The sequence below is a fragment of the Patulibacter ginsengiterrae genome (genome assembly GCF_056269115.1).
Genome location: NZ_JBWDOG010000007.1, coordinates 1 through 111,373, shown reverse-complemented (window position 1 = coordinate 111,373; position 111,373 = coordinate 1). Strand labels below are relative to the sequence as shown.

Annotated in this window: 107 protein-coding genes (1 of these 107 cut by a window edge); 47 read left to right on the top strand and 60 right to left on the bottom strand. The window is 73.1% G+C overall.

Annotation, left to right across the window (positions count from 1 at the left end; all coding sequences use genetic code 11):
- Both ACVUH9_RS11985 and ACVUH9_RS11980 read left to right on the top strand, forming a co-directional pair.
- Positions 1-881: the 3' portion of an FAD-binding oxidoreductase gene (locus ACVUH9_RS11985; protein ID WP_475757166.1), read on the top strand. Its footprint begins 556 nt before the window's first position; only the last 881 of its 1,437 coding nucleotides appear in the window; its start codon lies beyond the left edge, outside the window; the stop codon is at positions 879-881.
- Positions 882-1,119: 238 nt separating this feature from the next.
- Positions 1,120-1,551 carry a cupin domain-containing protein gene (locus ACVUH9_RS11980; protein WP_475757164.1) on the top strand — a complete coding sequence of 144 codons (432 nt, stop codon included), beginning with the start codon at positions 1,120-1,122 and terminating at the stop codon, positions 1,549-1,551.
- Positions 1,552-1,674: 123 nt separating this feature from the next.
- Here ACVUH9_RS11980 and ACVUH9_RS11975 read toward each other — a convergent pair whose 3' ends face one another.
- From ACVUH9_RS11975 to ACVUH9_RS11965, 3 genes are all read right to left on the bottom strand, one after another.
- The gene (locus ACVUH9_RS11975; RefSeq protein WP_475757162.1) at positions 1,675-2,271 is read right to left on the bottom strand and encodes a hypothetical protein; all 597 of its coding nucleotides are present in this window, start codon (positions 2,269-2,271) and stop codon (positions 1,675-1,677) included.
- 135 nt (positions 2,272-2,406) lie between these two features.
- Positions 2,407-3,516: a PQQ-dependent sugar dehydrogenase gene (locus tag ACVUH9_RS11970; protein WP_475757334.1), complete on the bottom strand. Its 1,110-nt coding sequence runs from the start codon at positions 3,514-3,516 to the stop codon at positions 2,407-2,409.
- A 27-nt stretch (positions 3,517-3,543) separates the two neighbouring features.
- A complete protein-coding gene (locus ACVUH9_RS11965; protein WP_475757160.1) occupies positions 3,544-4,488 on the bottom strand; it encodes a hypothetical protein in 945 nt (314 codons plus the stop codon).
- 267 nt (positions 4,489-4,755) lie between these two features.
- On the opposite strand from ACVUH9_RS11965, the gene ACVUH9_RS11960 reads away from it, so the two are divergent.
- On the top strand, positions 4,756-5,022 hold the full coding sequence (locus ACVUH9_RS11960; protein ID WP_475757158.1) for a hypothetical protein: 267 nt from the start codon (positions 4,756-4,758) through the stop codon (positions 5,020-5,022).
- 216 nt (positions 5,023-5,238) lie between these two features.
- Here ACVUH9_RS11960 and ACVUH9_RS11955 read toward each other — a convergent pair whose 3' ends face one another.
- The gene (locus tag ACVUH9_RS11955; protein ID WP_475757156.1) at positions 5,239-6,240 is read right to left on the bottom strand and encodes a lysylphosphatidylglycerol synthase transmembrane domain-containing protein; all 1,002 of its coding nucleotides are present in this window, start codon (positions 6,238-6,240) and stop codon (positions 5,239-5,241) included.
- Between the two features lie 206 nt (positions 6,241-6,446).
- On the opposite strand from ACVUH9_RS11955, the gene ACVUH9_RS11950 reads away from it, so the two are divergent.
- Positions 6,447-7,109 (top strand): Bax inhibitor-1 family protein, encoded by a 663-nt coding sequence (locus ACVUH9_RS11950; protein WP_475757154.1) that lies wholly within the window; start codon positions 6,447-6,449, stop codon positions 7,107-7,109.
- A 138-nt stretch (positions 7,110-7,247) separates the two neighbouring features.
- On the opposite strand, the gene ACVUH9_RS11945 is transcribed toward ACVUH9_RS11950, so the two are convergent.
- The 5 genes from ACVUH9_RS11945 to ACVUH9_RS11925 form a co-directional block, all read right to left on the bottom strand.
- Entirely contained in the window at positions 7,248-7,910 is a 663-nt protein-coding gene (locus ACVUH9_RS11945) for an HAD family hydrolase (RefSeq protein WP_475757152.1), read from the bottom strand.
- Between the two features lie 2 nt (positions 7,911-7,912).
- Complete coding sequence (locus ACVUH9_RS11940; protein WP_475757150.1) at positions 7,913-8,581, bottom strand: HAD family hydrolase; 669 nt, start codon at positions 8,579-8,581, stop codon at positions 7,913-7,915.
- A 23-nt stretch (positions 8,582-8,604) separates the two neighbouring features.
- A complete protein-coding gene (locus ACVUH9_RS11935) occupies positions 8,605-9,081 on the bottom strand; it encodes a hypothetical protein (RefSeq protein ID WP_475757148.1) in 477 nt (158 codons plus the stop codon).
- 236 nt (positions 9,082-9,317) lie between these two features.
- Entirely contained in the window at positions 9,318-9,461 is a 144-nt protein-coding gene (locus tag ACVUH9_RS11930; protein ID WP_475757146.1) for a hypothetical protein, read from the bottom strand.
- The gene (locus ACVUH9_RS11925) at positions 9,458-9,754 is read right to left on the bottom strand and encodes an SLC13 family permease (RefSeq protein WP_475757144.1); all 297 of its coding nucleotides are present in this window, start codon (positions 9,752-9,754) and stop codon (positions 9,458-9,460) included. Before ACVUH9_RS11925 ends, ACVUH9_RS11930 begins: the two co-directional genes overlap by 4 nt.
- A 26-nt stretch (positions 9,755-9,780) precedes the next feature.
- Between ACVUH9_RS11925 and ACVUH9_RS11920 the strand changes: the two genes are divergently transcribed.
- The 6 genes from ACVUH9_RS11920 to ddaH all read left to right on the top strand — a co-directional run bounded on the left by ACVUH9_RS11920 (position 9,781) and on the right by ddaH (position 15,269).
- Positions 9,781-10,461 (top strand): pentapeptide repeat-containing protein, encoded by a 681-nt coding sequence (locus ACVUH9_RS11920; protein ID WP_475757142.1) that lies wholly within the window; start codon positions 9,781-9,783, stop codon positions 10,459-10,461.
- Positions 10,462-10,565: 104 nt separating this feature from the next.
- Positions 10,566-11,996 (top strand): MDR family MFS transporter, encoded by a 1,431-nt coding sequence (locus ACVUH9_RS11915; RefSeq protein WP_475757140.1) that lies wholly within the window; start codon positions 10,566-10,568, stop codon positions 11,994-11,996.
- Positions 11,997-12,003: 7 nt separating this feature from the next.
- The gene (locus ACVUH9_RS11910; protein WP_475757139.1) at positions 12,004-12,600 is read left to right on the top strand and encodes a flavin reductase family protein; all 597 of its coding nucleotides are present in this window, start codon (positions 12,004-12,006) and stop codon (positions 12,598-12,600) included.
- 53 nt (positions 12,601-12,653) lie between these two features.
- Positions 12,654-13,394 carry a type I methionyl aminopeptidase gene (map, locus tag ACVUH9_RS11905; RefSeq protein ID WP_475757137.1) on the top strand — a complete coding sequence of 247 codons (741 nt, stop codon included), beginning with the start codon at positions 12,654-12,656 and terminating at the stop codon, positions 13,392-13,394.
- A 157-nt stretch (positions 13,395-13,551) separates the two neighbouring features.
- A complete protein-coding gene (locus ACVUH9_RS11900) occupies positions 13,552-14,433 on the top strand; it encodes a S49 family peptidase (protein WP_475757135.1) in 882 nt (293 codons plus the stop codon).
- A 53-nt stretch (positions 14,434-14,486) separates the two neighbouring features.
- Positions 14,487-15,269 carry a dimethylargininase gene (gene ddaH, locus ACVUH9_RS11895; RefSeq protein WP_475757133.1) on the top strand — a complete coding sequence of 261 codons (783 nt, stop codon included), beginning with the start codon at positions 14,487-14,489 and terminating at the stop codon, positions 15,267-15,269.
- Positions 15,270-15,423: 154 nt separating this feature from the next.
- On the opposite strand, the gene bcp is transcribed toward ddaH, so the two are convergent.
- Positions 15,424-15,900 carry a thioredoxin-dependent thiol peroxidase gene (gene bcp / locus ACVUH9_RS11890; RefSeq protein WP_475757131.1) on the bottom strand — a complete coding sequence of 159 codons (477 nt, stop codon included), beginning with the start codon at positions 15,898-15,900 and terminating at the stop codon, positions 15,424-15,426.
- Between the two features lie 282 nt (positions 15,901-16,182).
- Between bcp and ACVUH9_RS11885 the strand changes: the two genes are divergently transcribed.
- Together ACVUH9_RS11885 and ACVUH9_RS11880 are read left to right on the top strand one after the other, a co-directional pair.
- Positions 16,183-17,196, top strand: coding sequence for an NADP-dependent oxidoreductase (locus ACVUH9_RS11885; protein ID WP_475757129.1), 1,014 nt, complete (start codon positions 16,183-16,185; stop codon positions 17,194-17,196).
- Positions 17,197-17,354: 158 nt separating this feature from the next.
- The gene (locus ACVUH9_RS11880; protein WP_475757127.1) at positions 17,355-18,110 is read left to right on the top strand and encodes a sulfite exporter TauE/SafE family protein; all 756 of its coding nucleotides are present in this window, start codon (positions 17,355-17,357) and stop codon (positions 18,108-18,110) included.
- Positions 18,111-18,208: 98 nt separating this feature from the next.
- Here ACVUH9_RS11880 and ACVUH9_RS11875 read toward each other — a convergent pair whose 3' ends face one another.
- From ACVUH9_RS11875 to ACVUH9_RS11860, 4 genes are all read right to left on the bottom strand, one after another.
- Complete coding sequence (locus tag ACVUH9_RS11875; RefSeq protein WP_475757125.1) at positions 18,209-19,972, bottom strand: GMC oxidoreductase; 1,764 nt, start codon at positions 19,970-19,972, stop codon at positions 18,209-18,211.
- A 66-nt stretch (positions 19,973-20,038) separates the two neighbouring features.
- Positions 20,039-20,974: a DNA-formamidopyrimidine glycosylase family protein gene (locus tag ACVUH9_RS11870; protein WP_475757124.1), complete on the bottom strand. Its 936-nt coding sequence runs from the start codon at positions 20,972-20,974 to the stop codon at positions 20,039-20,041.
- 45 nt (positions 20,975-21,019) lie between these two features.
- Positions 21,020-21,478, bottom strand: a complete 459-nt coding sequence (locus ACVUH9_RS11865; protein ID WP_475757122.1) for a SixA phosphatase family protein — start codon at positions 21,476-21,478, stop codon at positions 21,020-21,022.
- Complete coding sequence (locus ACVUH9_RS11860; protein ID WP_475757120.1) at positions 21,475-21,660, bottom strand: hypothetical protein; 186 nt, start codon at positions 21,658-21,660, stop codon at positions 21,475-21,477. Before ACVUH9_RS11860 ends, ACVUH9_RS11865 begins: the two co-directional genes overlap by 4 nt.
- Positions 21,661-21,740: 80 nt before the next feature.
- Here ACVUH9_RS11860 and ACVUH9_RS11855 point away from each other — a divergent pair, with 80 nt between their 5' ends.
- Both ACVUH9_RS11855 and ACVUH9_RS11850 read left to right on the top strand, forming a co-directional pair.
- Entirely contained in the window at positions 21,741-22,829 is a 1,089-nt protein-coding gene (locus tag ACVUH9_RS11855; RefSeq protein WP_475757118.1) for a phosphotransferase family protein, read from the top strand.
- A complete protein-coding gene (locus ACVUH9_RS11850; RefSeq protein ID WP_475757116.1) occupies positions 22,826-23,455 on the top strand; it encodes an HAD-IA family hydrolase in 630 nt (209 codons plus the stop codon). The genes ACVUH9_RS11855 and ACVUH9_RS11850 overlap by 4 nt, the downstream gene beginning before the upstream one ends.
- A gap of 116 nt (positions 23,456-23,571) precedes the next feature.
- Here the strand turns inward: ACVUH9_RS11850 and ACVUH9_RS11845 are convergent, their stop codons facing one another.
- Genes ACVUH9_RS11845 through ACVUH9_RS11830 form a run of 4 tightly spaced genes read right to left on the bottom strand, consistent with a single transcriptional unit; the run spans position 23,572 to position 27,566 of the window.
- On the bottom strand, positions 23,572-24,354 hold the full coding sequence (locus tag ACVUH9_RS11845; RefSeq protein ID WP_475757114.1) for an SDR family NAD(P)-dependent oxidoreductase: 783 nt from the start codon (positions 24,352-24,354) through the stop codon (positions 23,572-23,574).
- A 32-nt stretch (positions 24,355-24,386) separates the two neighbouring features.
- On the bottom strand, positions 24,387-25,715 hold the full coding sequence (locus tag ACVUH9_RS11840; protein WP_475757112.1) for an ArgE/DapE family deacylase: 1,329 nt from the start codon (positions 25,713-25,715) through the stop codon (positions 24,387-24,389).
- A gap of 37 nt (positions 25,716-25,752) precedes the next feature.
- Positions 25,753-27,288, bottom strand: a complete 1,536-nt coding sequence (locus ACVUH9_RS11835) for a sodium:solute symporter family protein (protein ID WP_475757111.1) — start codon at positions 27,286-27,288, stop codon at positions 25,753-25,755.
- Positions 27,288-27,566: a hypothetical protein gene (locus ACVUH9_RS11830; RefSeq protein ID WP_475757109.1), complete on the bottom strand. Its 279-nt coding sequence runs from the start codon at positions 27,564-27,566 to the stop codon at positions 27,288-27,290. Before ACVUH9_RS11830 ends, ACVUH9_RS11835 begins: the two co-directional genes overlap by 1 nt.
- A gap of 161 nt (positions 27,567-27,727) precedes the next feature.
- Here ACVUH9_RS11830 and ACVUH9_RS11825 point away from each other — a divergent pair, with 161 nt between their 5' ends.
- Positions 27,728-28,762, top strand: coding sequence for a helix-turn-helix transcriptional regulator (locus ACVUH9_RS11825; RefSeq protein WP_475757107.1), 1,035 nt, complete (start codon positions 27,728-27,730; stop codon positions 28,760-28,762).
- A 6-nt stretch (positions 28,763-28,768) separates the two neighbouring features.
- Here ACVUH9_RS11825 and ACVUH9_RS11820 read toward each other — a convergent pair whose 3' ends face one another.
- The 5 genes from ACVUH9_RS11820 to ACVUH9_RS11800 form a co-directional block, all read right to left on the bottom strand.
- Positions 28,769-30,352 carry an aldehyde dehydrogenase family protein gene (locus ACVUH9_RS11820; protein ID WP_475757105.1) on the bottom strand — a complete coding sequence of 528 codons (1,584 nt, stop codon included), beginning with the start codon at positions 30,350-30,352 and terminating at the stop codon, positions 28,769-28,771.
- A 182-nt stretch (positions 30,353-30,534) separates the two neighbouring features.
- Complete coding sequence (locus tag ACVUH9_RS11815; RefSeq protein WP_475757103.1) at positions 30,535-30,993, bottom strand: peptidylprolyl isomerase; 459 nt, start codon at positions 30,991-30,993, stop codon at positions 30,535-30,537.
- A gap of 135 nt (positions 30,994-31,128) precedes the next feature.
- Entirely contained in the window at positions 31,129-32,199 is a 1,071-nt protein-coding gene (locus tag ACVUH9_RS11810) for a hypothetical protein (protein WP_475757102.1), read from the bottom strand.
- A 119-nt stretch (positions 32,200-32,318) separates the two neighbouring features.
- Positions 32,319-33,875: a DEAD/DEAH box helicase gene (locus ACVUH9_RS11805; protein WP_475757100.1), complete on the bottom strand. Its 1,557-nt coding sequence runs from the start codon at positions 33,873-33,875 to the stop codon at positions 32,319-32,321.
- 226 nt (positions 33,876-34,101) lie between these two features.
- Positions 34,102-35,067, bottom strand: coding sequence for a quinone oxidoreductase family protein (locus tag ACVUH9_RS11800; protein WP_475757098.1), 966 nt, complete (start codon positions 35,065-35,067; stop codon positions 34,102-34,104).
- Positions 35,068-35,137: 70 nt separating this feature from the next.
- Here ACVUH9_RS11800 and ACVUH9_RS11795 point away from each other — a divergent pair, with 70 nt between their 5' ends.
- The 6 genes from ACVUH9_RS11795 (at position 35,138) to ACVUH9_RS11770 (ending at position 43,255) form a co-directional block, all read left to right on the top strand.
- Positions 35,138-36,025, top strand: coding sequence for a LysR family transcriptional regulator (locus ACVUH9_RS11795; protein ID WP_475757096.1), 888 nt, complete (start codon positions 35,138-35,140; stop codon positions 36,023-36,025).
- A 234-nt stretch (positions 36,026-36,259) separates the two neighbouring features.
- Positions 36,260-37,708, top strand: a complete 1,449-nt coding sequence (locus ACVUH9_RS11790) for a cytochrome ubiquinol oxidase subunit I (RefSeq protein ID WP_475757094.1) — start codon at positions 36,260-36,262, stop codon at positions 37,706-37,708.
- Between the two features lie 15 nt (positions 37,709-37,723).
- Complete coding sequence (gene cydB, locus ACVUH9_RS11785; protein WP_475757092.1) at positions 37,724-38,782, top strand: cytochrome d ubiquinol oxidase subunit II; 1,059 nt, start codon at positions 37,724-37,726, stop codon at positions 38,780-38,782.
- Positions 38,783-38,789: 7 nt separating this feature from the next.
- Positions 38,790-40,517 (top strand): thiol reductant ABC exporter subunit CydD, encoded by a 1,728-nt coding sequence (cydD, locus tag ACVUH9_RS11780; RefSeq protein ID WP_475757090.1) that lies wholly within the window; start codon positions 38,790-38,792, stop codon positions 40,515-40,517.
- Entirely contained in the window at positions 40,514-42,214 is a 1,701-nt protein-coding gene (cydC, locus tag ACVUH9_RS11775; RefSeq protein ID WP_475757088.1) for a thiol reductant ABC exporter subunit CydC, read from the top strand. The genes cydD and cydC overlap by 4 nt, the downstream gene beginning before the upstream one ends.
- A 72-nt stretch (positions 42,215-42,286) precedes the next feature.
- Positions 42,287-43,255: a PfkB family carbohydrate kinase gene (locus ACVUH9_RS11770; protein ID WP_475757086.1), complete on the top strand. Its 969-nt coding sequence runs from the start codon at positions 42,287-42,289 to the stop codon at positions 43,253-43,255.
- A gap of 100 nt (positions 43,256-43,355) precedes the next feature.
- On the opposite strand, the gene ACVUH9_RS11765 is transcribed toward ACVUH9_RS11770, so the two are convergent.
- Positions 43,356-44,240 carry a L,D-transpeptidase gene (locus ACVUH9_RS11765; RefSeq protein ID WP_475757084.1) on the bottom strand — a complete coding sequence of 295 codons (885 nt, stop codon included), beginning with the start codon at positions 44,238-44,240 and terminating at the stop codon, positions 43,356-43,358.
- Positions 44,241-44,381: 141 nt separating this feature from the next.
- Here ACVUH9_RS11765 and dcd point away from each other — a divergent pair, with 141 nt between their 5' ends.
- Positions 44,382-44,963: a dCTP deaminase gene (gene dcd / locus ACVUH9_RS11760; RefSeq protein ID WP_475757082.1), complete on the top strand. Its 582-nt coding sequence runs from the start codon at positions 44,382-44,384 to the stop codon at positions 44,961-44,963.
- A gap of 86 nt (positions 44,964-45,049) precedes the next feature.
- Here the strand turns inward: dcd and ACVUH9_RS11755 are convergent, their stop codons facing one another.
- The 5 genes from ACVUH9_RS11755 to ACVUH9_RS11735 all read right to left on the bottom strand — a co-directional run bounded on the left by ACVUH9_RS11755 (position 45,050) and on the right by ACVUH9_RS11735 (position 49,830).
- Positions 45,050-45,940, bottom strand: coding sequence for an SDR family oxidoreductase (locus tag ACVUH9_RS11755; RefSeq protein ID WP_475757080.1), 891 nt, complete (start codon positions 45,938-45,940; stop codon positions 45,050-45,052).
- A 134-nt stretch (positions 45,941-46,074) separates the two neighbouring features.
- Positions 46,075-46,938: a MaoC/PaaZ C-terminal domain-containing protein gene (locus tag ACVUH9_RS11750; RefSeq protein ID WP_475757078.1), complete on the bottom strand. Its 864-nt coding sequence runs from the start codon at positions 46,936-46,938 to the stop codon at positions 46,075-46,077.
- A 29-nt stretch (positions 46,939-46,967) separates the two neighbouring features.
- Positions 46,968-47,402 carry a type II toxin-antitoxin system Rv0910 family toxin gene (locus tag ACVUH9_RS11745; RefSeq protein ID WP_475757076.1) on the bottom strand — a complete coding sequence of 145 codons (435 nt, stop codon included), beginning with the start codon at positions 47,400-47,402 and terminating at the stop codon, positions 46,968-46,970.
- 109 nt (positions 47,403-47,511) lie between these two features.
- Positions 47,512-48,705, bottom strand: a complete 1,194-nt coding sequence (locus tag ACVUH9_RS11740) for a lipid-transfer protein (protein ID WP_475757074.1) — start codon at positions 48,703-48,705, stop codon at positions 47,512-47,514.
- A 426-nt stretch (positions 48,706-49,131) separates the two neighbouring features.
- Complete coding sequence (locus tag ACVUH9_RS11735) at positions 49,132-49,830, bottom strand: TetR/AcrR family transcriptional regulator (RefSeq protein ID WP_475757072.1); 699 nt, start codon at positions 49,828-49,830, stop codon at positions 49,132-49,134.
- A gap of 234 nt (positions 49,831-50,064) precedes the next feature.
- On the opposite strand from ACVUH9_RS11735, the gene ACVUH9_RS11730 reads away from it, so the two are divergent.
- The gene (locus tag ACVUH9_RS11730; RefSeq protein WP_475757332.1) at positions 50,065-51,216 is read left to right on the top strand and encodes an acyl-CoA dehydrogenase family protein; all 1,152 of its coding nucleotides are present in this window, start codon (positions 50,065-50,067) and stop codon (positions 51,214-51,216) included.
- A gap of 101 nt (positions 51,217-51,317) precedes the next feature.
- A complete protein-coding gene (locus ACVUH9_RS11725) occupies positions 51,318-51,962 on the top strand; it encodes a TetR/AcrR family transcriptional regulator (protein WP_475757070.1) in 645 nt (214 codons plus the stop codon).
- Here the strand turns inward: ACVUH9_RS11725 and ACVUH9_RS11720 are convergent.
- A complete protein-coding gene (locus tag ACVUH9_RS11720; RefSeq protein ID WP_475757068.1) occupies positions 51,959-53,617 on the bottom strand; it encodes an acyl-CoA synthetase in 1,659 nt (552 codons plus the stop codon). The two genes, ACVUH9_RS11725 and ACVUH9_RS11720, sit on opposite strands and share 4 nt — an antisense overlap.
- Positions 53,618-53,923: 306 nt before the next feature.
- On the opposite strand from ACVUH9_RS11720, the gene ACVUH9_RS11715 reads away from it, so the two are divergent.
- The 5 genes from ACVUH9_RS11715 (at position 53,924) to ACVUH9_RS11695 (ending at position 58,470) form a co-directional block, all read left to right on the top strand.
- A complete protein-coding gene (locus ACVUH9_RS11715) occupies positions 53,924-55,255 on the top strand; it encodes a citrate synthase (protein ID WP_475757066.1) in 1,332 nt (443 codons plus the stop codon).
- 286 nt (positions 55,256-55,541) lie between these two features.
- Positions 55,542-56,150: an N-acetyltransferase family protein gene (locus ACVUH9_RS11710; protein ID WP_475757064.1), complete on the top strand. Its 609-nt coding sequence runs from the start codon at positions 55,542-55,544 to the stop codon at positions 56,148-56,150.
- Positions 56,151-56,357: 207 nt separating this feature from the next.
- Complete coding sequence (locus ACVUH9_RS11705) at positions 56,358-56,810, top strand: GreA/GreB family elongation factor (RefSeq protein ID WP_475757062.1); 453 nt, start codon at positions 56,358-56,360, stop codon at positions 56,808-56,810.
- Positions 56,811-56,842: 32 nt separating this feature from the next.
- Positions 56,843-57,814, top strand: a complete 972-nt coding sequence (locus tag ACVUH9_RS11700; RefSeq protein WP_475757060.1) for a sensor histidine kinase — start codon at positions 56,843-56,845, stop codon at positions 57,812-57,814.
- Entirely contained in the window at positions 57,811-58,470 is a 660-nt protein-coding gene (locus ACVUH9_RS11695) for a response regulator (RefSeq protein WP_475757058.1), read from the top strand. The genes ACVUH9_RS11700 and ACVUH9_RS11695 overlap by 4 nt, the downstream gene beginning before the upstream one ends.
- A 72-nt stretch (positions 58,471-58,542) precedes the next feature.
- Here ACVUH9_RS11695 and ACVUH9_RS11690 read toward each other — a convergent pair whose 3' ends face one another.
- From ACVUH9_RS11690 to ACVUH9_RS11675, 4 genes are all read right to left on the bottom strand, one after another.
- Positions 58,543-59,256 (bottom strand): M48 family metallopeptidase, encoded by a 714-nt coding sequence (locus tag ACVUH9_RS11690; protein WP_475757055.1) that lies wholly within the window; start codon positions 59,254-59,256, stop codon positions 58,543-58,545.
- An 8-nt stretch (positions 59,257-59,264) separates the two neighbouring features.
- Positions 59,265-59,558 carry an antitoxin gene (locus ACVUH9_RS11685; protein WP_475757053.1) on the bottom strand — a complete coding sequence of 98 codons (294 nt, stop codon included), beginning with the start codon at positions 59,556-59,558 and terminating at the stop codon, positions 59,265-59,267.
- Positions 59,559-59,631: 73 nt separating this feature from the next.
- On the bottom strand, positions 59,632-60,552 hold the full coding sequence (metF, locus tag ACVUH9_RS11680) for a methylenetetrahydrofolate reductase [NAD(P)H] (RefSeq protein ID WP_475757051.1): 921 nt from the start codon (positions 60,550-60,552) through the stop codon (positions 59,632-59,634).
- A 105-nt stretch (positions 60,553-60,657) separates the two neighbouring features.
- The gene (locus ACVUH9_RS11675) at positions 60,658-61,656 is read right to left on the bottom strand and encodes an MBL fold metallo-hydrolase (RefSeq protein WP_475757049.1); all 999 of its coding nucleotides are present in this window, start codon (positions 61,654-61,656) and stop codon (positions 60,658-60,660) included.
- Between the two features lie 104 nt (positions 61,657-61,760).
- On the opposite strand from ACVUH9_RS11675, the gene ACVUH9_RS11670 reads away from it, so the two are divergent.
- Together ACVUH9_RS11670 and ACVUH9_RS11665 are read left to right on the top strand one after the other, a co-directional pair.
- Complete coding sequence (locus tag ACVUH9_RS11670) at positions 61,761-62,135, top strand: hypothetical protein (RefSeq protein WP_475757048.1); 375 nt, start codon at positions 61,761-61,763, stop codon at positions 62,133-62,135.
- A gap of 51 nt (positions 62,136-62,186) precedes the next feature.
- The gene (locus ACVUH9_RS11665; protein ID WP_475757047.1) at positions 62,187-63,308 is read left to right on the top strand and encodes an aminopeptidase; all 1,122 of its coding nucleotides are present in this window, start codon (positions 62,187-62,189) and stop codon (positions 63,306-63,308) included.
- A gap of 56 nt (positions 63,309-63,364) precedes the next feature.
- Here ACVUH9_RS11665 and ACVUH9_RS11660 read toward each other — a convergent pair whose 3' ends face one another.
- The gene (locus ACVUH9_RS11660) at positions 63,365-63,742 is read right to left on the bottom strand and encodes a cupin domain-containing protein (protein WP_475757045.1); all 378 of its coding nucleotides are present in this window, start codon (positions 63,740-63,742) and stop codon (positions 63,365-63,367) included.
- The gene (locus tag ACVUH9_RS11655; protein ID WP_475757043.1) at positions 63,739-64,428 is read right to left on the bottom strand and encodes a LuxR C-terminal-related transcriptional regulator; all 690 of its coding nucleotides are present in this window, start codon (positions 64,426-64,428) and stop codon (positions 63,739-63,741) included. The genes ACVUH9_RS11660 and ACVUH9_RS11655 overlap by 4 nt, the downstream gene beginning before the upstream one ends.
- 214 nt (positions 64,429-64,642) lie before the next feature.
- Between ACVUH9_RS11655 and ACVUH9_RS11650 the strand changes: the two genes are divergently transcribed.
- The gene (locus ACVUH9_RS11650; protein WP_475757041.1) at positions 64,643-65,299 is read left to right on the top strand and encodes a helix-turn-helix domain-containing protein; all 657 of its coding nucleotides are present in this window, start codon (positions 64,643-64,645) and stop codon (positions 65,297-65,299) included.
- A 180-nt stretch (positions 65,300-65,479) separates the two neighbouring features.
- Positions 65,480-66,277: an SDR family NAD(P)-dependent oxidoreductase gene (locus tag ACVUH9_RS11645; protein ID WP_475757039.1), complete on the top strand. Its 798-nt coding sequence runs from the start codon at positions 65,480-65,482 to the stop codon at positions 66,275-66,277.
- 639 nt (positions 66,278-66,916) lie between these two features.
- Here the strand turns inward: ACVUH9_RS11645 and ACVUH9_RS11640 are convergent.
- The 10 genes from ACVUH9_RS11640 to ACVUH9_RS11595 form a co-directional block, all read right to left on the bottom strand.
- Positions 66,917-67,702 carry a glucose 1-dehydrogenase gene (locus ACVUH9_RS11640; RefSeq protein ID WP_475757330.1) on the bottom strand — a complete coding sequence of 262 codons (786 nt, stop codon included), beginning with the start codon at positions 67,700-67,702 and terminating at the stop codon, positions 66,917-66,919.
- A 90-nt stretch (positions 67,703-67,792) separates the two neighbouring features.
- A complete protein-coding gene (locus ACVUH9_RS11635; protein ID WP_475757037.1) occupies positions 67,793-68,857 on the bottom strand; it encodes a 2,3-butanediol dehydrogenase in 1,065 nt (354 codons plus the stop codon).
- 208 nt (positions 68,858-69,065) lie between these two features.
- Positions 69,066-71,609: an ATP-binding cassette domain-containing protein gene (locus ACVUH9_RS11630; RefSeq protein ID WP_475757035.1), complete on the bottom strand. Its 2,544-nt coding sequence runs from the start codon at positions 71,607-71,609 to the stop codon at positions 69,066-69,068.
- Positions 71,610-71,667: 58 nt separating this feature from the next.
- On the bottom strand, positions 71,668-72,798 hold the full coding sequence (locus ACVUH9_RS11625) for a substrate-binding domain-containing protein (RefSeq protein ID WP_475757033.1): 1,131 nt from the start codon (positions 72,796-72,798) through the stop codon (positions 71,668-71,670).
- A 159-nt stretch (positions 72,799-72,957) separates the two neighbouring features.
- Positions 72,958-74,019, bottom strand: coding sequence for an ABC transporter permease (locus ACVUH9_RS11620; protein ID WP_475757031.1), 1,062 nt, complete (start codon positions 74,017-74,019; stop codon positions 72,958-72,960).
- A gap of 177 nt (positions 74,020-74,196) precedes the next feature.
- Positions 74,197-74,970: an SDR family NAD(P)-dependent oxidoreductase gene (locus tag ACVUH9_RS11615; RefSeq protein ID WP_475757030.1), complete on the bottom strand. Its 774-nt coding sequence runs from the start codon at positions 74,968-74,970 to the stop codon at positions 74,197-74,199.
- Between the two features lie 130 nt (positions 74,971-75,100).
- Positions 75,101-76,111: an alpha-ketoacid dehydrogenase subunit beta gene (locus tag ACVUH9_RS11610; protein ID WP_475757028.1), complete on the bottom strand. Its 1,011-nt coding sequence runs from the start codon at positions 76,109-76,111 to the stop codon at positions 75,101-75,103.
- Positions 76,104-77,075, bottom strand: a complete 972-nt coding sequence (locus ACVUH9_RS11605) for a thiamine pyrophosphate-dependent dehydrogenase E1 component subunit alpha (protein WP_475757026.1) — start codon at positions 77,073-77,075, stop codon at positions 76,104-76,106. The genes ACVUH9_RS11610 and ACVUH9_RS11605 overlap by 8 nt, the downstream gene beginning before the upstream one ends.
- The gene (locus ACVUH9_RS11600; protein WP_475757024.1) at positions 77,072-78,742 is read right to left on the bottom strand and encodes an AMP-binding protein; all 1,671 of its coding nucleotides are present in this window, start codon (positions 78,740-78,742) and stop codon (positions 77,072-77,074) included. Before ACVUH9_RS11600 ends, ACVUH9_RS11605 begins: the two co-directional genes overlap by 4 nt.
- Positions 78,743-78,750: 8 nt before the next feature.
- Entirely contained in the window at positions 78,751-79,683 is a 933-nt protein-coding gene (locus tag ACVUH9_RS11595) for an alpha/beta hydrolase (RefSeq protein WP_475757023.1), read from the bottom strand.
- Between the two features lie 237 nt (positions 79,684-79,920).
- Here ACVUH9_RS11595 and ACVUH9_RS11590 point away from each other — a divergent pair, with 237 nt between their 5' ends.
- Positions 79,921-81,168 carry a dihydrolipoamide acetyltransferase family protein gene (locus tag ACVUH9_RS11590; protein ID WP_475757021.1) on the top strand — a complete coding sequence of 416 codons (1,248 nt, stop codon included), beginning with the start codon at positions 79,921-79,923 and terminating at the stop codon, positions 81,166-81,168.
- Here ACVUH9_RS11590 and mnhG read toward each other — a convergent pair.
- The 6 genes from mnhG to ACVUH9_RS11560 are packed head-to-tail and all read right to left on the bottom strand — an operon-like array spanning position 81,151 to position 87,671.
- A complete protein-coding gene (gene mnhG, locus ACVUH9_RS11585) occupies positions 81,151-81,576 on the bottom strand; it encodes a monovalent cation/H(+) antiporter subunit G (RefSeq protein ID WP_475757020.1) in 426 nt (141 codons plus the stop codon). The two genes, ACVUH9_RS11590 and mnhG, sit on opposite strands and share 18 nt — an antisense overlap.
- Positions 81,573-81,980 (bottom strand): MrpF/PhaF family protein, encoded by a 408-nt coding sequence (locus ACVUH9_RS11580; protein ID WP_475757018.1) that lies wholly within the window; start codon positions 81,978-81,980, stop codon positions 81,573-81,575. The genes mnhG and ACVUH9_RS11580 overlap by 4 nt, the downstream gene beginning before the upstream one ends.
- Complete coding sequence (locus ACVUH9_RS11575) at positions 81,977-82,552, bottom strand: Na+/H+ antiporter subunit E (protein WP_475757016.1); 576 nt, start codon at positions 82,550-82,552, stop codon at positions 81,977-81,979. Before ACVUH9_RS11575 ends, ACVUH9_RS11580 begins: the two co-directional genes overlap by 4 nt.
- Complete coding sequence (locus ACVUH9_RS11570; RefSeq protein ID WP_475757014.1) at positions 82,553-84,181, bottom strand: Na+/H+ antiporter subunit D; 1,629 nt, start codon at positions 84,179-84,181, stop codon at positions 82,553-82,555.
- Complete coding sequence (locus ACVUH9_RS11565; protein ID WP_475757012.1) at positions 84,181-84,675, bottom strand: Na(+)/H(+) antiporter subunit C; 495 nt, start codon at positions 84,673-84,675, stop codon at positions 84,181-84,183. The genes ACVUH9_RS11570 and ACVUH9_RS11565 overlap by 1 nt, the downstream gene beginning before the upstream one ends.
- On the bottom strand, positions 84,672-87,671 hold the full coding sequence (locus ACVUH9_RS11560) for a Na+/H+ antiporter subunit A (RefSeq protein WP_475757011.1): 3,000 nt from the start codon (positions 87,669-87,671) through the stop codon (positions 84,672-84,674). Before ACVUH9_RS11560 ends, ACVUH9_RS11565 begins: the two co-directional genes overlap by 4 nt.
- A gap of 152 nt (positions 87,672-87,823) precedes the next feature.
- Here ACVUH9_RS11560 and ACVUH9_RS11555 point away from each other — a divergent pair, with 152 nt between their 5' ends.
- The 3 genes from ACVUH9_RS11555 to ACVUH9_RS11545 all read left to right on the top strand — a co-directional run bounded on the left by ACVUH9_RS11555 (position 87,824) and on the right by ACVUH9_RS11545 (position 90,713).
- Positions 87,824-88,639: an MOSC domain-containing protein gene (locus ACVUH9_RS11555; protein ID WP_475757009.1), complete on the top strand. Its 816-nt coding sequence runs from the start codon at positions 87,824-87,826 to the stop codon at positions 88,637-88,639.
- Positions 88,640-88,786: 147 nt separating this feature from the next.
- Entirely contained in the window at positions 88,787-89,452 is a 666-nt protein-coding gene (locus ACVUH9_RS11550) for a TetR/AcrR family transcriptional regulator (RefSeq protein ID WP_475757007.1), read from the top strand.
- 61 nt (positions 89,453-89,513) lie between these two features.
- Positions 89,514-90,713: an MFS transporter gene (locus ACVUH9_RS11545; protein WP_475757005.1), complete on the top strand. Its 1,200-nt coding sequence runs from the start codon at positions 89,514-89,516 to the stop codon at positions 90,711-90,713.
- 46 nt (positions 90,714-90,759) lie between these two features.
- On the opposite strand, the gene ACVUH9_RS11540 is transcribed toward ACVUH9_RS11545, so the two are convergent.
- From ACVUH9_RS11540 to ACVUH9_RS11530, 3 genes are all read right to left on the bottom strand, one after another.
- Positions 90,760-92,205 carry an ABC1 kinase family protein gene (locus ACVUH9_RS11540; protein WP_475757003.1) on the bottom strand — a complete coding sequence of 482 codons (1,446 nt, stop codon included), beginning with the start codon at positions 92,203-92,205 and terminating at the stop codon, positions 90,760-90,762.
- Between the two features lie 68 nt (positions 92,206-92,273).
- Positions 92,274-93,062, bottom strand: a complete 789-nt coding sequence (locus tag ACVUH9_RS11535; RefSeq protein ID WP_475757001.1) for an MBL fold metallo-hydrolase — start codon at positions 93,060-93,062, stop codon at positions 92,274-92,276.
- A 153-nt stretch (positions 93,063-93,215) separates the two neighbouring features.
- Positions 93,216-95,468 (bottom strand): M1 family metallopeptidase, encoded by a 2,253-nt coding sequence (locus ACVUH9_RS11530; RefSeq protein ID WP_475756999.1) that lies wholly within the window; start codon positions 95,466-95,468, stop codon positions 93,216-93,218.
- A 436-nt stretch (positions 95,469-95,904) separates the two neighbouring features.
- Here ACVUH9_RS11530 and ACVUH9_RS11525 point away from each other — a divergent pair, with 436 nt between their 5' ends.
- The 6 genes from ACVUH9_RS11525 (at position 95,905) to ACVUH9_RS11500 (ending at position 104,281) form a co-directional block, all read left to right on the top strand.
- Positions 95,905-96,489 carry a TetR/AcrR family transcriptional regulator gene (locus ACVUH9_RS11525; RefSeq protein WP_475756997.1) on the top strand — a complete coding sequence of 195 codons (585 nt, stop codon included), beginning with the start codon at positions 95,905-95,907 and terminating at the stop codon, positions 96,487-96,489.
- A 10-nt stretch (positions 96,490-96,499) separates the two neighbouring features.
- Positions 96,500-96,880 carry a VOC family protein gene (locus ACVUH9_RS11520; protein WP_475756995.1) on the top strand — a complete coding sequence of 127 codons (381 nt, stop codon included), beginning with the start codon at positions 96,500-96,502 and terminating at the stop codon, positions 96,878-96,880.
- A gap of 5 nt (positions 96,881-96,885) precedes the next feature.
- Entirely contained in the window at positions 96,886-98,472 is a 1,587-nt protein-coding gene (locus tag ACVUH9_RS11515; protein WP_475756993.1) for a Ppx/GppA phosphatase family protein, read from the top strand.
- 118 nt (positions 98,473-98,590) lie between these two features.
- Entirely contained in the window at positions 98,591-99,250 is a 660-nt protein-coding gene (locus ACVUH9_RS11510; protein ID WP_475756991.1) for an NUDIX hydrolase, read from the top strand.
- Complete coding sequence (locus tag ACVUH9_RS11505; protein WP_475756989.1) at positions 99,247-99,600, top strand: hypothetical protein; 354 nt, start codon at positions 99,247-99,249, stop codon at positions 99,598-99,600. The genes ACVUH9_RS11510 and ACVUH9_RS11505 overlap by 4 nt, the downstream gene beginning before the upstream one ends.
- A 328-nt stretch (positions 99,601-99,928) precedes the next feature.
- On the top strand, positions 99,929-104,281 hold the full coding sequence (locus ACVUH9_RS11500; protein ID WP_475756987.1) for a multifunctional oxoglutarate decarboxylase/oxoglutarate dehydrogenase thiamine pyrophosphate-binding subunit/dihydrolipoyllysine-residue succinyltransferase subunit: 4,353 nt from the start codon (positions 99,929-99,931) through the stop codon (positions 104,279-104,281).
- A gap of 70 nt (positions 104,282-104,351) precedes the next feature.
- Here the strand turns inward: ACVUH9_RS11500 and ACVUH9_RS11495 are convergent, their stop codons facing one another.
- Positions 104,352-105,251 carry a c-type cytochrome gene (locus ACVUH9_RS11495; RefSeq protein ID WP_475756984.1) on the bottom strand — a complete coding sequence of 300 codons (900 nt, stop codon included), beginning with the start codon at positions 105,249-105,251 and terminating at the stop codon, positions 104,352-104,354.
- Positions 105,252-105,312: 61 nt separating this feature from the next.
- On the opposite strand from ACVUH9_RS11495, the gene ACVUH9_RS11490 reads away from it, so the two are divergent.
- A complete protein-coding gene (locus tag ACVUH9_RS11490; RefSeq protein WP_475756982.1) occupies positions 105,313-105,738 on the top strand; it encodes a secondary thiamine-phosphate synthase enzyme YjbQ in 426 nt (141 codons plus the stop codon).
- A 60-nt stretch (positions 105,739-105,798) separates the two neighbouring features.
- Positions 105,799-106,803 carry a hypothetical protein gene (locus ACVUH9_RS11485; RefSeq protein WP_475756980.1) on the top strand — a complete coding sequence of 335 codons (1,005 nt, stop codon included), beginning with the start codon at positions 105,799-105,801 and terminating at the stop codon, positions 106,801-106,803.
- Positions 106,804-106,810: 7 nt separating this feature from the next.
- Here the strand turns inward: ACVUH9_RS11485 and ACVUH9_RS11480 are convergent, their stop codons facing one another.
- The 3 genes from ACVUH9_RS11480 to ACVUH9_RS11470 form a co-directional block, all read right to left on the bottom strand.
- A complete protein-coding gene (locus tag ACVUH9_RS11480) occupies positions 106,811-107,665 on the bottom strand; it encodes a Type 1 glutamine amidotransferase-like domain-containing protein (protein WP_475756978.1) in 855 nt (284 codons plus the stop codon).
- Positions 107,662-108,528, bottom strand: coding sequence for a Type 1 glutamine amidotransferase-like domain-containing protein (locus ACVUH9_RS11475; RefSeq protein ID WP_475756976.1), 867 nt, complete (start codon positions 108,526-108,528; stop codon positions 107,662-107,664). Before ACVUH9_RS11475 ends, ACVUH9_RS11480 begins: the two co-directional genes overlap by 4 nt.
- Before the next feature lie 206 nt (positions 108,529-108,734).
- Positions 108,735-109,505, bottom strand: coding sequence for a crotonase/enoyl-CoA hydratase family protein (locus ACVUH9_RS11470; protein ID WP_475756974.1), 771 nt, complete (start codon positions 109,503-109,505; stop codon positions 108,735-108,737).
- 88 nt (positions 109,506-109,593) lie between these two features.
- On the opposite strand from ACVUH9_RS11470, the gene ACVUH9_RS11465 reads away from it, so the two are divergent.
- A complete protein-coding gene (locus tag ACVUH9_RS11465; RefSeq protein WP_475756972.1) occupies positions 109,594-110,262 on the top strand; it encodes an MBL fold metallo-hydrolase in 669 nt (222 codons plus the stop codon).
- Between the two features lie 4 nt (positions 110,263-110,266).
- Here the strand turns inward: ACVUH9_RS11465 and soxR are convergent, their stop codons facing one another.
- Positions 110,267-110,713 carry a redox-sensitive transcriptional activator SoxR gene (soxR, locus tag ACVUH9_RS11460; RefSeq protein ID WP_475756970.1) on the bottom strand — a complete coding sequence of 149 codons (447 nt, stop codon included), beginning with the start codon at positions 110,711-110,713 and terminating at the stop codon, positions 110,267-110,269.
- Positions 110,714-110,999: 286 nt separating this feature from the next.
- Here soxR and ACVUH9_RS11455 point away from each other — a divergent pair.
- Positions 111,000-111,373: hypothetical protein (locus ACVUH9_RS11455; RefSeq protein ID WP_475756968.1), on the top strand; the 374-nt coding region annotated here is incomplete at its 3' end.

Sequence of the window (111,373 nt, the reverse complement as noted above, 5' to 3'; positions counted from 1 at the left end):
AGGCGGTGCTGCCCGACGGCCAGCTGGTGCGGCTCGGCGGTGCCGCCCGCAAGAGCGTCGAGACCCTCGATCTGCTCGGTCTGCTGTGCGGGTCGGAGGGCACGCTCGGCGTGGTCACCGAGGTCAGCCTGCGCCTGCAGCCGGCGCCGGAGCTGGCGCTGCCGGTGCTGGCCGTCTACGCCGACCGGGCCGCCGGGCTCGAGGCGCTCGAGTCCGTGATGGCCTGCGGCGTCGTCCCGGCGGCGGTCGAGTTCCTCGACGGCGGTGCGCTGCGGGCTGCGTCGGCCGCGTTCCCGGGTGGCCTGCCCGACGGTGCCGACTTCGCCGTCCTGGTCGAGGCGCTCGGCGAGCAGCGGATCGCCCGGATCGAGGCCGAGGTCCTGGCGGAGGCGCTGGCTCCCGATGCGCTGGTCGTCCGGTCCCCGCAGTCGCGGGCCGACGTCGAGGGTCTCTGGCGTTGGCGCGACGGCGTCTCGCTGGCGGTCGTCGCCGCCCGGGGCGGCAAGCTCTCCGAGGACGTCGTCGTGCCCGCGGACCGCCTCGGCGAGGCGCTCGACGCGGTCGACCGAGTCGGCAGCGAGCTCGGGGTCGAGGTCACCTCGTGGGGCCATGCCGGCGACGGGATCCTGCACGCGACCGTGATGGTCGACCGCGAGGACGCCGCCGCGCTCGCCCGGGCCAACGACGCGGCCCACCGGATGCTCGACATCGCCCAGGCACTCGGCGGCGCGCTGAGCGGCGAGCACGGGATCGGCCTGGTCAAACGCGAGGCGACGAACCGGCTCGACCCGGCGGTGCTCTCCGCCCAACGCGCCGTCAAGGACGCGCTCGACCCCCAGGGGATCATGAACCCCGGACGCAAGCTGCCGCCGCGGGTCTGAGGGCGGTCGGCGGTCGGGACGGCCCCGCGGTCGAGACCGCGCGGCGGTCGGGACGGCCCCGCGATCGGGACGGCCCCGCCGCGGTCGGGACGGCCCCGCGGTCGGAACGACGCGGCGGGGCGCCCCCGGGACTGATGCGGGTCTCCGTTCCCCGGGAACGGCAATCCGCATCAGTCCGCCTGCCGCCGACCCGTCCAAGACCACCGATCCGCCCACGCGCTCCGGCTATCGTCGGTCGATGACCGCCACCCCGCGCGAGGTCTGGATGCCCGGTGGCATCCGCATCGAGATCCAACTCAGCGGCGAAGACACGAGCGGCGCCTTCTGCCTGCTCGTCGACGAGCCGCCCACCGGCTGGTCGATCCCGGCGCACCGCCACCGCCACGAGGCGGAGACGATCCACGTCGTCACCGGCACGTTCGACGTCGAGGTCGACGGCGTTCGATCGCGGCTCGGCCCCGGGCAGACCGTCCACGTCCCCCGCGGCGCGGTCCATTCGAGCGCCAACGTCGGCCCCGGTTCCGGCCGCCGGGTGGTCCTCTTCAGTCCGGCCGGGATCGAGCGGTTCTTCCTCGACGCCGGCGCCGATTCGCCGGACGCGACGATCGACCCGCGGGCGGGGCTCGCCTCCGCCGTCCAGCACGGCTGGGAGTTCGTCGACGGGAGCTGACGCCCCGCCGTCGCCCCGAGCTGATGCGGCTTTGGGGCCTATACGACAGTAAATCCGCATCAGTCCCCCCTCACCGAGGTCGCCGCCGCGCGCAGCCCGCGCGCCGCGGTCGGGCCGTACCGCTCAGCCCTTGCGCAGCATCCGGGGCAGCGTCACGAGCGCGTGCGGGATGTCGCTGCCGGAGCGGTCGAGCGCCCCGCGGAGCTCGGCGGTGACGTCCCGGTGCAGGGGCGGGCCGTGACCGACGAGCAGGTGCTCCGGAGCGCACCCGCGGAGGCGGTTCGGCGGGGTCAGGCGCAGCATCGGGTGGACGCCGACCGCGCCCCGGCCGACGGTGAAGTACGCCCCGGTACCGACCGCCTCCGGCACGATCAGCGTCCGTCGGGCCGGCCACCACAGCGCCAGCTCGTGCCACCAGCGGCGGTCGAGCAGCGGCACCAGCTCGAACGGGCTCCCCGCCAGCGAGCCGGGCAGCGGCAGCAACGGAACACCGAGTCGTTGCGCGATCGCGGCACCGTCCCGCCCGTGGCGGTCGAGCAGCTGCACGACGCCCGCAGGCTCGCCGAGCGCTGTCGCCCGCTCCAGCGCCTGCTCGTCGTCGACCGGATCGATCAGCCAGACCCGTCCGTCGTCGACCACCGCGTGCGACGCCCGCTCCATCGTCTCGTCGACGACCCACGACAGCGCGAAGTCGACCTCGGCGTAGATCCGTACGGTCATGCCCGAAGGCTACGCCCGCAGGAGGCGGGCTCCCCGGACGACCGAGCGCCCGCCGCGCCCGCCACCCCCGCCGCGCCACCGACCCGCGGCGCGCTCGTCGAGCCGGCGCTCAGCGCGCGGCCGCCCGCCGTCGGCTCACCGACGCACGGGCACCCGCAGGATCCGGTCGTCGCCGGACCGGATCTCCCCACGGCCATCGCGGTTCGACGTCGAGACCCAGAGCGCTCCGTCGGGCGCGACCGTCACCGCCCGCAGACGGCCGAAGCGGCCGCTCAGCAACGCCCGCGGCCGGCCCGTCCGCGCGCCGTTCAGCGGCACCTCCCAGAGCCGCTCGCCGCGCAGCCCCGCCACGTACAGGCGCCCACCGGCGATCGCCGCGCCGCTCGGCGACGCCTCCGAGGTCGACCAGGTCACCAGTGGGTTGACGAACCGCCCGCCCTCGGTCGAGCCCTTCCCCTCCACGATCGGCCAACCGTAGTTGCCGCCCTTGCGGATCAGGTTGATCTCGTCCCGCTCGTTCTGCCCGAACTCGGTCGCCCACAGCCGACCGGCCCGGTCCCAGGCCAGCCCCTGGACGTTGCGGTGCCCCAGCGACCAGACCCGCGAGCCGGCGAACGGGTTGTCCTGCGGGACGCCACCGTCGGGCTCCATCCGCAGGATCTTGCCGTTCTGCGACGCGCGGTCCTGGGCCAGCTCGGTCTCTCCGACCTCGCCGACCCCGGCGTAGAGCTTGCCGTCCGGTCCGAACGCGATCCGCCCGCCGTTGTGGATCGCCCCCCGGTCGAGTCCGCTGAGGACCGTCGTCGGGCGCCCGCCCAGCCGGAAGCGCACGATCCGGTTGTCGGTCGCCGTCGTCAGGTACGCGTAGACCAACTGGTCGCGGGCGTAGTCGGGGGAGACCGCGAGCCCGAGCAGTCCGCCCTCCCCCTCCGCGACCACCCCGGGAACCCGCATCACGGCCCGAACGCGGTGACTCCCGCGGGTGATCCGCACGATCCGGCCGCTGCGCTCGGAGACCAAGGCATCGCCCGAGGGCAGGAAGACGATCGACCACGGCACGTCGAGGCCGCGGGCGATCGTCCGGACCGCCGACGACCTGCCGGCGCGGGGGGTCGCCGCGCCGGGCGCTGCCGACGGGGTCGATCCGGTGGTCGTGGTGGTGCCGCCGCCGTTGGCCGATCCGCAGGCGGACAGGGCTGCCACGCAGGTGGCGAGGGCGATGGCTCGAAAGCGCATGCCCCCCAGCGTGCCGCAACGGCACGCCGGGCGCCACTACTTGCGGCGCTTGCGCCCGCCGTTGCTCGCCTTCGGCTTCGGGGCCGGACGCTCGTCGGCGGCCGCCTTCTGGGCGCGAGCGCGCTCGGCGGCCTCCATCTGCATCGCTCGCGTCGGCCACGGCTGCGGGACCCCGGAGGCCCACGACGGCGGGCGGCCACCGGGCCAACGGCCGAGCAGCGTGAAGCCGAGCGCGATCAGCCAGAAGGCCCGCAGGAAGCTCGGATCGACGACCGGCAGCACCACCAGCAGCGCCAGCAGCATCCCGATCACGCCCATCACGCGGGTCAGGAGACCGACGTTCATCGCGCTCAGGGCGGCAGCACCGATCCCGACGGCGATGAACATCTGCCCAAGCACGGTGATGATCGTGAGCGCGGTGAGGTCGCTCCCCGCGACCAGCGCGTCGGCTGCCGTGCTGTTGGTCTGGAGCACCGGGTCGAGCGCGTTGAAGTCGGAGAACTTCGAGACCGCGTAGATCTTCGCGATGGTCGTCCCGAGACCGAAGGCGAAGCCGCCGACGATCGGAAGCCACATGAACCAGCGCGGGAACGACGGGCGGCGGCGGTACGCGGACCACAGCAGCCCGGAGAGGACGGTCCCGGCGGCGATGAAGCCGAGGCCGATCAGGACCACCGCGAGCACCACCTGGAACGCCTGGTCCCCGAGGTACGACGCGACCTCCGCCTGGTGTCCGCGGATCCCCTGCCCCTGCTGGTCCGACGCGTAGGTGACGAGCGACTGGGCGATCGTCTTGACCTGCCCGACGTCGTCCGGACCGCCGTTGTCGATCGCCTGCTGGAGGAAGTACCCGACCAGCGACAGGACGCCGGCCACGATCGCCAGGAGGCCCATCCACGGCAGCCACCGCTTCTCGGTCGCGAGGGTCACCTCGGGATCGAGCGCGTCGGGGATCGGGCGGACCTTGCGCTGGGTGCTCATGCGGGCTTCCGGTTGGGGTGGCGGGTCGCCGGGGTGGACGTCGGTCGGCGGCGGGCGACGGCCCGCTCGAGGCGCGTTCCGGCGCGGCTGATCCGTTCGGCGCTCGCGACGACCAGATCGAGCGCGGGCGACGCGATGCGCAGCCCGGCCTCCAACCGGCCGCGCCAGGCGCGCTGACGAGGACTGAGTCGAGCCACGGACGCGCATTCTACGGACCGCGGGTGCGGTTGGGTCCTGCACGCGACGGCCGAGCGCTACGATCGACTGATGGAAGGCTTTGGCGATCTCTTTGGTGATCCGGATGATCTGCAGCGCAAGATGATGGAGTTCGCGGAGCAGATGCAGGGCCAGCAGAAGCTGGCCTGGGCCGACAACGCGATCGGGCTCGCGGTCCAGATGACCGTCGCCGCGATCGGTCGCGTCAACCTGCAGGGCGACGCCGAGGCGCAGGCGAACCAGATCCGTCAGGTGATGGCGGTCGTCTTCCCCGAGGCCGTCACGCTCGTCCGCGAAGCCCGCCAGGGGCTCGGCTAGCCCGACTCCGTTCCCGGCCCCGGCCGGGAAGCGGCAACCCCCGCGCGGCCTGGAATCTCCCGGCAAGGCCGCGCGGAGCAGTGCCGGACCACGTGCCGGACCACGAAGCCGCGCAGATACGTGCGAGGGCCGCGTAGGCCAAGCAGGTCGGTGCGCGGGGGATGAGAGCTGGGCGCCAGCCCTGCCGAGTCTCGTGCGTGCCGAGATGCGAAGCGCCTACGTGTTCGTCGCACCACCCGCCGCACTGTCTGCCTTGCCGGCGGCGATGACCTCCTTGAAGGACCGGAAGCCGAAGATCTTGACGACGGCGATGAAGCCGACCGCCAGGCAGACGACGGCGATCGCGATCTGCTGGCCGACCGAGTAGGCGGCCACGGTCGCCCCGGCCGCGCTCCCGGCGAAGACCTTGACCATGAACGCCTGCTGGACCCCGGCCCCGCCCGGGGTGAACGGCATCAGCGCCGCGATCGCGTTGATCCCGTGCACCAGCAGCACGTTGCGGACCGAGCCGCCGACGTGGAACGCGTCCAGCAGCATCCAGAACGCCGCCAGCCGGAAGAGGTAGCCGGCGAACAGGACCAGCCAGACCTCGCGGAAGAACCGCCGACGGTCGCTCAGGATCGTCAGACCCTGACGGACCCGGGCCCAGAACCGGCGGGCGCGCTCCGAGAGCAGCGCGAAGGCGAGCAGCCCGAGCAGCGCCAGCACCGTCAGCAGGAAGAACGTCAGCTTCGGATTGCCGAAGATGAACGACAGGTCGAACGCCCCCAGGCTCGCGAAGTCCGGCGGCTTCGGGAAGACCCCCTGCGTGAAGGCGAAGAGCAGGACCGGGATCGCGATCGAGAGGTCGAAGACCGCCTCGACCATCATCGACGCGGTCACCGCCGGGTAGGTCGAGCGGGGGATCGAGGTCTTGACCAGGAAGACCTTCATCACGTCCCCGCCGCGGGCCGGGATCACGTTGTTGAAGCCGTAGGCGGCGATGTAGGCGCCCCAGATCCTGCGCCAGCGGATCGTCTCCGTCGGGTAGGCCGCGCGCAGGACGTTGAAGTAGGCGCGGGACCGGATCGTGAGGTAGGTGAGGAAGCAGAGCAGCCCGATCACGAGCGGCAGCAGGTTGACGCTGGCGATGCTCGAGAAGAAGCTGCCGATCGCGTCGAAGACCTCGGCGATCCCCGCGACGGGCACCGTGGCTCCGCTGGGGAGGCTCGCTGGCACCGGGCAAGCCTACGCGGCCCCGGATTCGGCCACGGCCCCGACTGCCGTCCGGGTCGCCCCGGCCCCGCCGATCTGGCGCCTCGCCACTCGTGTGGCGCGATCGGCCACAACCGCTCGCGGGTGCTCTACGCTCCGGGAGCGGGCGCGCAACCGGCGTTGGTGCCCCGCTCCCACCGACACCGAACCCGAGCGAGACAACGAGAACCATGCCGGAGACGAGTTACTCCCTCCCCTACGGCCAGACGCAACGCGCGTCGTACGGCGCCGTCCTCAGCCAGACGATGTTCCTCGTCGCGATAGCGATCGGGTTCCTGATCGCCGGGTCGGCCGTCGGCCGTGACCTGACGCAGGGCACCGCGATGGGCTGCACGATCGGCGCGTTCGTGCTGCTGCTCGCCCAGAACTTCGTTCCCGCGCTCCGTCATGGGCCGGTCGCGATGGGCGTGCTGTTCGTGATCGCGCTGCTGATCGGTCTCGGGCTCGGCCCGGTCCTCTCCTACTACGTGTCGACCCAGCCCGACGTCGTCACCAAGGCGGCCGCCACGACCGCGCTGGTCGTCGTCGCCGCCGGCACCGGTGGTTCGCTGGTCGCCAAGGACCTCTCCTCGTGGATGAAGCCGGTCTCGATCGCGCTGCTGATCGCGGTCGCGGTCAGCTGGATCATGTTCGTCGCCGGTGGTAGCGGCGGGATCGCGGGCGACCTGGTCAGCCTCGCGATCGGTGCCGTCTCGGCCGTCGCGATCGTCATCTACTTCAACGTCCTCCGCCACCAGGCGAACGAGGACGACGTCGTCTGGCTCGCGACCGGGATCTTCGTCGGCATCGTCAACATCTTCATCACGATGCTGAACCTGTTCGGGAGCCGCTGACCAGCGGATCTCGCCGGAGCGGCCCGCTGACGGGCCGCTCCTCCCGGGTCCCCGGACCCCGCCGGTCACGGCCGCCCAGCGCGGCCTGGCCGACCAGCCCCGGTCGATAGACGGCTCCGCCGGTGCCCCCGCGGGGGCCTACGCCGCCGCGAGCCCGAGCAGGGCCGGCAGCGCCGCCATCGCGGCGAACGGCTCGCCGCCGACCCTCCGCAGCGCCTCCGGATCGCCGTCCGCGGCGTAGCCCAGCACCCGCATCCCGGCCACGTGCGCGGCCGTCACCCCGGGCACGCCGTCCTCGACGACGACGCAGCGGCCCGGACGGTGCCCGAGCGTGCGAGCCGCGTGGAGGAACAGGTCCGGTGCCGGCTTCGGCCGCGGCACCTGGTCGGCGGAGAAGCGGAGCGCGTCGGGGAACAGGTCCTCGAGCCCGCTGAGCGCGAGCGTCAGCCGGGTCTTGTCGAGCCGGCCCTGGGAGGCGACGCAGTAGTCGACCCCGGCCCGACGGACCGCTTCGACGGCCTCGCGAGCGCCAGCGACGGCGGGGATCCCGTCCCGCGCGAAGACCTGCGCCCGCCGCTCGCGGAACCGTTCGGTCCAGCCCGTCGGCAGCGGCGCGCCCCGTCGCTGCTCGAGGTCGAGCTCGACGACCTCCAGCGCGAGCGCCCGGTAGCGCCAGGCGACCTCGTCGGCGGGCATCGCCACGCCGATCTCGGCCATCGCCTCCGCCATCGCCCGCGCCGACGCATGCTCGCTGTCGACGAGGACCCCGTCGCAGTCGAAGATGACGAGGTCGGGGGCCACCGCTACGCCGGGTCGGCGGGAAGGCGCAGACCGAGCCGCTCCCAGAGCACCGGATCCTCCAGCGTGGCGTGCTGGTGGTGGGCCTCGTGCAGGACGACGCCGGGGTGGGTGGCGACGCCGACCACGGTCATCCCCGCCTCGCGGGCCGAGCGGACCCCGGTCGGGCTGTCCTCGACGGCGAGGCAGGTGGCCGGATCGACGCCGAGCGCCGTCGCCGTCGCCAGGTAGATGTCCGGCGCGGGCTTCGGCGCGACGACGTCCTCGGCCGTCAGCAAGACCGAGAAGGTCTCGGCGTGACCGGCACGATCGAGCGCCTTCTCGGCGAAGCCGCGGGCGGCGTTGGTGGCCATCGCCACCAGGATCCCCTCGGCCCGCAGCGAGTCGACCAGCTCGGCGGCCCCCGGCATCACCGGGACGTCGCCGTCGAGCGCGTCGTGGACGAGCACGGCCAGCTCGCGCAGGATCGCGTCCCCGTTACCCGGCTCCCCGAGGAACCGCTCGAGGTTGATCGCGGCGGCGGCGAAGCTCGAGCCGATCAGCTCGAGCTTGTACTCCGCGAGGAACGGCACTCCGCGGCGGGCAAAGAGCTCCTCCTCGGCCTGCGACCAGACGCTCTCGGTCTCGAGGAACGTCCCGTCGTTGTCGAAGATGACGGCGGCCGGCCGAAGCATCGGCGAGACCGACGTCACGGGGTTCAGGCCACGGGGCCGGTCACCAGCGGCTCGGCGCCGCCGACGATCCGCCACGGGGTGGCCGGCTCGTAGAGGTTGCCGAGGCCGTCGTTCTTCTCCAGGCTCAGGACCAGCTCGATCCCGCCCTCGGTCCGAACGGTGACCTTGGCCGTCTTGTCGTCGATCTTCTCGGTCGAGAACTTGAGGTCCTTGACGTCGGAGACGTCCTGGACCTCTTCCTTGTCGCTGACGAGCGACGACTTCTCCATCACCTCACGGCAGTTCGCGCCGGGGATGATCTTGCCGGCGACCTTGGCCTGGGCCTCCCGGGTCAGGTAGTCACAGGCACGCTGGCCGTTCTTCTGCGAGAGAGCCTCGGAGAGGAAGTCACGCGCGGCGGTCTGTGGCTCGTCCTTCTTGAACGAATCGCCACCGCAGCCCGTGACGGCAAGCGCCACCAGCGACGCCATGGCGAAGGGGAACACGCGGGTTGTACGCATCACGGGTGGATTCTGACGTGCGCGGCCTCTGCGCGCATCCTCGGGTCCCTCGGCGGCTCCGGCGGGGCACGATCGGAGCCCGTCGGAAGCGCCACCGCGCGACCGCCGCAGGGCCCGGAATCGCCCTGCCAGCCAGGCGCGAGCCGTGATCGCCGCGACGCCGACGAAGGTCGTTGCGGCGCGACCGACGGCGGGCCTCCGACGACCCGCCAAGATCGACTCGACGCGGCCGTCGTTCATCCGGGCAGCAGCAGGACCGCGATCAGGATCGCCGGGATCGCGGTCAGCGGCGCGCGCGTGAGGACCCCGCGAAGGCGGACCGGGACCTCCGCCGTCTGGCAGGTCCGCCGCCAGAGGTAGGAGGCGAGCGAGCCGGTCACGAGACCGGCGCCGGGTCGATCCCGCGGCGGCGCGCGGCGTGGACGACGATCGGCGTCACGAAGACCACCGCGGTGTCGAGGTTGAGGACCGCCGTGACCGCCGCGACCGTCACCAGCGAGGCGGCGGCCAGCAGCAGCGGCGGGCCGGGCAGCCGTTCCAGCCGCTCGCCGAGCCACCGGAACAGGCCCTCGCGCTCGGCCACGACCCCGAGCAGCAGCAACCCCGCCACCAACGCGAATGCCGGCCAGGCCCGCGCCAGCGATTCGCCGAGGTCGGTGGTGGCGACGAGCATCGCCGTGAAGTGTGAGGATCGGAAGCATGGCGCGCGCAACCGATCGTCACCACCCTCGCGCTCCCGAGGACCCCCAGGTCGCCGAGACGCTCGAGCCGGTCACGTTGCCCGAGGACGGCCTCCCACACGACGCGCGCTACGTCGACGCGCTGCTCGACGGCCGGGTCGAGGGCGACGGCGTCGCCCGCGGCGTCAGCATCGAGACCAGCCGGGGCGAGCTGCTCGACCTGACCGGCGCCCGGCTGCCCGGCCTCGCCCTCCAGGACGTCGAGCTGCGGGGCGGCAGCTTCGCCAACGCCGACTTCCAGAGCGCGTCGTGGCGGCGCGTGAGCGTCGTCCGCGCACGGCTGACCGGGACCCGCTGGACCGACGCCGCGCTCGACGACGTCAGCTTCCGCGACTGCCGGATCGACCTCGCGGCGTTCAGCGCGGCCGAGCTCCGCCGGGTCCGCTTCGTCGACTGCCGGATCACCGGCAGCGACTTCCAGGAGCTGCGGGCGGAGGACGTGGTCTTCGAGGCCTGCGACCTGAGCGAGGTCGACCTGACCGGTGCGCGCTTCGCCCGCACCGAGATGCGCGGCTGCACGATCGACGGCCTCCGGGCGATGGAGCAGCTGCGGGGCGTGGCGATGCCGTGGCCGGACATCGTCGCCTCGGCCGGGGCCTTCGCGAGTGCCTTCGGCGTCCGCCTGACCGACGACGAGTAGCCGTCCCGCGGCGCCCGCGCGCCGCAGCGCACCACCGGCCGGTCCGCGTCACCCGTCGTGGCCGGGCCCGCATCTCCCGCTTGTTACGTTCCTCGGTTCCCCCTGTGTCGCATCTGCTGAAGAACCCCAAGGTCGTCGTCAGCGTCGTGTTCGTCGCGGCGATGTTCATGAACATCCTCGACTCGACGATCGTCAACACGGCGATCCCGACGATCGGGCGCCAGTTCGACGCCTCGATCGCGAGCACCGGCGCGGTCGCCTCCGCCTACCTCGTCAGCCTCGCGGTCTTCATCCCGGCCTCCGGCTGGCTCGGGGATCGCTTCGGCACCAAGCGGATCTTCCTCTTCGCGCTCGGACTCTTCACCGTCGCCTCCGCGCTCTGCGGGATCGCCGGGAGCCTCGGGCAGCTGGTCCTCTTCCGGGTGCTGCAGGGCGCCGGCGGCGGGCTGATGATGCCGGTCGGGATGGCGATGCTGTTCCGCGTCTTCCCGCCCGAGGAGCGGGTCGCGGCGTCGCGGATCCTGGTCCTGCCGACCGCGCTCGCCCCGGCGCTGGGGCCGTTGCTCGGCGGGGTCATCGTCGACAACCTCTCGTGGCACTGGGCCTTCCTCCTCAACCTGCCGATCGGCGTGCTCGCGCTCGGCTTCGGCCTGCGGTACCTGCCCCGCGACGAGGCCGCGCCGTCGTCGCCGTTCGACCTCGCCGGGTTCCTGCTCGCCGGCCTCGGGCTCGGTCTGGCGATGTTCGCGCTGACCGAGGGGCCGTCGCGCGGCTGGGGCTCGCCGTTGATCGTCGGCAGCGCCGTGGTCGGCCTCTCGCTGCTGGCGATCCTCGTCCGGCACGAGCTGCGGACCCGCTTCCCGATGCTCGACCTGCGGTTGCTGAAGGACCGGATGTTCGGCGTCTCGTTCCTGATCGTGATCCCCTCGACCGCCGGCTTCCTCGGCCTGCTCTACGCCTTCCCGTTGCTCCAGCAGGAGGGCTTCGGCCGCTCGGCGATGACCAGCGGGCTGCTGACCTTCCCCGAGGCGATCGGCGTGATGGTCGGCTCGCAGGTGGTGACCCGCCTCTACCCGCGCGTCGGTCCGCGGCGGCTGATGGCCGGTGGCGCCGGGATGGTCGCCGTCGCCGCGGTCGTCCTCAGCTTCTACGACGCGAGCACGCCCGACCCGCTGGTGATCGCGACGATGTTCGTGCTCGGCAGCTCGATGTCGTTCGTCTTCATCCCGATGAACTCGGCGGCGTTCGCCAACATCTCGGCCGCCGACACCGGCCAGGCGTCGGGGCTCTTCAACGCGATGCGGCAGACCGGCGCGGCACTCGGCGTCGCCGTGCTCGCGACGGTGATCTCGGTCCTCGGGCCGACGACCAGCGGGACGGGCGGCGCGCCCGTCCCCGACATCGGCGCCTACCAGGCGGCGTTCCTGGTCGCCGCCGGACTGCTGGCGTTCGCCGCGCTGATGGCGCTGCGCGTCCGCGACAGCGAGGCCGCGTCGACGATGGTGCCGCGGGCCGAAGTGCCGGTGCCCGGATAATCGGCCGGTGCGCCGCGACTTCGACCCCGCCGAGATCGACCCCGGTCGCTTCTACCGCCTGCTGACCGCGGTGGTCGTGCCGCGGCCGATCGCGTGGGTCTCGTCCGTCTCCGCCGACGGGGTCGACAACCTCGCGCCGCACTCGTTCTTCACCGTCGCCTGCGTCGATCCGCCGATCGTGCAGTTCACCTCTGTCGGCCGCAAGGACTCGTTGCGCAACGTCGAGGCGACCCGCGAGTTCGTCGTCCACCTGGCGCCGGAGCCGCTGTTCGAGCAGGTCAACGCGACCGGGACGCGCTACCCGGCGGCGATCAGCGAGTTCGACGCGGTCGGGCTCGAGCGCGAGCCGAGCCTGCGGGTCCGGCCGCCGCGGGTCGCCGCGGCTCCCGTCGCGCTCGAGTGCGTGCTCCACGCGACCACCTGCTTCGGCAACTCGACGGTCGTCTTCGGCCGGGTCGTCCACGCCGCGGTCGCCGACGACGTGATCGCCGACGACGGCCTGCCCGCGATCGACCGGCTGGCCCCGCTCTCCCGACTCGGCCGCGACCAGTGGGGCACCGCCGGCCAGATCCGGGAGATCGCCCGAATCCCCTACGAGGGCTGATCCGGGGGACGCCGCGACCCGGAGGACCTGCCGCTGGGCCTACGCTTGTCGGCATGATCGTGGAGTCACCCGAGGATCTCGCCGGCATGCAGCGCGTCGGCAAGCTGGTCGCGACGACCATCGCCGCCATGCGCGAGGCGGTCCGGCCCGGGGTGACCACCGCGGAGCTCGACCTGATCGCCGCCCGGGTCTTCCATCAGCACGGCGCGAGCTCGGGGCCGATGGAGACCTACGGCTTCCCCGGCTCGACCTGCATCTCGGTCAACGCCGACATCGTCCACGGGATCCCCGGCGGACGCAAGCTGCGCGAGGGCGACCTCGTGACCCTCGACGTGACCCCGGAGCTGGACGGGTTCCTCGCCGACGCCGCCGTCACGGTCCCGGTCGGTGCGATCAGCGACGAGGCGCAGCGACTGCTCGAGATCGCCGACACCTGCCTGCGCGAGGCGCTCGCGGTCGCGGTCGCCGGGGCCGAGCTGCGCACGATCGGCGCGACCACCGAGCGGATCGCGCGCGGCCTCGGGGCGACGCCGTTCGCCGAGCTCGCCGGGCACGGGATCGGCCGCGAGCTGCACGAGGATCCGACCGTCCCCAACGTCGACATGCCGGAGCTGACCGAGACCCTGCCCAGCGGCCTGGTGATCGCGATCGAGCCGATGCTGACCCTGGGCAGTGGCCAGCTGGTGACCCTCGACGACGAGTGGACCATCACCACCGCCGACGGCGCGCTCTCGGCCCACGTCGAGCACACCGTCGTGATCCAGGACGGCGCCCCGCTGATCCTGACCGCCTGAGCGGCCAGGGCCGGCTTCGAGGCCCAGCGGCGGCAGCAGCGGCGGCCCCCGACGGCGAGCTGCCCGGGGCCGCCGGCGGCGCCCCGGATGGCCGCGGCGATCGGCCCGCGGGGCGCGGCCGGCGGATGCCGCACCAGGCCGGACTACGATCCCGAGCATGAACGTCGCCGACATCACCGGTCGCCTCCCGCTCCCGGAGTCCGTGCGGCAGCGACTGCCGCTGCCCACCGAGCAGGTGGCGGTCGTGCGCCTGGAGGGCGTGATCACCCCGGCCGGGGCCGGGGGCCCGAGCCGCCGTTCGGGGATCACGCTCGAGGGGCTCGAGTCGGCGCTGACCAAGGCGTTCGGGCTGCCCGGTCTGAAGGCGGTCGCGCTCTCGATCAGCTCGCCCGGCGGCGCCCCCACCCAGTCGGCGTTGGTCGGCGACCGGATCCGCGGCCTGGCCGCCGAGCACGAGGTGCCGGTGATCGCCTTCTGCGAGGACATCGCGGCCTCGGGCGGGTACTGGCTGGCCTGCGCCGCCGACGAGATCATCGCCCACCCGACCTCGCTCGTCGGCTCGATCGGCGTCGTCAGCGGCGGCTTCGGCCTGCACGAGGCGATCGGCCGCTACGGGATCGAGCGCCGGCTCCACACCGCGGGCGAGAACAAGGCCCGCCTGGACCCGTTCCTGCCCGAGCAGCCGGAGGACGTCAGCTGGCTCCAGGGCGAGCTCGAGGAGCTGCACCGGCTGTTCACCGGCTGGGTCCAGGAGCGCCGCGGCGACCGCCTGACCGGCGACGAGAAGACGCTCTTCAGCGGTGACGTCTGGACCGGGGCCCGCGCGAAGGAGCTGGGCCTGATCGACGGCCTCGGCAGCCTCCGCGGCGTGATCGAGGCGCGCTACCCCGACGCCAAGATCACCCCGGTCGCGGCGCACCGCTCGCTCGTACGGCTCGCGCTCGGGATGAGCACCGCGGTGAGTAGCCGAGAGCAGCCGCTGCCGGCGATGCTGCGGTCGCTCGAGGAGCGCGCCACCTGGGCCCGCTTCGGGCTCTGATCGGCCCATCACCGGGCCGACAGACGGACCGGCGATCCGGGAAGATCGTCCCGATGAACGCGATCCGACGGGCGCTGGTCCGGCGCCCCTCCCCCCGACTCGCCGACGGACTGCTGACCCACATCGACCGTCAGCCGGTCGACGTCCCGCTGGCCCTGCGGCAGTGGGACGGCTACGTCGCCGCGCTCGCCGACGCCGGCTGGGAGGTCGTCGAGGTGCCAGCCGCCCCGGAGCAGCCCGACTCGCACTTCGTCGAGGACACGGTCGTGATGCACGGCGACCTCGCGGTCCTGGCGCGACCCGGGGCCGAGGATCGGCTCGGCGAGCAGGCGGCAACCGCCGAGACCCTCCGCGAGCTCGGCTACCGGACGGCGGCGATCGAGGCTCCGGGCACGCTCGAGGGCGGCGACGTGCTGCAGGTCGGACGCACGGTCTACGTCGGCCGCGGGACCCGGACCAACGCGGAAGGCGTCCGCCAGCTGCGGGCACTGCTGGCCCCCCGCGGGGCGAACGTCGTCGCGGTCCCGTGCCCGCTCGCGCTGCACCTGAAGTCGGCGCTGACCGCGCTGCCCGACGGCACGATCGTCGGCCACTCCCCCGTCGTCGGCGACCCCTCGTTCTTCCCGCACTACCGCGCGGTCCCCGACGCGCTCGGCTCGCAGATCGTCGACCTCGGCGAGGGCCGGATCCTGATGTCCGCGTCCGCCCCCGAGTGCGCGGCGATCTACGCCGACCTCGGCTACGAGGTCGTGACCGTCGACGTCAGCGAGTTCGAGAAGCTCGAGGGCTGCGTGACCTGCCTGTCGGTCCGGCTGCGCACGGCGCCCGGGGCCTGAGCGCGGAGGACCGCCGGTCCGGGTCGGCGTCGGCGGTCCGGGGTCCGGGTCGGCGGTCTGCGCACGAGGACCGTCGGTCGGCGTCTGCGATCGGGGGCGGGGCCAGCGGCCGCCGGCAGGCGTCGGGGGGCCGGCCGAACCGCCGACGCAGCGGCTACTCGGCCTGCAGCCGGTCCAGCGCCGCGAGGACCTTCGCGTCGTGCTCCGCCGGCTTGACCTTCGGGAAGACCTCGCGGACGACGCCCTCCGGGTCGATCACCAGCGTCGAGCGGGAGGCGCCCCAGTACTTCTTGCCGTACATCGACTTCTCGACCCAGGTCCCGTAGGTCTCGCAGACGGCGTGGTCCTCGTCCGCGAGCAGGGTGAAGGTCAGGCCCTCCTTCTCGTGGAACTTCTGGACCTTGGCGACCGGGTCCGGCGAGAGGCCGAGCACGCGGACCCCACGCTGCTCGTACTCGCTGCGGTTGTCGCGGATCGAGCAGGCCTGCGTGGTGCATCCCGGCGTCGAGGCCTTGGGATAGAAGTAGAGGACGACCCACTGGCCGCGCAGCGCCGAGAGCGTGACGGTCGAGCCGTCGTCGGCGGGGAGGGTGAAGTCGGGCGCGGGCTGGCCGATCTCGGGAAGGGGCACTGGTGCTCCGGGGGTCGGGGGACGGAACCGCCATCGTCCCAGACCACGCGGCGGGCCCAGCGGCGCGGCGGTGCTCGTCCGCTTCGCGATGCGTTGTCCACCGCAGGGGTGGCACATCGACAGCGCTCCAGTCCGCCCGGCCGCGCGACCACTTCGCGATGGGTTGTCCACCGTGGAGGTGGCAAACACATCGCGAAGCTCCCCGCCGGCCTGTGTCCTCCCAAGCCGCAGGCAGACCGCCGCACCACCCGCCCCACCCCACCGGCGAGCTACCGTCGGGGGATGCCCGCCACGCCGCAGATGCGCGCCATCGTCGCCCCGACCCCGGGCGAGCCCGACGTCCTCGAGCTGCGCGAGGTCCCGCGGCCGTCGCCCAGCGCGGGCGAGGTCCTGATCCGGGTCGCCGCCGCCGGGGTCAACCCCGTCGACGCCAAGACCCGCCGCGGCAACGGCGCCGCCCGCTTCCTGACCGAGACGCGCGACACCGCCACCGTCCCCCAGGCCCCCGATCCCCGGGACACCCCCGCCGGCTTCCCCTGGATCCCGGGCTGGGACCTGGCCGGGACCGTCGAGGCGGTCGGCTTCGGCGTCGCCCGCTTCGCGGTCGGCGACCGCGTCTTCGGCACCGTCGGCTTCCCCCGTCCCGCCGGGGCCTACGCCGAGTACGCGGTGGCCCACGTCAGCCAGCTCAGTCGCTCGCCGCGGTCGCTGAGCGACGTCGACACCGCCGCGTTGGCGATGGGCGGCCTGACCGCCTGGCAGGCGATGGTCGATGCCGGAGGGCTGGAGACCAACCAGCGGGTGCTGATCACCGCCGCCGCCGGCGGGGTCGGCCACCTGGCGGTCCAGATCGCTGCCGACCTCGGCGCCCACGTGATCGCCGTCGGCTCGCCGGCCAACCTCAGCTTCCTCCGCGGACTCGGAGCGTTGGAGACGGTCGACCGGACCGTCGACGGCTGGACGAGCGGGATCGAGCCGGTCGACTTCGTGCTCGACGGGATCGGCGGTGCCGCCCGCGGCCCGCTCTTCCCGCTGGTGCGTCCCGGCGGCACGATCGTGTCGCTGCCGTCGGCCTCGGCGACCGACGACGCCCCGGACGGGATCCGCTCGCCCTCGGTCTTCGTCGCTCCCGACGGCCTCGAGCTGCAGCTGCTGACCGGATCGGTCGAGCGCGGGACCCTCCGCCCGCACGTCTCGACCGTGCTGCCGCTGGAGCAGGCGGCCCGCGCCCACGAGCTGATCGAGTCGGGCACGACCCGCGGCAAGATCGTGCTGACGGTCGGCGATCAGGACTGAGGGTCCGGCTCCGCCCTCGCCTCGACCTCGCCCGCGCACCGACCCGGCCGCCTCCCCCGACCGCGTGCCCACCCGGCCGCCTCCCCCCGACCTTGCCTGACCCCGGACCGGCTGCACGCATAGCGCACCAACTACCGCCATGCGTACAATCGGCCGCGATGTCGGCGATCGAGCTCCTGGCGGTCGTCGCGGCCGGCTTCGCCTGCGGCGGGATCAACGCGATCGCCGGCGGCGGCTCGCTGGTGCTCTTCCCGGTCCTGCTGGCGACCGGCCTGCCGCCGCTGACCGCGAACGTGACCAACACCGTCGCCGCCTGGCCCGGAACCGTCGGTGGGGTCGTGGGCTTCGCCCCGGTCCTGCGCGGCCACTGGCGTCGCCTGCTGCCGATGATGCTCTCGGGGACGCTCGGCTCGGTGGTCGGCTGCGCGCTGCTCCTGCTCACGCCGGCGGCGGCCTTCGACGTCGTCGTTCCGGCGCTCGTGCTCGTCGCCAGCCTGATGCTCGCCGTCCAGCCGCGGGTCGCCCGCCGACTCGGGCACGTCACCAACGTCAGCGCCGGCCCCGTCGGCCCGGCGGCGGTCGTCGCGATCGGGTTCGCCGGGATCTACGGCGGCTACTTCGGCGGGGCGATGGGCGTCGTCCTGATGGCCGTGCTCGCCTTCACCGTCCGCGACGGGCTGCACCGGCTGAACGCCTTCAAGGGCGTGCTCTCGTTCGTCGACTGCTCGGTCGGCTTCGTCGTGTTCGCGCTCTTCGGGCCGGTCTCGTGGGTCGCCGTCGCCGCGGCGGCCCCGCCCGCGCTCGTCGGCGGCTACCTCGGCGCACGGGTCGCCCAGCGGATCGACGAGCGACTGCTGCGGGCGTCGGTCGTGATCCTCGGCGTCGCCGTCGCCGCCTGGCTCGCCGTCCGCTGACGGCCTGGTTCGGCGGCCCGTCAGGGTCCCCGGTGGTCGATCGCGACCCACCACCGGTCCCTGGCCCGCCTCACCTCAGGCCGGCATCGCGCCTCACCTCAGGCCGGCATCGCCTGCTCCTCGACCGCGCCCCGCGACGTGGTGCTCTCGGGCATCGGCTCCGGCTCGCCACTGGCGGTCCTGCCGGCAATCGGCACGCTGCCGACCGGGACCACGGCGGTCGTCCCCTGCTTGGCCGGGATCGCCGCCATCGCCCGCTCGGTCATCGCGGTGATCGTCAGCGACGGGTTGACGCCGACGTTGGCCGGGATCGCCGCGCCGTCGCAGACGAGCAGGTTCTCGTAGCCGAAGACGTGGTGGTCGCGGTCGAGCACGCCGTGGGCCGGATCGGCCCCGATCGGCACCCCGCCGAGGATGTGCGCCGTCGCCGGGACGTTGAACAGCGCCTCGGTCGTCGACGAGCCCGGCACGCCGTCGGTCTTGCGGGCCAGCCACTCGGTGAAGGCGTTGGCGGCGGGGATGAACGTCGGGTTGGGGTGCTCCGGATCCTGCTCGGTGTTGAGCTTGACCCGCCCGTCGCGGCGGCGCTTGGCCACGAGCCGCATCGAGTTGTCGAGGGTCTGCATCACCAGCACCACGATCAACCGCTCGGAGCCGTTGCGGCTGAAGAGGATCTCCAGCAGCCAGCGCGGATGACGGATGACCTGGGCGAGCCACTTCAGCGGCCGCGTCAGGCGTGTGCCGTTGCCGGTCAGGACCGTGAAGAGGCCGCGGATCGCCCCACCGCCGGCGCCGTAGGTGACCGTCTCGATGTGGGTGTGCGCATCGGGGTAGATCGACGAGGTGATCGCGACCCGCTTGCTGATCGCCTCCGCCCGGCCCGGCGGGACCATCACGCCGAGGATCGCCTCGCTGTTGGTCCGGACCAGGTAGCCGAGCTGGTCGGAGACCTTCGGCAGGTCGCCCTGGAGCTTGCAGCGGGCGAGCAGCTCGTTCGAGCCGAGCGCGCCGCCGGCGATCACGACGCCACGGGCGCGGATCAGCTTGCGGTCGCGACGCCAGCGGGCGCCCGTCCGCTCGTGGGCGATCTCCCAGCCGTCGGCGCCGTCGGTCCCGTTGAGCGGCCGCAGCGAGACGACCTCGCGCCCGGCCTCGATCTGGGCCCCGTGCCGCTTGGCGAAGTGGAGGTAGTTCTTGGTCGTGCTGTTCTTCGAGCCCTGCGGGCACCCGAGCATGCAGCGGCCGATGCTGGAGCAGCCGACGCGGGTCGGCCCCTCGCCACCGAAGTAGGGATCGGCGACCTCCTCGCCGGGGGTGCCGAGGAACGCCCCGACCCGCGCCTTGCGGTAGGTGTGGCCGACGCCGATCTCGTCGCCGTACTCCTTCAGCAGCTGGTCGGCCGGGTCGTCGGCGACGACGTCGGTCACCCCGAGCATCCGCTGCGCCGTCTCGTAGTGCGGGCCCAGCTCACGGCGCCAGTCGGCGAGGTCGCGCCACTGCGGGTCCTCGAAGAAGGCCTTCGGCGGGACGTAGAGCGTCATCGCGTAGACGAGGCTGCCACCGCCGACGCCGGCCCCGCTCATGACGAAGACGTCCTTGAACGGGGTCAGCTTGAAGAGCCCGCGGAGGCCGAAGCGGGGCGCGTAGAAGTAGCGCCGGAGGTCCCAGCTGCTCTTCGGCATGTCCTCGTCGCGGTCGAAGTGCTCGCCGCGCTCGAGCACGAGCACGCGGTGCCCCTTCTCGCTTAGTCGCAGCGCGCTGACGCTGCCGCCGAATCCCGACCCGACGACCACCCAGTCGCTGTCGAACCGCTCGCTGCCCGTCGCTCCCATGCCCGCTCCCTGGTTCCCGCTGCCGATCATGACGCCTGCGTCACCTTAGCGCCCGCGGCGACCGCGCGGGGCGTTCTTCGACAAGCTGTCGAACGGCTAGTCGATCAGGAGCCGCGACATCCGTCGGTCCTTGTAGGGCTTGCCACCGGTCTGGCAGACCGGGCAGTAGGCCATCTCGTCGTCCTCGTAGTGGACGGCGAGGATCGGGGTGCCGCAGCGCGGGCACGGCTCGCCGACGTGGCGGTGGACCCGCAGCGGCAGCGGCAGCTTGTCGGGCAACGGAAGCGCCAGCGGCGGGCGCGACTTGCCGTTGGGCCCCGTGCCGCCCTCGAGGTAGAGGTCGAGGGCGCCGCCGAGGACATCGCCGATCGCCTGCCGGAGTCGCGCGCGCTCCTCGTCGTCGAGGTCGCCACAGCGACGCAGCGGCGCGATCTTCGCCTCCCAGAGGATCTCGTCGGCCCAGCTGCGACCGATCCCGGCGATCACCCGCTGATCGCGGAGCGCCCCGCGCAGGGTCCGCCGCGGCGGCAGGATCTCCAGGTCGGGCGGATCCGGCCAGGCCTCCGGGCCGAGCGTGAGCAGCGTCTCGTCGGCGGCGAGGTCGTCGGCGCGGAGCAGCCGCGCCCAGGCCGCCTGCTTGGTCCCGAACTCGCGCAACCGCAGCTCGCGCTCCGGGGCGGGCGGGCCCGACTCCTGGTCGGCGCCGCCGTTCAACCGCACGACCAGGCGGGTCCGGCGGTCCTTCATGCTCGCGCGGTCGTTCCAGAGCTGGAGCCGCCCAGCGCTCATCAGGTGCAGCAGCAGCGTCGCCTCTGCCCCGTCGTCGCCGAGGCCTCCGCCCGCGAAGCGGACCTGGAGCAGCTTGCCGCGACGCCCGAGGCCGGTGCAGGTCGCCCCCGCGAGCGCGTCGAGGGGCGGCGAGAAGGTCTGCATCGTCGCCAGGCCCGGGGACCGCGCGCTGTCGACGGTCGCGCCGCGCAGCGCCCCGTCGAGCAGGCGGACGGTCGCCTCGATCTCCGGCAGCTCGGGCATGCGGGGAGTCTGCCAGGCGCCGCGCGGCTTGCGGCAGGAGTCCGGTCAGGCGCCGATCCGGGCCAGCTCGCGGGGGCCGATCAGCGCCCGCAGCTCACCACGCGAGCCGTCGACGGCGATCACCGCGAGCCCGCCCTTGCGCATCCGGATCCGAGCGCCGGTCAGATCGTGGACGACCTGCGAGAGATCCGGCTCGTGGCCCACGATCAGCACCCGCGAACCCAACCGGGCCGCGAGCAGAGCCTCCTCCTGGTCGAGGCCGATGATCGCGCGGTGCTCGAGCGGCTCGCCCGCGAAGGCCGCCGAGGCCAGCATCGCCGTCCGCCAGGCACGGACCTTCGGCGAGGCCAGGACGACGTCGGGCTCGAGGCCGAGCGCGACGAGGGCCCGCCCCGCCGCCGTCGCCTGCCGCTCGCCCTTCTCGACCAGCTCGCGCGAGTGGTCGTCCCGGTGGGGCGCGTGGTCCACGGCGGTGCCGTGGCGCAGCAGCAGCAGCTCGTTCATGCCGCCCACGCGTTGCGCCAGCGACGAGCGCGGGCCAGAGGGTCGATCCGGGGGCCGCGGACCGCGGAGAACAGCCGCGCGACGACCGCCAGCCAGAGCGACCACGCGAGGCCGGCGAGACCGGCGGTCGCGACGGCGGCGACCGTCCAGCGACTGCGACGGACGGGGGAGGAACCGCTCATGACCCCAGTCTAGGGACCGCGTTCGGCATCCCCGCGAGAACCGCCCGAACGGACCCGGTACCGACCAGTACCATCCCGTCATGGCTGACCGCAGCATCGTCGACACGCCCGAGCAGGCCGCCGCCCAGGAGCGCCCGCCGCTGCTCGTGCGCCGGACGCTGGAGGCCGTGCTCGACGCCGCCGGGATCGGCAGCGGCCCGCTGACCGCCGACCCGATCGGCGACGGCCACAGCAACATCACCTACCTCGTCCGCCGCGAGGGTGCCCAGGTGGTGCTGCGGCGCCCGCCGCGCCCGCCGCTGCCGCCGAGCGCCCACGACGTCGTCCGCGAGGCCCGGCTGCTGCAGGCGCTCGAGGGCCGCGGCGTCCGGATCCCCCGGGTCCTCCTGATCCACGAGGACGAGACCACCCTCGGCGTCCCCTTCTACGTGATGGAGCAGGTCGAGGGCGACGTCGTCGGGACCAGCCTGCCCGCGCGCTTCGACGCCCCCGAGGCCCGCGCGGCCCTGATCGACGAGCTGATCGACGGCCTCGTCGAGCTGCACGCCGTCGACTGGCGCCGCGCCGGCCTGGAGTGGTTCGGGAAGGGCGACAACCGCTACCTCGAGCGCCAGCTGCGGCGGTTCGGCGGGCTCTGGGATCTCAGCAAGACGCGGCCCGTGCCCGAGATCGAGGAGGCGGCCGCCTGGCTCGCCGCCCACCGCCCGGAGCAGCGCGAGTCGACCCTCGTCCACGGCGACTACCGGCTCGGCAACGTGATGTTCGCCGCCGCACCGGTCGGCGAGCGCCCCCGGCTCGAGGCGATCTTCGACTGGGAGCTGTCGACGATCGGCGATCCGCTCGCCGACGTCGGCTACCTGACCGCGACCTACGCGGATCCGGGCGGCGCGTCCGGCCCGCTCGCGGCGCTGTCGGCGGTGACCGCGCAGCCGGGCTTCCCGACCCAGGCCGAGATCATCGACCGCTACGCGACCCGCTCGGGCCGGGCCGTCGACGACATCCGCTGGTACCAGGTGCTGTCGAGCTGGAAGGCCGGCGTCTTCCTCGAGGGCTCGTACAAGCGCTACCGCGAGGGCTCGGCGGACGACCCGTTCTTCGCGACCCTCGACGAGGGCGTGCCCGCGATGGGCCGCCACGCGCTGGCGCTCGCCCACGGGGAGCCGCGATGAGTCCGGCTCCGCTGCACGGCCTGCTGATCGACTACGGCGGCGTGCTGACCAGCAACGTCTTCGCGGCCTTCGGCGCGTTCGCCACCGACGAGGGCCTGGCGGAGTCCGCCGTCGCCGACCTCTTCCGCCACGACCGGGCCGCCCGCCAACTGCTCAAGGACCTCGAGAGCGGCACGATCGACGACCGCGGCTTCGCGACCCCGTTCGCGACGATGCTCGGGCTCGACGCCGGCCGCGCGGACGGCCTCGTCACCCGCCTGTTCTCGGCGCTGCGCCCGGACGAGGCGATGGTCCACGCGGTCTATGCGGCCCGCGACGCCGGGATCCGGACCGGCCTGATCTCGAACTCGTGGGGCGAGGGCCTGCGCTACGACGAACGGCTGCTGAACGACGCCTTCGACATCGTGGTCCTCAGCCACGAGGTCCGGATCCGCAAGCCCGCGCCGGAGATCTTCCGGATCGCGCTCGACCGGATCGGGCTCGAGCCCACGGCGTGCGTGTTCGTCGACGACCTGCCGTTCAACCTCGAGCCGGCCGCCGAGCTGGGCCTGACCACGATCCTCCACACGAGCGCGAAGGAGACCGTGCCGCAGCTCGAGCGCCTGCTCGGCGTCAAGCTGCGGTGAGCGCCGGCCACCCGCCCCGCGATCGGCCGCCGGAAGCGGTTTCGACAGCCGATCGCGGGGCCGGTGGCCGGGCTCCGGCGGAGCGACCGGCCAGGCCCACCCCGCCGGTGGGGGAGCTACGCCCCGGCCAGCTCGACCGGCGTGCCGATCGTCCAGCCGCCGTCGACCAGCAGGTTGAGCCCGCAGACGTGCTCGCTGAGCGACGAGGAGAGGAACAGGACCGCGTCGGCGATCTGCTGCGGCGTCGCCCAGCGCCCGCGCGGCGTCTGGGCGGCGAGCGCGGCCTTCGTCTCCGCGTCGTAGATCGCCGTCATCTCCGTCTCGACGAAGCCCGGAGCGACCGCGTTGACGTTGATCCCGTGCGGGGCGTAGTCGAGCGCCAGCTGCCGCGTGAGGTTGACGATCGCGCCCTTCGACGCGCAGTAGGCGGCGAAGCCGGGGTTGCCGCGGAAGCCGCTGATCGAGGACATGTTCACCACCCGGCCCCCGCGCCCCTGGTCGAGCATCGCCGCGATCGCCGCCCGCGTGCAGAAGAAGGTCCCGTCGAGGTTGACCGACAGCTGCCGCCGCCAGGCCTCGTCGTCGGTCTCCACGATCGTGCCCTCGACCAGGACCCCGGCGTTGTTGACGAGCACGTCGATCCCGCCCATCGTCGCGACCGCGGCGTCGATCAGGCTCGTCGCCGAGCCGCTGTCGGCCACGTCGCAGCGGACGAACGCCGCCCGCCGGCCGAGCTCCTCGACCGCGGCGACCGTGGTCGCCCCGCCCTCGCGCGGGTCCTCGCGGAGGTCGCCGACGACGATGTCGGCCCCCGCCCGCGCCAGCGTCAGCGCGATCGCCCGGCCGATCCCGGAGGAGCCTCCGGTCACCACGGCCACCTTGTCGTCCAGACCCAGCATCTCGTTCTCCGTTCGGTTCGTCTCGGGCGGGCTCACGCCGTCCCGCACCAGTCCATCGCCAGCAGCGCGTAGGCCCGCGTCGCGCAGAGCACCTCGTCGATCAGGACGTACTCGTCGTCGGCGTGGGCCACGCGCAGATCGCCCGGGCCGTAGCTGATCGCCGGCGTCCCGCCCGCGGTCAGGAAGCTGGCGTCCTCGACCGCGGCGAACCCGGCGACCGTCGCCGGGCCCTCCAGCCGGGTCCCGACGGCGGCCCGCTCGTGGGCGGCGCAGGTCGCCGCGGTGATCGCCTCGGCCTCGGGCACGTTCGCCGGCCAGTGCAGCTTCCACTCGACCCGCGGCGCGTGCTCCCGCAGCCACGGATCGAGCGAGGCCGCGCGGGCGATCTGCCGCTCGATCTCGCCGCGGACCTGCTCCGGATCGTCGTCCGGCGAGTACCAGACGCAGTACTCGATCGTGGTCGTGTCGGCGAGGAAGAACGGGACCATCACGCCCGGCGTCCCGCCCTGGATCACGCCGGGGTGGATCGTGAAGTGCCCGGGCGGGAACAGCGGATGCTGCTTCGTCTGCCCCCACTCGTCCTCGAGCTGCCGCAGCGCGTCGAAGATCAGGACCGCCTTGTCGATCGCGTTGACGCCGACCGCGCTGCCGGCGCCGCCGGCCCGGATCGTGGTCCCGCGCATCGACGAGTGCGACGACTTGCCGTCGAGGGTGACCGCGAACCACAGCAGCCCGGGCGAGACCGGGATCACCGCCAGCGGGGCCGGCGGTGCGCTCGGCTCGGAGACGACCGCGGCGTCGGCCCGGTAGCCGCGCCGGACCGCCGCGGTCACGCCGCACTCGTGGTCCATCGCCTCCTCGCCGACGACCGCCTGCAGGATCAGGTCGCCGCGGAGCGCGACCCCGGCCTCGGCCAGCGCCCGGGCGGCGAACGCCTGGGCCAGCACGCCGGCCTTCATGTCGGTCGCACCGCGGCCCCAGATCCGGTCGTGGTCGATCCGTCCGGAGAACGGGTCCCCGCTCCGCCAGTTGCCGGCGTCGCCCGGCGGCACCACGTCGACGTGGCCGTTGAAGATCAGCGAGCGCCCGCCGCCGCGGCCCCGGACGGTGCCGACGGCGTTCTCGCGACCGGGCTCGATCGCGAACAGGTCGACCTCCGCCCCGAGCCCGGCGTAGACCTCGGCGACCAGCCGCGAGACCTCGCCCTCGCCGCCGACCACGTCGTCGTAGACCTGGCCGGGGTACTTCGGGTTGATGCTCGGGATCCGGACAGCCCGCGAGATCGTGTCGAGCAGCTCGTCGCGGAGGGCGTCGATCCGCCCCAGGACCGCGCTGGTCCGGTCGTCGGTGGTGGTGCTCATCTGCCTGGTCCTCTCTTCGGGGTTCCCGCGAGCCCGCTCAGGCGCCCGCGGCGGGGATCGGGACGGTGGTCGGGACGGGCGCGGACGCGGGAGCGACCTCGCCGTCGCCGTCGAACAGCTCGTCGATCCGGCGGCGCTCGGCGGCGCTGGTCGGCACCAGGTAGGCGCAGGCCACGTAGACGGCGAGGTTGGCGGCGAGCGCGACGAGTCCGCTGGGGAAGCCGTCGAGCCAGGGGATCGCGCCGCCGGCCTCGGCGTAGGGGATCGTCAGGCCGACCGCGACGGCGAAGCCGACCGTCAGTCCGGCGAACGCCCCGGTCGCGTTGCCCCGCCGCCAGAAGAGACCGCAGAACATCGGCACCGCGATCTGGATGATCCCCTGGTAGGCGACCTGGGCGAGGCTGACGAGGTGGGCGTAGTCGAAGGTCAGGTAGGCCGCGACCGACGCCAGCAGCAGGACCACGACCATCGAGGCCTTCGCGACGATGATCCGCTGGCGGTCGCCGAGCGGCCGGTACTGGGCGACGATGTCGTTGGCGATCTGGGTGCCGACGACCTGGATGCACCCGTCGATCCAGCCCATGCTGGCGGCGAACACGACCACCACGCCGACCGCCAGCAGCCAGGTCCCGCCGGCCTGCTGGGTGAGCGTGAACCAGCCTGCCTGCGGGTCGCTGGCGATCTCGGGGACCTGGGTCGCGGCGAGCGCGACCAGCGACAGCAGGGCGAAGAAGCCGCCGGCGATCGGCATCGTCATGACGGTGCCGCGCTTGACCTCGCGGACGCTGCTGGCGGTGTAGATCCGCTGGTAGCTCGTCGGCCAGCAGAGGCTGCCGACGGCGCCGGTCACGATCAGCCCGAAGAAGTAGAGCCCGCCGACCTCGCTGGAGAAGCCGGGCAGGGCGACGTTCGCCTCCGGCAGCCGGCCGATCTCGCCGAAGCCGTCGAAGAAGAACAGCAGCAGGCCGATGCAGACGATCGCGGCGCCGACGTAGGCGACGATCCCCTGGACCAGGTCGGTGATGACCAGGCCGCGCATCCCCATCTGGACGGTCCAGATCTGGCGGATCGCGATGATGCTGACCCCGATCACGAGCGCGGCGGTGATCGAGAGGTTGCCGAGCGACGCCCAGCGGAAGATCGTGCCCATCGCCTGCATCCCGAGCACGATCCAGGGGAACAGCGTGACCACGCCGATCACGCTGGCGAGGACCTTGACCCGGCTGCTGCCGAAGCGCAGGCCGAGCATGTCGGGCTGGGTCCGGAGGTCGAAGCGCTTGCCCCAGCGCCACGCGCGGCTGGCCATGAAGTACATCGCGGAGACGCCGAGCAGGGTGTACAGCAGCGCGTAGAGCCCGATCGCACCGCTTGCCGCGGTCAGGCCGAAGAAGGCGATGAAGGTCGTTCCGGGCCACCACGAGTTGGTGTAGGACATCGCGATGTAGATCGCGCTGAACGAGCGCCCGCCGACCGCGTAGTCGGTGAACGACGAGTCGCTCTTGCGGTAGGTCGCGTAGAGCACGACCACGATCAGCGCGAAGAACGCGCCGAGCATGCCGAAGGTGATCAGCATCAGTCCAGCTCCCCGCGGCGCTTCTCGAACAGGTACAGGCCGACGATCACCGCGGTCACCAGCAGCGCGTCGAACAGCAGGTAGGCGATCGAGAACGGCAGCCCGAGGACCGCCCCGTCGACCCGTCCCGCCCAGATGTACAGCGGCGGGAAGACCGCCAGCGCGGCGGCGACCACGTAGAGCCCGCCGAACAGCCAGAGCTTCGGCGTCGGTCCTGCTCGGCCTACACGTGATCGCCCATCGCGATCGACTTCCGGACGTGCGTCGGTTCGTTCCACGGTCCCTCTCCTCCAGGTCGGCCGCCGTCCCTGCGGCAGCGCTGCGGGCACTCTGCCCGGGAGGCCCGGCGATCACCATCGGTCGATCTGCCGATCTTCTGCTCGGCAGCACGTCGGCCGGATACGCTCGCCCGACAGCGATCCGGGGAGGGAGAGCGCGGATGGACCTTTCAGCACGGGAATTCGGGGCCGTGGTCGCGATCGGCGATCTCTGTGGGGCGGCGCGCCCGTCGGCGGCGCTGGCCGACGACGTGCTCGATCAGCTCACCACGGTGCTGCCCTACGACGCCGCGGCGTTCTCGATCTTCGACCCGGTCGCCCGGCGCCACCTCACGCTGACCAACCGCGCCTATCCGGCCCGCGTGCTCGGCCACCTCGAGCACGACTACCAGCACTCGCAGGCGTACCGCCGGATCTACGCCCGCCGCTGGCCGGACCGGATCAACGACACCCCGTTCGACTTCCGCGAGACCGAGGCGTTCGTGCACTTCCTCGGCGCCTCGGGCTTCGACGAGGGGATGACCACCTGCCTGTTCGCGCGCGACGGCCGCTACGTCGGGATGCTCAACGTCAGCGCCTGCGGGACCGCCGCGATCAGCGACACCGCGCGGCAGATCGTCGGCTCGATGCTGGCGACCTTCTCCCGGGTCGTCGACATCGCCCGCGCTCCCGCCTGGCTACCGGTGCTGCTGGAGTCGTGCACCGCCGCGATCGGCGTCCTCCGCGACGGCTCGACCATCGACCTGCCCGGATGCGATCCCGGGGCGGTGCTGCCCGGCGAGCGGCGGCTGCACCGGCTGGCGGCGAGCTACGACCCGGGCGCCGGGACCGCGCCGCCGCGGTTCCTCTGGCGGGTGCCGGCCGGCTGGCGGCGGATCCAGCTGATGCGGGTGGGAACGCTCGCCGGCGGCCCGCTCGACGTCTCGGTCGTCGCCGAGGAGGCCCTCGACCGGCTCCCGCACGGCCTGACCGCGCGCGAGATCGACGTCCTGACGCTGGTCGCCGCGGGCGCCAGCAACCGTGAGATCGCCGACCGGCTGGTGGTCACGGCGCGGACCGTCGCGACCCACGTCGAGCACCTGCTGGCCAAGCTCGAGCACACCAGCCGGGCCGGGCTGACCGCGACCGCGCTGCACGAGGGGCTGCTCCACCCCTCGCTGCGCGAGGTCGCGCTCGCTCCGGCCGATGACCGCTGAGGCCGCTCAGTCGCGCTTGCCGCGCCCGTAGACGAACTTCGTCAGCCGGTTGATCAGCTTGAACGAGCGCCCGTTGTAGGGGTAGATCTGCGGCTCCTTGTGGAGGTGGAAGCGCGAGGTCAGGATCGTCTGCTGACCGCAGTACTTGCGGATCCCGGCCGCCCCGTGACGGGCACCGAGGCCGGAGTCCTTCCAGCCGCCCATCGGCGCCTCGAGCGCCGTGTAGCCGACCAGCGCGTCGTTGATGTGGACGCTGCCGGCCTGGATCCGGCGGGCCATCTGCTCGCCCTTGGCGATGTCACGGGTGAAGATCGAGGCCATCAGCCCGTAGGGGCTGTCGTTGGCCATCCGGATCGCCTCCTCGGTGTCGGCGACCTTCATGATCGGGAGCGTCGGACCGAAGGTCTCCTCGGTCATGCACTCCATCGAGTGGTCGACGCCCGTCAGCACGGTCGGCGGGTACCACCAGCCCTTGCGGGCCGGGTCCGGGTTGCCGCCGACCACGATCTGGGCGCCCTTCTTGCGGGCGTCCTCGACGTGCTCGGAGACGGTCTCGACCTGGCTGGCGATCGTCAGCGCGCCGACGTCGGTGGTGCCAGGACCGGTCGGGCGGAGGTTGCGCAGCTCGCCGGCCTTCTTGGTGACCTTGGCCACGAACTCGTCGTAGACCGGCGCTTCGACGTAGACGCGCTCGACCGAGATGCAGGTCTGGCCGCCGTTGAACATGCCGTAGTAGAGGGCGTGGTTGGCGGCCCGCTCGAGATCGGCGTCGGCGCAGACGATGAACGCGTCCTTGCCGCCGAGCTCCAGCGAGCAGGGGATCAGGCGCTCGCCGGCGCGGGCGCCGATCCGGCGGCCGACCGGGGTCGAGCCGGTGAACATGATCATGTCGACCTCGTCGACGATCGCCTCGCCGAGCACCGAGCCGCGGCCGGTGAGGACCTGGAGCACGCCGTCGGGCAGGCCGCACTCGCGCAGGCCGCGGGCCATCAGCAGCGACGTCAGCGGCGTCTTCTCGGCCGGCTTCAGCAGCACGCTGTTGCCCGCCATCAGCGCCGGGATGCAGTCGCCGAAGCCGTTGGTGAAGGGGTAGTTCCAGGGCGCGATCACGCCGACCAGCCCGAGCGGGGCGTAGCGGGTGACGACCTTCTTGCCCTTCAGCAGCGGGCTCGAGGTCTTGACCTTCTCGTCGGCGAGCAGCTTCTCGGCCTCGTCGGCCCAGAAGCCGAAGGCGGCGCTCGCGTAGAAGACCTCGGCGATCAGCGCGTCCTCCCACGCCTTGCCGGTCTCCGAGACGATCGTGCGGACGATCTCGTCGGTGTTCTCCGTGACCCACTTCTGGGCCCGGCGCATGACCCGGCCACGGCCCTCGAAGCCGAGCGCCTCCCATGCGGGCTGGACGGCGCGGCCACGCGCGGCGGCGGGACCGGCGGCATCGGCGCCGAGCTCGTCGACCCAGGCGATCGCCTCACCGGTCGCGGGATCGATCACGGGCTTCTGCCCGGCGTGCTCGGTGGCGGCGGGAGCGGCAGCGGCAGCCGCCTTCTTCGGGCCGTCGGCCTCGGTGGACGTCTGCTCCTGGGTGCTCATCCCGGCAGCGTACCGCGTCGGACCCACCCCGTCGAGGAAAAGATGACGTTCGCGTCATCTTCCCTCGCGGGTGGTTGACGGCATGTCAGCCATGCCGTCGCGCAGGCGCCCCGTCGGGAGCGTCCCGCGGCCGGCCCGTCGTCGCGCCGCCAACCGTTGGCGAGCGCGGACGGGCGGGCGAGCTACTCGCTGATCGTGACCGAGCGGATCTCGATCGGGGTGACCGGGCGATCCTGCGGGCCGGTCGGGGTGGTGCCGACGCGCTGGACGACGTCCTCCCCCTCCTTGACCTGCCCGAAGACGGTGTGCTTGCCGTCGAGCCAGGGGCAGGCGTCGGCGGTCACGATGAAGAACTGCGAGCCGTTGGTGTTCGGCCCCGCGTTCGCCATCGCCAGCGCGCCGCGCACGACGGGGTGGTCGTTGAACTCGTCTTCGAACGTGTATCCCGGACCACCGGTGCCGGTGCCCTGCGGGCACCCGCCCTGGATCATGAAGTCGGAGATCACGCGGTGAAAGATCAGTCCGTCGTAGAAGCCATCGCTGCTCAGCTTCTTGAAGTTCTCGACGGTCTTCGGCGCGTCGGCATCGAAGAGCTCGAAGACGATGTCGCCCTCGCTGGTGCTCAGGGTGGCGGTGCTCACGGCGCTCCTCCAGGGTTCGGTGTGGAAACCACGTCGACGACCCTAACGACCGGCCCGGTCGAGCGGGGTCCTCCCCGCCGTCGACCGGTCCCGCGGAGCGATCACCGCCGCGGGTTCCCGTCCGTCAGGCGTCGCTCAGCGCGTGGCCTTGAGCTCGTTGATCTGGGCTGCGGCCGGCGTGCCCGGAGCGGTGCCCACCCAGACCAGCACGTGCTTGTACTTGCGGCTGCGGCCACCGACCTCCTTGAGCGAGAGGGTCTTGCCCTTCTTCGCCCCGGTCAGCGTCGTCTCGGCGGCGAGCGTGTCCCAGCCGAGGTCGAGCGCGTCCGGCGGCAGCGTGCTCTTGGTCGTGCCGAGGACCTTGACCACGAGACCGTCGGTCGGCGTGAAGATCGTCAGCGACTTCAGCGCGGTCGCGTCGTCGAAGTCCAGGACGTACCCGAAGCCGCCGGTGGCGCCCTCGTTGAGCGTGACCTTCCACGCGCTCGAGGTGTCGCCGTCGATCGCGTTGCCCTCCTCGCCCCGGTCGGCCACGACGCCGTCGGGATCGTAGAGCGAGCCCTGGCCACCGGCGAACGTGACCGGGCCGGTGGTCGGCGGGGCCTTCTCGGTCGTGGTGGTCGTCGTCCCGGAGCCGCTGCCCGACCCGGAGCCGGAGCCCGAGCCCGAACCGCTGCCGGACCCGCTGCCGCTGCCCGAGCCGGAACCGGAGCCACCGGAACCCGAGCCCGTCCCCGTCGACGGCGGCGTGACCGGCGTCGTCGGGATGGTCGTCTTCGGCGTCTTCGAGGCCTTCGGCGGATCGATGCTCGGAGGCGGCGTCGTGTCGACGGCCGGCGGGATCGTCGTGTCGGCCGTCGGCGGGGGCACCGCCGCGGTCGGGTCGGCGGTCGCGGGCGTCGTCGGGGTGGTCGGCGTGACTGGCGGCGCGGTCGGCACCGCGGCGGTCGTCCGGGTGTCGCTCTGGAGCGCCGCGTAGGAGGCGGCAGCGGCGCCGCCCGCCAGCAGGACGGCGAGCGCGACGACCATGCCGGCGGCACGCAGGCCGGGCAGGCGCTGGTTCATCTCCGTCATGCGGACACCGCAGCTCAGGCACCACTCCTGGTCCGCCGAGCAGACCGTCCCGCAACGCTCGCAGGCACGAACCGTCGCGCCCGGCTCGCTCCCGGGCGTCTCCTGATGCTGCTGACCGTCAGGCGTCGTCACGTCTCCAATGCTACCGAGGGCAGCGACACCGATGCGCTGGTGGGCGCCAACCTGCGGGCGGACGGCGCCCGCCGGGCCGGATGGCCCGGGGCAGGCACGGCCTGCCGGCGGCGACGACCTCAGGCGGGGCGCAGGACCTCGGCGCGCAGCGTGCGCCCCTCGGACCGGTGGCCCTCGATCGCCGCGATCGTGTCGTCGACCCCGGACGCGGGCACCGTGGCGAGCGAGAAGCGGTCGAGCACGCGCACGTCGCGGACGGCCTCGCCGTCGAGGCCGGAGGCGGCGGTGATCGCCTCGACCAGGTCACGGACCTCGAGCCCGTCGGCGCTGCCCGGCACGAGCACGATCCGGATCCCGGCCTCGTCGGCACCGTGGTTGAGCTGCGGCTTGCGCCCACGGCGCGGCTTCTGGCGGCGCGGCTCGCTGCGCGGCTCCTCGGTCGGCTCGGGCGTCGCCGGGGCCGTCGCGTCGACCGACGGGGCCTCGTCCTTCGCGGACGCGGACGCGGCCTCGGAGGCGGCCGTGGCCGCCGTGGCGGCGGCGTGCGCGTCGCCGGTCGGCGTCGTCGCCCCCTTCGCCCACGGGGTCATCGCCATCCCGACGTGCTCTTCGATCGCCTCGCGCTCGCGGGCCTGCTTCGGCTCGACGAACGTGATCGCGCGGCCGGTGGCGCCGGCCCGGCCGGTGCGGCCGATCCGGTGCACGTAGGTGTCGGGCGAGCGCGGCACGTCGTAGTTGACGACGTGGGTGACGGTCGAGATGTCGAGGCCACGGGCGGCGACGTCGGTCGCGACCAGGATCGGCACGCGGCCGCCCTTGAAGGCCAGCATCACGCCGTCGCGCTGCCCCTGCGAGAGATCGCCGTGGAGTGCCCGCACGTTGTTGCCGCGGTCCTTCAGCAGACGGTAGAGCCGGTCCGTGCCGATCTTCGTGCGGCAGAAGACGATCGCCTGGCGCGGCCGCTCGGCGGCGATCACCTCGGCCAGCTTCTCGGGCTTGTCCTTGCTCGCGACCTCGACGAAGAACTGCTCGACGCTGTCGACCGTCAGCGTGTCGGACTTGACCTTGACGTGCTCGGGCTCGTAGAGGTAGTTGTCCGCCAGCTTGCGGATCGGCGGGGCCATCGTGGCCGAGAACAGCGCCGTCTGGCGTCCGTTCGGGGTCCGCCGGAGGATCTTCTCGACGTCCTCGAGGAAGCCGAGGTCGAGCATCTCGTCGGCCTCGTCGAGGACCACGAACCGGCAGGAGCCGAGCTGGAGCGCGCCGCGGTCGATCAGGTCGAGCACGCGACCGACGGTGCCGACGACGACGTGGGCGCCGGACCGCAGGCGCGAGATCTGCTCCCGGATCGGCGCGCCGCCGAAGGTCGCCACGACCTCGACGTCCTTGCGGACGCCGAACGAGCGGATCGCCTGGGTGACCTGGATGCAGAGCTCGCGGGTCGGCGTCAGGACCAGCGCCTGGGTGTCCGGGTTGCTCGTGTCGACGTACTCGACGATCGGCACGCCGAAGGCGGCGGTCTTGCCGGAACCGGTCTGAGCCTGGCCGATCACGTCACGGCCGTCGAGCATCGGCGGCATGCCCTGCGCCTGGATCGGGCTGGGCTTCTCGTACCCGATGTCCCGCAGCGCCTGGAGGACGGGTTCGGACAGGCGGAGGTCGGCGAACGCGGTCATCACGTGGGGACTCTAGACGGGCGGCGACCGGAAGACCGAGCGGCCCGCGACCGGGACCCGGCCGGGCGGGTCCCAGCGGGTGCGACCGACGCGGAGAACCGTTCACCGGCAACGCTCCTCCGCATCAGCCGGCCCGCGGCGTGCTGCCGATGCAGATCGCCGTTCGCGGGCAACGCCAATCCGCATCAGCCCTCCCAAGCTGCGCGTCCCGCCACGCCGCCCAACCTCAGACGTCGAGCACGAGCTTGCCGCTGGTGCGCCGCTCGACCAGGGCCTGGTGCGCGGCGGCGGCCTCGGCCAGTGGCCAACGTCCCCCGACCACCACGCGGACCTCCCCGCGAACCGCGCGCGAGAAGAGGTCCTCCAACGGCGCCCGGAAGCGACGCTCGGGATCGTCGAGGGTGTGGAACAGCCAGAACCCGATCACCGAGCGCGAGTTCCGCAGCAGGTGACCGGTGCGGACCTCGTTCTGCTGCTTGCTGGCGATCCCGCAGACGACGATCCGCCCGAACGGGGCCAGCGCCCGCAGCGAGGCGTCGAAGACCGGGCCGCCGGACATGTCGATCACGACGTCGACCGGGCGTCCCTCGTTGGCGGCCAGCAGCCGCTCGGTCAGGTCGTCCGCGCCCGAGTCGATCGCGATGTCGGCGCCGAGCTCCAGCGCCAGCTCGCGCTTCTCCTCGCTCGAGGCGGTCGCGATCACCCGCCCCGCCCCCATCGGCCGCGCGAGCTGGGTGGCCAGCGAGCCGGTGCCGCCGGCGGCGCTGTGGACGACGACGGCCTCGCCGCCCTCCAGCCGGCCGCAGGTCCGGTGCAGGTGCCAGGCGGTCAGGCCCTGGACGAGCAGCCCGAGCGCCTGCTCGTCGGGCAGCGCGTCGGGGATCGGGACGCAGAGCCCCTCCGGGACGACCGCGTACTCGGCGTAGGCCCCGCCGCCGCGGGTCAGGGCGACGACGCGCTCGCCGGTGTCCTCGCGGATCCCGACGACCTCCTGGCCGGGAACCAAGGGCAGCTGCGCCGCCTGGACGTACTTGTTCTCGCGGGTATGGGTGTCGGCGAAGTTGACCCCGACCGAGCGCACCCGCACGCGCACCTCTCCGGGACCGGGCTCCGGGCGCGGGACCTCCTCCCAGCGCAGGACGTCCGGCCCTCCGAACTCGTGTTGGCGGATCGCACGCATCGTCTGGGACATGGCGACGGCGAGGCTAGCGGCTGGGTCACCGCAGGCGTGACCACCGGTGCCACGCGCTACCGTCCGCCCGGTGCCCCCCGCCGCGCCGATCCGGTCCCCGGACCTCGCCGAGCTGCGCGCGCTGACCGCGGCCGCCCGCCACGGCAGCATCGGTGCGGCCGCGCGCGAGCTGGGCGTCTCGCAGCCCGCCCTCAGCAAGCGGCTGCGGCAGCTGGAGACCGTCGTCGGCCTGCGCCTGCTCGACCGCTCCCCGCGCGGCGTGGTCCCGACCGACGCCGGCCGCCAGCTGCTCTACTCGGCCCAGCGGGTGCTCGACGAGCTCGCCGACCTCGACCGGACCGTGTTCCAGCTGCGGGGCCGTCCGCGTCCGCTGCGGCTGGCCGCCAGCGCCGCCGTCGCCGAGTCGCTGCTGCCCTCGCTGCTGACCGCCTTCCACCGCCAGCCGGGCGGCGACCCGGTCGAGCTGATCGTGTGCAACTCGACGCTCGTGCGCGAGCTGGTCGACTCGGGCCGGGCCGACGTCGGGATCGCCGGATCGGCGCCCGGCGAGGACATCGACAGCTACGTCCTCGCCGAGGACGAGCTGGTCGTCGCCGTCCCCGCCGGCCACCCCTGGGAGCAGCTCGAAGCGATCCCGCTCGCCGAGCTGGCCGCCACCCCGTTGATCCTCCGCGATCCCGGATCGAACCAGCGCCAGGTGCTCGAGGCGCTGGTCGCCCGGATGGGGCTCGAGCTGACGCCGCCGCGGATCGAGGTCAGCTCGACCAGCGCCGCGCTCGAGGCGAGCGCCGACACCGGGGTCCCCGCCCTGGTCTCCCGGCTCTCGCTCCCGCCCGACGCCGGGGTCCCGCTGCGCCCCGCGACCGACCCGCGACTGTCGCGACGGTTCGTCGTACTGGTATCCGCCACGCATGCCTCGGCCGCCGTCGACCGGCTTGTAGACGCCCTCCACACCTGAGTCGGGTGTGTCGGCAGGCACACTAAAGCCATAACGAGGAGGCATGGGGTGAGACGGTTTCTCGCCCTACCGACCTTTTGGATCCCGTCGTACTCTTCGGCGGTCGGACCGGTTCCGATTCCGTCGCGGCTCCCTCTTCCCTCACCCTCCCGCGGCGGGCCGATGTGTCTTCCTGTAGCCCTGCCCTGAGGCCACCCGGCCCCGGGGTACGATGCGTTCCGCTGGTGGCCCCTGATGGATCTTCTCGACCTCGCCCGTTGGCAATTCGCCTTCACCACCGTCTTCCACTTCATCTTCGTCCCGCTGACGATCGGCCTCTCCGGCTACGTCGCGATGATGCAGACGAAATGGGTCCGTACAGGCGACGAGCACTACCTACGGATGACGAAGTTCTGGGGCAAGCTGCTCCTGGTCAACTTCGCGATCGGGATCGCCACCGGCCTGGTCCAGGAATTCCAGTTCGGCATGGCTTGGTCGGCCTACAGCCGCTACGTCGGTGACGTCTTCGGCGCCCCGCTGGCGATGGAGGGGCTGGCCGCCTTCTTCCTCGAGTCGACCTTCCTCGGGATCTGGATCTTCGGCTGGGACAAGCTGCCCAAGAAGCTCCACCTGACCTCGATCTGGCTGGTCTTCATCGGCACCAACCTCTCGGCCTACTTCATCCTCGCCGCCAACGCCTGGATGCAGCACCCGGTCGGCTACGAGATCGACCCCGAGACCGGCAACGCCGTCCTGACCTCGATCTGGGCGCTGCTGACCAACAGCACCGCGCTCTTCGCCTACGCCCACACGATTCCGGCCGCGATCGTCACCGCCTCCGCGCTGATCATCGGCATCTCGGTCTGGCACCTCGGCCGCAAGCCGGGTCACGAGACGGCGTTCTTCCGCAGCTCCGCCGTCTGGGGTCTGCGTGGCCTGCTCGTCTCCGCCCTCGTGACCGTGGTCGTCGGCCACTTCTTCGGGCAGCTGATGGGCAGGCAGCAGCCGATGAAGATGGCCGCCGCCGAGGCGCTCTACGAGAGCCGCGACGGGGCGCCGCTGTCGCTGATGGCGCTCGCACCGTTCGAGAAGAAGCCGAAGCGGCTGTCGTTCTCGCTCGAGATCCCGAAGCTCTACAGCTTCATGGACACCAACCACTTCAACGGTCACGTGGAGGGGATCAACGACATCCAGGCCGCGGAGCAGAAGCGCTACGCGCAGTACGAGATCGACCACGGACGGGACCCGGCCAAGGCCGAGTACTACCCGATCATCGGGCTGACCTACTGGACCTTCCGGCTGATGGTCGGGATCGGGCTGTTCCTCGCCGCGTTCGCCGCGCTCGGGCTGCTGATCGAGCGCCGAGCCCGCGGGGGCCTGGTCGAGATGGCCAAACGACCGTGGTTCCGCTGCCTCGCGCTCGGAGGCCTGATCAGCGGCTTCGTCGCGCAGTCCGCGGGCTGGATCTTCACCGAGCAGGGCCGCCAGCCCTGGGCCGTCACCGGCCTGCTGAAGACCGAGGACGCGATCTCCCAGCTGGGCACGTCGACCGTGGCGATCTCGCTCGGGGTCTTCATCGCCCTCTACTGCCTGATCGGAGCGATCGAGTTCTGGCTGTTCCGCCGTCTGGCGATCGCGGGCCCGGACCCGGAGCCCGACCCGGACGCGCCCGACAGCGCACCCACCCCTTCCCTCGCCTACTGAGCCCGGAGCACCATCATGGATCTGCCGACCGTCTGGTTCCTCCTGATCGCCTTCTTCTGGGCGGGCTACCTCGTCCTCGAGGGGTTCGACTTCGGGGTGGGCATGCTGATGCCGTTCGTCACCAAGGACGCGGGTGAGCGCAAGCAAGCGATTCGCACCTTCGGTCCCGTCTGGGACGCCAACGAGGTCTGGCTGATCGTCGCCGGCGCCTCGATGTTCGCCGCCTTCCCCAACTGGTACGCATCGATGTTCAGCGCGATGTACCTGCCGCTGCTGTTGCTGCTGGTCGCGCTGATCGTGCGTGTGCTGGCGATCGAGTACCGCGGCAAGCACGACAGCGGACGCTGGGTCGCGACCTGCGACCGGGTCCTGATCGTCTCGTCGTTCGTCGCTCCGGCGGCCGTCGCGATCGCCCTCTCCAACGTCGTGCGCGGCATCCCGCTGAACGCCGAGAACAACTACACGGGCAACCTGCTGGACCTGCTCAACCCCTACGCGCTGACCGGTGGGGCGGCCGTGCTCGCGCTCTTCGCGTTGCACGGCGCGAGCTTCCTCGGCCTGCGCGCGATCGGCCCGGTCCGTGACCGCGCGCGGCGCGCCGCCATGTACGTCTGGGGCCCGGCCACGCTGCTGGCCGCCGGCTTCGGCGTCTGGAGCCTGCTCGGGGCGGGTGGGTTCGATTCGCCGGTGTCGCCGCTGGCCGTCGCCGCGCTCGTGATCGCTGCCGGCGCCCTGGTCGTCTGCGGCTGGGCCGTGATGACCGAGCGCGAGGCGATCGCCTTCGGCGCGACGACCGTGACCATCCTCGGCGTCGCCGTGCTGATGTTCGCCCAGCTCTGGCCGAACGTGCTGCCGTCGACCGACGACCCCGCCGGCACGCTGTCGATCACCGCCGCGGCCTCGTCGGCCTACACGCTCAAGGTGATGTCGTTCGTCGCCCTGCTCATGCTGCCGGTGATCCTCATGTACCAGGCCTGGAGCTACTGGGTCTTCCGTCACCGCGTGGCCCCCGAGGGCTTCGAGACCACGTCGTCCCCGCTCGAGGCGCTGCGTCAGCGCGCCGCCGAGGACTAGCGCGCGCGTGGGTCCGCCCCGCCGCGAACTGCTCGACGCCGTCCCCGGTCTGCGCGCCCAGCTGCGGCGCGCGGTCGGGCTCGGCGTCGCGGAGACCGCCGCCACCATCGCCCAGGCCCTGCTCCTGGCCCACGCGATCGCGATCGGCGTCAGCGAGCGCGACGATCCGATCGCGCCGACGCTGATCGCGCTCGTCGTCTCCGTCCTGCTGCGGGCCGGCTTCGCCGCCTGGAGCGAGACCTCCGGTCGCGCGGCCGGCCGCCACGCGGTCGCCGTGCTGCGCGAGCGGGCGGTCGGCCTCGCCCTCCGGCGGGCCGCCGCCACCAGCGGCGGCCGGCGGCCGGGCGAGCTGGCGATCAGCTGGGTCCACGGGGCCGACGCCGTCGCCACCTACGCCGGGCGCTATCTGCCGGCGTCGGTCGTGTCGGCCGTCGCGCCGGTGCTGGTGCTGATCGCGGTCGCCTTCGTCGATCCGCTGAGCGCCGGCCTGCTGGCCTTCTCGGTGCCGATCGTGATCCTCTTCCTGATCCTCGTCGGCCAGTCCGCGCAGGCCGCCGCCGAGCACCGCCACGCGAGCATGACCCTGCTCGGCGGGCACCTGCTCGACGTGCTCCGTGGCCTGCCGGTGCTGCGGGCCTGGGACCGCGAGCAGGCCCAGGCCGCGCAGGTCCTGCGGGCCGGCGAGCACTACCGGGAGGGGACGATGGCGACCCTCCGCCAGGCGTTCCTGTCCGGCCTCGTGCTCGAGTTCATGGCGATGCTCGGGACCGCCCTGGTCGCGGTCGCCTGCGGGATCCGGCTGGCCGGTGGCCACATGGAGTTCGCGCCCGCGATCGCCGCGCTGGTGCTCGCGCCCGAGGTCTTCCTCCCCCTGCGCAGGCTCGGGGCCGAGTTCCACGCCTCGGCCGACGCCGAGCCGCTGCTGCAGGAGCTGGCCGCGGCGGCCAGCGACGCCGCGGACGGGCGCGCAGCCGGCGACGGCGCGGCGGGCGACGATCGCGATGTGTTCTCCACCTCCACGGTGGACAACGCATCGCGAAGCGCGCCCGCGGCCCACGCCGCGACCCCCGACCCCGCTACCGCGGGGCTCCGCCTCGACCGGCTCGTGGTCCGCCACGGCGACCGCCTGAACCCGGCCCTCGACGAGCTCTCGGTGACGATCCTGGCCGGCGCGACCGCGCTGCTGATCGGCCCGTCCGGCTCGGGCAAGACCACGCTCCTGCGGCTGTTGCTCGGCCTTCGGAGCCCGGACGGCGGGACCGTCCGCTGCGGTGACGTCGCGCTCGCCGACGTCGACCTGGCCCGCTGGCACGAGCAGATCGCGTGGATCCCCCAGCACCCGGTGCTGCTGCCGGCGACGCTGCGCGACAACGTCCGCTTCGGGCGCGACGCCAGCGACGAGGCGATCCACGCCGCGCTCGCCGAGGTCGGCCTCGGGCCGCTGACGGCGACGCTCGCCGACGGGCTCGACGCGCCGCTCGGCGACGGCGGACTGCCGCTGTCGGCCGGGGAGCGGCGGCGGCTGGCGGTCGCCCGCGCGCTGCTGCGCGACCCGCGGCTGGTGCTGATCGACGAGCCGACGGCGAACCTCGACCGGATCACCGCCGAGCAGCTGACCGACGTGCTCGGACGGCTGGTCGAGGGGCGAACCGCCGTGATCGCCACCCACGACGAGCTGCCGCGGCGGCTGGCCGACCTGACCATCGACCTACAGGCGAGGGCGATATCCCGATGATCGCGCTGATCCGCCGCGCCCTCCGGCTGGCGACCCCGTCCGAACGGCGACAGCTGCTGCTGGCCGCCGCGCTCGGCGTGCTCGGCGGGGCCGCGGGCACCGCCTTGCTGGCGATGTCCGGCTACCTGATCGCGCGCGCCTCCCAGCAGCCGCCGGTGCTCTCGCTGACGGTCGCGATCGTCGGCGTCCGCGGCTTCGGCGTGCTGCGCGCCGCCGCCCGCTACGCCGAGCGCCTGGTCGGCCACGACACCGCGCTCGGGATCCTGGCGCGGCTGCGGGCCTCGACCTTCGCCGCCGTCGCCGCGGGCGGGGCCGACCAGCGGCTGCTGCTGCCGACCGGCGCGTCGGACGACGCCCAGCTGGCCGGGACCGAGACCGCCGACCGGCTGGTCGCCGACGTCGACCGCGTCCAGGACGCGTACCTGCGCTCGCTCTCGCCGCTCGCGGTCGCGACCGTGATCGGGGCCGGCGCGCTGCTCGCCGCCGCGCTGGTCCTGCCGGTCGCCGCCGCGGTCCTGGCCGGGGTCCTGCTCGCCGGGGCGGTGCTCCTGCCGGTCTACGCGACCCGTGCCGCCCGCGGCGCGGCGCGGCAGCGGGCACCGCGGCGCGCCGCGGTCGTCCGCGAGATCGCCACCGCGCTCGACGCCGCCCCCGAGCTGCTCGTGGCCGGGATGGCCGAGGACCAGATCGCCCGCGTCCACGCCGCCGGTGCCGCGCTCGACCGCGTCGACCGCCGCGAGGGCCGGGCGACCGCGCTGGTCGGGGCCGCCGCGACGGCGGTCGGTGGACTCGGGTCGGCGGCGGTGCTCGCCGTCGCGCTGCCGGCGGCCAGCTCCGGCAGCCTCGATCCGGTGCTGGTCGGGATGCTCGCGCTGCTGGTGCTCGGCGTCGGCGAGACGATCGCCGTCCTGCCGAACGCCGCCCGCGAGCTCGAGGGCACCGGCGACGCCGTCCGTCGCGTGACCGAGCTGCTCGACACGGCACCGGCGGTGACCGTGACTGATCCCGCCCCGGCCGTCCCGCTCGACTCGGCCGCCGTCCGACTGCGGAACGTCACCGTTCGGCGCGGCCCGCGGACGATCCTGCGCGATGTCGACGTCGAGATCGGCGACGGCGATCGGGTCGCGCTGGTCGGCCCGAGCGGCGCCGGCAAGAGCACCCTCGGCGAGCTGCTGGTCCGCTTCCTCCCGACCGCCGACGTCGACGGCGAGCGGACGATCGGCGACCGCCCGCTCGACGAGGTCGACGTCCACCGGCTGCGCGCGACCGTGCTCCACGTCCCCCAGGACCCGTACCTGTTCGACGCCGATCTGCGCGCGAACCTGCTGCTCGCCCGGCCCGACGCGAGCGACGCGGAGCTGATCGCCGCGATCGAGACCGTCGGCGGCGCCGCCTGGCTGGCCGGGCTCCGTGACGGCCTCGACACGCCGCTGGGCGAACGCGGCGGCCACCTCTCCGGCGGTGAGCGGCAGCGGGTCGGGCTCGCGCGCGTCGCGCTCTCCCGCCGCCACCGGCTGCTGCTGCTCGACGAGCCGGTCAGTCACCTGCCGCCGGCCGACGGGGTCGCCGCGCTGCAGGCGCTGCTCGACGCCGATCCCGAGCGGGGCGCGCTGCTGATCGCCCACCGCCCGGAGGAGGCCGAGCTGATGCCCCGCCGGCTCGAGCTGCGGGCCGACGGCGGCCTCCAGCCGGCCTGATCGTCGGCGGCACCGCCCCGAACGCACCCCACCTCCACGACTCCGCGGAATCATTCATCTAGGGTCTCCGGAATGACCGTTACCGTCGTTGGCTCCATCGCGTTCGATGGAGTCGAAGCTCCGTCCGGCAAGCGTGACCGCATCCATGGTGGCGCGGCCTTCCACTTCGCGCAGGCGGCGTCGTTCTACACCGACGTGCGCGTCGTCGGCCCGGTCGGCGACGACTACTCCGACGACGACATCGCGCTGCTCGCCACCCGCGGCACCAACACCGACGACGTCGAGCGGGTCGCCGGCGGCAAGACCTTCTTCTGGAAGGGCAAGTACCACGACGACCTCAACTCGCGGGACACGATCACCACCGAGCTGAACGTCTTCGAGACCTTCGAGCCGAAGCTCTCGGCCGAGAGCCAGGCCGCCGACGTCCTGTTCCTCGCCAACATCGTGCCGGCCCTCCAGCGCGCCGTCCGGGCCCAGTGCCAGGCCGCCAAGTGGGTCGCGCTCGACTCGATGGACCTCTGGATCGACATCGCCCGCGAGGACCTCGTCGCGGTGATCGGCGAGGTCGACTGCCTGATCCTCAACGACAGCGAGCTGGCTCAGCTGACCGGCGCCCCGACGACCTACGCCGCCGCCCAGGCGATCTTCGCGTGGGAGAAGGCGGGTGGGCGGGCTCCCTCTTCCATCATCGCCAAGCAGGGCAGCTACGGCGCGCAGGTCTACACCAACGACGGCGGCGGCTTCACGGTCCCGGTCTTCCCGCTCGACGCGGTCGTCGACCCGACCGGCGCCGGTGACACGTTCGCCGGCGGCGTCGTCGGCTACGTCGCCGCCCGTCTCGCCGCCGAGCCGGACCTGGTCGTCGACCGCGACGTGCTCGCCGCCGCGCTGATCCACGGGACCGCGACCGCCTCGCACAACGTCGAGGCCTTCGGCGCCGAGAAGCTCTACACGCTGCCGGCCAGCGCGGTCCAGGAGCGTGTCGACCGGCTCGTCGAGCTGACCCGCGTGCCCGACACCCAGGTCGCCCTGCGGGCCTAGCCCAGCAGCGGGGAGACCCGGCACTGATGCGGGTTGGCGTTCCCGGCGAACGCCAACCCGCATCGGCTCGCCGGACCCCGCAGGATCGGCCGCCCCGCGCTCAGCGGTGGAGGTCGACCGGCGTGCCCGGCGGCAGCTCGCGCGCCAGGTACGAGACCTGGGCGTTGGCGATCCGGACGCAGCCGTGCGACCGCGCGCTGCCCAGCGGGTCCCGGTAGCTCGCCCCCGCCCGGCCGTGGATCGCGACCCGCCCGGGGCCGCCGCCGTAGTTCTCGAGCACGTTCGAGTGCGCGGTCAGGGCCAGCGCCCAGGGCCCGAGGAAGGCGCGCGGATTCGGCTGGCGGTTGCGCTCGTAGATCGCCGCGAGCGTGTGCGGCGTCGGCGTCGACGGCGCCCCCACCACCGCCCGGAAGCGGTGAGTCCGGCGGCCGTCGCGGTAGACCGTCACCCGCCGCTTGGCGGTCGCGACGTCGACCCAGTACGGGGTCCGCGAGAGCAGCACGCGGTCACGCGGGACCCAGCCGCTGCCTCCGTTCGGCCGGTCTCCGAGCAGCAGCCGGACCCACTGCTGCCCGGCGTGGGTCGCCGAGTCGAGGACGAGCAGCGTCTGCGCCTGGTGCGACCAGGCGGTCTGCGTCCCGACCCGGGTCGTCCCGCTCGCGCTCGCGAGCCGCCGTCGGGCGGGTCCGGCGGCGACGATCAGGGCGACCGTCGCGCCGCCGCTGCGCGAGGGCTTGGCGACCGGCCACGGCTCGTCGTCGGTCGCGGCCGGCGGCGTTCCGGGCTCGGCGTCCGACCCAGCCGCGGCCGGGTCGTCGCTCGGCGCGAGCCCACGCGCGTCGGCCCGCACCGCCCCCGGGCCGGGGGCGGTGGTCGCGGCCGAGGCCACCGAGGCCGCCCCGCCCGTCGTCAGCAGCGAGGCAGCGAGCAGGACGAGCAGCGATCGACGGCGGCTCGAGGGCGGTTGTGGCGTGGGTTCAGGCATATGGTCACCGTGGGGCCGGCCGTAACGGGCCGGCCCACCGTGCTGAGCAGGCTAGCCCGTCACCCCTCCGACCCGGGCCGCCGGAACCACCGCGAGCACGCCCGCGGCGGCTCCGGGGGACAACCAACTAGGCTTCGGCCCATGCCCGCGCTGTCCGACGTCGCGATCCGCCAGCTGGTCGCGGACGACCGCATCCGGATCACCCCCTGGGACGACTCGATGGTCCAGCCCGCCTCGGTCGACCTTCGACTGGGCCGGTCGTTCCGGGTCTTCCACAACCACCGCGTCACCTCGATCGACCTGGCCTGCCCGCCGGACAACCTGACCGAGGAGGTCCGGGTCGAGGACGACGAGCCGTTCGTGATCCACCCCGGCGAGTTCGCCCTCGGCCGGACGGAGGAGTGGGTCGAGCTGCCGGACGACGTCGTAGCCCGGATCGAGGGCAAGAGCTCACTCGGCCGGCTCGGCCTGATCGTGCACGCGACCGCCGGCTTCTGCGATCCCGGCTGGAAGGGGACGCTGACCCTCGAGCTGGCCAACCTGACCCGGGTCCCGATCCTGCTGCGGCCGGGTCTGCCGATCGCCCAGCTGTCGTTCATGACCCTCGACCAGCCCGCCGAGCGCCCGTACGGCCACCCGGAGCTGGGCAGCCACTACCACGGGCAGGTCGAGGCGACCGCCAGCCGCTACGAGGGCGGTCCCGCCCGCGTCCAGACCGACTGACCGTCGCCCGCCGGCGGGATCCGGGCGACTCGCGGTCGCCCGGTCCGCGTCCCGCTCGCGCGCGACCGAGGGTCGCCGCGCAGCGGTCAGCCGGCGACCGCCTGGGCCGCCGGCAGCCGCTGGGCGATGTCGTCGATCGTCCAGCGGCCGTCGGTCTCGATCTCCCCGACCGGCCGCCAGCCGGCGAGCTCCTGGATCGAGCCGCCCTGGACCGCGAAGACCTTGCCGGTCACCGGGCAGGCCTTGGTCGCGAGGTACGCCACCAGCGGCGAGATGTTCGCCGGGGCGAACAGGTCGACCTCGCCCTCCTCGACCTCCTGGGCGAAGATCGCGCCCATGCCCGGCGTGGCGAGCGTCAGGCGCGTGCGGGCGATCGGCGCGATCGCGTTGACCCGGACCCCGTAGCGCTCGAGCTCCTCGGCCGCGACCAGCGTCATCGCGGCGATCCCGGCCTTGGCCGCGCCGTAGTTGGCCTGCCCGGCGTTGGGCAGCGTCACGCCCGAGGCCGAGGCCGTGTTGATCACCGAGGCGCGGGGCTGCTCGCCCGCCTTCGCCTGGCCCTTCCAGTACGCGGCCGCGTGGCGCAGGACCGCGAAGTGCCCCTTCAGGTGGACGTGGATCACCGCGTCCCACTCGGCCTCCTCCATGCTCGCGACGAAGCCGTCGCGCAGGATCCCGGCGTTGTTGGCCACGACGTCGAGGCCGCCGAACGCGTCGATCGCCTGCTCGACCAGGGCCTTCGCCCCGTCCCAGCTGGCGATGTCGTCGACGTTGGCGACGGCCGAGCCGCCGGCGGCGACGATCTCGTTGACGACCTCCTGCGCCGGCCCGGCGTCCGCGCCGCTGCCGTCGTTGGCGCCGCCGAGGTCGTTGACGACGACGCTCGCGCCCTCGCCGGCGAACAGCAGCGCGTGCTCACGGCCGATCCCGCGTCCTCCCCCGGTGATGACCGCGACGCGGCCCTCGAGTGCTCCCATGTTCCGTCCTCCTGTTGCGATTGGTGTGCCGTGGCCCAGGGGTCACGGAGGGCGCCGTCGCTCGCGGGTGCCGGCCGCGGGCGGGAACGGCGCAGCCGTCCCGCGAGGCGACGCCCCGCGGGACCGCCGGATCGTCAGTCGGCGATCTCGGCGAGGCCGTCGCGGATCACCGCGTCGTCGCCGACCGTCGTCTCGAACCCGTAGCGGGTGACCTCGTCGGCCCCGCCCGCGTTCCAGGCGCGGGTGCGCAGCTCCTGGCCGGGCAGGACCGGCTTGGAGAAGCGGACGGCCAGCCGCCGCAGCCGTCCGACGTCGGAGTCGGCCAGCTCGGTCAGGACCGCCCACGACGTGAAGGCCATCGTGCAGAGGCCGTGGGCGATGATCCCGGGCAGGCCCGAGTCCCGGGCGACCTCCTCGTCGAGGTGGATCGGCATCGGATCGCCGGCGGCCGGCCCGTAGCGGAAGGTCTGGTCGTCGTCGACGCGCTGGACCACCTCGGCCGCCGGATCGCCGGCCCGCAGACCCTCGTCGAGGCGGTGTCCCGGCGACAGCTCCCCGACCACCGATCCGGCGTCGAAGCCGCGGACGAAGAAGGTCACGTACTGCTCGTTGACCAGCTCGCCGGCCTCGTCCCTCGTCTCGAGGTAGACCGCCGCCCGGGTCCCGTTCGGCAGCCCCTCCCAGCCGATCATCTTCGCGCGTGAGACGAGCCGGTCGCCCGGGCGGATCGGGCGGTGGAAGCGGAAGTCCTGCTCGCCGTGGAGGACCTTCCCCAGCAGCGGGAGCGGGACGACCTCGAGCGCCGGCTCCAGCAGCGACTCGAAGACCGGCACGATCGCGAAGACCGGGCTCGCCACCTCCCCGGCCCGGTGCGCCGGGATCGGGTCGTTGGTGGCCTCGGCGTAGGCGATCAGCCGCTCGCGGGTGACGGCGAACCGCGACTCGTCGGTCCAGGTCCCCAACCCGCCGGCGTCGAACTGCAGCGTCTCGGTCGACATCTCCGGTCTCCGTCTCGTCGCCGCGCCGCTCAGGCGACGAGCGCCGAGAGCTTCTCCAGCGACTCGTCGAGGTTCTTCTTGCCGTCCTTCTCGACCGCCTTGCCGAGTGCGCCGGCGATCATCGCGCCCTCGAACTCGGCCTCGATCGTGGCCGTCGAACCGCCGTTGCCGTCGGAGGCGACCGCGAAGCCGAAGCTGACCTTGACCCCGGCCATGCCCTCGCCGGAGATCGAGAAGCTCGACGGCGCGTCGTACTCGTCGACGGTCCAGGTGATCGTGTTCGGCATCCCGAGCATCGTCACGACCTCGGCGGCCCGCGCGCCCTTGGAGAAGCTCTCCGGGACGTCGCCCTTCCACTTGGTGTGGATGGTCAGCCACTGCTCGTAGGTGCTCGGGGTCGAGATCGCCGCCCAGATCGTGTCGGGCGTGGCGGGGATGTCGACGGTGGCGTTGATCTTGCCCATGCTGGTCTCCTCGTGGATGTCGCGTGTCGGGGTGCTGCACGCCCGCGGCGGTGCCGTCGAGCGTGGGGAAGGCGGGGACCGGACGGCGGCCGTCCGGGTCGCGGTCGGGCTAGCGCTCGGCCCGCTGGTAGGCGGTCACGACGGCCGCGCCGCCGAGCCCGATGTTGTGCTGGAGCGCGGCCTCGACGCCGTCGACCTGGCGCTTGTCGGCGGTGCCGCGCAGCTGCCAGGTCAGCTCGGCGCACTGGGCGAGCCCGGTCGCCCCGAGCGGATGGCCCTTGGAGATCAGGCCGCCGGAGGGGTTGACGACCCACTGGCCGCCGTAGGTGGTCGCCCCGGCGTCGATCAGGTTGCCGCCTTCCCCCTCGCCGCAGAGGCCGAGGGCCTCGTAGGTGATCAGCTCGTTGGCCGAGAAGCAGTCGTGCAGCTCGATCACCTGGAAGTCCTCCGGGCCGAGCTCGGCCTCCGCGTAGACCGCCTGCGCGGCCTGGCGGCTCATGTCGAAGCCGACGATGTTCTTCGCGCTGCCGTCGAACGTGCTCCGGAAGTCGGTCGTCATCGCCTGGCCGACGATCTCGACCGCCTGGCCGCCGAGCCCGTGCTCGTCGACGAACCGCTCGCTGGCGAGGATCGCCGCCCCGGAGCCGTCGGAGGTCGGCGAGCACTGGAGCTTGGTCAGCGGCTCGTAGATCGGCTTCGCGTCGAGGATCTGCTGGAGCGTGTACTCCTCCTGGAACTGCGCGTAGGGGTTGTTGACCGAGTGGCGGTGGTTCTTCTCGCCGATCCGGGCGAACTGCTCCGCGGTCGAGCCGTACTCCTGCATGTGCTCGCGGCCGGCGGCCCCGAACATCCACGGCGCCGGCGGGAAGCGGACCTCGGAGATCTCCGCCAACGCGTTCATGTGGTTGGCCATCGGCTGCTCGCGGTCGGTGAACGTCGCCCCGAGCGAGCCGGGCTGCATCTTCTCGAAGCCGAGCGCGAGCGCGCAGTCGACCGTCCCGCTGCGGACGGCCTGGGCGGCGAGGAACAGCGCGGTCGAGCCGGTCGAGCAGTTGTTGTTGACGTTGACGACCGGGATCCCGGTCATGCCCAGCTCGTAGACCGCCCGCTGCCCGGCGGTCGACTCGCCGTAGACGTAGCCGACGTAGGCCTGCTCGACCGCGTCGTAGGCGACGCCCGCGTCCTCGAGCGCCTTGGTGCCCGACTCCTTCGCCATCTGCGGGTAGTCCCAGCCCTCGCGACGGCCGGGCTTCTCGAACTTCGTCATCCCGACACCGACGACGTAGACCTTGCTCTTGGACACCGTTCCCGCTCCTTGTCGTTCCGCGCTCCGACGATCGGGGCGCAAACAACCAGACCAGCTGGCTTGTATTTAATATACAGACCTGCCGGTTCTTTTCTAGGGCGTGGGCGTCGCGCCGGGGGGGGGCCAGCGGGGCGAGGCGGGCGGGACGGCGGCGCGCCCGCAAGCGCGGGCCCCTGGGGTCACGAAGCGTCGCCCGAAGCGGCCTGGGGTCATCTTGCGTCGCTATCCGACGCGAAATGACGCCAGACCTCGGACCCGACGCTTCCTGACTCCGGAAGCGGCCCGCTGATCGCCCTCTGGAGTCCGAAGGCGTCACAAGACCCGCGCCCCGGCCAACCCGCCCGCGCAAGCCCTTGCCACCACGCGACCCCGCCGACCCCTTGCGCCACCCCTACCCGAGGAGCCCACCTCCGAGGGCGCCGACTAGACCTCCCCGACGAGCGCCTCGAGCAGCGGCCGGTAGAGCGGCCAGCGGTCCGGCCTTGCCCCACCCTCGCGCGGCTCGAACGCCTGCGTGAGCGCGAGCCCGCGGACCGTGCTGATGCAGAGGTCGAGCTTCGCCATCAGCGCCGCGTCCCGGGCCCGCTCGCCGCCGAGCTCGGCGATCGTCTCCCGGATCATCCGCCGCAGCCGGCGCTCCAGCGGCACCAGCCGCTCGTGCAGCTCGGGATCGTCGGCGGCCGCGACCCAGATCTTGATGCCGGCGCGGAAGAGGTCGCTGGAGTAGTCGGTCCAGACCACGTCGAGCAGCTCACCGACCGAGAAGCCGACGTCGCCCATCCGCGCGACCTGGCCGGCCATCGCCCGCACGCGCTCGTTGGCGAGGTGCTCGTAGGCCTCGACGATCAGGTCGAGGCGGTGCGGGAAGTGGTGGGTCTGGGCCCCGCGCGAGACGCCGGCGACCTCGGCCACGTAGCGACTCGTCGTGCCGACGTAGCCGACCTCGACCAGGCTCCGGATGGTCGCGTCGAGCAGCTTGCCGCGGGTCTCGGCCCGCCGCTCCTCCTGGGTCCGCCGCGCACCGCCGTCGACCACCCCACCCCCGACCGCCCGCCGAACCGCCTTCTGCGCGACCTTCCCCGCCTGCCCGGCCGCCCGCGGGAGCGAGCCCGACGGGCTCAAGCCCCCGCTCCGGAATCGACACGCGCAGCTCGGCTCAGCATCCCGCCCAGCGTACCGCATGAAAAAAACCGTCAGGTTGGTATCTTTGTTGCCGATTCGGCGGAGCGCCGAGCCCGTCGCCGACGGCAGCTCGGCCCGCCACCAAGGAGCCCTACGGACATGAGCAGCACGCTGAACCCCGGCGCCGCGGGCGCCACCGCCCCGTCGATCTCCCGCGACAGCGAGGCCTGGAAGATGGTCGGCGGCAGCGCCCCGCGGCCGATCTTCGACGAGGACCACCAGGCCTTCCGGGAGAGCGCACGTCGCTTCCTCGAGAACGAGATCGCTCCCCACGAGCCGCGCTGGGAGGAGCAGCGGATCGTCGACCGCGAGGCTTACCTGAAGGCCGGCGCGAACGGCTTCCTCGGCCTCGCCGTGCCCGAGGAGTACGGCGGCGCCGGAATCGACGACTTCCGCTTCAACGCGGTCTTCGGCGAGGAGACCGTGCGCGCCAACGCGGTCGGCTTCGGCGCCGGGGCGATGCTCCACAACGACGTCGTGCTGCCCTACCTGATCTCGTTCTGCAACGAGGAGCAGAAGCAGCGCTGGCTGCCGGGGACCGTCTCCGGCGAGATCATCCTCGCCGTCGCGATGACCGAGCCCGGGACCGGCTCCGACCTCCAGGCGATCGCGACCACCGCCGTCCGCGACGGCGACCACTACGTCGTCAACGGCGCCAAGACCTTCATCACCAACGGCATCAACTCCGACCTCGTCGTGACCGCGGTCAAGACCGAGGGCGGGCTCAGCCTGCTGGGGATCGAGCGCGGCACCCCCGGCTTCGAACGCGGACGCAAGCTCGAGAAGCTCGGGATGCACAGCCAGGACACCGCCGAGCTGTTCTTCAACGACGCCCGGGTGCCGGTCGAGAACCTGATCGGGGACGAGGGCATGGCCTTCTCGTACCTGATCCAGAAGCTCGCCCAGGAGCGGCTGACGCTGACCCTCAACGCGATCGCCGGGGCCGAGGCGGCGCTCGGGATGACGATCGACTACGTCCGCGAGCGCAAGGCGTTCGGCCGTTCGATCGGGCAGTTCCAGAACACCCGCTTCAAGCTCGCCGAGCTGAAGACCGAGGCCCACATCGGCCGCCTGTTCGCCGACTGGTCGCTGGCCCAGCACGTCGAGGGCAAGCTCTCGATCGAGCACGCCGCGATGGGCAAGTACTGGTCCACCGACCTGCTCTGCAAGGTCGCCGACGAGGGCGTCCAGCTGCACGGCGGCTACGGCTACATGACCGAGTACCCGATCGCCAAGGTCTACGCCGACGCGCGGATCACCAAGATCTTCGCCGGCACCAACGAGATCATGAAGGAGATCATCGGCCGCGGGATGAACCTCGGCTGAGACCGGGATCCAGCCGAGGCAGGAGGCGGGTGGCCGGCGTCGCGTCGGCCGCCCGGGACGGGACGCTCGCCGGGACCGGGCCGCGGCTATCGTCCTACGCCATGCCCGAGGCTCCCCGCCGCCGCACCCAGGAGGAGCGCCGCACGACGACCCGAGCCGCGCTGCTCGACGCGACGGTCGACTGCCTGATCGAGCACGGCTACGCCGGGACGACGACGATCCGGATCGTCGAGCGTGCCGGCGTCTCCCGCGGGGCTCAGGTCCACCACTACCCGACCCGCGCGCGGCTGGTGGCGGCGGCGATCGAGCACCTCGCCGACCGCCGGATCGCCGAGGCCCGGCTGGAGCTGGTCCGCCCGGCCGAGGCGCCGCTCCCCGTCCCCGAGCTGCTCGACCGGCTCTGGGAGCTGCACGACAGCCCGATGTTCGCCGCCGCGCTCGAGCTGTGGGTCGCGGCGCGGACCGACGCCGAGCTGCGCGAGCACCTGGTCGCGGTCGAGCGGACCGTCACCCACGCGATCGTCGACCTGACCCGCGAGGTGATGGTCCCGCGGTCGAGCGCCGCCCCGACCCCGGCCGCCGCCGACGTCGTCAACGTCGTCCTGTCGACGATGCGCGGGCTGGCCCTGATCACCCTCACGACCGGCGTCGACCGGCCCGCCGTCGCCCGCCACTGGCTGCACACCCGGGCGGTGCTCGAGCGGCTGATGGAGGACGGGCCGACTCCGGCGGCCGACGCCGGCTAGCCCTCGACCTCCTGGAGCTTGCGCTTGAGGACCTTGCCGGTCGGGTTGCGCGGCAGCTCGTCGAGGAACAGCACGTCGCGCGGGACCTTGAACCGGGCGAGGTGCTCGCGGGCGTAGGTGCGGACGTCCTCGACGTCGAGCGACGAGCCCGGGCGACGGACCACGAACGCCCGCAGGCGCTGGCCGAACTCCTCGTCGTCGACGCCGATCACGGCGACCTCGGCGACCTCGGCGTGGCCGACCAGCAGCTCCTCGACCTCGCCCGGGAAGAGGTTCTCCCCGCCCGAGATGATCATGTCGTCGTCGCGACCGTCGATCGTCAGCAGCCCGTGCTCGTCGAGGTGGCCGACGTCGCCGGACGACATCAGGCCGTCGATCAGCTCCTTGGTGCCACCCCCCGTGTAGCCGGCGAACGGCATCGCGTTGCCGACGAAGACCCGGCCGGTCGTCCCCTGCGGGACCGGGCGGCCCTCGTCGTCGAGGATCCGGATCCGCGACCCGCGCACGACCGGCCCGACTGCGTCCGGCGCCATCCGCACGTGCTCGGGGGTGGCGATCGTGGCGATCGCGACCTCGGTCGAGCCGTAGAGGTTGTAGACGACCTCGCCGAGCGTGTCCTGCGTCCGGGTCGCCAGCGTCCCGCCGAGCTGTGAGCCGGCGACGAAGACGATCCGCAGCGACGAGAGGTCGCGGACGCGGCCGGCCTTGTCGTGTGCGTCGAGCACCCGGCGGAGCATCACGGGCACCACGATCAGCGCGGTCACCCCGTGGCGCTCGATGTCCTCGGTCACCTGGGCGGCGTCGAACCGGCGGCGCATCACCTGCGTCGTCCCGAGCCCGACCGCGATCAGCACGTGCAGCAGACCGAGCGCGTGGAAGGCCGGCGTCGAGACCATCGTCGTCTCGTTCGCCCGCAGCGGCACCCGCTCGAGCAGCCCACCGAACGGCGAGAGCGACCGCGGCTGCTCGCGGACCGCGCCCTTCGGCGTCCCGGTCGTGCCGCTGGTCAGGATGATCAGCGACGCGTGGCGGCCGGGAGCCGGGGGCGGCGACGGATCGCTGCCGGCGACCAGGCCGTCGAGGGTGTCGGCCGCGCCGCGCTCGGACTCCGCGTCGACCCAGGCCCGGAAGCGGCCGAGCGGGGCGTCGACCTGGGCCACGATCGGCCCGAACTCGTCGTCGTGGACGAACAGCCGCACGCCCTCGCGCTCGGCGACCTCCTTCAGCTGCGGACCCGAGAACTCGGTGTTGAGGAGGATCGCGCGGGTGCCGGTCTTCGCGCAGGCGAACATCGTCTCGACGAAGCCGGCGTGGTTGCGCATCATCAGCCCGACCCCGTCGCCGGGACGCAGGCCGCGGGCGCGCCAGCCGTTGGCCAGCGCGTTGGCGCGGCGGTCGAGCTCGGCGAAGGTCGTCGGCCCGCGGTCGTCGAACACGGCGACCCGGTCGGGCGTCCGCAGGACCGGGAACGAGAAGACCGCGCCGAGCGGCCCGAGCGCGCGGTACTGCTTGAGCGCGGCCAGGAGCACCGCTGGCCGGTCCGCCTGCAGCAACCCGGCGCGGCGGCAGGCGGCGATGAAGACCGCCTCGTCCACGACGAGGCGGCCTATCGCCGCTGATCGACCGGTTACCGAGCGCACCACGCGAGTCAACATGGCAAAACCCTACCCCGGGAAGGATTGCGGCGATCGACCGCCTCACCCGACCCGCGGGAGGCCGTACGCGCCGCGGACGGAATCGGCTCCGATTCGCGTCGTAGAGCGCGAATCCGCGCGCTGCCGAGACCGCCGGCAGCCGGCCCCGGGCAGCCGGTGGGCGGTGTCCGCGGTCGCCGTACGCGACTCCCGCCCGAGCGGTCCGGGTCTGACGGGCGAGCCCGGGAATTACCCCGTCGCAACGAGCAACAGGCAACGAACTCGTAGTATGCAAGTCTCACGCGCAGGGAATGACAGAGGAGCCCCATGAGCGAGATCCAGGCGTCCGAAGGCACGACACCGGTAGCCACGGCGGACGAGACGCTGACCGTCGTCGACAACCGGACCGGGAAGCAGTACGAGGTCCCGATCACCGATGGAACGGTCCGCGCAATGGACCTGCGCCAGATCAAGGTCGGTGACGACGACTTCGGTCTGATGACGTACGACCCGGCGTATACGAACACCGCATCCTGTCGATCCGCGGTCACGTTCATCGACGGCGACAAGGGCATCCTCGAGTACCGCGGCTACCCGATCGAGCAGCTCGCCGAGAAGGCGACGTTCCTCGAGGTGGCCTACCTCCTGATCTTCGGCGAGCTGCCGACCTCGACCGAGCTCGAGGGGTGGACGCACGCGATCACGACCCACACGTTCGTGCACGAGAACGTCAAGTCGTTCGTCGAGGGCTTCCGCTACGACGCCCACCCGATGGGCATGCTGCTGGCCTCGGTCGGCGCCCTCTCGACCTTCTACCCGGAGGCCAAGGAGATCCAGGACGAGCAGCTCCGCTACGAGCAGATCGTTCGCCTGATCGCCAAGGTCCCGACGCTCGCGGCGTTCGCGTACCGCCACGCCAAGGGCATGCCGTACGTCTACCCGGACAACGACCTGAACTACGCCGAGAACTTCCTCGGCATGCTGTTCAAGATCGCCGAGCTGAAGTACAAGGCGGACCCCCGGATCGCCAAGGCGCTCGACGTCCTGTTGATCCTGCACGCCGACCACGAGCAGAACTGCTCGACCTCCTCGGTCCGCGCCGTCGGCTCGTCGCAGGTCGATCCGTACTCCGCGGTCACCGCCGGCATCGCCGCGCTCTACGGCCCGCTCCACGGCGGCGCCAACCAGGCCGTCCTGGAGATGCTCCAGGAGATCCAGACGGTCGACAACGTCCCGGCCTACATCGAGCGCGTCAAGGCCGGCGAGAAGAAGCTGATGGGCTTCGGTCACCGGGTCTACAAGAACTTCGACCCGCGCGCCACGATCATCAAGAAGGCCGTCGACGACGTCTTCGAGGTCACCGGCGTCAACCCGCTGCTCGAGGTCGCCCAGGAGCTGGAGCGGATCGCGCTGGAGGACGACTACTTCGTCTCCCGCAAGCTCTACCCGAACGTCGACTTCTACTCGGGCCTGATCTACGAGGCGCTCGGCCTGCCGGTCGAGATGTTCACGGTCATGTTCGCGATCGGCCGGACCCCGGGCTGGATCGCCCAGTGGCTCGAGATGGTCCAGGACAAGGAGCAGAAGATCGCTCGTCCGCGCCAGATCTACACCGGCGAGCGGACCCGCGACTACGTCGCGATCGAGAACCGCGGGTAACCACCCCGCCCGCGTCGCCCCGACGACGCGAACGAGACGAAGGGCCGGCATCGCCGGCCCTTCTTCGTTCGCCGGCTGACCACGCGCGGATGCGTGTGAGGTGTTCGTAGGCCGAGCAGGTCGGTGCGCGTGATGCGAGAGCTGTGCGCCAGCACTGCCGAGCGTCGCGCGGGCCGAGATGCGCCGGCATACGGACGCCTCACACCATCCGCCTGTGTGACCCATGCCCAGGTTTCGTGTGACCGTGCCCACCACCGGAGCGACCGGCCGGGAGGACGATTGGTCTGTGCTCGTTCCCCTCCACGACGGATCTGAAGTCCTGATTCGCCCGATCGCTCCGGAGGACGGTCCGCTGATGTGCCGAGCCCACCGGACGCTCTCGGAGGACACGCTCCGCAACCGCTTCCTGGCGCCCAAGCCGGCGCTCTCACGGTCGGATCAGCGGTACCTGACGCAGGTCGACTTCGTCGATCACGTCGCCGTCGTCGCCGTCGACCCGCAGCGCCCCGAGGTCCTCCTCGGCATCGCCCGCTGGGTCCGCGACCCGCAGCACCCGACCCGGGCCGAGGCGGCGTTCGTCGTCGCCGACCGGGTCCAGGGAACCGGCCTCGGCAGTGCCCTGGCGATCACGCTCGCCGACCTCGCCGTCGAGCGCGGCGTGACCGAGCTGACCGGCTCGATGCTCGCCGACAACCTGCTCTCCGAGGGCCTCTTCCGGCGGATGGGCGGCGAGCTCTCGGTCTCGCGGATGGGCATGACCAACGAGGTCCTGACGACCCTGCCGCAGGCCACCGGCCGGCTCGAGCGGCTGGCGAGCAGCCGGCGGATGCGTCCCGGTCGCCGGACCGAGAACAGCCGTCGCCGTCCGGCCCAGCGGCCGCTGCTGGTCGCCTGACGACCTCAGGCCCCCGCCGCGACGCCCGTCACGAGGCGCCCTCGAAGCGCCCGGAACGGCACCTCCCCCACCGCGCGGGGCGCCCCCGCGCGGGCTCCCTCGGCGACCGCCCAGCACGGCCGACGGTCGACCGGAACCACCGTTCGCACCTGGCGATGGCCGGGTCCAACCATGGTGGGCGACACCACCGTCCGTCACCGTTGAGGGATGATCTCGACGACGCCTTCGACCACTGCTGGTCGGATGCCGCTGACGGCCGCCGAGCGCGACGCGTTGGCCGCTGAGCTCCAGCAGCTGCGGAGCGCCCGGAACGCCGTCACCGACGCCAGTGACCCCACCGACCCGACCGGGGTCGTCAACGACCGGATCGTGCTGCTCGAGGACGCCCTCGCCCGCGCGCTGGTGATCCCGGCGGAGGGCGACGGCTACCCGGTCGCCGCCGTCGGCACCGCGGTCGAGATCGACAACGGCGGCCGCCGCCGGACCTACCTGCTGGTGCTCGGCGCCGGCCCCGGCGGCGGAGACGCCGTCTCCGCGACCTCGCCGGTCGGGGCGGCCCTGCTCGGCCAGCCCGTCGGCGCGACGGTCGACGTCCATCTCCCCGGGGGGCGGACCCGGAGCCTCGAGCTGTTGCGGATCGCGGCGGCCGACACGGCGTGACGCCGACCCGCCCGGTCTGGCACGGTCAGGTCATGCCCCGTGCGCTCATGCGGATGTCCCTCGCCCACCAGATCTTCCTGGTCAACGTGCTGGTGCTCGGGACCGCCGCGCTGCTGCTGCTCGTCGCCCCGGTCACGATCAGCGCCCCGATCGGGATCGGCGAGGCCGCGATCGTGATCGGCGGCCTGGTGCTGATCCTGGCCACCGTCGGGGTCGGCCTCCAGCGGCTGCTCGGGCCGCTCGAGCGGCTCGGCGACGCGATGCGCGAGGTCGACCCGCGCGAGCCCGACCCGGACCTGCGTCGGTTCGTCGCCCCCGACGACCGCGATGTCGCCCGGCTGCTGGAGGCGTTCGAGCAGATGCTCGACCGCTTCCGGACCGAGCGGCTCGAGAGCGACCGGCGGATGGTCGCGACCCAGGACGCCGAGCGGCGCCGGATCGCCCGCGAGCTGCACGACGAGCTCGGCCAGACGCTGACCGCGCTCTCGCTCCAGATCGAGCGGGCCGGGATCGACGAGACCGCCCGCGAGCCGATCGCGCGGACCGTCGCGCGGGCGCTCGACGACGTGCGCGGGATCGCCCGCCGGCTGCGGCCGGAGGCGCTCGACGACCTCGGCCTGGTCAACGCCCTGATCGCGCTCGTGACCCGCGTCTCCGAGGAGAGCGGGCTGCCGATCGAGCGGCGGCTCGAGTCGCCGGTGCCGGCATTGCCGCCCGACGCCGAGCTGACGCTCTACCGGGTCGCCCAGGAGGCCCTGACGAACGCGATCCGCCACGCCGACGCGACCCACGCGACGGTCACGTTGCGGATCGTCGACGGCGCGGTGATCGTGACGGTCAGCGACGACGGCCACGGCTTCGTCACCCGTCCGCCGGCCGGCGGCGGGCTCGCCGGCATGCACGAGCGTGCGCGGCTGGTCGGTGCCCGGGTCGACGTCCGCTCGGACGCCGGCCGCGGAACCGACGTCCAGATCACCCTTCCCCCGACGGAGGACCCCGCATGAGCGTGCCGCTACGGACCCGGATCCTGCTGGCCGACGACCACACCCTGGTCCGCGACGGGATCAAGCTGGTGCTCGACGCCGAGCCCGACCTGCAGGTCGTCGCCGAGGCCGGCGACGGACTGGAGGCGGTCGAGCGCGGGCTGCGCGAGGACGTCGACCTGGCGATCCTCGACGTCTCGATGCCGCACCGGACCGGGATCCAGGCCGCCCGCGAGCTGACGCTCCGACGCCCGGACATGCGGATCCTGCTGCTCTCGATGCACGAGAACGAGCAGTACCTGTTCGAGGCCCTGAAGGCCGGGGCCGCCGGCTACGTGCTCAAGTCCGCCGCCAACCGCGACCTCGTCGAGGCCTGCCGGGCCGCGATGCGGGGCGAGCCGTTCCTCTACCCGCGGGCGGTGCGGACGATCGTCCGCGACTTCCTCGAGGGCGCCCGCCGCGGCGATCCGCTCCCCCAGGATCCGCTGACCCCGCGCGAGCAGGAGGTGGTCAAGCTGATCGCCGAGGGCCACACCACCGACGAGATCGCCGGGATGCTGATGATCAGCCCCCACACCGTCGAGCGCCACCGCTCGAACGTGCTCGACAAGCTCGGCCTGCGCAACCGGGTCGAGCTGGCCCGCTACGCGATCCGGCGGGGCCTGGTCGAACCCTAGGCACCCGGCCGACGACGACGCGGTCGCCGAGATCCTGGCCGCCGCGCTCGACGACGGCCGACTCGCCGCTGCTCAGGCCGGGCCGGCGGCCGGCAGCCACAGCCGCAGGTCGGTGCCGTGGCGGCGCAGCCAGGCCGACTCGGTCCGCCACTCGGGGCGGTGGTCCTCCAGCAGCCGCCAGAACGACGGCCGGTGGTGGGCGTGGACGAGGTGGCAGGCCTCGTGCCAGACGACGTAGTCGAGGCAGCCCTCGGGCGCCAGCAGCAGCCGCCACGAGAGGCTGATCGTGCCGGTCGAGGAGCAGCTGCCCCAGCGGGTACGGGTGTCGGTGATCCGCAGCCGCGTGAACCGCGCCCCGAGCGCGGCGGTGGCCGCCTCCAGCCGCGGCAGCGACTCCTCGCGGGCCCGGGTCCGGTACCACGCCTCCAGCGCCCGGTCGGCGCGCGCGGGGTCGTCCGGCACCAGCAACCGGTCGCCGATCCGGTGCACGCGCAGGCGCCCGGGCTCCGGGGCGACGGTCAGCGTCGTCCCGAGGTACGGGAGCCCGTCGAGCGCCTGGTCGGCGATCCGTGCCCGCCGCTCGTCGAGCGCGGCCAGCCGTGGGGCGATCCAGCCGCGCAGCTCGTGCAGCGCCCGCTCGGCGTCGGCCTGGGTCGCGCGGGCGGGGATCGTCACCACCAGCCCCTGGTCGGGGTCGACGCGCACGGTCACCCGCCGTGCGCGCCGTGAGCGGCGGAGCACGTGCGGCGGCAGCGGCTCCTCCGGCCGGCCGCTGCGGCCGATCACGGTTGCGCTCAGCGCTCGCGCCCGTCGACGGTCGGGGCGTCCGGATCGACCACGGGGGCGTCGGCGGCCGGCGCACCCGGGTCGCGCTGGGCGTCGGACGCGCGCGCCTTCGGGTCCTTGTCGGCGACCTTGTCGACGGCGCCCTTGAGCTTCTCCGCGCCGTCGGCGATCTTGTCCTGGTACTTGCCCTTGGTGGCCTTGTCGACCGCGGCAACGCTCTTGTCGATCGCGCCGTCGAGCTTCTCGTTGTGCTTCCCGGCGAGGTCCTTCGCCGTCTTCATCAACTTGTTGAAGTTCACCATGATGCTGCTCCTGCGACGGGGTACGAAGACCTGCCCGAGCCTACAGGGCAGGCCCCACGTCCCCCGCTCGGGGCTAGGCCGTCGCGCTGGAGGCGACCGGCTCCGCGCCGGTCCGCTCCCACGGGCGGTGCAGCCGCAGGGCGGAGAGGATCGCCCGGGTCGATGGGCTCCGGTTCATGGTGATGAAGTGGATGCCCGGAGCGCCCGCGGCCAGCAGCTCGGCGCACTGGAGCGTCGCGTAGGCGACGCCGAGGTCCTTGATCGCGTCGGGATCGTCCTCGCGCAGGTCCAGCTCGCGCGAGAGGCCCTCGGGGATCCGGGCGCCGATCTTCTTGGCGAAGCCGCGGGCCTGGCCGATCGCGGTGATCGGCAGGATCCCCGGGATCACCGGGACGTCGACGCCCTCGTCGCGCAGGCGCTGCACGAACGCGAAGTAGTCGGCGTTGTCGAAGAAGATCTGGGTGATCAGGAACTTCGCCCCGGCGGCGACCTTGGCCTTGGCCGTCTCGACGTCGTCGTCCGCGTGGCGGGCGTCCGGGTGCGGCTCGGGGTAGGCGGCGCCGCCGACGCAGAACTCGTACTCGTCGGCGATCAGCTGGGTCAGCTCGGGCGAGGAGCCGAAGCCACCGGGGATCGGCTCGAACTTGCCCTCGCCCCCGGGCGGGTCGCCGCGCAGGGCGAGCACGTTGTGGATGCCCGCGTCGCGCATCTGCTCCAGGATCGAGCGGATCTCGTCCTTGGTGCCGCCGACGCAGGTGAAGTGCGCCATCGCCTCGAGGTCGTGCTCCTCGCGCAGGTTCTTGACGACCTTGATCGTCCGGTCGCGGCCGCTGCCGCCGGCGCCGTAGGTCACCGACACGAACGTCGGCCGCATCTCCCGCAGGGTCTCGAGGGCCTCGTGCAGGCGCCCCTCGGCCTCCTCCGTCTTCGGAGGGAAGAACTCGAAGGAGAAGCTCGGCTCCGTCGCCGTCGCGATGATCTCGTCGATGCGCATCGCCACCAATGGTAGGCGGCGGGTCCCAGGGGCGCGACCAGCGCGGTCCGCGGTCGATCGCCGTGACGACCCGGCCGCTACGGGCGGTCGGATCCCGCCGCCGGGTCAGGCGAGCCGGAACGCGTCCGGATCGCTGGCGACCTTGACCACCTGCCCGGTGACCTCCATGTGCCGCAGGAAGCAGAGCGTCTCCTGCAGCAGCCAGCCGCCGTTCTCAGCGGTCAGCGGGGTACCGAAGACGTGCGGGACGATCTGCGCGGCGGTCTTCGGCTCGCCGTCGGCGAGGCAGCCGGCGGCCAGGCCGATCCGCTCGGCGACCAGCTCGCGGTTGGCGCGGATGTGGCCCTCGACGTCGGTGAACGTGCGGCCGTGGCCGGACAGCACCAGGCGCGCGTCGAGCTGCTCGATCCGCTCCAGCGAGGCGAGGAACTCCCCGACCGGATCGGGCGTGTAGCCGAAGTCGAAGAACAGCGAGACCCGGCCGAGCAGGTGGTCGCCGGAGATCAGCATCCGCCGCTCGGCGTTGAACAGGCAGACGTGCGACGGCGCGTGGCCCGGGGTCTCGATCGTCACGAACGGCCCGAAGTCGGTCGCGATCTCGACCCCGTCGACGAGGTCGTGGTCGACGTTGAGGCCGCCGGCGATCCCGATGTCCTCCGTGCGGACCGCCTCGGAGGCTGCCCGGACCGCCGGCTCGGGCACGCCGGACTGGAGGCCGATCTCGACCCGGCGCTCCCAGTAGCCGGACGGATCGGCCAGCCACTTGGTCAGGTGCCCGTGGTTCGGATGGCACCAGACCTGGGCCCCCGAGCGCAGGACGATCGGCGTCGTCTGCCCGCAGTGGTCGACATGCGCGTGCGTGAGCACCACCTGGCGGACCAGCTCCAGCCGCAGGTGGACCATGTCCAGCGCCCGCTCGAGGTGGGCCAGCGACCCCGGCTGGTGCATGCCGGTGTCGAAGAGCACGACCCCGTCGCCCGCCGCGACCGCCCAGGCGTTGCCGTGCGGCACGCCGGGCCACGGCAGCGGCAGCCGCAGTCGCGAGACGCCCGGGATCACGCGCTCGCCGCGGCCCAGCTCCTTGGCGGCTCGGCCGTAGCTCATCGCGGGACGGAAGTCGGGGACGGGGCGTACGCGCACAGCATGTCGCCAACCACGTTACCCGTAGACTCGATCGGGGTCCGCAACCACGCGTCGCCCCCGCTCCGATGGCCAAGAAACGCAAGCACAGCAAGCCGCCGAAGGCCGAGAAGCTGCCGACCGTCGAGGTCGCCAGCGACGACGGCCGGATGGTCCTCGAGCTGCGCTGCTCGATGACCCCGCGGACGCGGATGGTCTACGCCGAGACGATCGGCGGCGAGATCGGCCAGGCCGCGATGACGCGCGAGGACAGCTGGCACCGCGCCGTCGAGTTCCTCTTCGAGCGGCTGGTCGTCGGCTGGACGGTCAACGACGTGCCGACCACCGGCCAGAAGGCCCTGATCGCCCGCTTCCGCGTGGCCGACCAGACCGAGCGCGCGTGGATCCGCGTCGCGCTCCGGGCCCACCTCGCCGAGTGGTTCCCGGAGATGCAGGCCCCGTAGTCCCGCGGCCGCCCTGCGGCCGCACCCCGACCCGCGACGAACAGGCTCCCCGTGCCCGACGACCCGACCGACCACGCGCTGATCGCCGCCGAGCTGGACGCCGCCCGGTTCGCCGACCTGCTCGTCGGCTATTGCCTGGAGACCGAGCCCGGCCAGCAGGTTCTGGTCCGCTCGACCGACCTCGCGGCCCCGCTGCTGGTCGAGCTCCAGCGGGCGCTCCTCGCCCGCGACGCCTGGCCGCTGCTGCGGGTCGACCTGCCCGGCCAGACCGAGGGCTTCTACCGCGATGCGGGCGGCCGCCAGCTCGACGGGATCGCCCCGCTCCAGCTGGAGGAGGCCCGCCAGGCCGACGCGACCCTCTCGATCCAGGCCCCGCACGACACCCGGGCCCTCGCCGACGTCGATCCCGAGCGGCTCGCGCGCGTCGCCCGGGGCCGCCACGAGGCCCGCGAGCTGACCCTGGCCCGGCGCTGGGCGACGACCCTCTGGCCGACCCGGGCGCTGGCCGAGCAGGCGGGGATGGAGCTGGGCGCGCTGGCCGCCTTCGTCCGCCGCGCGACCTTCCTCGACCGCCCCGACCCGATCGCCGCCTGGACCGAGCTGCGGGAGTTCCAGGCCCGCCTGATCGAGCGCCTCAGCGGCGTCGAGGAGCTGCGGATCGTGGCCGAGGGCACCGACCTCACGCTGCAGGTCGGCGGCCGGACCTGGGTCAACAGCGACGGGCGCCGCAACATGCCCTCGGGCGAGGTCTTCACCGGGCCGCTGGAGTCCAGCGCGACGGGCACGATCCGCTACACGGTCCCCTCCTCCCCGGCCGGGGTCGAGGTCTCGGGCGTCGAGCTGACGTTCCGCGACGGCGTGGTCGTCGACCACCGTGCCGAGCAGGGCGCCGACTACCTCGGCCAGACGCTGGAGACCGACGACGGCGCCCGCCGGCTGGGCGAGGTCGGGATCGGCACCAACTACGGGATCGACCGCGCGATCGGCGTGATCCTCTTCGACGAGAAGATCGGCGGCACCGTCCACACCGCGATCGGCCGCTCCTACCCGGAGACCGGCGGCACCAACGTCTCGGCCGTCCACTGGGACCTGATCTGCGACCTCCGCCACGGCGGCCGGCTGCTCGCCGACGGCCAGGTCATCCAGCAGGACGGGCGGTTCGTGGCGCTCTAGCTGCACGGGCGCCGTCGGCCGGATCGACGTCGACCGAGCGCCGCCGGAGCACGAGCTCAGTCGGACGCGTTCGCCGGCTCCACGCCCGAGCGTCCGATCACGGCGGTGATCACCCGCAACGGGGTCTCGCCGACGGCCCAGAGACGGTGGGGCGCGGTGGCGTCGAAGACGATCGAGTCGCCAACCGCGAGCTCGTGGACCGTGCCGCCGACGTCGATCCCGAGCTGTCCCTCGATCACCACCAGGTACTCGCGCCCGCGATGTCGCATCAGCGTGTCTTCGCGGCAGGAGGTGCCGCCGACGTCGTAGACCATCTCGAGGAACTCGACCTCGGGGTCGTCGCCGACGGTCAGGCGCTCCCAGGAGACGCCGGTCGCCAGCGAGATCGCCGGCCGCTCGGCCGTCCGCAGGACCGGACCGGTCGGGCGCGTCACAGGAGCCCCAGCTCGCCGAGCTTGAAGACCGCCTCGACGCGGTTGCGGGCCCCGAGCTTGCGCAACGCGCTCTGCAGGTACGACTTGACCGTCGTCGGCGCGAGGAAGACGACGGCGGCGATCTCGGCGTTGCTCTCGCCGCGCGCCACCCGCCGCAGGATCTCGTGCTCGCGCGGCGTCAGCACCGGACCGCGGAGCTTCGTCGCCGCCCGCCGCAGCGACTCGTCGAGCCCCTGGCCGCTGACGAACTCGCCCGCGGCGACGCGGGCCAGGACCTCCGAGAAGCGCTCGGCGCTGGCGTCCTTGCCGAGCACGCCGTCCGCCCCGAGACCGCGCGCACCCTCGCGCAGCGTCGGCGTGATCTGCTCGGCGAAGAGCACGATCCGGGTGCCGGGGGCAACGGCCCGCAGTCGCCGGATCGCGTCGGACAGCAGCATGTCGGGCAGCGACGGGTCGACCAGCACGAGGTCGGGCCGGAGCCGCCGCGCGCCGTCGACGCCGTCCTGCCCGCTGCGCGCGGCGCCGACGATCCGCAGGCGTTCGTCGGCGCCGACCAGCAGGCCGACGCCGAGGTGGACCACCGGGTGGGCGTCCACGACCAGCACGGTGACCGGGCGGACCCGCCGCGGTGCGGCCTGCGCCGCCGACGTCGGCTCGGCGCGGTCCGGGCTCCTGAGTTCCAGCATCACTCCCCCTCCTGCTCTGAATTCAATGTGACTGTACATCCCGGGAGCCACGACAGCAAGATTGATTCTCGCTGTTCGTTCGCCGACGTCACCGATCGGAGGTTGTGGCCGTCCGCCCGGCCGGCGAGAATCACGGTCGTGGTCCGTTTCCCGCTTCCGCACCTGCCTGCCGGCCGACTTCGGCGATCGTCCCCACGGCTGTAGGGTCCAATCGATGGGCGAACGCTCCACCGCCGAACCGCAGATGTCGCCGGAGACACCGGCAGCAGGATTGACCGAGCAGGTCGGAACCCGCCTGCGGGCGCGGCGCGTCGACAAGGGCCTCTCCGCGCGTGAGCTGGCGACGGCGGTCGGCGTCTCGCCGAGCATGGTCTCGATGATCGAGAATGGCCGGGCGAACCCGTCGGTCGGGACGCTGCTGGCGATGGTGGGCGTGCTCGACACCTCGCTCGACACGCTCTTCTCGCCCTCCGGCGACGAGCCGGCCACGGCCGCGCGACCGGCCACCACCGATGCCGGGGTCGTCCTCCGCGCCGGCGACCGGCCGACGATCGAGCTGGCGACCGGCGTCCACTGGGAGCGGCTGACGCCGACCGAGGAGGTCGACGTCAGCTTCATGCACGTGCGCTACGACGTCGGTGGCGCGTCGTGCCCCCCGGACGCGCTGCTGCGCCACGGCGGCCGCGACTACGTGGTCCTGATCGAGGGCCGGCTCGGCGTCACCGTCGGCTTCGAGAGCTACGAGCTCGGCGTCGGGGACTCGATCGTCTTCGAGGCGACCACCCCGCACCGGCTCTGGACGATCGGGGACCAGCCGGCCGTGGCGATCGTGGTCATCATCGGCCGAAACGCCGACGCCGCCGGCGGCTGAGGACGCCGCCGACGCCGCACCCGCGGTCGTGGGCGGGCGCGGGCGCGGGCCGGTCGTCGCCCCCCTGAGGAGACCACGGCCGCCCCGTGACCACCCGAGCGGGGGAATACCTCCGTTCGGACGCTGCGCGCCGCCGCTCGAGCGGAGAGGCTGGGGCCCCGCCCCAACGGAGAGGAACCCATGTCCGCATCCCCGCCCGGCCGCTTCGACGGCAAGGTCGTGCTGATCGTCGGCGCCGCCCGCGGCGTCGGCCTGGCCACCGCGCGCGCCTTCGCGCGTGAGGGCGCCACGCTCTCGCTCGCTGACGTCGACCCCGCGATCGACACGGTCGCCAGCGAGATCCCCGAGTCCAACGCCGAGCGGCTCGCCGCCCGTCGCTGCGACGTGACCTCGCCCGAGCAGTGCCGGGCGCTCGCCGCGGCGACCATCGAGCGGTTCGGCCGGATCGACGTGCTCGCGGTCGTCTCCGGCGTGCTCCAGAAGACGGCCCGGATCTCTGATCTGCCGGTCGAGGAGTTCGACCGGGTGCTCGCGGTCAACACCAAGGGCCCGCTGCTGATGGCGCAGGCCGTGCTGCCGCAGATGCGGGCGCAGGGCGGTGGCCGGATCGTCAACGTCGCGTCGTGGTTCGCCTACAGCGGCCACGCGTACTTCGGCGGCTACTGCGCCTCGAAGTCGGCCGTCCGCGCGATCACCCAGGCGATCGCCGAGGAGGAGGCCGAGCACGGGATCACCGCCAACTGCGTGTCGCCCGGCAACGTCGACACCGAGATGCACCGGCGAGCGCTGCGCGAGGAGGCGGAGAGCCGCGGGATCACGGCCGAGGAGATGCGCGACATCGAGTGGGCCAAGATCCCGCTGAAGCACGCCTGTCCGCCGGAGGACATCGCCGACGCGATCGTCTTCCTCGGCTCCGACCAGTCGCGCTACATGACCGGCGCCTCGCTCGACGTCAACGGCGGCGTCCTCCTGCGCTGAGCGGCGCGGCCGCACGCCGTCCCTGCGCGGAGCGGGACGGCGCGGGCCCGTCCGCGGCGCTGGTCAGCGACGCCGGGGCGGGGCGGCAGGGCGTCGGCCGACCCCGCGTCGACGCGGGGCGACGCGGGGCGACGCGGATCGACGCGGATCGACGCGGGTCGACGCAAACGGGGGCCCTGGACCGGTGACGGGCAGGGGCGGGGCGGCGGCGGGGCCACCCCAGCCGCGGGACGGAGCTCTCCCTGACCAGTATGGGCCGCGCCCATCAACGATGTGACCGGTTCCATGAGCGCCGCGGGAAGAACCTCGTCGCGATCGTCACCCTGGCCGCGAGGCGCGGTGACGTGGGGTCCTTTTGCACCGCGCCCGCGAACTGGGGTCATCTAGCCCCGCATAGCGACGCAAGATGACCCCGGGTCCGCGGGCCGAAGCGAACTGACCCCAGAACCGCTCCGCGCGACGCCGACCGGAGTCAGGCTGCCCCGCTGCTCGTCGAACCAGAATCCCGGGCCGGTCGCGTCTGAGGTGGTCGTAGGCCGAGCAGGTCGGTTCGCGTGGGTCGAGAGCTGGCCGCCAGGCCTGCCGAGGCCCACGCGGGCCGAGATGCGACGGCATACGGCCGCCTCAGACGTGACCGGACTAGTGGAAGACCATGCCCCCGTCGACGTTGATCGACTGCCCCGTCAGGTAGTCGGAGTCGCTCGAGGCCAGGAACAGGGCCAGTCCGGTGATGTCGTCCGGCGTCGAGAGCCGGCCGAGGAGGATCCCGGCGCCAAAGCCCTCGAGCGCCTCGCCCTTCTCCTGGGTCTCGCCGATCGCTATGAACTCGTCGTCGAGCTGCTCCCACAGCTCGGTCGTCACCACCCCGGGGCAGAACGCGTTGACGGTGATCCCGTCGGCGCCGAGCGCGTTGGCGGCGGCCTGGGTCAGGCCGACCACGGCGAACTTGCTCGCCGAGTAGGCCGCGAACAGCGGGAAGCCGCTCTTGCCGGCGATCGAGGCGGTGTTGACGACCTTGCCCCCACCGCCCTGGCGCTTGAACTGCTCGGCGCCCTCCTGGGTCCCGATCAGGACGCCACGGGCGTTCACGGCCATGATCCGGTCGAAGTCCTCCTCGCTGGTCTCGAGGAAGCGCTCGGTCTTCGAGATCCCGGCGTTGTTGAAGAGCACGTCGAGCCGGCCGAAGCGCTCGACCGCCGCAGCGATCGCCGCCCGGAAGCTGGCCCGGTCGGTGACGTCGACCGCGACGCCGTGGGCGCTGGCGCCGCCGGCGGTCAGCTCCTCGGCGGCCTGGCGGGCGCTGTCGGCGTCGATGTCGGCGATCACGACGTTCGCGCCCTCACCGGCCACGCGGCCGGCGATCGCGCGGCCGATGCCGCGGCCGGCGCCGGTGATCAGGACGGTCTTCCCGTCGAGCTTTCCCATCTGCTGCTCCTCGTTCGTGGTGTCGGTGGTGGCGGTCCGGAGCGGCGGGACGACGGGCTCACCCATCTTCCCGGCCTCCGGACGTGCCGCTCAGCGCGGGGCGACCAGGATCTTGGTCTGGTCGCCGGCCGGGTCGGTCAGGACCTCGAAGCCGCCGCTGACGATCTCGTCGAGCCCGATCCGGTCGCTGACGACCTTCTCGACCGGGAACCGGCCGCTGGCGATCTGGGCCATGATCCGCGGCCACTCGTGGACGTCGTAGGCCCAGACGCCGACGAGCGAGATCTCGCGCTCGGCCAGCCGCATCGGGTCGATCGCCGAGAGGCCGACGTGGAGGCCGACCTGGGCGACGGTGCCGCGGGTCCGGACGGCGCCGATCGCCGTCTGCAGGCCCGCCTCGCTGCCCGAGCACTCGAGCGCGACGTCGACGCCGAGCCCGTCGGTCGCCTCCTGCAGCCGGGCGACGACGTCCTCCGCGGACGGGTCGTAGATCGCGGCGGCGCCGAGGTTCGCGGCCCGCTCGCGGCGGCGCGCGTTCGGCTCGGCCAGGTAGACCTCGCCGGCCCCGGCGGCGTAGGCCGCCAGCACGCTGAGCGCGCCGATCGGCCCGCCGCCGGTCACCAGCACGCGGTCGCCGGGGGCGACCCGCCCGCGCGAGGCGCCGTAGGCGGCGACCGCGGCCGGCTCGATCAGCGCGCCCTGCTCGTAGGAGACGGCGTCCGGCAGCCGCCACGCCTGGTAGCGCTCGACGACGCCGCGGGTCGCGAAGCCGCCCCAGCGGTCGCTGAGGCCGAAGCAGGCCATCCGCGTGCAGAGGTGGTTCATCCCGCGGACGCAGAACGCGCACGAGCCGCAGTAGGCGAGCGGCATCACCGAGACGCGGTCGCCGACCCGCAGGTCGCCGACGTCGCTGCCGACGGCGAGCACGTCGCCGGCCAGCTCGTGGCCCATGATCTGCGGCAGCTCGGAGCCGTTGAGCGGGTGCGGCGTCGCCGGGGTCACGATCGGACCGGCGAGGTACTCGTGCAGGTCGGTCCCGCAGATGCCGCACCACTGCGGCTCGATCAGGACCTGGGTCGGCGCCAGGTCGCCTTCGGGCTCCGGGACCTCCTCGACCCGGATGTCGCGGACGCCGTGGAATCGTGCTGCGCGCATGCTGTTCCTCACCTCTCCGTCGCCGTGATCGGCGAACGCTCGTCGTCGAAGGTCTCACGGGCGGCCGCGCCGGGGTGACGCGTTCCGGTCCGGCCCGAACGGTCCCGGCCCGTACAGGCACGCCCGGCGTGGGCGCGGCCCGCGTAGGCACCACCCGCCTGGGCACGGCCGACCCGAGCCGCGGCGAGCCGCCCGAGCGGCTCCCGCCTCACCACGCCCGCCGCCGCGTCCGGCGGACCTGCGTGTAGAGGCCCGCGGCCAGCAGGGCGAGCAGCCCCACGGCCCAGTACTGCCACGCCTGGGTCAGGCCCAGGAAGGTCGTGGCGTTGGTGATCTGCTGGATCAGGAAGGCCCCGAGCAGGACCCCGACGAACGACCCGCGGCCGCCGAAGAGGCTGGCGCCGCCGAGCACCACCGCGGTGATGCAGTTGAGGGTGTAGGAGGTCCCCTGCGAGGCGTCGCCGATCCCCAGCTGCGCCATCAGCAGCACCGCCCCGAGGAACGTCATCAGGGATGCCCCGACGTAGGCCAGGATCACCGTCCGCCGGACGGGCACGCCGACCGCGTGGGCGGCCTCCTCGCGCGAGCCGGCGGCCCGCAGACGCAGCCCCCAGCGGCGCCGGCGGAGCCCGTACTCGAGCGCCAGCGCGACGGCGACCGCGACCAGGAACGCGACCGGGATCCCGCCGACGTCGGTCTGGATCGCCGAGGCGACGCCCTCGCTGATGTAGCCGCCCTGCTCGGGGCGCAGCAGCTGCGAGAGCCCCTGGAGGGCGATGTAGGTGGCGAGGGTCGCGGCGATCGGCGTGAACCCGCCGAAGCGGACGAGGCTGCCGTTGAACGCGCCGACCAGCGCCGCGATCACGATCATCAGCGCGAAGCCGGCGACCATCACCGCCGGGCTCTTGCCGTCGACGACGAAGAACGACGCGACCACCACCAGGAAGCCGGCCAACGGCCCGACCGAGAGGTCGATCCCGCCGGTCATCACCACCAGCAGCTGGCCGAAGCTGATGAAGATCAGCACCGACAGCAGCGTCAGCATCGAGGTGATGTTGAACGACGACAGCACCCGGGCGTTGTCGTTGAAGGTGTAGATCCCCAGCAGCAGGATCACGCCGACGAGGATCGCCGCCGGGCCGTAGTCGCTGCTGGCGAAGCGCCGGATCGCAGCCAGCGGGCTCGGCCCGTGGTCCTCGTCGGCGTCGTCGCGACGGACGGAGGTCGCGGTCACGATCGCCCGCGCCATCGCCTCCTCGGTGACCTCGTCGCCGGCCAGCTCGCGGACGATCTGCCCGCGCGAGAAGACCACGATCCGGTCGCAGAGCCCCTCCAGCTCGATGCTGTCGGAGGAGACGACGAGCACCGGGATCCCGCTGGCGGAGGCCTCGCGGAGGATCCGGTAGATCTCCATCCGGGCGCCGGCGTCGACGCCCTGGGTCGGCTCGTCGGCGATGATCAGCTTCGGCTGGGCGAGCATCGCCCGCGCCAGCACGACCTTCTGCTGGTTGCCGCCGGAGAGGGCGGAGACGGGCGTCTCCAGCGAGTCGGTCCGGATCCGCAGCTCGTCGCGCTGCTCGGCCACGGCCCGCCGCTCGGCCGCGGGACGGATCACGCCGCCGCGGGCGAACCGCGAGAGCGACGAGATCGCCGCGTTCTCGCGCACGGAGAGGGTCATCATCAGGCCCTCCTCGTGACGGTCGGAGGGCAGGTAGGAGATCCCGGCGGCCCGCGCGCGACGCTCGCTGCCGAGCTTGATCTCGCGACCGTTGAGACGGACGACGCCGCTGCTCCGCTCGAGCCCGGCGAGCGCGCGGAGGACGTCCGCCTGGCCGTTGCCGGCGATCCCGGCGAGACCGACGATCTCGCCCGGGGCGATCTCCAGGTCGACGTCGGCGAAGCCGCGGGCGCTGAAGCCGCTCAGGCTCAGCACGGGCTCGTCGCCGAGGCTCGGCGGCCGCTTGTCCGGGAAGGTCGCCTCGATGCTGCGGCCGACGATCAGCTCGAGGATCTGGTCGTCGGTCAGCTCGTCCATCCCGGCGGTCGCGCGGACGGTGCCGTCGCGCATCACCGTCGCCCGGTCGGCGATCTCGCGGACCTCGGGCAGCCGGTGGGAGATGTAGACGATCGCCGTGCCCTGGGCGGCGAGCTCCCGGACGAGCGCCAGCAGCTCGTTGGCGGCGTCGCGGCCGAGCGGCGCGGTCGGCTCGTCGAGCACGAGCACGGTCGGGTCCTGGGCGAGCGCCTTGGCCAGCTCCAGCAGCTGCCGTTGGGCGACCGAGAGGTCCTCGACGCGATCGCCGAGGTCGGCCTGGCAGCGGGCGCGGTCGAGCTGACGGCGCATCTGCTCCTGGGAGGAGCGGTCGCCGAGTCGCAGCGCCGGCAGCGCCACGGCCATGTTCTCGGCCACGGTCAGGTCCGGCATCAGCGCCGGGTGCTGGCGCACGATCGCGAGCCCGCTGGCCTGGGCGGCGATCGGCGAGCCGGCGGTCAGGACCGCGCCCCCGATCTCGACGGTCCCCTGGTCGGGGGCGATCGAGCCGGAGGCGACGTTCATCAGCGTCGACTTGCCGGCGCCGTTCTCGCCGAGCAGCGCGTGGATCTCGCCCGGGTGCACCTCCAGCGAGACGTCGGCGATCGCCTGGACGGCGCCGAAGCGCTTGCTGACGGAGCTGATCCGCAGCGACGGGGCCGACGGTGCGTCGGTCCCGGGGCTGGCGATCGCGTCCACCGGTGTGGTTCGGTTGCTCACTGGGTCTCCTCGGTGCGGAGGGACGGCCGAGGCCGCCCCTCCGCGCGACTCGATGCGATTACTTGAACACCGCGGTCAGATTGGCCTTGTCGAGGCCGGACGACAGGATCGCGTCGCCCGGCAGCGACGGATCGCACTGCGGCGCCTTGGGCTTGCCGGAGACGGAGTCCTCGGCGGTCGCGTTCTTGACGTTCAGCGAGGCCGGCGGGGTCCCGTCGGCGGCCTTCGCGATCGCCGCCTGGATCGCCGTCCGGACCATCCAGTTCTGCGACGAGTTGGTGTAGAGCGCGAAGTCCGGGTTGGTCTTGCTGAGCTTCTTCCAGTCGCAGGCGAGCTGGTTGGAGTCCTCGGTCGCAATCGGCGGGATCTTGCGGTTGGCCTGCTTGAAGACCGGCAGCGCGCTGTCCATCGCCGCGCCGTAGTCGGCCGCGATCGCGTCGATCTTGGGGAACTTGGCGAGCGACGCGGTCACGACCTGCTGGGTCTTGGCCGGGTCCCAGTTGGTGACGTTGAACGGCTGCTGGCCGATCAGCTTGATGCTCGGGTGCTTGTCGAGCACGCTCTTGAGGCCGCTGAGCCGGTCGAGGCTCTGCTGCACGCCGGCGGGGCCGCCGAGGTAGAGCACGTTGCCGCCCTTGGGCAGCAGCTTGACCAGCCACTCGCCCCAGAGCACGCCGTACTGGTCGGAGTCGGTGCCGACGTAGGCGGTGTAGTCGGTGCCCTCCTTGCCGCCCGGCGGCGAGCGGTACGGGACCACGGTCGAGCCGGCCTTGACCGCGCTGCGCATCGCCGGCAGCAGAGCCTTGCCCGCGTCCGGGAAGACGACCATCGCGTTGACGCCCTGGGCGACGAGGCCCTGGATGTCGGAGATCGCCTTCTGCGTGTTGCCCTGGCCGTCGGTGTAGACGAAGCCCGTCACGTTCGGGCACTTCGCGGCTTCGAGCTCGGCGATCTTGCGCGTGATCCGGCGCCAGGTGTCGGCGCCGTTGCCGTCCGAGAGCGAGACCTTGACGTCCTTGCTCCCGCACCAGGCGGGTACGTCGCCCTTCGCGGCGGCGCTCGTGCCGGCGGCGGTCGATGAGCCGGAGTCCGACCCGCCGTCCCCGCCGCAGGCGGCGATCGCGGTGGTGGCCAGGATCGCGGTGGCGCCCAGTGCGAGCCGCCTCCAATGACGCAACGGTGCTTCCATCGTGGTTCTCTCTCCCTTGTGGTCGTACGGATCGCGCGGGCAGCGGCCGTCGGGCCCGCCAGGCGGGACGCAGGCTGCTGCTCGTCGGTGGTGTGGTGCGACACCCGAACGGGCGCCGTGCGGGCCGGAGCCGCGATCGCGGCCGGCCCCCGTCGTCGGTCAGCCGGAGCCGGCCGCCGTGGCGCCCCGTCCGCGGTCGCCGATGGCGCCGAGGCGGGCCGCGACCGCGGGCCAGTTCACGCTGTAGACGCCGATCCCGACCGCCAGCGCGACGGCCTGGACGAGGTTCTGGACCGCGCTGCTGGCGCCGGTGGCGAGCACGAACTGGTCGAGCTGGGTCAGGAACAGCGCGGCGACCGCGGTCGCCGCGACGCTGCCGACCCCGCCCAGCAGCGAGGTCCCGCCGAGCACGACCGCGGCGACCGTCGGCAGCAGGTAGGTGTCGCCCGAGGTGATGCTCGGGGTGGTGACGACGCCGGCCAGCAGGATCGCGGCGCAGCAGTAGAGCAGGCTCGCCCCGACGTAGGCGCCGAGTTGGTAGCGGAGCGGGTCGATGCCGGCCGCCCGGGCGGCGGGCGCGCTCGCCCCGACCGCCTCGTAGCGGCGGCCGATCGTCGTCCGCTTGATCACGAACGAGACGCCGAGCATCACCAGCACCGCGATCACGATCGTGGTCGGGATCCCGAGCACGTGGCCGTTGGCGAACCCGTGCAGCGCCTCGGTGGTGGTCGTCGGCGAGCCCTTCGAGATCTGGACGATCGCGCCGAGCAGCAGCGCGTTGACGCCGAGCGTGGTGACGATCGGCGTGATCCCCAGCCGCGTGATCAGCAGGCCCGAGAGCAGGCCGGTCGCGGCCGCGACGACGAACGCCAGCACGATCGCCCCGAAGAGCTTGCTGCCGTCGCCGTTCGGCCCGTGGGTGACGAGCACCACGACCAGCGACATGATCCCCGGGACCGAGAGGTCGATCCCGCGCTGCTGGATCACCAGCGTCTGGCCCATCGCCGCGATCGCCAGGACCGCGGCGAACGGCAGCATCCCCTGCAGCACGCTGCCGCGGACGCTGTCGGGCTGGACCACCAGGCTGATCGCGAAGAGCGCGACGGTGGCGAGGGCGATGATCGCCCAGGCGGGGCGCCCGCCGGCCCACGGCCAGCGGCGGCGCGACGGCGCGACGGGCCCGTCGGGCGGCGTTCCGGGTGAGGTGGAGAGCTCGTTCATGGCGTGTGGTGACGACGGTTCGGGGGGCTTCGCGTGCCCCCGGCCGGGGGCGGTTCGGGCGGTCCCGGCCTGATGTCGTGCGTCAGGCTAGATCGCCGCCCACCCCCGGGGCACCCTCCGAACGGAGGTTTCCGCCGGGGGCCAGCGAGACGCGGGCGGGTGTCGGTCGAACCAGGCTCAGGAGAGGGTCCAGCCCCCGTCGACGAGGACCGGCGTGCCGTGGATGAACGACGCCTCGTCGCTGGCCAGGAAGAGCGCCGCTGCCGCGACCTCGTCGGGCTCGCCCCAGCGGCCGGCGGGGGTCGCGGCGATCGCCGCCTCGACGTGCTCGTTCGCCTGCTCGGGCGTCCGCAGCTCGGTCGTCATCCCGGTCGCGACCGCCCCGGGGCAGATCGCGTTGACGCGGATCCCGTGGCGGCCGTAGTCGAACGCGAGCTGGCGGGTCAGGCCGAGCAGTCCGTGCTTGGAGGTGGTGTAGGCGGCCCCGCCCCCGCCGCCGACGAAAGCGGCGATCGAGCAGGTGTTGACGATCGCCCCCGAGCCCTGCGCGAGCATCGTCGGCACGACCGCGCGGGCGAGCAGGAACGGGCCGCTGAGGTTGACCGCCAGCGTCCGGCTCCAGAGCTCCCACGACGCCTCGTGGGCGGGGACGTAGTCGTCGAGGATCCCGGCGTTGTTGCAGAGGATGTCGATCCGGCCGCGGCCGGCCACGTGGGCGACCATCGCCGCCACGGCCTCGGCGTCGGTCACGTCGAGCGTGACCGGCCGAACCCGATCGGCGAGCGGCGCGGCGGTCGCCTCGACCCGCTCGCGGTCGACGTCGACCGCGACCACCTCCGCGCCCTCGGCGTGGAAGCCGCGGACCATCGCCGCCCCCATCCCGGAGCCGGCGCCGGTCACGATCGCGACCCGCCCCTCGAACCGCGGTGCCCTGCTCGTCGTCTCGCTCATGGCGCGACGCTACGGGCGGTCGGCGGGTCGCCGGCACCTCCGAACGGAGGTCGTTCCGCGGGGAAAAACGGTGCGCTCACGCTGGGCGCCTGGTGAGCGCCACGCTCGCCGGGACGATCTGGGCGGCGACTCACTCCTCCAGCAGGCCGCGGACCGCCGCCGCGATCGCCTCGGGTCCGGGCAGCGCCAGCGCCTCGAGCGGCGGGCTGTACGGGGTCGGGGCGGCGACCGCGCCGAGCCGCCGGATTGGACCCTCGACCTCGTAGAGCAGACGCTCGCTCAGCCGGGTGACGATCTCGGCCCCGGGGCCGAAGTCCGACGTCGCCTCGTGGACCACGAGCGCCCGGCCGGTCCGGCGGACGCTCCGCTCGAGCGTGTCGAAGTCGAGCGGGACCAGGGTCCGGAGATCGATCAGCTCCACGCCGACGTCGGCGAGCTGGTCGTCGCAGGCACGGGCGACCTCCTCGACCATCCGGCCCCAGGCGATCACCGTCACGTCCTCGCCGGGCCGCACGATCCGGGCCCGCCCCGGCGGCAGCGACTCCCACGGACCGTCGGCGGCGCGCCGGTTGTAGAGCCGCCGGTTCTCGACGAAGACCACGGGGCCGTCGTCGCGGATCGCCGCCCGCAGCAGGTCGTGGACGTCGCGCGGGTCGGACGGCAGGAAGACCTTCAGGCCCGGCACGTGGGCGAGCATCCCCTCGAGGCTCTGCGAGTGCTGGGCGCCGCTGCTGCGCCCGCCGCCGGTCTGGGTCCGGAAGACGAGCGGGATCTTCGCGCCGCCGCCGGTCATGTAGCGGAGCTTCGCCGCCTGGTTGACGATCGGGTCGAGGCAGACGCTGACGAAGTCCATGTACATGATCTCCGCGATCGGCCGCAGCCCTGCCATCGCCGCGCCCACCGCCGCGCCGAGGACGCCGGCCTCGGCGATCGGGGTGTCGATCACCCGCTCGGCGCCGAACCGCTCGTGGAGGCCGCGGGTGGCGCCGAAGACACCCCCGCCCTCGCCGACGTCAACGCCGATCAGGACGACGTCGGGGTCGGCCTCCATCTCCGCGGCGATCGCCGTCCGGACGCCGTCGATGTAGCGTGGCGGTCGCGGGGCGGACGGGCGCTCGGGGGTTGCGGCGGCCTCAGGCATGGACGTCCTCCAGCAGGGTCTCGGCGGTCGGGTACGGGGCGGCGAGGCCGCGCTCGACGGCGCGGTCGATCTCGGCGTCGGCCTCGGCCCGGATCGTCGCGACCGCCGGGCCGTGGCCGGCGGCCTCGAGCGTCGCCGTCGCCCGCGTGATCGGGTCGCGCTCGCGCCAGCGCTCGAACTCGGCCTCGTCGCGGTAGGGCACCGCGTCGCCCTCGTAGTGACCGTGGACGCGGTAGGTCATCGCCTCGACCAGCGCCGGGCCCGCGCCGGCACGCGCGGCGGCGACCAGCGGCTCGGTCGTCGCCCGCACCAGCTCGACGTCGTTGCCGTCGATCCGCTCGGCGTGGTGCAGGCCGTAGCCGAGCGCCCGCTCGACCAGCGGCGCCCCGCGCCACATCGCCTCGGTGTCGGTGAACTCGGCGAAGCGGTTGTTCTCGATCACGAAGATCACGGGCGCCTCCCACAGCACCGCCAGCGTCAGCGCCTCGTGGAAGGCCCCGGAGTGGACGGTGCCCTCGCCGGCGAAGGCGACGGCGACCGCGTCGGTGCCACGGCGCTTGGCCGCCAGCGCGGCGCCGACGGCAATCGGCAGGCCGGCGGCGACGATCCCGTTGGCGCCGAGGATCCCGATCGACGGGTCGGCGATGTGCATCGATCCACCCTTGCCGCCGCAGGTCCCGGTGGCGCGGCCGAACAGCTCGGCCATCATCCCGTCCGGGTCGAGGCCCTTCGCCAGGCAGTGGCCGTGGCCGCGGTGGGTGGTGGTGATGAAGTCGTCGTCGCGGAGCGCCCCGCAGACGCCGGCGGCGATCGCCTCCTGCCCGATCGAGACGTGCACGAAGCCGGGGATCAGGCCCTCGCGGAAGTGGCGCGAGACGCGCTCCTCGAAGGCCCGGATCCGGGCCATCGTGCGCAGGTCGCCGAGCCGCTGCTCGTCGCCCGCGGCCGTGGTCTGCTCGCTCATCGCTGGGTCGGCTCCTCGCCGTCGTCGTCGGCGCGCAGGAGGCTGCGCAGCCGGTGCTTCTGGACCTTGCCGCTGGCGGTCTTGGGCAGCGCGGCGACCAGCTCGAGCCGCTCGGGCAGCTTCTGGTTGGCCAGCCGCCGCTCGCGCAGGAACGCGACCAGGTCCTCCAGCCGCAACCCGTCGGCGCCGACCACGAACGCGCACGCACGCTCCCCGAGGACGGGATCGGGCGCGCCGACGACCGCGACCTCGTCGACGCCGGGATGCTCGATCAGGAGGTCCTCGATCTCCTTGACGCTGAGGTTCTCGCCGCCGCGCACGATGATGTCCTTGATCCGGCCGGCGATCCGCATCCGGCCGTGCTCGTCGCGCTCGGCGAGGTCGCCGGTCCGGAACCAGCCGTCGGCGGTGAACGCCTTCGCGTCGAGCGTCGGGTCGAGGTAGCCGAGGCAGAGCTCGGGGCCGCGGACCTGCAGCTCGCCGCGCTCCCCGGGGGCGGCCGGCGCGCCGTCCTCGTCGAGGATCCGCAGCTCGGTCGGCGCGATCGCCGTGCCGTCGCTCCCGGCGTGCTGCTCGAGCGGGGCCGACGGCGCGCTGCCGGTGACGGTCGGGCACTCGGTCGAGCCGTAGACGCGGGTCGCGGTCATCGCGGTGCGCTCGTGGGCCAGGCGGATCAGGGCCGGCGGGATGTCGGCGCCGCCGCAGACGAAGACCCGCATCGAGCGGACGTCGTGGTCGGGCAGCTCGGGGGCGTGGACGATCCCGTGCAGGAACGGGGTCGCGCCGACGGTGAAGCTGCAGCGCTCGTCCTCGATCAGCCGCAGCGCGCGGCCGACGTCCCAGGCGTCCTGGAGCACGACCGGTGCGCCGACCAGGAACGGCAGCTGCATCCCGTAGAGCAGCCCGGTGATGTGGGTCACCGGCGAGGCCATCAGCACGACGTCGCGGTCGTCGACCGCGTAGAGCCCGATCATGCTGCGGCACTCGTGCAGCAGCGTGTCGTGGCTGTGGAGGACGCCCTTCGGGTCGGCCTCGGTGCCCGAGGTGTAGAGCAGCAGCGCCGGGTCGGAGGAGCGGCGCGCGACCGGCGTCGGCGCGCCACCGTCGGCGAACGCGTCGGCCCACGAGCGGGTATTCGGCCCGCCCTCCCCGACCGGCACGTCGTCCCCGACCACCAGCACGTGCTCGAGGTCGGGCAGCGTCGCGCGCAGGCCCTCGGCCATCGCCCGGTGGTCGAATCGCCGGAAGACGTCCGGGACGACGAGCACCCGCGAGCGCGCCTGGCGCAGCACGAAGCCGACCTCGCGCTCGCGGTAGATCGGCACGATCGGGTTGCTGACCGCGCCGATCCGCAACGCCGCGTGGTGGACGACGATCGCCTCCAGCCAGTTGGGGAGCTGGAACGAGACGACCTCGCCCGGCGCGACCCCGAGCCGCTGGAGGCCAGCCGCCGCGTGCTCGACGGCGCGGTCGAGGGTCGCGTAGTCCCAGCGCCGGTCGCGGTCGACGACCGCCAGCCGCTCGGGGTGGAGCCGCGCAGCGGCCCGCAGGGCGGCGTCGACCAGCTCCCCGTCCCAGAAGCCCTCGGCGACGTAGCGCGAGGCCTCCGGCGAGGGCCGGACGACGATCCGCCCGGCGTCGCCCGCCGATCGTGCCGAGACCGACACCGATCCGCTCAGGCGGCCACGGCCGGAACCGGGGCCATCAGGTGCTCGAGGAACCAGTCGGTCGCCGCCTGCGCCGCCTGCGCCAGCAGCGTGCGGTCGCTGTAGAGCGTCATGTGGGTCGAGTCGCCGACGACCACGAGCTTCTTGGTCGGCGTCGGGATCGCGTTGTAGGCCTCGATCTCGAGGTCCCAGAGGGTCAGGTCGTCGCGCTCGGCGACGACGACCAGGGTCGGCGTGTTCAGCAGCCGTGGCAGGAACGGGTCGATGCTGTAGCTCATCAGCAGCTCGGCCGACTCGATCGTCGAGCGGTTCTCGTAGGCGGGCGCGTCGCTGACCTTGAGCTGCTTGAAGGTCTCGTAGGTCTCCGCGAACGGCCACGAGGAGACCTCGGTGGTCGGGTCGGCGGCGGCGTGCGGGAGGAACCCGTCCTCGCCGCTGGCGAACCGGCGGCGGCGGTCGTCGATCAGCAGCTGCTCGAAGGCCCGGAAGCCGATCGTGCCGTGCACGCGGCGCATGTTGCGGTAGCCGTCGACGACCGGGATCTGCGAGGCGATGCACTTCACCCGCGGGTCGGTCGCCCCGACGATCAGCACGTGGCCGCCGCTGTACGAGAGGCCCCAGGCGCCGATCCGATCGCTGTCGACCTCGTCCAGCGTCTCGGCGTAGGAGATCGCGTTCTTGTAGTCCTCGACCTGCCAGGCGGGATCGATGTGCTGCCGGCGGGTGCCGTCGCTCGAGCCGAAGTTGCGGTAGTCGAACAGCAGCGCGGCGAACCCGGCCGCCGCGAACATCTCCGCGTAGGCGGGCTGCACCAGCTCCTTGACGTAGCACCAGCCGCCGGCCATGACGATCGTCGGGAACGGTCCGTCGCCTTGGTCGGGGGTGTAGAGCCAGCCGCGCACGGTGTCCTCGCCGCTGGTGAACTCCACGTCTCGTCTCACGTCGCCCTGCTCCTCGCTGCCGGCGCCGCGGTCTGGTCCGCGGCGCTCCGTTGGTCGTCTGGCCGGTGGGTCGACCACCAGCCGGCGACGAACGTATCCCCCGCCGACGGGGTCGCGAACCATCCGATCGGAGGTTGTTCGAGCGGCCCGTCGATCCGCCCGAACGGAGGTTGTGGGCAGGCGCTCCGGCGGGTCAGAATCGCCGCCCGATGCCCTCGGTCGATCCCCGGAGCGCCCATGCCTGATCTCGCCCTGCCCCGCCTGTCCGACACCATGGAGGAGGGCACGATCGTGGCCTGGCTGCGCAACGCGGGTGAGCAGATCGCGGTCGGCGAGGACCTGGTCGAGATCGAGACCGACAAGGCGACGATGACCTGCCAGGCGGAGCACGCCGGCACATTGACGATCCTGGCCGAGGCCGGCGAGACGCACCCCGTCGGCCACCCGATCGCCTGGATCGGCGACGGACCGCGGCCGGAGGCGGCGAACGGGTCCCCGGGGGCCGCGCCGGCATCCCCCATTGCCACGCCGGTGGCCCGCGGCGAGCAGACGGCGGCCGCCGACGGCGGCGACCCTTCGCCGGTGCGGGCCTCCCCCGTCGCCCGCCGGATGGCCCGGCGGATGCAGATCGACCTCGCCGCCGTCGCCGGGTCGGGCCCCCGCGGCCGGGTCCTGAAGGCCGACGTCGAGGCGCACGCCGCCCCGACCGACGGACTCCCGACCGCCGCGACGGCGTCCCCCGCGACCACGGCGACGGCGGCCTCCGCGGCCGCGATCGAGACCGCCGACCGCGGGGCGACCACGCTCGAGCCGCTGACCGGGATCCAGCGGACGATCGCGCGGCGGATGACCGAGGCGAAGACCACCGCCCCCGAGTTCGTGCTCGGCGTCGACGTCGACATGACCGAGGCGGTCGCGCTCCGCGAGGCGCTGAAGCGGACCGGCGGCGACGACCCGATCCCGTCGTTCAACGACTTCGTCGTCCGCGCCTGCGCGCTGGCCCTGCGCGAGTTCCCGCGGGCCAACGGCGCCTACGGCGACGACGGCTTCCGCCTCTTCGAGCGCGTCAACGTCGGCGTCGCGGTGGCCGCCGACGACGCGCTGGTCGTGCCGACGGTCTTCGACGCCGACCGCAAGGCGCTGGGGCGGATCGCGGCGGAGACCCGCGCGCTCGCCGGCCGCGTCCGCGACGGCAGCATCGCGCCGGCCGAGCTGTCGGGCGGGACCTTCACGGTCTCGAACCTGGGCATGCTCGGGATCGACCGCTTCGTCGCCGTCCTCAACCCGCCGCAGGCGGCGATCCTCGCTGTCGGCCGGATGACGACCCAGCCGGTCTGGGACGCCGACCAGGAGCGGTTCGCGCCGCGGTCGCTGCTGAGCCTCAGCCTGACCTGCGACCACCGGATCCTCTACGGCGCCGACGCCGCGCGCTTCCTCGGCCGGGTCCGCGAGCGGCTTGAGGCGCCGCTACGACTCGCGCTCTGAGGGCGGCGCCTGCCGGTCCGCGGTCGGCGCCTGCCGGTCCGGCTCGGGCGGGTCGACCGAGCCGGCCTGGGCCTCGTCGAGCCGATCGCTCAGCTCGTCGATCAGCAGCAGGTCCTTGCGGACGCGACGGGTCCGGTACGCGGCGCGCCCGATCATGTGGGCGGCGACGGGCGCCGTCGTCAGCTGGAAGACGGCGACCAGCACCAGCGTGGTGATGTCGATCCCCGTCTGCAGCCGCAGCCCGACGCCGGTCAGGATCAGCAGCAGCCCGAGCACCTGCGGCTTCGAGGCCGCGTGCATCCGGCTGAGGACGTCGGGGAAGCGGAGCACGCCGATCCCCGCCGCCAGCGAGAGCGAGGCGCCGCTGATCAGGCAGATCGCGGCGAGCACGTCGGTCACGGAGCTCATCTCGGTCGGGCCTCCCCGTCGTCGGTCGGCGTCCGCGGCGCGGTCGGCTCGGACCCGCGATCGGCCGGATCCCCGGGCGTGGCGCCGGCCAGCTGCTCGGCCGGCAACCCGCCGACCCCGCCCCCGGTGCCCTCGCCCGGGGGCGCGTCGGCCTCGCCCGCGGCGAACCGCGCGACCGCGACCGAGCCGACGAAGCCGAGCAGCGCGAGCACCGCCAGCACCGCCAGCGTCGTCCCGTGACGGTTGTAGGCCGCCTCCAGCCCGATCGCCCCGATCAGGCAGGAGAGCAGCACGTCCATCGCCACCATCCGGTCGAGCGCCGACGGACCGCGCACGATCCGGGTCAGGGCGAGGAAGGTCGCGACGACGAGCATCACCGAGGCGATCCAGACGACGACGGTCACCGTGCGTTCCCCCGTTCCAGCGCTTCGCGGTCGGCGGGCGAGCCGAACGCGCGGATCAGCCGTGCCTCCGTGTCCAGCGCCCGCCGCCGCTCGGTCTCGACCTGCTCGAGGTCGCGGACGCCGATCACGTGCAGGTAGAGGATCGAGGACGAGCGATCGACCTCGACCACGAGGCTGCCGGGGACCAGCGACAGGACCTCGGCGACCAGCGTCAGCATCAGGTCCGAGCGGGTGTGGAGGCCGACCCCGATCACCGCCGACTGCGGCTCGCGACCGGGCCGGATCGCCAGCCACGCGACCTGGACGCTGGCCAGGATCACGTCACCGAGGAACCGCAGCCCGAAGGCGATCGACGGCAGCAGCCGCGGGCGCCCCTGGATCGCGATCGTCGGCAGCGGGAACATCGCCATCACGATCCCGGCGACGACCAGCCCCGAGGCGACCAGACCGAGCGAGAGCCGGCCCCACAGCAGCAGCCACAGGATGACCAGCCAGATCGCGGTCAGCGGCGGGAGGATCCAGGCCCCGGCGTGGCGGGCCCGGCGACGGACGCGGCGGATGGGCGTCGGCATCTAGCGCCCCCTCTCGGTGATCGCGGCACCGGCGGACCCGGGCGGGCCGGAGGCGGCGGGGCCCACGCCGAGGCCGACGGCGTCGACGTAGATCGAGCGGTCGTGGAGCTCGCCCGCGGCCCGCTCGCTGAGCGCGGTCATCGGCCCCGCGACGACCGTGAAGGCGAGCCCGAGCGCGACCAGCGCGGCGGTCGCGCCGATCATCAGCCGCGGCATCTTGCTGGTCTGCGCGATCGCGCCGCCACCGAGCGTGGCGCCGACGACCTCGTGCTCGTGCGGCGCGTCCGGCCCGCGCATCGCCACCCGCGGCGTCCGCCAGAACACGCGGCTCCAGACCTTGCCGACGGCGTAGAGGGTCAGCAGGCTGGTCGCCACGCTGCCGAAGACGAGCACCCAGGCGATCCAACTGCCGTCGGCGGCGCCGGCCTGGATCAGCGCGAGCTTGCCGAGGAAGCCGGAGAACGGTGGGATCCCGGCCAGGTTCATCGCCGGCAGGAAGAACAGGACCGCGACCAGCGGCGCGGTCTTCGCCAGCCCACCGACGCGCTCGGTCGAGGTGCTGCCGGCGAGTCGCTCGATCATCCCGCTGGTCAGGAAGAGGGTCGTCTGGATCGTGATGTGGTGGACCGCGTAGAAGACCGCGCCGGCCAACCCCAGCTGCGAGCCCAGCGCGACCCCGAAGACCATGTAGCCGATGTGGCTGACGAGCGTGAACGAGAGCATCCGCTTGACGTCGGTCTGGGCGACGGCGCCGAGGATCCCGACCACCATCGTCAGCAGCGCCAGCACCATCAGCACGTCGGCGACGCGCCCGTCCGGGAAGAGCAGGGTCTCGGTCCGGATCACCGCGTAGATCCCGACCTTGGTCAGCAGGCCGGCGAAGACCGCGGTGACCGGGGCGGGCGCGGTCGGATAGCTGTCCGGCAGCCACGCCGACATCGGGAAGACGGCGGCCTTGATCCCGAACGCCAGCAGCAGCGCCAGCTGGAGCACGAGCCGGATGTTCTCCGGCAGGTCGTCGAGCCGCCCCGACAGCTGGGCCATGTTGAGGGTGCCGGTCGCGCCGTAGACCAGGCCGATCGCGGCCAGGAACAGCAGCGAGGAGAGCAGGCTGACCACGACGTAGGTCGTGCCCGAGCGGATCCGCGAGGCGGTCCCGCCGAGCGTGATCAGCACGTAGCTCGAGACGAGCAGGATCTCGAAGCCGACGTAGAGGTTGAACAGGTCCCCGGCCAGGAACGCGTTCGAGATCCCCGCCGCCAGCACCAGGTAGGTCGGGTGGAAGACCGCCAGCGGCAGGCCTTCCTCGTCGTCCGCCGTGCCCTGGCCGTAGGAGTAGATGAGGACGCAGAGGGTGACCGCGGCGGAGATCGCCAGCATCAGCGCCGACAGCCGGTCGGCGACGAGCACGATCCCCAGCGGAGGCTTCCAGCCGCCCATCGCCGCGACCTGCGGGCCGTGGCGATCGGCCTCGAACAGCAGCACCACCGCGATCACCAGCACCGCCGAGAGCGTGGTCACGCTGATCGCACGGTTGAGTCGCGGCAGCCGGGTGCCGATCGCGAACTTGAAGCCGGCCGCGAGCAGCGGCAGGATCACGGGCAGCGGGACGAGCGCGGCGACCGACATCAGCGATCGCTCCCCGGGCCGGTGGTGACGCCACCCGCGTCGGGGGCGACGACGTCGCCGTCCTCGACCGCGTCGGCGTACGCCTCGGCCTCGGCGTCGGCCTCCGCGTCGGCGCCGGTGTCCTCCGGCTCCGCGGCGGCGTGCCGGCTCGCGACCTGGCGGTCCTCGACGTCGTCCTGGACCTCGTCGTTGCCCTGCAGCTGCCAGCTGCGGTAGGCCAGCGCGAGCAGGAACGCGGTCATCGCGAAGGTGATCACGATCGACGTCAGGATCATCACCTGGGGCAGCGGATCGCTCATGTCCTCCGGCTTGTTGGTCCCGAGGATCGGGGCCCGGCCGGCCCGGCCGCCCATCGTCAGGATCATCACGTTGATCCCGTTGCCGAGCAGGGTCGCGCCGAGCAGGACCCGGGTCAGGCTCCGCTCGAGCAGCAGCACGATGCCGCTGGCGACGAGCACGCCGACGAGGATCGCGAGGACGAGGCTGACGCTCACCGGGACACCTCGGTCTGCACGACCGCCGCCGCCGGGTCGCGGGCGACGGTCGGCGGGAGGTGCGCCTCCTCGTCGATCTGCCGGTCGATCTCGGAGCCGAAGCTGCGGAGCACGTCGAGCACGACCCCGACGACGACCAGGTAGACGCCGATGTCGAACAGCGTCGAGCTGTAGAGCTTGAGCGTGCCGAGCACCGGGATGTCGAAGTAGTGGGAGCCGCCCTGGAGGACCGCATCGCCGAGCAGCGCCCCGGCGAGGCCGGTGCCGGTGGCGATCACCAGGCCGATCCCGATCACCAGGCCGGCGCCGACCGGAGCGGCCTCGCCGAGCTCGTAGCGGCCGCCCGCCAGGTAGCGGATCGTCAGCGCGAGGCCCGCCACGATCCCGCCGGCGAAGCCACCGCCGGGCAGGTCGTGGCCGACCATCAGCAGGTAGACGCTGACGACCATCACCGTGTGGAAGATCAGGCGGACGACGACCTCGAGCATGATCGAGCGCCGCTCGGGAGCGAGCGTGTTCTCGGCGACCAGCCACTCCTGCGCCCGTCGCGCGCTGCCGACGCCGCCGGCCGGGTGCTGGACGACGCGCAGCAGCCCCGCCGGCGGGGTCTCGGGGTGCCGCACGCTGCCCTCGCCGATCTGCCAGACCGTCGGGGTCTCCTCGTCGTCGTCCAGCCGCGGCATCGCCCGGGTCCGGCGGCGCAGGAAGAGCAGGCTGGTGACGCCGGTCGCGGCCACCACCAGCACCGCGATCTCGCCCATCGTGTCCCAGGCGCGGAGGTCGACCAGCGTGACGTTGACGATGTTGTCGCCCCCGGCCAGCTTCGACGCGGCGGCCATCAGCTCGGAGATCGGGATCGCCTCGCGGGCACCGGCCGCGACGACGGTCAGGACCGCCATCAGCGTCCCGACGGTGATCCCGATCACCAGGTGCAGCCGGCGACGACCCCGCTGCGAGACCGTGCCGGTGAAGTGCGTCGGCAGCCGGCGCAGGACGAGCACCACGACGACCAGCGTCACCGTCTCGACCAGGAACTGGGTCAGCGCCAGGTCGGGCGCGCCGTGCAGCGCGAACAGGGTCGCGACCGCGTAGCCGACCGCGCCGGCCAGGATCACGGCCTTCAGACGGCGACGGGCGCGGAGCGTCAGGACGCTGGCGGCGACGATCAGGACCGCGAGGATCGGCTCGCCGGGCGAGTCCCAGAGGTAGAGACGGACGGTCCACGGCGCCCCGACCACCAGCGCGGTCGTCATCCCCGCGACGAGCACGCCGAGGATCGTCATCAGGTACACCGGCAGCGAGCCGGACTGGGTCACCCGGGCCGCCCGGACGGCGAGCCGCTCGGTCAGCGAGACCAGGCCGACGTAGCACTCGCGGGCGTCGCGGACGTGCTTCGGGCGCTCGGCCAGCGCGGTCGTCCGCCAACTGGGCGCGCGCAGCCCGCGGCGCTGGAGCAGGAGGATCCCGCCACCCCCGGCGAGCGCGAGCAGCGAGAGCCACAGCGGCAGGCCGAGCCCGTGCCAGGCGGCCAGGTGCTGCGGCGCACCGTCGCCGGGCAGGCTGTCGGCGTAGCGGGCGAGCAGCGGGTCGATCGCCGCGATCCCGATCCCGAGCACGAGCCCGCCGACGGCGAGCGCCAGCGGCGCCGCGTCGAACGCCAGCGAGGCCGGCCCCGCCTCCCGGCAGCGGCGGTCGGAGACGCCCTGCTTGACCGCGAACGCGCCCCACACGAAGCGTCCGGCGTAGGCGGCGGTCAGCGCGGCGCCGACCACGATCACGATCAGGGTCAGGGTGTCGACCGTGTCGCCGTGGGCCAGCCCCTCGAAGGCGGTCTCCTTGGCCGCGAAGCCGGCGAAGAGCGGGATCCCGGCCATCGAGGCGGCCGCCAGCGCGCCGGTCGCCGCCAGCCGGGGGCGCGAGCGGCCGAGGCCGGAGAGCACCCGCAGGTCACGGGTGCCGGTCGTCCGGTCGATGATCCCGACGACGAGGAACAGCGACGACTTGTAGAGCGCGTGGGCGATCAGCAGCGCGAGCCCCCCGAGCGCGACGGTCCGGGTGCCCTGGCCGACCAGCACCGTCAGCAGGCCGAGCTGGCTGACCGTGCCGTAGGCCAGCAGCAGCTTGAGGTCGGTCTGCCGGAGGGCGCGGACCGCCCCCAGCAGCATCGTGACCAGCCCGAGCACGAGGATCATCTCCCGCCACGGCGCGACCTCGGCGAACCCGGGCGCGAGCCGCGCCACCAGGTAGACGCCGGCCTTGACCATCGCCGCGGCGTGCAGGTACGCGCTGACCGGGGTCGGGGCCGCCATCGCCGCCGGCAGCCAGAAGTGGAACGGGACCAGGGCCGACTTCGAGAGCGCACCGACGAGCAGCAGCGCGACCCCGATCGAGACCGCGACCCCGTCGGGCGGATGGGCCACGATCTCGGAGATCCGGTACGTCCCCGCGGCCTGCCCGATCAGGACCGCACCGACCAGCATCGCGAGCCCGCCGAGGGTCGTCACGATCAGCGCGTCGAGCGCGGCCCGGCGGGCGCCGTCGCGGTCGCTGTGGTGCCCGATCAGCAGGAACGAGAGGACCGTCGTCAGCTCCCAGAAGACGTACAGGAGCAGCAGGTCGTCGGCCAGGACCAGCCCGATCATCGCCCCCGCGAAGGCGACCAGGACCCCCGCGAACCGCCCCAGCCCCTGCTCGCGAGCGGAGAAGTAGCGGGCGCAGTAGGCGAGCACCAGCGCACCGCCGCCCGCGGCGACGAACAGCAGCACCAGCGACAGCGGATCGAGCCGGAAGGCCAGCTCCAGCTGGAGCGTCGGCACCCACCGGTGGGTCGAGTCGACCGTGCTGCCGTGGGTCACGGCGCCGGTCTGGAGGGCGGCCCAGACGACCGCGCCGAGCGGCACCAGGGCCAGGAGCAGGAAGGCCCGTGGGCCGAGCCGGCGGACGAGCAGTGGCGCCAGCAGCGCCGCGACTCCGTGCGCGGCGAGGATGCCGATCACGAGGCGGCTCCACGGGCATGGCAGGGGCAGGTGCGGCGCGCGATGAGCCGTCGCTGTGGTGCCCGGACCAAGCGACCATGGTCGCAGATCGACACGGCCTCGCGGCCTGCGCGGGGACCGGGAACCGCTGCGCATCCGGGTACGCTCGACAGATGTCGTCCGTTCTCGGCACCGTCACCGGCCTGCACCGGTATCCCGTCAAGTCGATGCGCGGCGAGTCGCCGACCAGCGCCTGGATCGACGACGCCGGGCTCGACGGCGACCGGGCCTGGGCCCTGCTCGATCACCTGCGCAACTGGGCCGGCGCGAAGACCAACCGCGAGCGCTGGCGGCTCTTCGACGGGATCCTCGACCTGCGCGCCGAGACGGTCGGGGGAACGGGAGCGACCGAGGCCGGCCCCGGGAGCTCCGGCACCGTGGTGATCGGCCTACCCGACGGTCGGCGCGTCGTCGCGGGCACGCCGGAGGCCGACCGGGTGCTGTCGGACCACCTCGGCGAGGCGCTGCGGCTGGACCACGGCGACCGGGGGCACCGCTGGGGCCGCCACCACGACGGGGCCCCGCTGCACCTGGTGACGAGCGCTACTCTCGCCGCGCTCGCGGACCCGGACGGCGCCCCACTCGACCCGCTGCGGCTGCGTCCGAACCTCGTCGTCGACACTCCGACCGGGTTCCCCGACTTCGCCGAGGACCGCTGGCTCGACCAGCTGGTCCGGGTCGGCGGGGCCGTCCTGCGGGTCACCGAACGTACTGAGCGCTGCGTGATGACGACTCGGGCCCAGGGCGACGTGCTGGCGGCGGACCCGACCGTCCTGAAGCGGATCGGACGGGCCAACCGCGTCCGGGCCGGCGTCTACCTGACGACGGTGTCCCCGGGGCTCGTGAGCGTCGGCGATCGGCTGACGCTGGTCGAGGAGGCAGCGCGGACCGGTCAGGCCGTAGGTGGCGGCGAGCGGCTGACCCGCTGACCCTGGTCGAGGGCGGCGCGCGACCGTACGAGCTGCTGGCCGCGGCCTCCGCCGACCCGCTCGAGGGCCCGAGCCCGAGCGGCCCCGGGCGGCCGGGGACGGCAGGCAGGTGCGCCCCGCGACCGGCGTCGCTGGGATACTCGCCCGATGCCCGAGCCGGCCCGCACCCGCCTCACGCACGGCGAGCGCCGTGCCCTGATCCTCGATGCTGCCGCCCGGGTGATCGCCTCCCGCGGTCTCCACGCCTTCCGCCTCCAGGACGTCGCCGACGAGGCCGGCGTCTCGCAGGCGCTGGTCAGCACGCACTTCAAGTCGCGTGACGACCTGGTGATCCAGACCTTCGAGCGGGCCGACGTGCAGGCCCTCGACGGGGCGGCCGGGATCCTCGACGGCACCGCCGGTCGCGCCCGGATCGGCGCGCTTCCGGATGACCTCTCGTCGCCCGATCCCGCCGACAGCGGGCTCGCACGGATCCGGGAGTTCCTCCACCGGGCGACGATCGAGGAGACCCGCGAGGAGGGCCACGAGGGCCGTGAGCTGTGGCACCAGGTCTTCGCTCAGGCGCGCTTCTCGCCCGCGATCCGCGCCTCGGTGCGGACCCGCCAGACCGCCTGGATCGACCGGCTCGCCGACTACGTGCGCGCCGCCCAGGCCGACGGCAGCGTGACCGCGACGATCGACCCGGACCGGACCGCCCTGCTGCTGGTGACGGTGCTCGACGGCTTGACCCCGTCGCTGCGCTGCGACCTGATCGACGTCGATCAGGCGCGCGGCGTCGTCGACGACGCGATCCACGGCATCCTCGAGCCCTGATCGCGCCCGAGCCACGAACCCGGGCCACATAACTGATGGCCTGATCACTAATCTGCGTCTGGTGTCCGCCACCACGCTTCCGACCAGTCCGGCCGTCGCCGCACTCCGGACGCCGGGCGTGGCACGGCTGCTGCTGCTCTCCTTGCTGGCCCGTTCACCAATCACGGTGCTCGGCCTGCTGTTCCTGCTCCGCACCCGCGAGATGGGCGGCAGCTACGCGGTCGCCGGACTCGCGTCGGCCGCCGCCGGACTCGGGATGGCGATCGGCTCGCCGGTCCTCGGCCGGGCGATCGACCGCCACGGCCCGACCGGCGTCCTGCTGCTGACGGTCGCGGTCTCCAGCACGATGCTGATCGTCGGCGGCCTCCTGCCCAGCGCCACCCCCTCGCTGCTGCTGCTGCCGCTGGCGTTCGTGGGCGGCTTCTGCCAGCCGCCGGTCGCGCCCTGCCTGCGAACGCTGTTCGGCCAGATCGTCCCGGACCCGACGACCCGCCACGCCGCGCTCGCGGTCGAGGCGTCGGTCCAGGAGATGTCGTTCATGCTCGGGCCGCTGCTGTTCGTCAGCGTGCTCGCCGCCCACGACGCGCGACTGGGGATGGTCGCCGCCGGCGTCGCGCTGCTCGTGGCGACCACGATCTTCGCCCGCTCACGGGAGGCGCGCTCGATGCCGGCCACCGGCGTCCGCCGGGCCGCCGGAGCGGGCCCGCTCCGGTCGGTCGCGATCCGCGCGCTGCTGGCGATGTCGCTGGCGCTCGGCTTCATGTTCGGCGCCGCCGAGGTCGCGATCACCGCGACCGCCGAGCACAGCGGCCGCAGCGCCGCCCTCGGCCTGCTGCTCGCGGCCTACTGCGTCGGCAGCCTCGCCGCCGGCCTCTTCGCCGCCCACCACGGGACCGGCCCCCGCCCGCTTCGGCAGCTGGTGCTGCTGCTGATCGCCGCGACCGTCGGCCACGGCCTGCTCGCCGTCGCCCCTGGGCTGATCGCGCTCGGCGTGCTGCTGATCCTGGCCGGCGCGGCGGTCGCGCCGCTGTTCGCGATCACCTACTCGCTGTGCGGCCAGCTCGCCCCGAAGGGCACGCTGACCGAGGCCTTCACCTGGCTCAGCAGCGGGCTCTTCGCGGGCGCGGCGCTCGGCTCGGCGGGCGCCGGCGGCCTGATCAGCCTCTTCTCGCCCGAGCTGGCGTTCCTCGGCTCCTCGATCGCCGCCGGCCTCGCGACCGTGGTCGCGGTGCTCTCGATCTCGTCGCTGCGCGGCGACTAGCCGGCTGGTTCCACGGGGGACCCGTGGAGTCGACCGGCTCGCGCGCTCAGCGCCCGCGCGCCGCCAGCCACTCGGACTCCTGGCGCCCGAGCTCGCTGGCCGGGCCGTCGTCGAGCAGCCACTCGCGGACGATCCGGTGGTAGTTGACGCTCGCGTCGAGCTGGCTGCAGACCGCGATCGCCATCCCCGCCAGCCGCAGCGACATCAGGTACTCGGCCGGGACCGTCGCCCGCCGGGTCTTCTTCCAGTGCGGTGAGCGCGGGTCGCTGACCTCGAAGATCATCTGCGCGACGTGCTCGGGGACGAGCCGCGAGTCCTTGTCCTCGATCGCGAACCAGACGAGCTTCTCGGCGATCTCGAGCGCGTCGTCGGCGGTCAGGCCGGCCGTCGGCGGGATCCACTTGATGTCGAGCATGTGCTGGAGCAGCGCGTCGCCGTCCTGCTTGAGGCAGAGCCGGATCGTCTCCGCCTGGGCCTCGACCATCTCGCGCGAGATCTTGTGGAAGAGCCCGAAGTCGAAGAACGCGACCTTGCCGTCGGCCATCAGGATCGAGTTGCCCGGGTGCGGGTCGGCGGAGAACTGCCCGTCGCGCCAGATCCCGCCGTAGTAGAAGCGGAAGACGATCTCGGCCAGGCGGTTGCGCTCGTCCTGGTCCTTCTGCTGCCACGCCTCGAAGCCCTCGCCCTCGATGAACTCGGTGACGATCACGCGCTTGCCGCAGAGGCTGGTCTCGACGCCGGGGACGACGACGTACGGGTGGCCCCGGTAGAGCCGCGCCATCTGCCGCTGGTTGGCCGCCTCGAGCTCGTAGTCGAGCTCCTCGACGGTCCGCTCGCGGATCTCCTCGCCGACGGCCTGGACGTCGAGGCCGGGGGCGACCGACTTGGCCAGCCGCAGGATGATCCCGAGGTTCTGGAGGTCGGCCCGGACCGCCGCGTCGATCCCCGGGTACTGGACCTTGACCGCGGCGACGTTCGAGGCCCAGCCCTTCGGCGTCTCGTGCAGCCGGGCCTTGTAGACCTGGCCGATCGACGCGGCGCCGACGGCGGTCTCGTCGAACTCGGAGAAGACGTCGCCGAGCTTGCGCCCGAGGTCGGTCTCGATCACCTTGCGCATGTCCTTGAAGGCCACGCTCGGCGCCATGTCGCGCAGCCGCGCGAGCTTCGCCTGGAACTCCTCGCGGTGCTCGGGCGGCACCAGACCGACGTCCATGAAGCTCAGCACCTGGCCGACCTTCATCGCCGCGCCCTTCATCGTCCCGAGCACGTCGACGATCTGGTCGGCGGTCTGGAACTGCTGCTTCGACATCCGCGCGCTGCGCTCTTCGTCGGTCCGGCCGACGTTGGTCACCCGGGTCGCGCCCTCCCGCATCGCCACGCCGGCGGCCAGGCGCCCGATCGAGGCCGCCCGCCGGACGCGCCCGGTCGGCATGACGGAACCGTCGTCGATCCCGTCCTCCCGTTGGTCGCCCTTCGCGCGTCGACTCGCCATGCCGCGAATCGTACCCTGGGTCAGAAGCCGGCCCGGTGTCCCTCTCGGGAAATCCGGCCCGGCGGGCGCTAGGGGCGGCGGACCTTCGAGCCCGGGACCAGGTCATCCTTGCCGTCGGGCCAGCGGATCCAGCACTTGGTGCCACCGTCGTAGTCGCGCGCCTCGAGCACCAGCCGGACCTCGTGGTCGACGGCCAGGCCCTGGTCGTCGGGCAGCGACACGATCACGGGCTCGTCGCCCTCGGGGTCCTCGCCCGTCCAGACGCGGACGAACGGGTTGGTCGCGGCCTCGTGCCCGATCGTCGAGGGGTCGGCGTGACCGGGCCGGACGACGGTCTCCTCGGGCAGCTCGAGCAGGGTCTCGAGGACCGAGGCTCGGAGGTCCTCGAACGAGGTGCTGCCGGGGGCGCGGACGCCGCCGACCGAACCGCGGAAGAGCGTGTCGCCGGTGAAGACCTGGCCGTGCCCGTGGAAGCCGAGCATCCCGGCGGTGTGGCCCGGGATCGCCAGCGCCCGGAACTCGAGGTCGTCGCCGATCCGGATCAGCTCGCCGGCCTCGACGTTGCCGGTCACGCCGGTCACGAACTCCTCGGCCAGCGGCTGCTCCCACTCGTGGATCAGGACGTCGACCTTCCCGATCCGGTCGAGCACCGCCTCGAGCTCGGAGACGTGGTCGTAGTGGTGGTGCGTCAGCAGGACCGCGGCCGGGGTCATCCCGTGGCGGGCGGCCGCCTCCGACATCTTCGCCGCGTCGGCCCCGGCGTCGATGAAGGCGCACGGCCCTCCCGGGAAGCCGACGACATAGGAGTTCCCCACGAAGCTGGGGATCTCGATCCGTTCCACGACGAGCTCGGCCATCGCTCGATGCTCGCAGATCGGCGCGGGCCGTCCGCGGCTCGGCGGCGTCGTCCCGCTCGGGACCGAGCCCGGGCCGCGGGCCCGCCGCGCCCCTCGCGAGCGGGTGGCGGCGTCCCGCGCTACGCCGGGACGCCGCATCCCCCGCTGCCGCCGCTAGGGCGTCGGCAGCACGTAGCTGTCGAAGTTGGCGACGTTGATCGCCGGCTTGTTGCCCGTCGCCGGCGAGCCGGTGTAGCTGGTGTAGAGCCACTGCCGGAAGAACTCCGTCCAGCGCGCGCCGCGGGTCGGGTCGGTCTCCCGGACCAGCGCGATGAACTGCTCGGTGGTCGCGTTGCCGTAGGCGTGCTCGGTCAGCCAGCGCTTCATCATCGCCCGGAACTTGGCGTCGTCGGCGAAGATCTCGCGGATCGCCTCCATCGTCGTCGCCCCGCGGTTGTACATCGCGTTGGTGTCGAAGATGTCGGCCGCCGTCGGCGGGTTCGCCGGCGGGATGTTCCAGTAGCTCGTGCTCGTCGAGTTCGTGTAGTTGCTGGCGTAGCGGGCGGTCAGCGCCGTGCCGGCGTTGACGTTCGCCTGCCAGACCCACGACGAGAACTCGGTCATGCCCTCGTTGAGCCAGATGTCCTTCCACTGGGTCAGCGTGACCATGTCGCCGAACCACATGTGCGCGTTCTCGTGGGCGATCGTGGAGATCCCCGCCCCGGTCGTCGTCGCCGAGGTCGAGATCGCGTAGATCGGCTTCGACTGGGTCTCCAGCGAGTAGCCGATGCTGACCCGCGGCACGACCCCGCCGGCCGAGCTGAACGGGTACTTGACGTCGTAGTAGTCGGCGAAGTAGTCGAGGATCGACGGCGTCCGGCCGAGGTTGGTCAGCATCGTCGGCTTGCCGGTGGTGAACGTCGACTCGACCGCGGTGTAGAACGGGATCGGCGGGTTGAGGCTGCCCGGCGTCGGCGTCGTCATCACCGGGACGGCCGGGTCGGGCGAGCTCAGGTCGTACTTGCCGACGGCCATCGAGTACAGGTAGCTGGCGGTCGGAGCGGTCTCCTCCCAGAGGAACGTGCTCTTGTCCGTGGCGGTCACGCCGGTGTCGACCTTCGACTTCAGGACGCCGGTCCCGACGACGCTCCAGCCGTAGGGCACGGTCAGCTTGGTCGTGTAGGTGGCCTTGTCGAACGGCACGTTGTTGTTGGGGAACCAGCCCATCGCGCCGACCGGCTCACTGACGACGATCGCCCCGTAGGTCGTGCTCGGGACCCAGCCCTCCTGCGAGCCGTCGGGATCGACGTAGGCCTGCTGGATGCCGCCGTAGGTGACGACGACGTCGAACGTCGCCCCGTCCTTGATCCCGGTCGCCGGGGTCACGATCAGCTTGGTCGTGTCGTAGTCGACGCGGTAGCTCGCCGGGACGCCGTCGACGGTCACCTTGGTGACGCCGTTCCAGGCGGTCAGGTCGAAGCTGAGCTCCGAGAGGTTCTGGGTCGCGACCGCCGTGATCGTCGCCGTGCCCTTGAGCAGCTTCGACGAGATCGTGTAGTCGAGATCGAGGTCGTAGTGCTGGGCGTCGTAGCCGCCGTTGCCGATCGTCGGGAAGAGCGTGTCCCCCAGCGTCCGGGTCCCGGGCGAGTAGACGGTCTCGTCGACCCGCGCCGCAACCGAGCTCTTGACGGCCTCGCGGTTGCCGGCGACGTCGACGGAGAAGTACTCGATCCGCTCGCCGTCGGTCAGCGTCGGCCGGTCGGCCGGGTCGTAGACCGCGCTCTCGGTGGTCGGGTCCTCCGGGTCGGTGCCGGTCGTGTAGTGGGTCCGGAAGACCCCGGAGCCGCCGGCGTCGGTCGCCGTCAGCGTCACGGCGACGGGAGACGATTGGAGGGTCGCCGGCACGTCGTCGGTCGTCGACGGCGCGGTCCGGTCGACCGGACCCGGCGGGGTCGCCGGCGGGGCGACCGGGGGCAGGACCGGCGCGGTGATCGGCGGGGCAACCGGCGCCGGGACCAGCTTCGGCACCGCGACCGTCGAGCGCACCGCGCTCTTGCGGCACGAGCGGGCGGCCCCACGGGAGCTGCGGACGCAACCCGCCAGCAGGAAGCCACGCGGGATCTCGGCCGAGGCCGTGGTCCCCTCGAGGCGGACCTTGACCCGGAACGCGCGGGTCCGACCGGGCTTGACGCTCGCGATCGTGCCGCCGCCGAGGGCGTAGGTGATCTTCGGGTGGGCCTTGGTGCGCAGCTCGAAGGCGAGCAGCGCGCGACTGGCGCGGCCGCCCTCGTTGGTGACCTTGCCGGTCACCGTGAACGCGCTGCCCGCCTTGAGGCTGCTCGGCGGGGCGCTGATCGTCGTGATCGCCAGCCGCGCTGGCCGCGTCGTCGGCTTGGCCGCCTGGGCGCCGCCGGGGAGCGCAAGCAAGAGCCCCGCACACCCGAGTCCCGCGCAACACCGGCGCAGGCCGGTGGACGTCGTCTTCAACCGCATGAACTGTCTCCTGTGCTGTCGCACCGCCGAAGGACGTCCCTCCAGCCGGGCGCGATCGGCCCATCATCATCGAGCGAGGGGTCGCCGTGGCTTGAACGAACGGCGCAATCGGACGTGCGTCCGTACGCCAGTCGTCCCGCCGACCGAAACGGTTTGGGTCGTGTCGCGGCCAGACGCCCGTCCCACACGGCCCTCGCGCTCCGGAGCCGCCCCTCGGCCGTCCACGCGCCGTGGTGCGCGGTGCGCGTGCGACGATCGAGCACATTCCGTACCGCGCACACCGTACGTCGACCGTCGACCCGCCGTCCCACCCTCCCGGCCCAGCCGGCCGCCCGCCCCTGCCTCCGACCCCGCGGTCCGCCGCCCGCTGATGCCCCGTCCGAGCCGCCGCGGCGAGATCCTCGACGCCGCCCTCCGCTGCTTCGCCACCCGGGGCTTCGACGCCACCCGGGTCCGCCACGTCGCCGAGGAGGCCGGCGTCAGCGACGCCGCGATCTACCGCCACTTCGCCTCGCTCGATGCGGTCGCCGAAGCCCTCTTCGCGACCCACATGACGCGCTACGGCCGGACGCTCCATACGCTCGTCGGCGATCCCGAGCGGACCGTCCGCGAGCGCCTCGAGGCGTTCGTCGATACGACCCTCGACCTCTGCCGCGACCAGCCGGAGGTGTTCGCGTTCCTGGTCGACCAGCAGCCGCAGCGGATGTCGGCGCTGCCCGCCGACGCGACCTACCCGCTGCACGCGCTCGAGCAGCTGGTCACCGAGGGACAGGCCGACGGCAGCGTCGGCGCGGGCGACGTCCGCCTGCTCTCGGCGATGGTGCTCGGCTGCACGCTGCGCCCGACGATGGTCGCGCGCTACACCGCTCCCGGACGCGCGCCCGACCTCGATGCGGCCGAGACCCGCCGCGCGATCGCGCGCGGGGCCTGGGCGGTCGTCTCCAGCGAGCGCTAGCCTCGGAGCAATGGCTCGCCTGCTGCACACCTGTTACCGGATCGGCGACATCGACCGGTCGGTCGCGTTCTACGCCGCGCTGGGCTTCGAGGAGCTGGGCCGCTTCCCGATCCGCGACGAGGCGATCAACGTCTTCCTCGGCCTCCCGGGCGACGGTCCGCGGCTGGAGCTGACCTACAACTTCGGCGTCGACGGCTACGAGCTGGGCACCGGCTACAACCACATCGCCGTCTCGGTCGACGACATGGACGCCGCCCTGGTCGGGCTCGCCGCGCAGGGGATCACCCCGGAGAAGCCGCCGTACCGGGTCCGCAAGGGCGGCTCGCTGCTCTGCTTCGTGCGCGATCCGGACGGATACCGGATCGAGCTCATCGAACACGCCGACGACTGATGGGCGTGCCCTCCCGCCAGCTGCTGTTGCGGCGGGCGGTCATCGACCTCGGCTCGAACACCTTCCGGATGGTGGTGTTCGCGGTCGACCTGGACGGCGGCGCGCCCGGACGGCTGCCCGGCGGCGCCTGGCGGCAGACCGCCGAGCTCTACGAGCCGGTCCGGATCGGGGCCGAGCTCGGCCCCCGCGGCGAGCTCCAGCCGCGCCCACTGCGGCGGGCGCTGGTGGCGATCCAGCTCTTCGACCACTTCTGCCGCTCCCACGACCTCACCACCGACCGGATCGACGCGGTCGCCACCAGCGCGATCCGCGAGGCCCCGAACCAGGCCACGATCCTCGACGGCGCCCGCGGTGGCACCCGCCTCCAGCCCCGCGTCCTGAGCCGTGACGAGGAGGCCGCCTACGGCCACCTGGCCGCGATCAACTCGACGACCCTGGACGACGGCGGCGTGCTCGACATCGGCGGCGGGTCGCTCCAGCTCGTGCGGACGCGGAACCGGGCCGCGACCGACACCCGCTCCTGGCAGCTCGGAGCGGTCCGCACGACCGAGCGCTTCCTGCCCGGCGAGGGCCCGGCCAAGCTCGACGACATCAAGGCGCTCCGCCGGCACGTCGAGCGCGAGCTGGCCGAGGCCCCCTGGGTCGCGGACATCGGCGACCGGCTGGTCGGCGTCGGCGGCGCGGTCCGCAACCTCGCGGCCGCCGTCCAGCACCGCCACGGCACCACCGACCTCGGCGTCCAGGGCGTCCAGGTCCGCCGGGCGACCCTCGCGGGCCTGATCGACGAGCTGGCGGCGATGCCCTCGCGCGAGCGCCGCTCCGTAGCCGGGATCAAGCCCTCCCGCGGGGACGTGATCCTCGCCGCGGCGATCACGATCGACACCGTCCTCGACGCCGCCGGCCTCGACGCGATCGAGGCGACCGAGTTCGGGCTCCGCGAAGGCGTCTTCCTCGAACGGCACCTCGAGGAGCGGCAGCGCGCCACCGGACTGGCGGCCTACCCCGACGTCCGTGACGCCGCCGTCCAGAACCTCGCCGCCCGCTACGACGACGATCCGGCCCACAGCGCCCACGTCGAGCGGCTCGCGCTGGAGCTGTTCGACGGCTTCCACGCCTGCGGCGTCCACGACAGCGACCCGGTCGAGCGCCAGCTCGTCTCGGCCGCGGCCGCCCTCCACGACATCGGGATGGCGGTCGGCTACGACGACCACCACAAGCACGGCCGCTACCTCGTGGTCACCAACGGCCTGCCGGGCTTCTCGCCGCCGGAGACGGCCGTGATCGGCCAGGCGATCCGCTACCACCGCAAGGGCACGCCGACGATGAAGCCGTTCCGCGCGCTCGCCGGTCCCGACGACGAGGCCCGGCTCGGCCGGATCTCGGCGCTGCTGCGGCTCGCCGAGGGGATGGAGCGCGGCCACGACCAGGCCGTCCGCTCGGTCGCCTGCCGCCGCGACGGCGACCGCCTGACCCTCCACATGCGCTGCGGCGCGGACGGCGCGCCGGTCGCGCGCTGGGCGGCCGAGGGACAGGCCGCGCTCGTCCGGCGGGCGTTCGGCGTCGAGCTGGCGGTCACCGAGACCGCCGCGTAGCGGGTCTCGGGGCGACGCCGGCGCCCAGTCGCTTCGGCGGCACGGCCCCGGCGAAGACCCGGAAACGCCCGTACCGACTGAGCTGCCGTCGGCCGGGACCCTCCCCTAAGCTGCACGGATGCCCTCGGCCCCGACCTTCCTCGCCCGTGGCCCGTGGGCCCCGGAGGACGTGTCGTTCGCCTGGACGGACGAGCCGTTCACCCCCACGCCCCAGACGACCGCCGCCGCCGACGAGGCGATCGCCGCGCTCAAGGCCCGCAGCTCGCCGAGCCACGACGGGATCTCGACCCGGCTGGTCGCGCACGCGGTCGACGAGCAGGGCCGCCTGCACCTCGAGCTCCAGCCGGTCCGCTGGGCCCTGCGCCTGCTTCCCGGCGGCGCCGCCCGCTCGATGACGGGCCAGTGCGTGGTGCGCAGCCACGACGGCCGATGGCTCGCCGGCCGCCGCGCGGCGTGGGTCGCGACCTGGGCCGAGCGCTGGACGCTCGGCGCCGGTGGTGCCGTCGACCCCGGCGAGTCGCCGATGCACACGCTCGAGCGGGAGCTGCGCGAGGAGTGGAACGTCAGCGCCGAGCGGCTCCGGGGCGAGGCCCTGCTGCTGCTGCCGAGCGACCTGGTGATGTTCGTCGGCGTCGCCTGGCTGCCGGCCGGGGCCGAGGTCGAACGTGACCCGGAGCATGACGAGCACGAGTGGTGGCCGGCCGACGTCGGCGCCTGGCCCGACCACGCCGAGCCGGCCCTGCGGGCGATGGCGCGGATGATCGAGGCGAGCGAGTGACCGCCCTCGGCCGGATCCCGGAGCGGCGCGCAGGCGGCGGGCGAGCCGCCTTCCTCGTCCCCTCGTTCCGGACGTTGAAGTGGTTGTCGTTCCTCCACTCCACCATCTACATCGGTCTCCTGATCTGCTGGATCACCGGCGCGGCCCCCGGGCTCAAGACGGCGTTGGGGTGGGGGCACGGATGGGGGTGGATCATCATGTGCGTGCTCTGCGTGGTGGCCCTCCGTGCCCGGGTGATCCCGCTCTGGCTGGCGGCCTGCGTCGCGATCATCGGCGCGGTCGGGCCGTTCGTCGGCTCGATCGGCTTCGTCGTCGAGGAGCGCCGCCGGGCGCGCCTCGCAGGTTCCTGAACCAGCGTCTCGCCGACGGGACCGGCCCGCCCTGTCCGGCCCTGTGTCCGACCCGTCGGCAGACACGCCGGACGACACCCGCGCGGTGCCCGCGATCCGCGGCCGCGGGTACCGTCGCCGACCCCCGCGGCTCGTGGCCCCGACGGCCATCCCCGGATCTGCCGGTCACTCCGGAAGTGGGACCGGATGCCACCGCCCCGGAGGAGCGGCGGCGGTGTGTCCCGGATCACGCAATTCGAGAGCCGCAAACATTCGATACAAGCACGGTTTTCACCGCTTTCGGTAGCCCACCGCCGCGCGCAGGGGCAAGTGCTAGGTTCGATGTCTCATGGCGGCAGGCACGACGGTCCAAGTCACTCTCCCCCAGATGGGCGAATCGGTCGCTGAGGGCACGGTGCTCGAATGGCTCAAGCAGCCGGGCGACCGAGTGACCGAGGGGGAGGAGATCGTCGTCATCTCGACCGACAAGGTCGACGCCGAGATCCCCGCCCCCGTCTCCGGCGTGCTCGTCGCGGTCCACGCGAGCGAGGGCGAGACGGTCCAGTCCGGCTCGGTCGTCGCCGAGATCGACCCGAGCGGCGAGGCGGACGTCGAGTCGAACGGCACCGGCGACGGGGCCGTCCCCGCGGCCCCGGCGAGCAACGCGACCGGCACCGGTCCCGCCGACGTGCTCGCCGTCGGCGGCGAGCTGGTCGACGTGGTCACCCCGTCGGCCGGCGACTCGGTCACCGAGGCGACGCTGCTGGAGTGGCTCGTCGACGAGGGCGCCGCCGTCACCGAGGGGCAGGACCTGCTCGTCGTCTCGACCGACAAGGTCGACATGGAGCTGCCCTCGCCCGCCACCGGCGTGCTCGAGAAGCGGCTGTTCGGCGACGGCGACACGATCCACCCGCAGGAGGTCATCGGCTACGTCCGCGCCGGCTCCGCGGTCACCGCCCCCGCCTCCCCGGAGGGCTCCGCCGCCCCCGCGACGTCGATCCCGTCCGGCAACGGCCCGGCCGCGATCCCCGCCGACGCCAAGGCGACCCCGGTCGCCGCCCGCGCCGCCGGCGTCGAGGGCGTCGCGCTCGACAAGGTCCGCGGCACCGGCCCCCTGGGCCGGATCACCAAGCAGGACGTGCTCGACGCGAAGGCCAACGGCGGTCGCTCGAGCGCCGAGGTCCACCGCACCCCGCTCCGTGGCGGCGCCGCCGCGCTCGCCCGCGGGATGGCGGAGAGCCTGACCACCCCGACGGCGACCTCCTTCCGCACGCTCACGATCACCGCCCTCGACGGCCGCCGCAAGCAGCTCAAGGCGGCCGGCGAGAAGGTCTCCTTCACCCACCTGATCGGCTACGCGATCGCCCGTGCGGCGACCGAGGAGATGCCGGTCATGGCCTACACCTACGACGAGGCCGACGGCCCCGACGGTGCGGTCGTCGACCACGGCCAGGTCAACCTCGGGATCGCGGTCGACGTCGAGCGGCGCGGCAAGCGCACGCTGATGGTCCCGGTGATCCGCGACGCCGGCCGGCTCAGCTTCCGCGAGTTCCTCGACGCGTTCAACGACCTGATCGCCCGCGCCCGCGACAACAAGCTCACGGCCGACGACCTCCAGGGCGCCAACGTCCAGCTGACCAACCCGGGCGGCATCGGCACGATCGCCTCGGTCCCGCGGCTGATGAGCGGCAACGGCACGATCGTCGCCACCGGCTCGATCGCCTACCCGGTCGGGCTCGGCGAGGTCGGCGACCTGATCGGCGCCGAGAAGGTCATGACGATGACCTCGACCTACGACCACCGGATCATCCAGGGCGCCCAGTCCGGCCAGTTCCTGAAGACGGTCGAGGAGTACCTCCAGGGCGAGCACGAGTTCTACGAGCAGGCCTTCGCCGACCTCGGCGCCACCCTCGGCCCGGCGATCGAGAAGCCGCAGCCGAAGCTCGAGGGGCTCGTCGCCCCCCGCGCGGACGGTGCTCTCGCCGCCGGTGCCGGCAAGGGCGAGCTGCCGTCGCTCGACCTGCTCCAGGCCGTCCAGGCCGCGACCTCGCTGATCCGCGCGATCCGCAGCCACGGCCACCTGCTGGCCAAGCTCGATCCGCTCGAGGCGCCGCCGACCGCCGCGCCCGAGGAGATCGCCCGCGAGATCGGCGTCGACCTCGAGAAGCTGGGCCTGTACCAGCAGCACCTCGAGCAGATCCCGTCCTCGATCCTGCGGACCTACATCCCGAACCCGGGGCCGACGCTCGCCGACGTCCTGCCGCAGCTCCGCGACACGTACTGCGGCACGATCGCGTACGAGGTCGAGCACATCTCCGACAACGACCAGCGGATCTGGCTGCGGGAGAAGATCGAGTCCGGCGAGTTCCAGGGGCCGCTCTCGCCCGAGAGCAAGAAGGGCCTGCTCCACCGCCTGATCCAGGTCGACTCGTTCGAGCGGTTCATGCAGAAGGCCTACCTCGGCCAGAAGCGGTTCTCGATCGAGGGCCTCGACATCACCGTCCCGGTGATCGACGAGCTGATCCAGCTCGCCGGTGCCCGCGCCGGCGCCCAGGAGGTCATCATCGGGATGGCCCACCGTGGCCGCCTCAACGTGCTGGCCCACAACCTCGGCCGGCCCTACGACGCGCTCTTCACCGAGTTCGAGGGCGGCTCGGCGATCGCCGCCGCCAAGACGGTCACCCAGGACCTCCAGGGCGGCACCGGCGACGTCAAGTACCACCACGGCGCCAGCGGCCGCTACGAGCTGCCCGACGGCAAGACGATCGGCGTGGTGCTGGAGAGCAACCCGTCGCACCTCGAGTTCGTCAACCCGGTCGTGCTCGGCGCCGCGCGCGCCGTCCAGACCGACCGCGGCCAGGCCTCCGGCCCGCGGGACGAGGACGTCGCGCTGCCGATCATCGTCCACGGCGACGCGGCCTTCCCCGGCCAGGGCGTCGTCGCGGAGTCGCTGAACCTGCAGACGCTCGAGGGCTACCGCGTCGGCGGCTCCGTGCACCTGATCTGCAACAACCAGGTCGGCTTCACCACCGACCCGACCGATTCGCGCTCGACCCGCTGGTCCTCGGACCTGGCCAAGGGCTTCGACGTGCCGATCATCCACGTCAACGCCGACGACGTCGAGTCCTGCATCAACGCGGTCCGGCTGGCGTTCGCGTTCCGTCAGAAGTTCGGGCACGACGTCCTGATCGACCTGATCGGCTACCGCCGCTACGGGCACAACGAGTCGGACGAGCCGGCATACACGCAGCCGCTGATGGCCGAGATCATCAAGCAGCACCCGCGCGTCTCGGAGCTCTACGCCGAGCGCCTGGTCGCCGAGGGCGTGCTCTCGCAGGAGGAGGTCGACGGTCAGCGCAAGCAGATGGGCGACCACCTCGGCGAGCTGCACCAGGGCGTCAAGCGCAAGGTCAAGGAGTGGCAGGAGGCCGGCGGGTCGATCGACACGTCCGCCACCGGCACCTACCTGATGGACCGCTCCCGCTCCGAGGAGCCGGTCACGAAGGTCCCGGCCGACCAGCTGCGTGAGCTCAACGACGCGCTGCTGACCGTCCCCGACGACTTCCACTGGAACGCCAAGCTCCAGAAGCAGATGGAGAAGCGCCGCGAGGCGCTCGGCCCCGACGGCGGGATCGAGTGGGCGCACGCCGAGGCCCTGGCCTACGCGTCGCTCGTCCACGAGGGCGTGCCGGTCCGTCTGACCGGCCAGGACTCCGAGCGCGGCACGTTCTCGCAGCGCCACCTGGTCCTGCACGACGCCAAGACCGGCGCGGGCTACGCGCCGATCCGCCACATCCCCGGCGCTCAGGCGCCGATGGAGCTCTACAACTCGCCGCTGTCCGAGACCGCGTGTCTCGGCTTCGAGTACGGCTACTCGCAGGAGGCGCCCGAGGCGCTGGTCCTGTGGGAGGCGCAGTTCGGCGACTTCATGAACGGCGCTCAGGTCATCGTCGACCAGTTCATCGTCTCCGGCCTGGCGAAGTGGGGGCAGACCTCGCGTCTGACGATGCTGCTCCCGCACGGCTACGAGGGCGCCGGTCCGGAGCACTCCTCCGCCCGCGTCGAGCGGTTCCTGCAGCTGGCGGCCGAGGGCAACATCCGCGTCGCCAACGTCACCACCCCGGCGCAGTACTTCCACCTGCTCCGCCGCCAGGCGCTGATCGAGAAGCCGCGTCCGCTGGTCGTGATGACGCCGAAGTCGCTGCTGCGCCTGCCCCAGGCCCGCAACCGGATCGAGCACCTGTCGGAGACCCGGTTCTTCCCGGTCCTCGGCGAGCCGGGCGTCGACGCCAACGCCGTCACCCGCCTGATCCTCTGCACCGGCAAGATCTTCTACGACCTCCGCCAGCACGAGATGCGGCAGGACAACCCGCAGGTCGCGATCGGCCGGGTCGAGCTGCTCTACCCGTTCCCGGAGGAGGGGCTGCGCGACCTGATCGGCGCGTACCCGAACCTGCGCGAGGTCGTCTGGGTCCAGGAGGAGCCGCGCAACATGGGGCCGCGTGCGCACATGGCCCCGCGCCTCCAGCAGATCCTCCCCGACCACCTGGCGATCGGCTACGTCGGCCGCCCGGAGCGCGCCTCCCCGTCGGAGGGCTACCCGGCCGCCCACACGATCGAGCAGAACCGGATCGTCAAGACCGCGCTCGACGTGTCGGCCCCGGTCTCGCAGTTCCCGAAGCGCTCCCCCGGCAACCGGTAGTCGTTCGGGGTGGGCGGCCGGCGCATCGCCTGCCGCCCACCCCGACCGGCTCGGTCAACCCGCCGCCCGCTCAGGGGGCGTGGGTCGCCGCGAACAGGTAGCGGGTGAGCGCATCCAGCTGGGCGGGGGTGAGGCGGGTCCCGAAGTCGCTCGGCATCAGGTTCGGCGGGAAGCCCTTGGTGATCACGGCGTTCGGCGCGACGATGTCCTGACGGATCGCGGCCAGGTCCGCCTGCGAGAGCCCCGTGTCGAGGTCCGGCCCGATCGTGCCGCTCGTGCCCGCGTCCGCCAAGCGGTGGCAACCGCCACAGCCGCCCTCGCCGGTGAAGACCGCCCGTCCCTCGGTCGCCACCGCACCGAGCGCCCGCAACCGCTGCTGCGCCGCCGCCTGCTGCCCCGGCGGCGTCGTTCCGGTGACGCCCGGCGCACCCCCGCTGCCCTGCCCGATCCCGACGATCGCGCCCCCGAGCACCAGGGTCACGACCGCGGCGAGCGCGATCCCGATCCGGGTGTCGGCCGCCGCCCGCGGCCCTGCGCCGGCGCCGTCGACGATCCGGCCCCGGGCCGCCGCGACTCCGGCGAGGGTCAGCAGGACCGCCACGATCTCGCTGATCAGCGTCAGGGTCGCGCGGCTGTCGTAGCCGGCCTCGTGGAAGCCGAACAACCCACCGCTCGTCCGGGTCAGGAGGATCGCCGCGATCGCCCCCAGGTTGAGGCCGAGCGCGGTCACCACGAAGAGCCCCGGGCGCCGGGCCACCAGCAGCAGGATCACGACCAGCGACGTGATCGCGTTGAGCAGGAACAGCGGGCCGATCACGTGGATCTCGCGGTAGCCCTGGTGGAACAGGTGCGCGTGCTCGTAGCCGCCGATCCCGACCGCGACCGCGGCGAGGCCGAGCAGCAGCGTCGCCGGTCCGGGCAGATCGGTTGGCTCGAGCCAGCGAGCCGGGCGAAGCAGAGCGCGATCCATCTCGCGAGGTATACGTGGTCGGTGGGACTCCAGGGTCCGTTCGGCCTGCGACGATCGACCGATGGTCTGGCTCCAGCGCACGTTCGAGCTCCATCCGCGGCCGCGCGGCTTCCACCTGGTCACCGACGAGGTGGTCGCCGTCCTGCCCGAGCTGGGGACGGTCGAGGTCGGCCTGCTGCACGTCTTCTGCCGCCACACCTCGGCCGCGCTGACGCTGAACGAGAACGCCAGCCCCGACGTCCGCGTCGACCTGCGCCGGTGGTTCGACGACGCCGTCCCCGAGGACGGGCCGTACACGCACACGCTCGAGGGGCCCGACGACATGCCGGCCCACGTCAAGACCGCGTTGCTCGGACCCGACCTGACCGTCCCGGTGACGCGCGGACGGCTGGCGCTGGGCACCTGGCAGGGGATCACCCTCTGCGAGCACCGCGACCACGCCGGGCCCCGTTCGCTGGTGCTGACGCTGACCGGCGCGGAGCGGTAGGGCCGGGCCCGTTCCGCCACGAGGCATCCCCGCAGCGCAGCGCGTACCATCCGGCAGTCCATGGCTACCGACGCAGCTTCCTCTGAGACGAACACCACCGCCACGGTGCTGCGCGCGACCGAGCGCCAGATCCGTCTGCGCCTGGACGAGGCCGCCGGTGGCCGCGAGGTCACCAAGCGGGTGACCGTTCCCGCGTCCGCCCGCGAGTCGCTCGAGGGCGCCGTCGTCCCGGTCGTCGTCTCCGGCAGTGGCGATCGGGTGCGCGTCGAGCTGGCCGACGACTGGCTGAGCGCCGTCGGGACCGCCGCCCCCAAGCCGGCCGCGAAGAAGCCCGCCGCGAAGGCGAAGGCACCGGCCGCCAAGAAGCCGGCCGCCGCCCGCAAGCCGGCGGCGAAGAAGCCCGCCGCCGCCAGCGACGTCGCGCCCGCCGAGGAGGCCCCCGCCGCCGCGAAGGCCCCGGCGAGCAAGGCCAAGCCTGCCGCGAAGAAGCCCGCCGCGAAGGCCCCCGCCGCCGAGACCGCCGCCGCTCCCGAGGCCGCCGCCGAACCCGCACCGAAGCGCCGCCGCACCCGCAGCGGGGCCAGCACCGCGACCGAGGAGACCCCGGCCCCCGCCGCCGAGGCCCCCGCCGCCGCCGAGGTCCCCGCCGCCGCCGAGGCCCCCGCCGCCGCCGAGACGCCCGCCGCTGAGGCCGGGCCGAAGAAGCGCACCCGGACCCGCGGCAAGGCGGCCCCCGAGGCCGCGGCCGAGGCGACGCCGGCCGCCGCCCCCGCGAGCGAGGGCGCCCCGAAGCGCTCGCGCCGCTCGCGCAACAAGAAGGCCGCGGCCCCCGCTGCCGCCCCCGCACCGGTCGCCGAGGTCAGCGCCGAGACCGCAGCTCCCGCGGCCCCGGCCGCCGCCGAGGCCACCAACGAGGGCGACGCGGCGAAGGCCGGTCGCGGCTCGCGCTCGCGCTCGCGCAACGCCAAGAAGGCCGCCGCCCCCGTGATCGAGAAGGTCGATCCGGAGCTGGTCCGCACGCGGATCGCCGCCGCGATCGAGCTGGTCCGCGGCGCCCGCCGCTGACCGACGCTCAGCCGGCGCGACGCGGCCGCGGCCGCGTCGCCGTCGCGCGGTCGCGGATCTTCCGCACCAACCGCAGCTCGTCGCGCACGTCGACCGGAGCCTCGTGCTCGCCGGTCCGTCGCGCGACCCTGTCGGCGACCAGCTCGCTGGTCACCGGCTCGAGCCGGCGCACCGGCAGCGTCCGCTCGCGCAGCCGCCCGTCGGGCTCCCGCTCGATCCGCACCGCTCCGGCGTCCGGACGGCTGCAGACCGCCTCCTCCAGCTGCCCGTCGACGAACAGCAGGCCGCAGTAGTCGTCGGCGGTCCACCCGTCGGGCAGGCGCCCCGAGGAGACCGCCTCGCGGTAGACCACCCCGCGCTCGGGCTGCTGCCGGTCGTGAACGCTCAGCGAGCCCGCGATCAGGCCGAGGCCGTCGGTCGGCTTCGGCCGGCCGGAGGACTTCGAGACCCCGCCCTGCATCCAGCACATCGCACCCGCGCTGAGGCCCGCGAGCACCGTTCCTCGCCGGTTGGCCTCGATCAGCAGGTCGCTGACGCCGTGGACCCGCCAGAGCGCGAGCAGGTTGTACATCGAGCCTCCCCCGACGTAGATCACGTCCTGTCCGAGGATCAGCGTCTCCAGCGACTCCTCGAGCTGGTCGAGATGGAAGAGCGACAGCTGCCGCGGCCGGCACGGCCAGCTGCCGAAGACGCGCCCGAAGCGGGTGATCTGCTCCTGCTGGTCGCCGCTGGCGGTCGGCAGGAAGAGGATCCGCGGCCGGGCGACGGGCGCCAGCGACAGGATGTAGGCGTCCAGCGCCGGCCGCCCCGGCTCCATCGTGAAGCCGCCGCCGCCCATGCAGAAGATCGGCCCACCGGTCACGCGGCCACGGCCCGCGAGCCGGCGGGGCGGGGCAGGGCGGTCGCCGGGGCCACGCCGGCCACCGGCCGCGCTGGGGCGGCGTCCTCCTCGGACGCACCCGCCTCCTCCCCGTCGCCGGCGCCGGGCACCTCGAGCTCCGACGCGCCCAGGTAGCGCGCCGCCATCCGACGCTCGTGCACCTGGCCCTGGACGCCGATCCGGACCTCGTAGGCGGTCGACCCGTGGCGCGACGTCACGACCTCGTCGAGCGCCGTCCCGACGAAGCTCAGCGCGGCGCCGTCCTCGACCCCGTAGCCCGGCCGGAGCCCAGTCGCGACCATCCCGCGGTAGGCCGCGCGACGCTCCGGCTCGCCGTCGTAGTGGACGCAGTTGCTTTGCGGCAGCAGGCCGAGGCCCTTGACCCGCTCGCTCGGCCCGTGGAAGGCGGAGACCGCGTCGCTGAACCAGCAGAGCGACCCCGCGGAGAGCCCGCAGAGCACGACGCCCCGCTGCCACGCCCGCCACAGGGTGCGGTCGAGGCCGTGGGCCCGCCAGGCCCCCAGCAGGCTCTTCAGCGACCCGCCGCCGACGTAGATCACGTCTTGGGAGAGCAGGTGCGCCTCGATGTCGCCCTCGACCGCACCGGCAGTCGTGTCGCGGCGGAACAGCGACAGGTGCGACGGCTCGCTGCGCCCGCCGCCGAACCGCCGGTAGAAGCGGACGACGTAGTGATCGGCGTCGCCGGAGGCGGTCGGCAGGAAGCAGATCCGCGGTCGCTCGGCGCCGGACAGCTCCAGCACGTAGTCGTCCATCAACGGGTTCTTCGGTTCCATCGAGAACCCGCCTCCGCCGAGGGCCACGATCCGTGAGGGTCTGTCGGTCACGTCCCAAGCATGCTCCGCCGACGGCCCCCGCTGTCCGTCCCGATGTACGAGGTACGACCCGTCGAACTCGCCCCAGTGGACGGGTCGGTTTGAGGGGTTCGTGGACCAAGCAGGTCGGTACGCGAGGCCGAGAGCTGTGCACCCGCACTGCCGAGGCACTTGCGTGCCGAGATGCGCCGTGTCCACGGACGTCTCAGACGACCCGTCTACTTCCCGGCCCAGACCGGCGCGCGCTTCTGCTTGAACGCCGTGGCGCCCTCGCGCGCGTCCGCCGACATCAGCACCGGACCGGCGATCTCGCCCTGCTTGGCCCAGAAGTCGGCCTCCTGCCAGTCGCCCTGGGCCTGGAGGATCCGCTTCGACGCAGCCACCGCGAGCGGCCCGTTCTCGGCGATCCGGTCGGCCAGCTCGAGCGCGACGGCGAGCGCCTCCCCCGGCTCGGCGAGGCGGTTGACCAGGCCCAGCTCGTAGCCGCGCTCGGCGCTGATCGGGTCGCCGGTCAGGGCCAGCTCCATCGCGATCCCCAGCGGCAGCCGCTCGGGCAACCGGCGGAGCGCGCCGCCGGCCGCCACCAGCGAGCGCTTGACCTCGGGAATCCCGAGCTTCGCGTCACGGGCGGCGACGAGCAGGTCGGCGCCGAGGGCGATCTCGAGCCCGCCGGCGACGGCGAAGCCCTCGACCGCGGCGATCACCGGCTTGCTCGGCCGGACCTGGGTCATCCCGGCGAACCCGCGCTCGGGGTCGAAGGGCAGCTCGCCGCGCGCGAACGCGCCGAGGTCCATGCCGGCGCAGAAGCCCTTGCCCGCCCCGGTCAGGACCCCGATCGTGAGCGTGTCGTCGTCCTCCAGCTGGCGGATCGCCGCCGCGATCCCGGCCGAGAGGGCCTTGTTGACCGCATTGCGCTGCTCCGGTCGGTTGATCGTGATCACGAGGACCGCGCCGCGGCGGTCGACGAGTACGGGCTGGTCGTCGCTCATGACCGCCAGCCTAGCGCGGGCCCTACCGTCGGTAGGACGAATCGTCGAGCGCCGCGGGGCGCCCCTCGCTCTCGTCTAGGCTGCCTGCATGCGCGAGGTTGCCGAGGACGTCTTCCACCTGCCGCTGTCGCCGCGGTCCAGCGTCAACGCGTACCTCGTCGGCGACGTGCTCGTCGACGCCGGCTTCTCGTGGCAGGGCGGTCGCGTGCTCTCCCAGATCCGCGGCCGGATCGTCCAGCGCCACGTCCTCACCCACGCCCACGTCGACCACGCCGGCGGGACCCGCAAGGTCATCGACGCGCTCGGGATCCCGGTCCAGGCCGGGACCGACGACCTGCCCGCACTGCACAGCGGCGACGTCACCCTCGAGGTCGCCGCGCCGCTGCGCAAGCTCAGCTCGTACTACGCGAGCTTCAGCGCCGTGCCCGAGGCGGGCGCGCTGCGCGAGGGCGACGAGGTCGGCCCGGGCTTCGTCGTGCTCGACACCCCGGGCCACAGCGCCGGCCACGTCAGCCTCTGGCGCGAGCGCGACGGGGTCCTGATCTGCGGCGACGTGCTCAACAGCATGAACCTGGTGACGACCCGTCCCGGCCTCCAGGAGCCGCCGACGGTCTTCACCCCGGAGCCGGCCCGCAACCGCGCGTCGATCCGGCGGCTGGCCGCGCTCGAGCCGCAGCTGGTGCTCGTCGGGCACGGTCCGCCGGTGCGCGGCGCGGCGAGCAAGCTCCGGAGCTTCGCCGCCGAGCTCGGCGACTGAGCCGCTACGCCCGCGACTTCCCGACCCAGTAGCGCGGGCCGGGGCCGAGCCGGCCGAGGCGATCGTCGGGGTTGACCAGCTTGCAGCGGTCGAGCGAGAGGCAGCCGCAGCCGATGCACTCGGTCAGGCCGACCTTGAGTCGCTCCAGCTCGGCCATCCGCTCGTCGATCCGCGCCTCCCACAGCTCGGAGAGCTTGGCCCAGTCGCGGCTGGTCGGCGCGCGATCGGCCGGCAGCTTGTCCAGCTCGACGGCGATCTCGTCGAGGCTGAAGCCGACCCGCTGGGCGAAGACGATGAACGCGATCCGGCGGACGACCGGCCGGCGGTAGCGACGGTGCTTGGCCGCCGTCCGCTCGGAGCTGATCAGCCCGCGTTCCTCGTAGTAGCGGAGCGCGGAGGTGGCGACGCCGCTGCGTTCCGCGACGGCGCCGATGGTCAGGAGCTCGGACATCCCCTACAGCAGAGCAGATCCGCCCCCGAACCCGAAGCACGCTTGAAGAACGGGCGGCGGGAGATAACGGGCAGCCGGAGGAGACGGTCAGCCGCCACCAGCCGGAGAGGATCCCGATCACGCCCATCCGCGGGCGCACGGCGTAGGTCTTGCAGCCCGGCTGACCGAGGTCCGCGTTGGTCAGCTGCTCGTAGCGGAAGCGCTCGGGCTCCCGGTACATCTCGACCAGCCGTTCGCGGCCGGTCTGCTCCCGGGCGCGACGCTCGCGGACGACGGCCTGCGCCTCGTGCAGCCGGACGACGAGGTCGTCGCGCAGACGCTCGAGCTGCTCCAGCGACAGCAGCCGCGGGGTCGGCGGCGGTTCGGACGTGCGCGGATCGGAGACGATCCGGTCACGGGCGCCGCGGGTGAAGTCGACGACCTGGACGGTGGCGAGCTGGTGCTCCAGCCTCGCGACCTGACGGCGGAGGGCCTGACGCGCGGCACGCAGGTCGGCGGGCGTCGCGAGCGGCGCTGCCGTGACCTGATCGGTGCGATACATCGGTGTCCTCCCTCTCTCGCGGGCCGGAGCCCGACGCTACCACCGGCGGGTGCGCCCGCCAACCCCTTCGGGCAGGCCTGTCGGTCGTCAGCCGATCTCGAGCAACGAGCGACAGGTCC

What these genes read in the sequence shown, in the direction of transcription:
- ACVUH9_RS11980 (WP_475757164.1), top strand. Translation starts at nt 1,120, where the DNA reads ATGACCGCCACCCCGCGCGAGGTCTGGATGCCCGGTGGCATCCGCATC.
- ACVUH9_RS11975 (WP_475757162.1), bottom strand. Translation starts at nt 2,271, where the DNA reads ATGACCGTACGGATCTACGCCGAGGTCGACTTCGCGCTGTCGTGGGTC.
- ACVUH9_RS11965 (WP_475757160.1), bottom strand. Translation starts at nt 4,488, where the DNA reads ATGAGCACCCAGCGCAAGGTCCGCCCGATCCCCGACGCGCTCGATCCC.
- ACVUH9_RS11960 (WP_475757158.1), top strand. Translation starts at nt 4,756, where the DNA reads ATGGAAGGCTTTGGCGATCTCTTTGGTGATCCGGATGATCTGCAGCGC.
- ACVUH9_RS11950 (WP_475757154.1), top strand. Translation starts at nt 6,447, where the DNA reads ATGCCGGAGACGAGTTACTCCCTCCCCTACGGCCAGACGCAACGCGCG.
- ACVUH9_RS11940 (WP_475757150.1), bottom strand. Translation starts at nt 8,581, where the DNA reads ATGCTTCGGCCGGCCGCCGTCATCTTCGACAACGACGGGACGTTCCTC.
- ACVUH9_RS11935 (WP_475757148.1), bottom strand. Translation starts at nt 9,081, where the DNA reads ATGCGTACAACCCGCGTGTTCCCCTTCGCCATGGCGTCGCTGGTGGCG.
- ACVUH9_RS11925 (WP_475757144.1), bottom strand. Translation starts at nt 9,754, where the DNA reads ATGCTCGTCGCCACCACCGACCTCGGCGAATCGCTGGCGCGGGCCTGG.
- ACVUH9_RS11920 (WP_475757142.1), top strand. Translation starts at nt 9,781, where the DNA reads ATGGCGCGCGCAACCGATCGTCACCACCCTCGCGCTCCCGAGGACCCC.
- map (WP_475757137.1), top strand. Translation starts at nt 12,654, where the DNA reads ATGATCGTGGAGTCACCCGAGGATCTCGCCGGCATGCAGCGCGTCGGC.
- ACVUH9_RS11900 (WP_475757135.1), top strand. Translation starts at nt 13,552, where the DNA reads ATGAACGTCGCCGACATCACCGGTCGCCTCCCGCTCCCGGAGTCCGTG.
- ddaH (WP_475757133.1), top strand. Translation starts at nt 14,487, where the DNA reads ATGAACGCGATCCGACGGGCGCTGGTCCGGCGCCCCTCCCCCCGACTC.
- ACVUH9_RS11885 (WP_475757129.1), top strand. Translation starts at nt 16,183, where the DNA reads ATGCCCGCCACGCCGCAGATGCGCGCCATCGTCGCCCCGACCCCGGGC.
- ACVUH9_RS11880 (WP_475757127.1), top strand. Translation starts at nt 17,355, where the DNA reads ATGTCGGCGATCGAGCTCCTGGCGGTCGTCGCGGCCGGCTTCGCCTGC.
- ACVUH9_RS11875 (WP_475757125.1), bottom strand. Translation starts at nt 19,972, where the DNA reads ATGATCGGCAGCGGGAACCAGGGAGCGGGCATGGGAGCGACGGGCAGC.
- ACVUH9_RS11870 (WP_475757124.1), bottom strand. Translation starts at nt 20,974, where the DNA reads ATGCCCGAGCTGCCGGAGATCGAGGCGACCGTCCGCCTGCTCGACGGG.
- ACVUH9_RS11865 (WP_475757122.1), bottom strand. Translation starts at nt 21,478, where the DNA reads ATGAACGAGCTGCTGCTGCTGCGCCACGGCACCGCCGTGGACCACGCG.
- ACVUH9_RS11860 (WP_475757120.1), bottom strand. Translation starts at nt 21,660, where the DNA reads ATGAGCGGTTCCTCCCCCGTCCGTCGCAGTCGCTGGACGGTCGCCGCC.
- ACVUH9_RS11855 (WP_475757118.1), top strand. Translation starts at nt 21,741, where the DNA reads ATGGCTGACCGCAGCATCGTCGACACGCCCGAGCAGGCCGCCGCCCAG.
- ACVUH9_RS11850 (WP_475757116.1), top strand. Translation starts at nt 22,826, where the DNA reads ATGAGTCCGGCTCCGCTGCACGGCCTGCTGATCGACTACGGCGGCGTG.
- ACVUH9_RS11845 (WP_475757114.1), bottom strand. Translation starts at nt 24,354, where the DNA reads ATGCTGGGTCTGGACGACAAGGTGGCCGTGGTGACCGGAGGCTCCTCC.
- ACVUH9_RS11840 (WP_475757112.1), bottom strand. Translation starts at nt 25,715, where the DNA reads ATGAGCACCACCACCGACGACCGGACCAGCGCGGTCCTGGGGCGGATC.
- ACVUH9_RS11835 (WP_475757111.1), bottom strand. Translation starts at nt 27,288, where the DNA reads ATGCTGATCACCTTCGGCATGCTCGGCGCGTTCTTCGCGCTGATCGTG.
- ACVUH9_RS11825 (WP_475757107.1), top strand. Translation starts at nt 27,728, where the DNA reads ATGGACCTTTCAGCACGGGAATTCGGGGCCGTGGTCGCGATCGGCGAT.
- ACVUH9_RS11820 (WP_475757105.1), bottom strand. Translation starts at nt 30,352, where the DNA reads ATGAGCACCCAGGAGCAGACGTCCACCGAGGCCGACGGCCCGAAGAAG.
- ACVUH9_RS11805 (WP_475757100.1), bottom strand. Translation starts at nt 33,875, where the DNA reads ATGACCGCGTTCGCCGACCTCCGCCTGTCCGAACCCGTCCTCCAGGCG.
- ACVUH9_RS11800 (WP_475757098.1), bottom strand. Translation starts at nt 35,067, where the DNA reads ATGTCCCAGACGATGCGTGCGATCCGCCAACACGAGTTCGGAGGGCCG.
- ACVUH9_RS11790 (WP_475757094.1), top strand. Translation starts at nt 36,260, where the DNA reads ATGGATCTTCTCGACCTCGCCCGTTGGCAATTCGCCTTCACCACCGTC.
- cydB (WP_475757092.1), top strand. Translation starts at nt 37,724, where the DNA reads ATGGATCTGCCGACCGTCTGGTTCCTCCTGATCGCCTTCTTCTGGGCG.
- cydC (WP_475757088.1), top strand. Translation starts at nt 40,514, where the DNA reads ATGATCGCGCTGATCCGCCGCGCCCTCCGGCTGGCGACCCCGTCCGAA.
- ACVUH9_RS11770 (WP_475757086.1), top strand. Translation starts at nt 42,287, where the DNA reads ATGACCGTTACCGTCGTTGGCTCCATCGCGTTCGATGGAGTCGAAGCT.
- ACVUH9_RS11765 (WP_475757084.1), bottom strand. Translation starts at nt 44,240, where the DNA reads ATGCCTGAACCCACGCCACAACCGCCCTCGAGCCGCCGTCGATCGCTG.
- dcd (WP_475757082.1), top strand. Translation starts at nt 44,382, where the DNA reads ATGCCCGCGCTGTCCGACGTCGCGATCCGCCAGCTGGTCGCGGACGAC.
- ACVUH9_RS11755 (WP_475757080.1), bottom strand. Translation starts at nt 45,940, where the DNA reads ATGGGAGCACTCGAGGGCCGCGTCGCGGTCATCACCGGGGGAGGACGC.
- ACVUH9_RS11750 (WP_475757078.1), bottom strand. Translation starts at nt 46,938, where the DNA reads ATGTCGACCGAGACGCTGCAGTTCGACGCCGGCGGGTTGGGGACCTGG.
- ACVUH9_RS11745 (WP_475757076.1), bottom strand. Translation starts at nt 47,402, where the DNA reads ATGGGCAAGATCAACGCCACCGTCGACATCCCCGCCACGCCCGACACG.
- ACVUH9_RS11730 (WP_475757332.1), top strand. Translation starts at nt 50,065, where the DNA reads ATGGTCGGCGGCAGCGCCCCGCGGCCGATCTTCGACGAGGACCACCAG.
- ACVUH9_RS11725 (WP_475757070.1), top strand. Translation starts at nt 51,318, where the DNA reads ATGCCCGAGGCTCCCCGCCGCCGCACCCAGGAGGAGCGCCGCACGACG.
- ACVUH9_RS11720 (WP_475757068.1), bottom strand. Translation starts at nt 53,617, where the DNA reads ATGTTGACTCGCGTGGTGCGCTCGGTAACCGGTCGATCAGCGGCGATA.
- ACVUH9_RS11715 (WP_475757066.1), top strand. Translation starts at nt 53,924, where the DNA reads ATGAGCGAGATCCAGGCGTCCGAAGGCACGACACCGGTAGCCACGGCG.
- ACVUH9_RS11705 (WP_475757062.1), top strand. Translation starts at nt 56,358, where the DNA reads ATGATCTCGACGACGCCTTCGACCACTGCTGGTCGGATGCCGCTGACG.
- ACVUH9_RS11700 (WP_475757060.1), top strand. Translation starts at nt 56,843, where the DNA reads ATGCCCCGTGCGCTCATGCGGATGTCCCTCGCCCACCAGATCTTCCTG.
- ACVUH9_RS11695 (WP_475757058.1), top strand. Translation starts at nt 57,811, where the DNA reads ATGAGCGTGCCGCTACGGACCCGGATCCTGCTGGCCGACGACCACACC.
- ACVUH9_RS11685 (WP_475757053.1), bottom strand. Translation starts at nt 59,558, where the DNA reads ATGGTGAACTTCAACAAGTTGATGAAGACGGCGAAGGACCTCGCCGGG.
- metF (WP_475757051.1), bottom strand. Translation starts at nt 60,552, where the DNA reads ATGCGCATCGACGAGATCATCGCGACGGCGACGGAGCCGAGCTTCTCC.
- ACVUH9_RS11675 (WP_475757049.1), bottom strand. Translation starts at nt 61,656, where the DNA reads ATGAGCTACGGCCGAGCCGCCAAGGAGCTGGGCCGCGGCGAGCGCGTG.
- ACVUH9_RS11670 (WP_475757048.1), top strand. Translation starts at nt 61,761, where the DNA reads ATGGCCAAGAAACGCAAGCACAGCAAGCCGCCGAAGGCCGAGAAGCTG.
- ACVUH9_RS11655 (WP_475757043.1), bottom strand. Translation starts at nt 64,428, where the DNA reads ATGCTGGAACTCAGGAGCCCGGACCGCGCCGAGCCGACGTCGGCGGCG.
- ACVUH9_RS11650 (WP_475757041.1), top strand. Translation starts at nt 64,643, where the DNA reads ATGGGCGAACGCTCCACCGCCGAACCGCAGATGTCGCCGGAGACACCG.
- ACVUH9_RS11645 (WP_475757039.1), top strand. Translation starts at nt 65,480, where the DNA reads ATGTCCGCATCCCCGCCCGGCCGCTTCGACGGCAAGGTCGTGCTGATC.
- ACVUH9_RS11640 (WP_475757330.1), bottom strand. Translation starts at nt 67,702, where the DNA reads ATGGGAAAGCTCGACGGGAAGACCGTCCTGATCACCGGCGCCGGCCGC.
- ACVUH9_RS11635 (WP_475757037.1), bottom strand. Translation starts at nt 68,857, where the DNA reads ATGCGCGCAGCACGATTCCACGGCGTCCGCGACATCCGGGTCGAGGAG.
- ACVUH9_RS11625 (WP_475757033.1), bottom strand. Translation starts at nt 72,798, where the DNA reads ATGGAAGCACCGTTGCGTCATTGGAGGCGGCTCGCACTGGGCGCCACC.
- ACVUH9_RS11620 (WP_475757031.1), bottom strand. Translation starts at nt 74,019, where the DNA reads ATGAACGAGCTCTCCACCTCACCCGGAACGCCGCCCGACGGGCCCGTC.
- ACVUH9_RS11615 (WP_475757030.1), bottom strand. Translation starts at nt 74,970, where the DNA reads ATGAGCGAGACGACGAGCAGGGCACCGCGGTTCGAGGGGCGGGTCGCG.
- ACVUH9_RS11610 (WP_475757028.1), bottom strand. Translation starts at nt 76,111, where the DNA reads ATGCCTGAGGCCGCCGCAACCCCCGAGCGCCCGTCCGCCCCGCGACCG.
- ACVUH9_RS11605 (WP_475757026.1), bottom strand. Translation starts at nt 77,075, where the DNA reads ATGAGCGAGCAGACCACGGCCGCGGGCGACGAGCAGCGGCTCGGCGAC.
- ACVUH9_RS11590 (WP_475757021.1), top strand. Translation starts at nt 79,921, where the DNA reads ATGCCTGATCTCGCCCTGCCCCGCCTGTCCGACACCATGGAGGAGGGC.
- mnhG (WP_475757020.1), bottom strand. Translation starts at nt 81,576, where the DNA reads ATGAGCTCCGTGACCGACGTGCTCGCCGCGATCTGCCTGATCAGCGGC.
- ACVUH9_RS11575 (WP_475757016.1), bottom strand. Translation starts at nt 82,552, where the DNA reads ATGCCGACGCCCATCCGCCGCGTCCGTCGCCGGGCCCGCCACGCCGGG.
- ACVUH9_RS11570 (WP_475757014.1), bottom strand. Translation starts at nt 84,181, where the DNA reads ATGTCGGTCGCCGCGCTCGTCCCGCTGCCCGTGATCCTGCCGCTGCTC.
- ACVUH9_RS11555 (WP_475757009.1), top strand. Translation starts at nt 87,824, where the DNA reads ATGTCGTCCGTTCTCGGCACCGTCACCGGCCTGCACCGGTATCCCGTC.
- ACVUH9_RS11550 (WP_475757007.1), top strand. Translation starts at nt 88,787, where the DNA reads ATGCCCGAGCCGGCCCGCACCCGCCTCACGCACGGCGAGCGCCGTGCC.
- ACVUH9_RS11540 (WP_475757003.1), bottom strand. Translation starts at nt 92,205, where the DNA reads ATGGCGAGTCGACGCGCGAAGGGCGACCAACGGGAGGACGGGATCGAC.
- ACVUH9_RS11535 (WP_475757001.1), bottom strand. Translation starts at nt 93,062, where the DNA reads ATGGCCGAGCTCGTCGTGGAACGGATCGAGATCCCCAGCTTCGTGGGG.
- ACVUH9_RS11525 (WP_475756997.1), top strand. Translation starts at nt 95,905, where the DNA reads ATGCCCCGTCCGAGCCGCCGCGGCGAGATCCTCGACGCCGCCCTCCGC.
- ACVUH9_RS11520 (WP_475756995.1), top strand. Translation starts at nt 96,500, where the DNA reads ATGGCTCGCCTGCTGCACACCTGTTACCGGATCGGCGACATCGACCGG.
- ACVUH9_RS11510 (WP_475756991.1), top strand. Translation starts at nt 98,591, where the DNA reads ATGCCCTCGGCCCCGACCTTCCTCGCCCGTGGCCCGTGGGCCCCGGAG.
- ACVUH9_RS11500 (WP_475756987.1), top strand. Translation starts at nt 99,929, where the DNA reads ATGGCGGCAGGCACGACGGTCCAAGTCACTCTCCCCCAGATGGGCGAA.
- ACVUH9_RS11495 (WP_475756984.1), bottom strand. Translation starts at nt 105,251, where the DNA reads ATGGATCGCGCTCTGCTTCGCCCGGCTCGCTGGCTCGAGCCAACCGAT.
- ACVUH9_RS11490 (WP_475756982.1), top strand. Translation starts at nt 105,313, where the DNA reads ATGGTCTGGCTCCAGCGCACGTTCGAGCTCCATCCGCGGCCGCGCGGC.
- ACVUH9_RS11485 (WP_475756980.1), top strand. Translation starts at nt 105,799, where the DNA reads ATGGCTACCGACGCAGCTTCCTCTGAGACGAACACCACCGCCACGGTG.
- ACVUH9_RS11470 (WP_475756974.1), bottom strand. Translation starts at nt 109,505, where the DNA reads ATGAGCGACGACCAGCCCGTACTCGTCGACCGCCGCGGCGCGGTCCTC.
- ACVUH9_RS11465 (WP_475756972.1), top strand. Translation starts at nt 109,594, where the DNA reads ATGCGCGAGGTTGCCGAGGACGTCTTCCACCTGCCGCTGTCGCCGCGG.
- soxR (WP_475756970.1), bottom strand. Translation starts at nt 110,713, where the DNA reads ATGTCCGAGCTCCTGACCATCGGCGCCGTCGCGGAACGCAGCGGCGTC.